At 43.7% G+C, this 115,343-nt stretch carries 87 protein-coding genes and 1 tRNA gene (2 of these 88 cut by a window edge); 32 read left to right on the top strand and 56 right to left on the bottom strand.

The window, feature by feature from the left end; translation table 11 throughout:
- From AC1DP6_RS14130 to AC1DP6_RS14110, 5 genes are all read right to left on the bottom strand, one after another.
- Positions 1-51, bottom strand: part of the annotated coding region (locus tag AC1DP6_RS14130; RefSeq protein ID WP_477055408.1) for a glycoside hydrolase family 2 protein (this coding region is incomplete at its 3' end). Its footprint begins 2,340 nt before the window's first position; 51 of its 2,391 annotated nt are in view.
- Between the two features lie 78 nt (positions 52-129).
- On the bottom strand, positions 130-1,938 hold the full coding sequence (locus AC1DP6_RS14125) for a RagB/SusD family nutrient uptake outer membrane protein (protein WP_477055407.1): 1,809 nt from the start codon (positions 1,936-1,938) through the stop codon (positions 130-132).
- A 27-nt stretch (positions 1,939-1,965) separates the two neighbouring features.
- Positions 1,966-5,517, bottom strand: coding sequence for a SusC/RagA family TonB-linked outer membrane protein (locus tag AC1DP6_RS14120; protein WP_477055406.1), 3,552 nt, complete (start codon positions 5,515-5,517; stop codon positions 1,966-1,968).
- A gap of 57 nt (positions 5,518-5,574) precedes the next feature.
- Positions 5,575-6,612 carry a FecR family protein gene (locus AC1DP6_RS14115; protein ID WP_477055405.1) on the bottom strand — a complete coding sequence of 346 codons (1,038 nt, stop codon included), beginning with the start codon at positions 6,610-6,612 and terminating at the stop codon, positions 5,575-5,577.
- A 67-nt stretch (positions 6,613-6,679) separates the two neighbouring features.
- Positions 6,680-7,291, bottom strand: a complete 612-nt coding sequence (locus AC1DP6_RS14110; RefSeq protein WP_477055404.1) for an RNA polymerase sigma factor — start codon at positions 7,289-7,291, stop codon at positions 6,680-6,682.
- Between the two features lie 105 nt (positions 7,292-7,396).
- Between AC1DP6_RS14110 and AC1DP6_RS14105 the strand changes: the two genes are divergently transcribed.
- Entirely contained in the window at positions 7,397-7,564 is a 168-nt protein-coding gene (locus tag AC1DP6_RS14105) for a phosphatidate cytidylyltransferase (RefSeq protein ID WP_477022204.1), read from the top strand.
- A 57-nt stretch (positions 7,565-7,621) separates the two neighbouring features.
- Here the strand turns inward: AC1DP6_RS14105 and AC1DP6_RS14100 are convergent, their stop codons facing one another.
- Positions 7,622-8,662 (bottom strand): hypothetical protein, encoded by a 1,041-nt coding sequence (locus AC1DP6_RS14100; RefSeq protein ID WP_477055403.1) that lies wholly within the window; start codon positions 8,660-8,662, stop codon positions 7,622-7,624.
- Between the two features lie 356 nt (positions 8,663-9,018).
- Between AC1DP6_RS14100 and AC1DP6_RS14095 the strand changes: the two genes are divergently transcribed.
- Positions 9,019-9,092 (top strand) — tRNA-Pro (locus tag AC1DP6_RS14095).
- Positions 9,093-9,155: 63 nt separating this feature from the next.
- A complete protein-coding gene (locus AC1DP6_RS14090; RefSeq protein WP_477055402.1) occupies positions 9,156-9,794 on the top strand; it encodes a DUF7151 family protein in 639 nt (212 codons plus the stop codon).
- A 47-nt stretch (positions 9,795-9,841) separates the two neighbouring features.
- Here the strand turns inward: AC1DP6_RS14090 and AC1DP6_RS14085 are convergent, their stop codons facing one another.
- The gene (locus tag AC1DP6_RS14085) at positions 9,842-10,285 is read right to left on the bottom strand and encodes a transposase (RefSeq protein WP_477055409.1); all 444 of its coding nucleotides are present in this window, start codon (positions 10,283-10,285) and stop codon (positions 9,842-9,844) included.
- 251 nt (positions 10,286-10,536) lie between these two features.
- The gene (locus AC1DP6_RS14080) at positions 10,537-10,884 is read right to left on the bottom strand and encodes a winged helix-turn-helix transcriptional regulator (RefSeq protein ID WP_477055401.1); all 348 of its coding nucleotides are present in this window, start codon (positions 10,882-10,884) and stop codon (positions 10,537-10,539) included.
- Between the two features lie 167 nt (positions 10,885-11,051).
- On the opposite strand from AC1DP6_RS14080, the gene AC1DP6_RS14075 reads away from it, so the two are divergent.
- From AC1DP6_RS14075 to AC1DP6_RS14050, 6 genes are all read left to right on the top strand, one after another.
- On the top strand, positions 11,052-11,822 hold the full coding sequence (locus tag AC1DP6_RS14075; RefSeq protein WP_477055400.1) for a type 1 glutamine amidotransferase domain-containing protein: 771 nt from the start codon (positions 11,052-11,054) through the stop codon (positions 11,820-11,822).
- A 32-nt stretch (positions 11,823-11,854) separates the two neighbouring features.
- Entirely contained in the window at positions 11,855-12,718 is an 864-nt protein-coding gene (locus AC1DP6_RS14070) for an SDR family oxidoreductase (protein WP_477055399.1), read from the top strand.
- On the top strand, positions 12,703-13,590 hold the full coding sequence (locus AC1DP6_RS14065) for a DUF481 domain-containing protein (RefSeq protein WP_477055398.1): 888 nt from the start codon (positions 12,703-12,705) through the stop codon (positions 13,588-13,590). Before AC1DP6_RS14070 ends, AC1DP6_RS14065 begins: the two co-directional genes overlap by 16 nt.
- A 60-nt stretch (positions 13,591-13,650) precedes the next feature.
- A complete protein-coding gene (locus AC1DP6_RS14060) occupies positions 13,651-14,100 on the top strand; it encodes a DMT family transporter (RefSeq protein WP_477055397.1) in 450 nt (149 codons plus the stop codon).
- A gap of 20 nt (positions 14,101-14,120) precedes the next feature.
- Complete coding sequence (locus tag AC1DP6_RS14055) at positions 14,121-14,495, top strand: hypothetical protein (protein ID WP_133806661.1); 375 nt, start codon at positions 14,121-14,123, stop codon at positions 14,493-14,495.
- Between the two features lie 67 nt (positions 14,496-14,562).
- On the top strand, positions 14,563-16,041 hold the full coding sequence (locus tag AC1DP6_RS14050; RefSeq protein WP_477055396.1) for an aldehyde dehydrogenase family protein: 1,479 nt from the start codon (positions 14,563-14,565) through the stop codon (positions 16,039-16,041).
- Positions 16,042-16,181: 140 nt separating this feature from the next.
- On the opposite strand, the gene AC1DP6_RS14045 is transcribed toward AC1DP6_RS14050, so the two are convergent.
- From AC1DP6_RS14045 to AC1DP6_RS14005, 9 genes are all read right to left on the bottom strand, one after another.
- Entirely contained in the window at positions 16,182-16,868 is a 687-nt protein-coding gene (locus AC1DP6_RS14045; protein ID WP_477055395.1) for a hypothetical protein, read from the bottom strand.
- A gap of 6 nt (positions 16,869-16,874) precedes the next feature.
- Entirely contained in the window at positions 16,875-22,772 is a 5,898-nt protein-coding gene (locus AC1DP6_RS14040) for a DUF6443 domain-containing protein (RefSeq protein ID WP_477055394.1), read from the bottom strand.
- 19 nt (positions 22,773-22,791) lie between these two features.
- Entirely contained in the window at positions 22,792-25,995 is a 3,204-nt protein-coding gene (locus AC1DP6_RS14035) for a hypothetical protein (protein ID WP_477055393.1), read from the bottom strand.
- Between the two features lie 19 nt (positions 25,996-26,014).
- Positions 26,015-27,424 carry a hypothetical protein gene (locus AC1DP6_RS14030; protein WP_477055392.1) on the bottom strand — a complete coding sequence of 470 codons (1,410 nt, stop codon included), beginning with the start codon at positions 27,422-27,424 and terminating at the stop codon, positions 26,015-26,017.
- 353 nt (positions 27,425-27,777) lie between these two features.
- Positions 27,778-29,355: a hypothetical protein gene (locus tag AC1DP6_RS14025; RefSeq protein WP_477055391.1), complete on the bottom strand. Its 1,578-nt coding sequence runs from the start codon at positions 29,353-29,355 to the stop codon at positions 27,778-27,780.
- A gap of 8 nt (positions 29,356-29,363) precedes the next feature.
- Positions 29,364-30,008: an RNA polymerase sigma factor gene (locus AC1DP6_RS14020; RefSeq protein ID WP_477055390.1), complete on the bottom strand. Its 645-nt coding sequence runs from the start codon at positions 30,006-30,008 to the stop codon at positions 29,364-29,366.
- Positions 30,009-30,040: 32 nt separating this feature from the next.
- On the bottom strand, positions 30,041-30,382 hold the full coding sequence (locus tag AC1DP6_RS14015; protein WP_441575834.1) for a hypothetical protein: 342 nt from the start codon (positions 30,380-30,382) through the stop codon (positions 30,041-30,043).
- A 575-nt stretch (positions 30,383-30,957) separates the two neighbouring features.
- Entirely contained in the window at positions 30,958-31,755 is a 798-nt protein-coding gene (locus AC1DP6_RS14010; RefSeq protein ID WP_477055389.1) for an endonuclease/exonuclease/phosphatase family protein, read from the bottom strand.
- Positions 31,756-31,841: 86 nt separating this feature from the next.
- On the bottom strand, positions 31,842-34,829 hold the full coding sequence (locus AC1DP6_RS14005) for a LamG-like jellyroll fold domain-containing protein (protein ID WP_477055388.1): 2,988 nt from the start codon (positions 34,827-34,829) through the stop codon (positions 31,842-31,844).
- A gap of 549 nt (positions 34,830-35,378) precedes the next feature.
- Here AC1DP6_RS14005 and AC1DP6_RS14000 point away from each other — a divergent pair.
- Positions 35,379-36,275, top strand: a complete 897-nt coding sequence (locus AC1DP6_RS14000) for an AraC family transcriptional regulator (RefSeq protein ID WP_477055387.1) — start codon at positions 35,379-35,381, stop codon at positions 36,273-36,275.
- Here the strand turns inward: AC1DP6_RS14000 and AC1DP6_RS13995 are convergent, their stop codons facing one another.
- From AC1DP6_RS13995 to AC1DP6_RS13975, 5 genes are all read right to left on the bottom strand, one after another.
- The gene (locus AC1DP6_RS13995; protein WP_477055386.1) at positions 36,276-36,728 is read right to left on the bottom strand and encodes an L-rhamnose mutarotase; all 453 of its coding nucleotides are present in this window, start codon (positions 36,726-36,728) and stop codon (positions 36,276-36,278) included.
- A 5-nt stretch (positions 36,729-36,733) separates the two neighbouring features.
- Positions 36,734-38,293, bottom strand: a complete 1,560-nt coding sequence (locus AC1DP6_RS13990; protein ID WP_477055385.1) for a sodium:solute symporter family transporter — start codon at positions 38,291-38,293, stop codon at positions 36,734-36,736.
- A gap of 16 nt (positions 38,294-38,309) precedes the next feature.
- A complete protein-coding gene (locus AC1DP6_RS13985) occupies positions 38,310-39,482 on the bottom strand; it encodes an enolase C-terminal domain-like protein (RefSeq protein WP_477055384.1) in 1,173 nt (390 codons plus the stop codon).
- A 448-nt stretch (positions 39,483-39,930) separates the two neighbouring features.
- Positions 39,931-41,748 (bottom strand): RagB/SusD family nutrient uptake outer membrane protein, encoded by a 1,818-nt coding sequence (locus AC1DP6_RS13980; RefSeq protein ID WP_477055383.1) that lies wholly within the window; start codon positions 41,746-41,748, stop codon positions 39,931-39,933.
- Between the two features lie 34 nt (positions 41,749-41,782).
- Entirely contained in the window at positions 41,783-44,875 is a 3,093-nt protein-coding gene (locus tag AC1DP6_RS13975; protein ID WP_477055382.1) for a SusC/RagA family TonB-linked outer membrane protein, read from the bottom strand.
- Positions 44,876-45,761: 886 nt separating this feature from the next.
- Here AC1DP6_RS13975 and AC1DP6_RS13970 point away from each other — a divergent pair.
- The 9 genes from AC1DP6_RS13970 (at position 45,762) to AC1DP6_RS13930 (ending at position 62,972) form a co-directional block, all read left to right on the top strand.
- Positions 45,762-47,297 carry a glycoside hydrolase family 43 protein gene (locus AC1DP6_RS13970; RefSeq protein WP_477055381.1) on the top strand — a complete coding sequence of 512 codons (1,536 nt, stop codon included), beginning with the start codon at positions 45,762-45,764 and terminating at the stop codon, positions 47,295-47,297.
- Between the two features lie 192 nt (positions 47,298-47,489).
- Positions 47,490-48,089 carry an RNA polymerase sigma factor gene (locus tag AC1DP6_RS13965; protein ID WP_477055380.1) on the top strand — a complete coding sequence of 200 codons (600 nt, stop codon included), beginning with the start codon at positions 47,490-47,492 and terminating at the stop codon, positions 48,087-48,089.
- Positions 48,090-48,211: 122 nt separating this feature from the next.
- Positions 48,212-49,408, top strand: coding sequence for a FecR family protein (locus AC1DP6_RS13960; protein ID WP_477055379.1), 1,197 nt, complete (start codon positions 48,212-48,214; stop codon positions 49,406-49,408).
- Positions 49,409-49,669: 261 nt separating this feature from the next.
- Positions 49,670-52,996, top strand: coding sequence for a TonB-dependent receptor (locus tag AC1DP6_RS13955; protein WP_477055378.1), 3,327 nt, complete (start codon positions 49,670-49,672; stop codon positions 52,994-52,996).
- Positions 52,997-53,014: 18 nt separating this feature from the next.
- Entirely contained in the window at positions 53,015-54,592 is a 1,578-nt protein-coding gene (locus tag AC1DP6_RS13950; RefSeq protein ID WP_477055377.1) for a RagB/SusD family nutrient uptake outer membrane protein, read from the top strand.
- 78 nt (positions 54,593-54,670) lie between these two features.
- The gene (locus AC1DP6_RS13945; RefSeq protein ID WP_477055376.1) at positions 54,671-57,598 is read left to right on the top strand and encodes a glycoside hydrolase family 2 TIM barrel-domain containing protein; all 2,928 of its coding nucleotides are present in this window, start codon (positions 54,671-54,673) and stop codon (positions 57,596-57,598) included.
- Positions 57,599-57,915: 317 nt separating this feature from the next.
- Positions 57,916-58,335 (top strand): c-type cytochrome, encoded by a 420-nt coding sequence (locus tag AC1DP6_RS13940; RefSeq protein ID WP_477055375.1) that lies wholly within the window; start codon positions 57,916-57,918, stop codon positions 58,333-58,335.
- A gap of 12 nt (positions 58,336-58,347) precedes the next feature.
- Complete coding sequence (locus AC1DP6_RS13935; RefSeq protein WP_477055374.1) at positions 58,348-60,606, top strand: DUF7133 domain-containing protein; 2,259 nt, start codon at positions 58,348-58,350, stop codon at positions 60,604-60,606.
- Positions 60,607-60,881: 275 nt separating this feature from the next.
- The gene (locus AC1DP6_RS13930; protein WP_477055373.1) at positions 60,882-62,972 is read left to right on the top strand and encodes a family 20 glycosylhydrolase; all 2,091 of its coding nucleotides are present in this window, start codon (positions 60,882-60,884) and stop codon (positions 62,970-62,972) included.
- Between the two features lie 89 nt (positions 62,973-63,061).
- On the opposite strand, the gene AC1DP6_RS13925 is transcribed toward AC1DP6_RS13930, so the two are convergent.
- From AC1DP6_RS13925 to AC1DP6_RS13905, 5 genes are all read right to left on the bottom strand, one after another.
- The gene (locus AC1DP6_RS13925; RefSeq protein WP_477055372.1) at positions 63,062-63,403 is read right to left on the bottom strand and encodes a hypothetical protein; all 342 of its coding nucleotides are present in this window, start codon (positions 63,401-63,403) and stop codon (positions 63,062-63,064) included.
- A 29-nt stretch (positions 63,404-63,432) separates the two neighbouring features.
- Positions 63,433-65,670 (bottom strand): glycoside hydrolase family 95 protein, encoded by a 2,238-nt coding sequence (locus AC1DP6_RS13920; RefSeq protein ID WP_477055371.1) that lies wholly within the window; start codon positions 65,668-65,670, stop codon positions 63,433-63,435.
- Positions 65,670-67,409, bottom strand: coding sequence for a glycoside hydrolase family 36 protein (locus tag AC1DP6_RS13915; protein WP_477055370.1), 1,740 nt, complete (start codon positions 67,407-67,409; stop codon positions 65,670-65,672). Before AC1DP6_RS13915 ends, AC1DP6_RS13920 begins: the two co-directional genes overlap by 1 nt.
- Positions 67,410-67,693: 284 nt before the next feature.
- A complete protein-coding gene (locus tag AC1DP6_RS13910; RefSeq protein WP_477055369.1) occupies positions 67,694-70,780 on the bottom strand; it encodes a glycoside hydrolase domain-containing protein in 3,087 nt (1,028 codons plus the stop codon).
- A 161-nt stretch (positions 70,781-70,941) separates the two neighbouring features.
- A complete protein-coding gene (locus tag AC1DP6_RS13905) occupies positions 70,942-71,775 on the bottom strand; it encodes a class I SAM-dependent methyltransferase (RefSeq protein ID WP_477055368.1) in 834 nt (277 codons plus the stop codon).
- A gap of 325 nt (positions 71,776-72,100) precedes the next feature.
- On the opposite strand from AC1DP6_RS13905, the gene AC1DP6_RS13900 reads away from it, so the two are divergent.
- Complete coding sequence (locus tag AC1DP6_RS13900) at positions 72,101-73,402, top strand: YncE family protein (RefSeq protein WP_477055367.1); 1,302 nt, start codon at positions 72,101-72,103, stop codon at positions 73,400-73,402.
- A 27-nt stretch (positions 73,403-73,429) separates the two neighbouring features.
- On the opposite strand, the gene AC1DP6_RS13895 is transcribed toward AC1DP6_RS13900, so the two are convergent.
- Positions 73,430-74,848 carry a S41 family peptidase gene (locus AC1DP6_RS13895; RefSeq protein ID WP_477055366.1) on the bottom strand — a complete coding sequence of 473 codons (1,419 nt, stop codon included), beginning with the start codon at positions 74,846-74,848 and terminating at the stop codon, positions 73,430-73,432.
- 483 nt (positions 74,849-75,331) lie between these two features.
- Here AC1DP6_RS13895 and AC1DP6_RS13890 point away from each other — a divergent pair, with 483 nt between their 5' ends.
- On the top strand, positions 75,332-76,996 hold the full coding sequence (locus tag AC1DP6_RS13890) for an ArnT family glycosyltransferase (RefSeq protein WP_477055365.1): 1,665 nt from the start codon (positions 75,332-75,334) through the stop codon (positions 76,994-76,996).
- 87 nt (positions 76,997-77,083) lie between these two features.
- Here the strand turns inward: AC1DP6_RS13890 and AC1DP6_RS13885 are convergent, their stop codons facing one another.
- Positions 77,084-77,944 carry a 2OG-Fe(II) oxygenase gene (locus tag AC1DP6_RS13885; RefSeq protein WP_477055364.1) on the bottom strand — a complete coding sequence of 287 codons (861 nt, stop codon included), beginning with the start codon at positions 77,942-77,944 and terminating at the stop codon, positions 77,084-77,086.
- Between the two features lie 184 nt (positions 77,945-78,128).
- Positions 78,129-78,932 carry an alpha/beta fold hydrolase gene (locus AC1DP6_RS13880; protein WP_477055363.1) on the bottom strand — a complete coding sequence of 268 codons (804 nt, stop codon included), beginning with the start codon at positions 78,930-78,932 and terminating at the stop codon, positions 78,129-78,131.
- Between the two features lie 89 nt (positions 78,933-79,021).
- Here AC1DP6_RS13880 and AC1DP6_RS13875 point away from each other — a divergent pair, with 89 nt between their 5' ends.
- On the top strand, positions 79,022-79,372 hold the full coding sequence (locus AC1DP6_RS13875) for a winged helix-turn-helix transcriptional regulator (RefSeq protein WP_477022245.1): 351 nt from the start codon (positions 79,022-79,024) through the stop codon (positions 79,370-79,372).
- 3 nt (positions 79,373-79,375) lie between these two features.
- On the opposite strand, the gene AC1DP6_RS13870 is transcribed toward AC1DP6_RS13875, so the two are convergent.
- The 10 genes from AC1DP6_RS13870 to AC1DP6_RS13825 all read right to left on the bottom strand — a co-directional run bounded on the left by AC1DP6_RS13870 (position 79,376) and on the right by AC1DP6_RS13825 (position 92,537).
- On the bottom strand, positions 79,376-79,582 hold the full coding sequence (locus tag AC1DP6_RS13870) for a hypothetical protein (RefSeq protein WP_477055362.1): 207 nt from the start codon (positions 79,580-79,582) through the stop codon (positions 79,376-79,378).
- 170 nt (positions 79,583-79,752) lie between these two features.
- Positions 79,753-80,556, bottom strand: coding sequence for a hypothetical protein (locus tag AC1DP6_RS13865; RefSeq protein ID WP_477055361.1), 804 nt, complete (start codon positions 80,554-80,556; stop codon positions 79,753-79,755).
- Positions 80,557-80,568: 12 nt separating this feature from the next.
- Positions 80,569-81,348, bottom strand: coding sequence for a hypothetical protein (locus AC1DP6_RS13860; RefSeq protein ID WP_477022248.1), 780 nt, complete (start codon positions 81,346-81,348; stop codon positions 80,569-80,571).
- 23 nt (positions 81,349-81,371) lie between these two features.
- Positions 81,372-84,779, bottom strand: coding sequence for a TonB-dependent receptor (locus tag AC1DP6_RS13855; protein ID WP_477055360.1), 3,408 nt, complete (start codon positions 84,777-84,779; stop codon positions 81,372-81,374).
- A 207-nt stretch (positions 84,780-84,986) separates the two neighbouring features.
- A complete protein-coding gene (locus AC1DP6_RS13850; protein WP_477022250.1) occupies positions 84,987-85,994 on the bottom strand; it encodes a FecR family protein in 1,008 nt (335 codons plus the stop codon).
- Positions 85,995-86,089: 95 nt separating this feature from the next.
- The gene (locus AC1DP6_RS13845; RefSeq protein WP_477022251.1) at positions 86,090-86,680 is read right to left on the bottom strand and encodes an RNA polymerase sigma-70 factor; all 591 of its coding nucleotides are present in this window, start codon (positions 86,678-86,680) and stop codon (positions 86,090-86,092) included.
- Between the two features lie 142 nt (positions 86,681-86,822).
- Positions 86,823-87,485, bottom strand: coding sequence for a hypothetical protein (locus AC1DP6_RS13840; protein WP_477022252.1), 663 nt, complete (start codon positions 87,483-87,485; stop codon positions 86,823-86,825).
- Positions 87,486-87,490: 5 nt separating this feature from the next.
- Entirely contained in the window at positions 87,491-90,268 is a 2,778-nt protein-coding gene (locus AC1DP6_RS13835; RefSeq protein ID WP_477055359.1) for an outer membrane beta-barrel protein, read from the bottom strand.
- Between the two features lie 98 nt (positions 90,269-90,366).
- Positions 90,367-91,059: a response regulator transcription factor gene (locus tag AC1DP6_RS13830; protein ID WP_477022254.1), complete on the bottom strand. Its 693-nt coding sequence runs from the start codon at positions 91,057-91,059 to the stop codon at positions 90,367-90,369.
- Positions 91,056-92,537, bottom strand: a complete 1,482-nt coding sequence (locus AC1DP6_RS13825) for a sensor histidine kinase (protein ID WP_477055358.1) — start codon at positions 92,535-92,537, stop codon at positions 91,056-91,058. The genes AC1DP6_RS13830 and AC1DP6_RS13825 overlap by 4 nt, the downstream gene beginning before the upstream one ends.
- 200 nt (positions 92,538-92,737) lie before the next feature.
- On the opposite strand from AC1DP6_RS13825, the gene AC1DP6_RS13820 reads away from it, so the two are divergent.
- The 3 genes from AC1DP6_RS13820 (at position 92,738) to AC1DP6_RS13810 (ending at position 97,079) form a co-directional block, all read left to right on the top strand.
- Positions 92,738-93,235, top strand: a complete 498-nt coding sequence (locus tag AC1DP6_RS13820) for a heme-binding domain-containing protein (RefSeq protein ID WP_477022256.1) — start codon at positions 92,738-92,740, stop codon at positions 93,233-93,235.
- 246 nt (positions 93,236-93,481) lie between these two features.
- Complete coding sequence (locus AC1DP6_RS13815) at positions 93,482-94,654, top strand: acetate/propionate family kinase (RefSeq protein WP_477055357.1); 1,173 nt, start codon at positions 93,482-93,484, stop codon at positions 94,652-94,654.
- Between the two features lie 31 nt (positions 94,655-94,685).
- Complete coding sequence (locus AC1DP6_RS13810) at positions 94,686-97,079, top strand: phosphoketolase family protein (protein ID WP_477055356.1); 2,394 nt, start codon at positions 94,686-94,688, stop codon at positions 97,077-97,079.
- A 256-nt stretch (positions 97,080-97,335) separates the two neighbouring features.
- On the opposite strand, the gene AC1DP6_RS13805 is transcribed toward AC1DP6_RS13810, so the two are convergent.
- Genes AC1DP6_RS13805 through AC1DP6_RS13785 form a run of 5 tightly spaced genes read right to left on the bottom strand, consistent with a single transcriptional unit; the run spans position 97,336 to position 99,891 of the window.
- Entirely contained in the window at positions 97,336-97,485 is a 150-nt protein-coding gene (locus AC1DP6_RS13805) for a hypothetical protein (RefSeq protein WP_477022259.1), read from the bottom strand.
- A 12-nt stretch (positions 97,486-97,497) separates the two neighbouring features.
- Positions 97,498-97,683, bottom strand: a complete 186-nt coding sequence (locus AC1DP6_RS13800) for a hypothetical protein (RefSeq protein WP_477022260.1) — start codon at positions 97,681-97,683, stop codon at positions 97,498-97,500.
- On the bottom strand, positions 97,680-98,198 hold the full coding sequence (locus tag AC1DP6_RS13795) for a flavodoxin domain-containing protein (RefSeq protein ID WP_477055355.1): 519 nt from the start codon (positions 98,196-98,198) through the stop codon (positions 97,680-97,682). Before AC1DP6_RS13795 ends, AC1DP6_RS13800 begins: the two co-directional genes overlap by 4 nt.
- Before the next feature lie 12 nt (positions 98,199-98,210).
- Complete coding sequence (locus tag AC1DP6_RS13790; RefSeq protein ID WP_477022262.1) at positions 98,211-99,047, bottom strand: hypothetical protein; 837 nt, start codon at positions 99,045-99,047, stop codon at positions 98,211-98,213.
- Positions 99,048-99,057: 10 nt separating this feature from the next.
- Entirely contained in the window at positions 99,058-99,891 is an 834-nt protein-coding gene (locus AC1DP6_RS13785; protein ID WP_477022263.1) for a hypothetical protein, read from the bottom strand.
- Between the two features lie 252 nt (positions 99,892-100,143).
- Here AC1DP6_RS13785 and AC1DP6_RS13780 point away from each other — a divergent pair, with 252 nt between their 5' ends.
- Both AC1DP6_RS13780 and AC1DP6_RS13775 read left to right on the top strand, forming a co-directional pair.
- On the top strand, positions 100,144-100,980 hold the full coding sequence (locus AC1DP6_RS13780) for a hypothetical protein (protein WP_477055354.1): 837 nt from the start codon (positions 100,144-100,146) through the stop codon (positions 100,978-100,980).
- Between the two features lie 241 nt (positions 100,981-101,221).
- Positions 101,222-101,680, top strand: coding sequence for a pyridoxamine 5'-phosphate oxidase family protein (locus tag AC1DP6_RS13775; RefSeq protein ID WP_477055353.1), 459 nt, complete (start codon positions 101,222-101,224; stop codon positions 101,678-101,680).
- 20 nt (positions 101,681-101,700) lie between these two features.
- On the opposite strand, the gene AC1DP6_RS13770 is transcribed toward AC1DP6_RS13775, so the two are convergent.
- Entirely contained in the window at positions 101,701-102,099 is a 399-nt protein-coding gene (locus AC1DP6_RS13770; protein ID WP_477055352.1) for a hypothetical protein, read from the bottom strand.
- A 134-nt stretch (positions 102,100-102,233) separates the two neighbouring features.
- On the opposite strand from AC1DP6_RS13770, the gene AC1DP6_RS13765 reads away from it, so the two are divergent.
- The 3 genes from AC1DP6_RS13765 to AC1DP6_RS13755 are packed head-to-tail and all read left to right on the top strand — an operon-like array spanning position 102,234 to position 105,688.
- Positions 102,234-102,998, top strand: a complete 765-nt coding sequence (locus tag AC1DP6_RS13765; protein WP_477055351.1) for an LOG family protein — start codon at positions 102,234-102,236, stop codon at positions 102,996-102,998.
- Between the two features lie 40 nt (positions 102,999-103,038).
- A complete protein-coding gene (locus AC1DP6_RS13760) occupies positions 103,039-104,625 on the top strand; it encodes a sensor histidine kinase (protein WP_477055350.1) in 1,587 nt (528 codons plus the stop codon).
- Positions 104,626-104,629: 4 nt separating this feature from the next.
- Entirely contained in the window at positions 104,630-105,688 is a 1,059-nt protein-coding gene (locus AC1DP6_RS13755) for a response regulator (protein ID WP_477055349.1), read from the top strand.
- Here the strand turns inward: AC1DP6_RS13755 and AC1DP6_RS13750 are convergent.
- Both AC1DP6_RS13750 and AC1DP6_RS13745 read right to left on the bottom strand, forming a co-directional pair.
- The gene (locus AC1DP6_RS13750; protein WP_477055348.1) at positions 105,685-106,068 is read right to left on the bottom strand and encodes a hypothetical protein; all 384 of its coding nucleotides are present in this window, start codon (positions 106,066-106,068) and stop codon (positions 105,685-105,687) included. The genes AC1DP6_RS13755 and AC1DP6_RS13750 overlap by 4 nt on opposite strands.
- A gap of 94 nt (positions 106,069-106,162) precedes the next feature.
- Positions 106,163-107,011: a universal stress protein gene (locus AC1DP6_RS13745; protein WP_477055347.1), complete on the bottom strand. Its 849-nt coding sequence runs from the start codon at positions 107,009-107,011 to the stop codon at positions 106,163-106,165.
- 210 nt (positions 107,012-107,221) lie between these two features.
- Between AC1DP6_RS13745 and AC1DP6_RS13740 the strand changes: the two genes are divergently transcribed.
- On the top strand, positions 107,222-107,725 hold the full coding sequence (locus AC1DP6_RS13740) for a hypothetical protein (RefSeq protein ID WP_477022272.1): 504 nt from the start codon (positions 107,222-107,224) through the stop codon (positions 107,723-107,725).
- A 214-nt stretch (positions 107,726-107,939) separates the two neighbouring features.
- Here AC1DP6_RS13740 and AC1DP6_RS13735 read toward each other — a convergent pair whose 3' ends face one another.
- The 4 genes from AC1DP6_RS13735 to AC1DP6_RS13720 are packed head-to-tail and all read right to left on the bottom strand — an operon-like array spanning position 107,940 to position 109,617.
- Entirely contained in the window at positions 107,940-108,353 is a 414-nt protein-coding gene (locus AC1DP6_RS13735; RefSeq protein WP_477022273.1) for an SRPBCC family protein, read from the bottom strand.
- 4 nt (positions 108,354-108,357) lie between these two features.
- Entirely contained in the window at positions 108,358-108,861 is a 504-nt protein-coding gene (locus AC1DP6_RS13730) for an SRPBCC family protein (RefSeq protein ID WP_477022274.1), read from the bottom strand.
- Positions 108,858-109,178 carry an ArsR/SmtB family transcription factor gene (locus tag AC1DP6_RS13725; protein ID WP_441575772.1) on the bottom strand — a complete coding sequence of 107 codons (321 nt, stop codon included), beginning with the start codon at positions 109,176-109,178 and terminating at the stop codon, positions 108,858-108,860. The genes AC1DP6_RS13730 and AC1DP6_RS13725 overlap by 4 nt, the downstream gene beginning before the upstream one ends.
- Positions 109,179-109,236: 58 nt before the next feature.
- Complete coding sequence (locus tag AC1DP6_RS13720) at positions 109,237-109,617, bottom strand: DoxX family membrane protein (protein WP_477022275.1); 381 nt, start codon at positions 109,615-109,617, stop codon at positions 109,237-109,239.
- Between the two features lie 302 nt (positions 109,618-109,919).
- On the opposite strand from AC1DP6_RS13720, the gene AC1DP6_RS13715 reads away from it, so the two are divergent.
- Positions 109,920-110,369 carry an SRPBCC family protein gene (locus tag AC1DP6_RS13715; protein ID WP_477055346.1) on the top strand — a complete coding sequence of 150 codons (450 nt, stop codon included), beginning with the start codon at positions 109,920-109,922 and terminating at the stop codon, positions 110,367-110,369.
- 110 nt (positions 110,370-110,479) lie between these two features.
- On the opposite strand, the gene AC1DP6_RS13710 is transcribed toward AC1DP6_RS13715, so the two are convergent.
- From AC1DP6_RS13710 to AC1DP6_RS13695, 4 genes are all read right to left on the bottom strand, one after another.
- The gene (locus tag AC1DP6_RS13710; protein WP_477022277.1) at positions 110,480-111,430 is read right to left on the bottom strand and encodes a hypothetical protein; all 951 of its coding nucleotides are present in this window, start codon (positions 111,428-111,430) and stop codon (positions 110,480-110,482) included.
- Positions 111,431-111,558: 128 nt separating this feature from the next.
- The gene (locus AC1DP6_RS13705) at positions 111,559-113,655 is read right to left on the bottom strand and encodes a TonB-dependent receptor (protein WP_477055345.1); all 2,097 of its coding nucleotides are present in this window, start codon (positions 113,653-113,655) and stop codon (positions 111,559-111,561) included.
- Between the two features lie 149 nt (positions 113,656-113,804).
- Entirely contained in the window at positions 113,805-114,128 is a 324-nt protein-coding gene (locus AC1DP6_RS13700; RefSeq protein WP_477055344.1) for a hypothetical protein, read from the bottom strand.
- Between the two features lie 211 nt (positions 114,129-114,339).
- Positions 114,340-115,343, bottom strand: the 3' portion of a protein-coding gene (locus tag AC1DP6_RS13695) for a Tc toxin subunit A-related protein (protein WP_477055343.1). Its footprint extends 8,362 nt past the window's final position; the window shows 1,004 of its 9,366 coding nt (coding positions 8,363-9,366); its start codon lies off the right edge, out of view; it ends in the stop codon at positions 114,340-114,342.

Below are 115,343 nucleotides of genomic sequence, written 5' to 3'. Positions count from 1 at the left end.
TACGGGCAAAGCAAGGCTCATTAACAGCGACAGGTAATAGCCGTGTTTCATGTAATTAATATTTTTGTAATGAGGATGGATAAAAGAGGGAAAGGCAACTGCCTTTCCCTCTTCATTAGATGTGTATGATTAGTAGCCCGTATTCTGGATAAGCACAGCGGCGCCGTTCTTCACGCTCAGATCTATCTGGCGTTGTGGAATCGGGTATCTGACATTTTTGGCGCCAAAGTTACCGGTGGCAATATCGGTAGTAATTGTTTTCTCGTAGCTGAAGTAGCGGTTCAGCTCTGTTTGGGCAATGCCCCAGCGTACCAGGTCAAAGTAACGATGTCCTTCCATTGCCAGTTCCAGCTTACGCTCAAACTGAATGGCTTTCGTAGCCCATGCTTTGCCTTTTGCGGTAAAGGTACCGGTTGTATACGTGCTGATTTTGTAATTAGCCGCAGGGGTATTGGTGTACCCAGCCAATGGATGTTCCGGATCGATGTAAGTTTTTACCCAGCTCACCGGATTGGCAGCGCGTGCACGCACTGTATTTACATGTTGCTGCGCAATATTCAGATCTCCTACCTGCGCCTGGCATTCAGCCGCCATCAGGAGTACATCAGAGAAACGGATCAGTACATAGTTGATAGCATTTCCGGGTGCCCAGCCATTACCATCATAAAATTTATCCTGTGTGGCCTGCATGTATACATTTTTCACAGCGGAATAAGGGCCGGCAGAGTGCTGGTCACGAATCCAGTTGTTGCCCGGGTGATTACCCCAGTCAAGGAAAGGAATACCACGACGGCCCACGGTCCAGTCGAGACGAGGATCCAGGTTGCCTGCATCCGGTGTAAAGGCGTCATCACTGGCAATGCCCATATCATTTTCAACAGGGTGGCTGTTGAAATCATCGATATATGGCAGCCCGTTGGCATCGGTACGGAAAGAATTCACCAGGTCCTGTGTAGGCTGATAGAAACCACAGCAGCTGAAGGGGCCATTATACGGGTAATTCAGCATCTCTCCCTGGTTAGCATTACCAGTACCACCGGAGCCATCATTTGCGCTGTATTGAATAGAAAAAACGGCTTCGCTGTTATTTTCTGTAAAAGCATCGAAGTTATCATGGAACTTCTGTACCAGTTCAAAATGAACACCTTTGGCTGTTTGTCCGTTGGCAATCACATCTTCAAAAATGGGCATCGCTTCCACATACTTCTTCTCATAGAGATATGTTTTGGCCAGGTAAGCTTTGGCTGCCCAGCTATTGGCGCGGCCTATCACATCCTGTATCTCATTCAGGTTATCGGCTGCGTATTTGAAGTCAGCTTCAATCATTGGCCAGATATCCTTATCATTGGGTACTTTATAATCATCTACATTCAGTTTGGAATAACTCTCCGAATTCTCGTCTACCCAGGATACATGATCAAACATCTTTTTCAGATCTGAATAGAAATGTCCGCGAAGAAAACGCGCTTCTCCTGCCGCTTCTTTCTTTTCAGCTTCTGTCATGTCAGTGACGTTCTTTAACAGGTGCAATACGAAATTACAACGGCGCACACCTTCATAATCTACCCTCCATTTCTCGTTGAAGAAACCGTTGGTAGCGTTACCAACAAAAGTAGCTATCTGCAGGATAGCGGATGCATCACCGGGATCGCTCCCTTTGTGGGCATCACCACCGCATACGCTGCCATAGATCCAGTTATCAGGAGATACCGCATAACCACTGCCTCCGGAGAGATTGGTCAGGTCACCGTCCTTGAAATCCTGTCCGTCCAATGCACCATAAGCGCCGATCAGCAGGGCATTGACACCTTTTTTATTGGTAAGGGATGATTCTTCCAGGGAAGACTGCGGGGTACGTTCGAGGAAACTCTTACTACAACCAGACATCAGGGGAGTTGCAAAAGCCACACTCAGTAGTATATGATAAAATGATTTCATGATCATACTTTTTTAAATGAGCAATTGTTAAAAACCCAGGTTAATACCAATCAGGAACTGGCGTTGATTAGGATAAGCGCCTTCATCTACGCCGAAATCGGTAATATCTGAACCCCCAATTTCGGGATCCAAACCGGAGTATTTAGTGATGGTAAACAAGTTGGCTGCCTGCACGTAAACACGCAATTTTTCTATGCGTAAACGGCTAAGTGAACCTGCCGGGAAAGTATATCCCAGCTGCAGATTCTTAGCACGGAGATAGGAACCATTTTCCACCATATAAGAGTTAGGTACTCCCTGTGTGCTGGTAGATCCGGCCACTTCCTGTATAGGCGCTTTAGCGTTTTTATGATCTGGTCTCCAGGAATCATACAGCGCGGTTTTGCTCTTGGCACTTTCAAAAGAAGGGTAGAAATCGCGCCACCAGCGTATGTTGTTCCAGATCTGATTACCATGGGTACCGAAGAGGAACAAACTGAAATCAAAACCTTTGTAACTCACACCGATATTCAATCCATAAGAGAAATCCGGGTTAGGATTGCCGAGGAAAGTACGGTCATCCGGTGTAATGATACCATCACCGTTTACATCCTGGTAGCGGAAACGTCCCAGTCCTTCGCCTTCCTGGTAAGTAGCATCCGGTGTGCTGGTAGCTTTCTGCGCCTGTTTATCTGCTTCTGCAATTTCGGCGGCGTCATTCCAGAAACCAATCACTTTATAACCGAAGAAAGAAGATACCGGTTGACCTACCGCATTGCGGATAATATTACTACCATCAAAACGACGGCCATCACTATCAAAATATTCTACTCCATCTGCAATTTTAACGATCTTGTTTTTGTAAGTAGTCAGTGTACCAGTCAGGTTTATTTGCAGTTCTTTAGTGATATTTTTATGCCAGCCAATAGAGAAGTCGAAACCCTCATTCTTCATTTGTGCAATATTCACGTAAGGCTGTGCCGATGTACCTGCAAGACCGGGTAGTTCCGGATTGTACAGGAGGTCCCTGATATCCTTACGGTAATAGTCGGCGGAAAAATCCAGTTCACCATTAAACAGGCTGGCATCAATACCGATGTTGGCATTAACATCACTTTCCCATTTTGCATCGGGGTTACCGATCTGGAAACTGGCAAAACCTGCGGTGAGACCATTATTCACACCGGCCAGGTCATAGTAGGTAGAACTGCGTTTACCACCATACAGGAAGTAACCGTTGTTGACACCGAGGTTTAGCTGGTTACCCATTATACCCCAGCCGCCACGGAGCTTCAGATCAGAGATCCAGCTCACCTTCTTCATAAATTCTTCCTGCGAAATGCGCCAGCCGGCAGTAATAGCAGGGAAGGTACCGAAACGGTTATTTATAAATTTAGACGAACCATCCCGACGGATAGTAGCACTCAGCAGGTATCTGTCTTTAAAAGAGTAATCAATGCGACCCAGTATAGAATACAGGCTTTCCGATTCGCGGGTGCTATAGTTGGTTTGTACGCCGGTACCAGTAGTCAGATCGGGGAAGTAGGCATCAAAAGTGAAATAATCTTTTGTAGTACCGCCCACGCTTCTGTTACGGCTGTCAAATGCTTCCGTGCCCGCAATTATTTTCAGGTCATGTACCTGGTTGAATGTCTGGTGATAGGTCAGGGTATTCGTCCATGTCCATGCATGAGCGTTAGTAGATCCTTCTGTATAGGAGTTGCTGGTGGAGTTCTCCTTATTTTCATACTGCGGGAAGGTAAAACTGTGCGACCATCCGGAAGATATTTCACCACCGAAGCTGGTACGGAAGGTCAGGTATTTCAGGAAGTCTACTTCTCCATACACATTACCAAACAAGCGGCTGTTAAAGGCTTTATTGTTACGGGTACGATACTGCATCGCCACCGGGTTAAAAGCATCGCCCAGCGCATCTCCGGCGGAACCGGCGAAGTTGCCTTTAATGTCGTACACCGGTATAATGCTTTGCTCCCGCATTGCATGACCAATAGCTGCATCAGAAGTATTGATTTCAACAGTAGGATTTTCAGACATGGAAAATGCGAGGTTCTCTCCTACCCTGATATGATCTGTGATATTGTATTGGGTATTGGAGCGGATAGTATACCTTCTCAGGTAGGTATTCATCAACGTTCCCTGCTGATTAAAATAATTCAGGGAGAAGAGATAATTACCTTTATCACCGCCACCGCTCACGGCCACATTGTGGCTGGTAATCGGGGCAGGACGGAATACTTCATGATACCAGTCGGTACCCGCTTTATTTGCCCTGGAGATCTGGTAGAAGTTACCATAATCTGTCAGGTCGGTATAATTCGGATTCAGATAATATTTGGAAGGATCTACCCGAGGATCACCTTCCATAGCACCTGAAGGCAGAATATAATCAGGAATGCGGGGCGTGGCGCCGTTACCGTATTGCTCTGTGCCGGGATCGATACCGGAGTTTTTGTATGCCAGCCATCTGAGGTCTGCCTGTTCCTGCGGATTGAGTGTATTCCATACATTACCTTTCTTCGGCTGCTGGCGGCCATAGTAGCCGTCGTAGCTTACTTTTACCTTACCGGAACCACGGCGGGTGGTAATGATAATTACACCATTGGAAGCACGGGCACCGTAAATAGAAGAAGCGCCGGCATCTTTCAATACCTGCAGGCTGGCCACATCATTTGGATTGAGGTCGGCGATATCGGTGGTAGGCACTCCATCCACTACATACAGCGGGGAGTTGGAACCAAAGGTATTTACCCCACGGATACGGATTTGTGGTGCTTGTCCCGGTTGACCGGAGCCTATCACGGTTACGCCGGAAGCCTGTCCCTGTAACTGTTCTGTTACCTGGGCAGAAGGTTGCTTAATTAAGTTATCGATGTTTACCACTGCTACGGAGCCGGTAAGATCTTTCTTTTTCTGGGTGGTATATCCTGTTACCACAATTTCGTTGAGGGCGCTGGCGCCTTCTTTTAAAGTGATATTGATGAGTTGTCTACCGCTAATGGCTACACGCTGTGTTTCGTAACCGATGTAACTGACTTCCAGTTCATCATTACTTTTGCCTGGAGCGGAGATGGAATAGGTACCTTCGGGGCTGGTCACCGTACCGATGTTTGTTCCGGTAATGCGAACTGTTACACCTGGGAACGGGTTACCTTTATCATCTTTCACCACCCCTTTCACGGGGTGTTGTTGCTGAAGAACACCTGATTCGACAGGCACCGGCGCCGGTGCTTTTTCGGTGACCATATAAAAGTGTTCTCTCACTTTTTCGTAGTGGAGGTTGAAGGGCAAGAGGGCTTTGCCCAATGCTTCTTCGGGTGACTGACAGGTAGCAACAGACAGTTGTACCTTTTTATTTTTCACCAGGTTGCTTTTGTAGGCAATAGAAACGCTGAAGCGGTCTTCGATGAGGTGCAGCACTGTTTTCAGTGAAGATTCATCGGGTTGCAGCTCCTCACTGTTACCGGTTTCAGGGGGAATCTGCGGATTATTGGTGGCAGCGAGGTTCTGTGCCGACACCGTTTGGGATAGGAAATACAGGGCTAATGTTTGCATTAGCAAAACACGTAAACCTTTTTTCATCTTGAACAGGTTTTAACGATTAAGGAATAGACTACTTATAATAATGAGCGGCGATCTTTATTGTTTATGGATCCAGACTTCATCGCCTCTTTGGTTGAATTGCATACGGAAAACCTTTCCCAGCTGAGTCATCATGGTATCGGGGTTGTAAATGATAGGCATTGACCCTGATACCTTATATCGTAATAATTGTGTGTCGCGAACAATCAGTGTTTTACCAAACACCTGTTGCATGAAGGCGGCAGCATCTGTCAGTGTAAAATCGTCCATTACCAGTCGTCCTGTGTGCCAGGAGGTATAATGGTCTGCATCTACACTTTTCTTTGTATAATCGCCGTCCTGTTTATTGTATCGAACCATTTCACCCGGATGCAGGTATAGTTCAGCGGTTTTTCCCTTAACGGGTTCGCCTATATTGAGCAGTATACTGCCCTGTTGCAGCACTACTATAATTTCTTTCCCGGAACTGTTCACATTAAACTGTGTGCCCAGTACTTCCACATTGAGATTATCGTAGGTATGAACGATAAATTTCTGATGGGAAGCGGTATGTTTTACATGAAAGAAGGCTTCTCCATCGAGCCATACTTCGCGTTTCCCGTCTCCGTTTACTGCATAAAGCAGTCGTGAGTCGGCGTTGAGCGTTACTTCTGAAGAGTCAGGCAGTAACAGATTTTTGGTTTCGCCCAGCCGGGTATGTATGCTGACGATAGCTGGTTGATGGCTGGTTGACTGCCATTTCCACCAGGCGCCTGTTAGCAGTATCCCCAGTAACACCGCCGCTGCATATTTCCAGGTGTTTTTCCACCAGGGTATGCGGGCTATATCGTTTGTTGTTTCTTCCTCTTCTGCGAGCCCATTCCATATCCCATCCCACAGCTGTTCCCTGTCCGTAGCGGAGAGGGTGTATGAGCGGAATCTGATACTATGCACCAATTGCCGGGCGTTGCTGATGATGGGCTCCTTGTCAGGGTTTTGCGTGAGCCACGTTTCCCAAAACACATTTCTTAGCTCCGGGTGCAATACCCATTCCTGGAAATCCTCATCCATTGCAAACTCCCTGGCCGTGTATGATAAATAGTTGCTGGCTGCCAAGAGAACATGCTTTTTCTTAAAGAGACCTCCATGAAAGAAATCTCATCACTTTTTTCAAACTATTTTTTTATTTGCTTAAAAGCAGCAACAGAAGCGGCAGAGAAATGTTTTTCTTGAGGATGCCGATTGCTTTGGAGATGGTATTATAGACAGAATCTACCTGCATAGACATAATATCTGCTACTTCCTCGTAGTTGAGGTTCTGGAAGAAGCGGAGATAGATGGCTTCCCGCTGGCGGCGGGTGAGCGTAGCCAGACCTTCCTGCAGGAGGCGTTTCTGGGCTTCGAGGGTTTCCTCCTGAATGAGTTGATTTTCGAGGGGGAGGGTATATTCAAATTCAAAGGCTTCCCAGGACTCGCGGTGCTGATAGCGGCGGTCTTTACGGAGTGCCCGGAGCAGACGCCTTCTCAGGCTGCTGATCAGGTAATAGCGTACATTCTGAATATCGGCAGACAGGTGCGCCCTGCTGATCCAGAGGTCCTGGAACAGGTCTTGCAAACAGTCCTTTACCCTTTCTTTTTCCTGGCAAAAGTGCATACCGTAGTGAAAGAGGTCATCGATGTGCGCATCATATATTTCGGCGAAAGCGTGGCGGTCACCTTGTAGAAAGAGTCCCCAAAGTGAGGAATGGGAAGCCACCACGCGCAGGCCTGATTTGTAGGCTTTCCCTGTATTCATACATGTCCTGGTTGATAATCTAAAGCTTGTGAATTATTTTGACACCTGCAAATATATTTTGGTACAGGATGTGTTTTGGTGTATATATCATTAAAACTGAACGATATGAAACACCTCACTTATTGGTTGCTGTCATGCCTGGTACTCTTCCTCAGCAGTTGCGAGGTGATAGGCGGAATATTCAAAGCTGGCGTATGGACGGGGATACTCGCCGTAGCAGTGGTAGTGGGCCTGATTATATTTTTGATAAGCCGCGGCGGGAAACGGGGATAATAAATTACCGTATAAAGCAGCCCTGAAACGGCTATGTTCAGGGCTGCTTACTTATATTTATCGTTTAGTCTCGAGGCTTTCGATGCGGCCTTTGAGGGCTGTATTTTCTTTCTTCAGCTCAATCATATAAAGGGTTAACTCCTCTACCTTGCGGAGTAGTATTTCATTCATGCTTCCCAGGTCTGCACTCCCCTCTTTCTTCACTTCTTCTGCAGAAGGCACACCAGGTAAATGCTGATGTTTCCGGATGTATTCTTCGAGTTGCAACAGTCCAGGCAATTGATAAGATGTGCTGAATACGTAGTCCGGCCAATCGGCTGCATTAGTGGTCACTTTTACGCGTGTGGCTTTAATATCACCATTTACTGCCAGTTTAGCGGTGGGATTACTGGTGCCGATACCAATGTTTCCATTATAGGCAATCTTCATTCTTTCCAATCCTGCTGTGCCTAGTATAATGTTCTCATAACGTTCCAGTTGGTTGGAGGTATATCCAGACAAATCAATAAAGGATTTAGTATTAGAATTTGAACCACCTCCGGCGCTTATCCTCAAAAATCCGTCATCGGCTCCATACCAATCCTTATTAGTACCCCTTATTTCTCCCGTAATAGTACCATTGGACACTGGTGGCCTTGGAGCCGTAGAGGCCACGGCTGAATATATGCTTACTGCTCCGTTCACCGAAAAAGTGGTAAAAGGATCAACCGTGCCGATACCAATATAGCCATTAGGTTTGAAAACCATCCAGGGTGTGAGGTGAGCAGTAGTAGCAGCGCTACCTCCGATATAGGCGTAATTCATTGTTCCGCTATTTGCGTATACACCAAATGCTGCCAGCTTTCCGGTGCTGCCATAAGCAAAACCAAATTCTCTTGCCCAGGTGGCGGAGGTATAATTAACATCGACTGCGACACCAAACGGATAGCCGGCAGGATTTGACACTCTTATATTACCACCATTCACCTGCAGTAAATCTGTTGGCGTGGTGGTACCAATACCAACATTTCCTGTGTTACCGACAGCGTTTGTATTCTGAGCCTGTACTTGGAAGATCGCTGCTGACAACAGCAGCATAAGGGATAAATAATACTTCATGTAATTACGTTATTATGGCTTTGGTTAACTAAATTAATAGCACAGATATTATGGCTGCAAATATAGGCGTTGATAAAATACTGATGGTGATCAAGTTATCGCCAGGTACATCAACTACCACAAAATGAAAACATTATTTTTATTAAATTTATTCCCAAAATTGCCAAGTGTCTAAATCAAGCATCGAGGCTAATACTTCATCACCTTCTTAATGTCCTTTGAAGTACCCTGGGGTCGATAGATAAGGCCAACAGTTTATATTTGAAATATTTTATAAAAAAGTATACTTAATATTTTGAAAAATAAAATAATTGGCTACTTTTGCATCCCCGTCCAACGGGGGAATACCGGTAAAACGGGACGTAGCGCAGCCCGGTAGCGCGCTTGCATGGGGTGCAAGAGGTCGCTAGTTCGAATCTAGTCGTCCCGACAAAGAAGCCTGAGAATCTCAGGCTTTTTTATTATATTATTTTATCCTTAATCCACAGTAGCTATGAACCTTTCCAACTCCACTTATCGGTATGCAATAATTGCTGTCTGTGCTCTATTAACTTTTTCCTGTAAAAAAGATGATGGTCCAGCAGGCCCGGCAGGCAGTAAAAGTCTGATAAATCTCAAACAGCTTGAACCTGGTGTGCAATGTTCTGCTGGGGGGCTACTGATTCAAAGCGGAATCGATAAAAACAACAATAATATATTAGATTCCATTGAAGTTGATAACTCGCAATACACTTGTAATGGTAGTAATGCCTTATCTGATAAGCAAATCCTTTTTAAACTGGGTGGAGTCGGAACATATGATGTAAATTCCAATACATGGATAAATCTGGCTCTTCCTCGCTTTAATATTAACAATTATCCTGGTGTGGATTCCATCGTTCTGATGGCTGCCCCTTATGGTGGACAGAAAACCACTATAGAATTATATAATATTACTGATAGCACTATCATCGCCAACAGTGCAGTAACTGGAAGTTTCGGTAATAATATAACTGCGCAGTATAAATTTTCCAACAACTGTTATTCAGCGTTTCCCAAAAAGGAATTCGATTTGGGCTTGAAAGCAACTGCGGAGATCCCAGGAGAGCAAGGCTATGCAATAGAAGTAATTATGGTTTTACATAGGAAATAAGGACAGGAGATAGTCCATTGCAATTCAGTTTGCAGACTTTAATCTAGTCATCCCGATAGAAAAGAGCAAGCCTTACAGTTAAGACTGTAAGGCTTGCTCTTTTCTACTCCATACAGCTCCCGAACGTGACTTTCGATATCACGAACAGTCATGCCGTGAGTATATAAACTCAAGACGTTGTCTTCTATTTCAGCCATTACCCGACTTCGCTTGGGTACCAACTGAGGCTCAAAGCTACCATCTCTGTCTCTTGGAACTTCTAATGGGGTTTCACCCAGATTGGACTTGACTTTTTTCTTGCCGTAACCATTGCGGCTATTGGTGTGTTCTACACCCTCCGGAGCATGTTTTTCATAACCCAGGTGTTCGTCCATCTCTGCTTTGAGCATCTCCTGGATACCCATGCGGTACATTTCATGGAAAAGATCGGAGAGATATTTACTGGATTTGATTTTACCGCTTTTTAAACGGTGGGCGAGTTCTTCTTGAATGGCCTGCTGTAGCTTGTCTATAAGATAACTGATTAGTTTAAAGGTAAGATTTTAATTAGAGACTGCTATGAACTACCTCAGCAGCCTCTACATATTATCTTTGGCCTTTACACAGTTATTTTAACACTCCCGAATGACAAAATAATATACCCGCTTTCATTGACCCATGGAACAGCTAAAATATCCTATCAAGATCGAGATCCTAATTGGGTTGCTACAATTACAGACACGCCTTTCCTGCTTTGTTCCCTTTAGTGCACTGCAATTCCTTTCTCTTTCATCATGGCATGACCATATTCACTAATCGCCTGTATTACCGGAATAGTTTGTTTCCCCTTTTCTGAGATACTGTATTCAACCTTTGGAGGCGCCGCCGCATAAACATTCCGAATAATTAATTCATTACTTTCCAACTCACGTAGTTGAGACGACAACATTTTGTGGCTGATATGGGGCAGTGTTTTCTTAAGCTCACCATATCGCATAGTGGCTTGATTAAGTCGCCAAAGAATCGGCATTTTCCATGTTCCTCCAATAAAATGCAGGGCAAATTCCAATGGATTGTAATACACTTTTTGCTCAAAAGTAAAGTCAGGCATTGTTAAATGGATTGTGAGTCGCAATATAACACTTAATATTATGCTCCAACACCTAATACTTCCCTTAAAGTTAGTATCACACTAAAAAGTACTACGGCCTTTCAATAGTATATACTCCACACCTTTGCGTATCATTCAAATAACTTATCAAACAAAAAATAAAAAAGATGTCGATCAAAAATCTCAATTCCGTTAATTCACAAAAGTTAAAAAAAGTGGCCATTGTTATAGCCAATCCAACAATTTCTACTACTACCCAATGGCCAGTTGGTTTTTGGTGGTCAGAACTTTCTCATCCATTTTACGAGTTTACAGAAAAGGGTTACCAGGTAGAAATCTTTAGCCCAAATGGAGGTAGTTGCATAGCCGATTCGCTGAGCGATCCTAATGATGCGAGTGGATATTCCTCCACCGATTTAATCAGTCAGGGATTTATCAATACTTCTTCTTTAAAATCATTGATTGACAATACTAAAAAAGTATCCGAAATCAGGGTAAGCGATTATGATGCAATTATAATAACAGGAGGGCAATCTCCTATGTTCAGTTTTGAAAAAGAAACAGATTTGCACAAAAAATTCGTTGAGTTTTACGAGGCAGGAAAAATTGCAGCAGCACTCTGTCATGGTGTAGCTATTTTAAAATATGCCAGGCTCACCGGCGGCGATTATTTAGCAAAAGGAAAAACTGTGACAGGATTTGCCAATATAGAAGAAGATTTTGCGGATGAGGCAGTGTGGAACATGAATATATTGTCAAGAGACAAACATGTTATGCCCTGGCGCATTGAAGACGAGATGAAAGCGCTGGGTGCCAACTACATCCAGGCTGGATTGTGGAAAAGCTTTGCCATTCGCGATGGTAATCTAATTACAGGACAACAAAATTTTAGTGGTGCCGAAACTGCTAAACTGGTAATTGCTGCATTGGGTGAATAATAAAGTTTTTAAAATACAAAATTAACAGCATCATGGCAAATAAAATACTAGTAACCGGAGCTACCGGAAATATCGGCAGCGAAATTATAAAAAGTCTGACATCTAAAAATGCTGATTTTGTAGCAGGAGTGACCGCTCAAAACAAAACAATCGAAAATGTAAATAGTGTTTTAATAGATTTTAACAATGCAGATGTGTTGGTAAATGCCTTTAGAGGTATTGACACCTTGTTTTTACTGTATCCGATGCATGAAAAAATGGTAGTTTGGAATAAAACGGCTGTTGATTCCGCCAAAATAGCGGGGGTAAAACATATTGTACGAAGCAGTGGTGCAGGTGCTAACGAAAACGCGACATCTATGGTACCTAAAATTCAAGGTACAATTGATAAATACATAAAAGATAGTGGCATAGATTATACCATGACGCAGCCAACTTTCTTTATGCAAAATTTCTTAAACTTCTTAATGAGTGATATTAAGAACGGTACTGTTTATCAACCTTTAAAAAGAGATGCCCTGTTTAACATGGTAGATGTAAGAGATATTGCGGCAGTAAATGCCGCGATTCTGCAATCCCCAAAGAAATACAGCAGCCAATCTGTAGTTGTTGCGGGTAGCGAAAATTTAACCTACCCTCAGGCTTTAGATATCATTGGTACAACTATTGGCAAGGCTATAAACTATGTAAATGTGACAGATGAAGCTGCGATTGAAGCTATGAAAGCTGCTGGTTTTCCTCAGTTTATTATTGATATGACAATGAGCCTGAACCATATTACCAATAGTGGAGATGTAATATTCAGCGCATCAAATATAAAAGATATTACGGGTCAGGAACCAATTAGTTTCAACAGTTTCGCCGCTCATCATAAACAAGCATGGTTATCAGCATAGATGATATATTGACCTACAAAAATTATCCCCTCAGTTCTATCCAGGATAAACCTGTAATAGAAATTAAAAATAAAGTGATAAAGGTTAGTTTAATAATGTCAATGCTTCTTCAGGCATTTATCACCAAAGCCCAGGTCAATGAAAGTGATACCTCCAAATTTCAATTACGGGCAAGTCTCGCTGGCAATTACCAGAGTGGAAATGTGGAAGTGTTGAACATTAAGGGTAAGATAGATCTTAGTTTTTCACTGGCGAAAAATTGGGTATTCAAATCGCAGAATAGCAGTTTATATCAAGTCTATAATTCAGTAGCTGTAGACAAGGATATTTTCAGCAGAAACTATTTGTATTACAAACCCAATAACAAGATCTATCCCTTTGCAATTGCATACATTTCTACTAATTACAGGAGAAAAATTGATACGAGGTATTTTGTAGGTTCAGGTGCCACATGGCAAGCTATTAATGGCATTAATGCTGTTTTAAAAATGTCGGTATCCATAGTGTATGAATCAACAAAATTCAATGCTGATAACTATAATTATTCAGCATACGATGGTGCCAATAAAATAAATATTTGGCGAGGAACTTTATATGCAGGTGGTTGGAAGTATTTATTGGATAAGCATATCCGTTTTTATTATGATGCTTTTTGGCAACCTGCTTTTAATGATGATAGCAATTTTCGGACACAAATAGATATTGGTGCTGACTTTCCGGTTTGGAAAAGTTTATTATTCAACTCTTCATTTACTTATACACACGAAAATGTAGTGGTTAAGAGAATAAAGCAGGATGATAATATCATAACATTTGGGTTGGCTTATAATTTTAGAATAGTCAAAAATAGAAATGCATATATCAGGATGTAATTTCCATTAATAGAGCCGGATTTAGTTTATTTTTCTTCAGGAACCAATACGTAAATGAAAATGAATAGTTCTAATTTATATATCCTTCTTGCCATATCAGCAGGAATAATGATACCCTTTCAAAGTGCCACGAATACACAGTTAGGCAAAACTTTGCAAAGCCCTTATTTTGCCGCACTTACTGTGTTTATAGTAGCCGTTATTGGCTTACTGATTTATATTGGTACATCCCGTTTTTCTCTTCCTTCGTCGAAGCAATTTTTGGATACACCATGGTGGAGTTATGCAGGTGGAATTTTGGGCGGCACTTACGTTTTACTTATTGTTATTTGCGCACCCAAACTAGGTATTGGCAACTTGACCATATTAGTGCTACTGGGGCAGATAATTGCAGCTATCATGATAGATCATTTCGGTTTACTCAATACTACACCGCACACATTAAACTGGCAAAGAACAATTGGTTTAACACTAATGATAATAGGTGTTTATCTCGTTAAAAAATTCTAATACGTTTTAAAAACAAAAAAATGGCACAAGAAGTATTTGATCCGTTAAGTCCTGCAAAACCACAAAATGCAGGGTATGTCGCTGTTCTGGAAATCCAGGGGCTCGTTGCTGAAGAATACAACTCAATCGTTGCACGCATGGATGTTGAACGAAATCCTGCAGCTGGCATTTACCTTCACATTGCAGCTCCTATGGAAAATGGAATTCGTGTAGTGGAACTATGGGATACGAAGGAAGGGTTCGAGCAATACATCCAGGAACAATTGATCCCTGCTTGTACAGCGTTGGGAATTCAAAAGGAAACAACTGTCAGTATAACACCATTATACAACCTTTTTGCACCCAGACTTCAGGAAATCCCCCAAATCAGGAAAACGAAAACCCAGCAGCGGTGAAAATGATAATGGGTATTAATCTCACGAAAAATGAAATTAAGCGTCAAAAAAATTAAAGCGTAATATAATGAGTAGTTTAAAAAATTCAATTAAACCAGGCAAGCTTTTCATTAATGGCATTTGGCGGAATGCAACTGGTGGTGAAACTTATATCACCTATAATCCAGCCACAGAAGTAGCCATTACTGAAATTGCAAAAGGAACCGTAGAAGATGTCGATGAAGCAGCAAAGGCAGCTAAATATGCTTTTAAAAATACCTGGAAAAACTTTAAAGGAAGTGACAGGGCAAAACTCTTAAACAAAATTGCCGATCTGATAGAAGAACATGCAGAAGATCTTGCATACAGAGAAGCAATAGATATGGGTAAGCTTTATACTGATGCATTAAACATTGATGTGCCACATATTGCGAATATGTTTCGGTATTATGCTGGCTGGAGCACAAAGATTGAAGGACATGTAAGACAGGTTGAAGGATGGACCCATCAGGAAAAAATTATGGCTTATACCATTCGGGAACCATTGGGTGTAGTTGCGGCCATCACGCCTTTCAATTTCCCCATGATACTTTCTGTGAGTAAATTTGCACCTGCTCTGGCAGCAGGAAACTGTATCATTCACAAACCCGCTTCATCTTCTCCGCTTTCCGCAATAAAATTGGCGGAAATAATGGAAGAAGCTGGCGTACCTAAAGGTGTATTTAATTTAGTTACTGGTCCGGGAGGAGTAATTGGAAACGCCATTACTTCACATCCTGATATTGATAAAGTTGCTATAACAGGTTCTACTGAAACTGGTAAAAAGATTATAAAAGACGGTGCTGATACATTAAAGCATATTACTGTGGAGCTTGGCGGTAAGTCGCCCAACATCATTTTTGCGGATGCAGATTTGGATAAAGCAGTTCAAACTGCAGTGATGGGAATTTTCTGGAACAAAGGTGAAGTATGTGTAGCGGGGTCAAGAATTTTAGTGGAGCAAAAAATTTATGACGCCTTTGTGAAAAAATTCGTTTCCGCTGCCGGGCGCATAATAGTAGGTGACCCTTTTGATGCTGCAACACAGATGGGCCCAATGTCAAGCAAAGAAGCTTTAGATAAATCAATCGAATATATTGAGATTGGGAAAAAAGAAGGAGCAACACTTGCCAGCGGAGGTAATGCTTTTAAAATAAATGGCAAAGGATATTATATGCAGCCAACCATTTTTATCAATGCAAGTAATAACATGCGTATTGCAAAAGAAGAAATATTTGGCCCTGTTGTTCCTGTAATTCCTTTCAAAGATTTTGATGAAGCCATTTATTTGGCCAATGATACCCCTTACGGTTTGGCCTCTGGTGTACAAACGTCAGATGTTGCAAAAGCAATGAGAGCAGCCGAATTAATTGAGGCGGGTACAGTATGGTTAAACACATGGCACTATTACAGTCCTAATGCACCCTTCGGTGGCTATAAGCAATCAGGATACGGGCGGGAACAAGGCATTGAAGCATTCGAAAGCTATATGCAGCACAAAACCGTATGGCTTAATATTAGTGAATAATCAAAAAAATTTAAATGTAATAGCCACTACTTGATCTGACAGTGCAGGGACTTTTGTAAGATTAAGTAGTGGCTATTACAAATAAAAGAAGAGCGCTGCATCCCTGCAGCGCTCTTCTTTTATTACACCAGTCTGGATCATCAACGATAAATATCATTCCTCGGAAGCTTCGACAACTTTTTATCCTTTTTTATCTTTTCCGTTATCTGCTCCAGGTAGGCCGCGCGGTTTGTTACCATTGTATTCAACCGTTGCTCCCAGGCAGCGAAGTCACCAAACCAGGCAGCCAGCGTATTGGCAGGAACAACTGCAGTTACTTCCCGRATGCTTCTCAGGCTTTCCTGTATCTGTACTTCGTCATCGAGATAAAGTGCAACATGTAATTTTATCAGGTGGAAATCCATTATATATCTGATTCGCGCTTTCACTTCGATCCATCCCGTAAAATTATCAACCATCCTGTAAAGCGCCTGCTGTGTTATATCCTGATCCAAAGCAATGCTGAATTGCGTAAGTACACAATCAATTGCTGCCGGCGGTATAACATCATACTGTTCTTCAGATATAAATAACTGCATGTTATCCGTATCTCTTGCCTGTATGACTATTTGTGTACTCCCTGCTTTTCCATCCTCCTTTAAATCGACCAGCGGAATAAAAACAAAATAGGGTGCATAACGTCCCCTGGCGGGGATCTTAATTATTTCTACCCCTATAACCAGTGGTCCCAGTATCTTAAATAGTTGTGTACCTGAATACATCGACAGACCCGGCAAGGATTTCAGCCATTCCTGTGTAATCGTTTTACTTGATACCTTCTCCGTCATTCTTACTTAGTTAGTTGGTTTGATAATTGTTGATGATGAACCTGTAAACTCATTACGATACCTGACCATTTGGGGAGAATTGTTCAACATAGCAGGTGTTTTGTCCGGATACCCAAATTTAAAATCATATATCATATTATTCTGCGGATCCCATAAATCCAGGAACCCGCGCCCGTTACCGTTTTCAGGTCCAAAATACACATCGTACTGGAAACCCCTCGTTCCGTCAATACGCTCAAACCGATCCAGTAGTGCATTGACATAAGTGTGTTTCTGCGTCCCCGCATATCTCCCCGTACCACCTACTATCCTTTCTGCCTCATTGGCGCCAAACTGTATCAGTTCTGTATTGGTCAGTCCCTTCGGAATTAAATGTTCATTACCGTTTACCACCACCCTCACTGTGGCTCTTTCGGCCATCTTCACCGCCTGCTCCGATATTTCCTTTACCAGGACTTTCTCGGCGACCTTCATCGTCACCTTGGCGAGACCCTTTGCGGCCCCTTTTAGTAACGACTCTCCCGCCACGTCAACGGCAGCGTATAATACGCCGGTAATGTAATTCCCTTTTTTAAACTCTTTAGCAGCGTCTACGAAAGGTACAAATCCTTCTACAACTTCCTGCGCAAAATCCATTGCTTTTACAAAAGGCTTACTTGCAGGGATGGCTTTATCCATCATGAAGTTAAAGTAAGCCTGCAGTTTTGGATCCACGCCATGATCACCATTTGACCGCCCCGGAACCCTCAATCCTCTCGCTATATAATTGGCCATCATTTGGTCCATCCTGTTACGGGGACCCGGACCATCAACAGGCGACATTCCATCCGGATCAACGAACCTGATAGGATTATCAAAAGCATAATTATAAGGCGACCACCTCCTCATTTCATCTGCCCGCGGATCCGGGGTAAACCATCTGCCAATCTGCGGATCATACATGCGTGCCTCAAAATCCAGCCATTGCAGCCCTTCCCCGTCACTGAATTCACGGCTTTGCAACTCCTTACCACCAAACTGAAAATCGTTGGCCTGCTTGCCGAATGCCTTACTGCAAATACCTTCGAGTCTTCCTCCAAAAGGATAATAATGCGTTTCCTCAAGAATCGCACTACGTTGCTGCGTTACCTGGAAATTGTCGAAGTATACCGCTTCCTCTGTTTCATTACTGTAATAGATATAGGCATATCCGTTCTTATTGACATTAATGGCATTAGACAACGATTTATCAATCGTCTGTTTTACCTTATTACTGATATAACCTATAGGGAAAACTTTACTGTTTACTTTGTCAAACTGCAGTTGTTCATTAAAGAATATAATGTTCAGATATGCCTTGGGGGCCTGGTTAGTACCGCTGGTGGCGGGGCTGGTATTCAGCAGATTTGCCAGGTCAGCATTGCCGGAGAGCCCACTTGTAATGGCTGATACATTACCCTTGATGAGTTCAGAAGGCACTGCACTTGCGGTAAGTACATTCAACAGGCTGGCGACAATGCTTTGCGCTCCATTAGCCCCGGTATTATTTGCATTGGGTACATCATACCAGTAGTCTACCTTTACATGCAACCTGTCGCCACTCATGACTTTCAGCAGCTTAGCTCCACCAATGGCGCCAGCGCTCTTTTTCACAAGCATACCGTAATCATTCACCGTACCGGGTGCTACCGGGTTATTGGCTTTATAAGCAGAAGGCCAGGCGGTCCGGCTGCTGGCAACAGCAATGCTGTTACCAGCACGATTCTCATAATTATTATCCTGTGTTACCACCTCGGGACTACCGGATGCACCTTCAAAGGATAATGCAGGATAAGCGTCTGTCTGTACTTCCTCCGTCAATACCATCCGGACATTGCCCAGGTAGTCTTTTAACAGGTAGTCAAAATCATATCTGCCCAGGCTGCCACCTATGCCTTTCGTAAAGCGGATGCGGCCTTCTTCATGCTGGAAATATTTCAGATTGTCATCTTCATATACGGCATTGTCGAGATACTGGAAAATTTTTACCGGCTTGCCCGTTTCATTTATCTTTTTTGTCAGCTTGTTTCCTGAGGCATCATAGATATACTCTATGGTACCCTTGGATGTTCCATCACTCTTCAGCAGCGTGATGGTCCGGGGAAGGTTCAGGTGATTATAAACAATATTGCTGATTCGTTTATTCTTATCCGTTAGCATGTTGCCATTGGCGTCATAAGAATAATCATCGTTACTCCGGTTGATATCCGTAAAATCACCCAGCTTATTATTGGTAAGCCCGATGGATGCATCTTCTGTTACGGCCAGTAGCTGGTTACTGCTTCCGCCGGCAGCATAGGTATAGCGCATCTTATCCAGCGGTGCGGAAGCCCCTATTTTCAGGCCGTTCTGGAAAAGACTCAGCAGGTTACCGTTTGCATCGTACCCGATCTTATTGCCATGTTCAGGAGCCCCGTATACACTAAAATCAACACTGGTGGCAGACCAACCATTGTTGTCCTGGTTTTGGGTAAAATCAGCCTTATTCAGCCGGTCCAGGTTATCATAGCTGTAGTCATACTTGCGGAGTATCCCGTCTCCCTTGCTTTTCCATACTACTCCACCGATGCTGCCATTGAACCTGGCGGCCTGGTAAGCCGTTCCCGGGATACCGGCATCGGTTTTATCGTATCCGATCACCATCCCGAAATAGTGGGTGCCATTACCTTTTACGTAATCGCTGTTGATGCCGTTCACCCATCCTCTTACGTTGTAGCTATAATCAACTGATTCCAGGCCGCCGTCGTTAGCGCCCAGCTTCTTGCGCAGCGGTTCACCCAGTTTATTGTATTCGTAGGTAACGATGGACTGTTCCGGTTTGTCGGCAGCCAGTGAGGAAGATATTTTCTTACGCACGCTCAGCAGTCCCACGTGATTGTAGGTATTGCGGGTGAGTACTTCATGTACCTGTGCATTAGCGCCCGCTTTCTCCTGCTTGAGATAACTTGCATTTATCCTTCCTGCAAAGTCATATTGGGTAGTGATAATGTCTATCCCTCCCGTTTGCTGTTTGGTCTGCGACTGCACCAGTTGCTGCCTGACATTATAGAAATTCACGCTCACCGTAGCGGTATTCCCATCGTCCAGTATCAGGTTCTTCACACCAGTAGTCAAACCCCTTATTTGTGTACCCTGTGCAACGGACTGCGGGTAGGGATAAACCGTATTGGAAGCAGCCGGCAGCTTGCTGTCGTAGCTGTTATTTTTGACCGCACTGATACCCTGTGTGCTGCACCAGTCGTAATCATCATAATAACTCACTGTAAGAAAAGGCGGATTCAACACCGACGGAAAACTGAGACTGGTGGTATAACCATGGGCAGTGCCAATATCTCTTTTTTCTGCACGGGCAAGTGTAGCGGTGCTGGCGTCCACATAGCTTTTCATCTGCGCCAAACCAATATGACTACCATCTGAATAAAAGCCTGTCATCACCACCCTGTCCAGACCATCGTACTTGGTAAAGATCCATTTGTTGGTCTTCCGTAATTCTCCGCTCTGCGTTAATACTACCCGCCCCCACTGGTCATACACGGTGTATATTGGAGTGGCTCCGGGTATTCTTTTGGATATCGTTCTTCCCTGTACATCGTAAGCATACTCAAAACAATACTGTGTAATCAGATTTGCTACGGCGGCCGGATTCCAGGTGGCATTCTTAATCAGTAATTCTACCCCGGCAGGCTGTATCACCATCACCAGGTTTTTGTAATCATCATAAACATAATAAGTACATAACCATCCTGTGTGATTAACACCGGGAGCATCCGCCAGCTGGACTTTTTTCAGTACCAGGTTATTGTTTTTATCAATATATTCCACCACCTGCTTGCCGTTCTCATTGGTGGTAATGGATTTGAAAAGTGTACCGGCGAGATAGGCAGAAGGAGAAGTATAAGTACCATCTGTATTTATATTCCAGATCCTTACCTCATCTGCGGTAGTATTGGTGAGGAATTGTACACCTACCCCCCTGTTACTGCCGGACCAACTGGCGCCCGGAGCATTGGTTTTAATAACCCTGTTAAGTGGAGATGCTTCATAACTCACTTTCTCCACAAAAGAGGATTCACCGGGAAACTGGGCCGCATTAAAACTCTGTTGTTCCGTCAGTGGGTTGATCTTGTAATTGCCATCAGCACCGGCCGATACATACGGCATATACTTATTGCTCTCCCTTCCGTATACATCGTATTCCAGCGGTTGCACCAGGTCAGCAGGAGTTCCGCTTCCGCTTTGCTGTTTAGACACTTTCTGGATCAATCTGCCAAGGCCATCGAAGTATTCCGTTACCTGCCGTACCTCGTCTGGATTGGCCTGGGCATCTGCCACCGCCTTATCCACGATAAGGGGTTTGAGGAAGCTACGGGTACGGATATAGTTCATATTAAGCGCATCGGCGGGAGCCTGCTGCACTACAACAGTGACTATGTTGCTGAAAGATGTTTCTGTTGCACAACTTACCACGCGCCTGTAAGAAATAGTGGCAGTGAGTACTCCGGGATCAAAATTTATAGTAGTAGCTCCCGGAATATCGGTAAACGTGACCGCGTTGGGAGAAGACTGCCACTGGTAACTATAAGCACCATTACAATTTCCACCGGCAGCAGCAGTGCCGGAAATATTACCGGATGGTGTACCGCTGGGTATATTTAATACCGGTGCAGAAATGCTGCCACCCTGCAATGCAGGCGCCACGGTTATCTGCACTGTATTCGCACTCACTACATCCGTACCACAGATAGTTTGGCGATAAAAAAAGGTGGTGGCCGTCAGGGGGCCAGGTGTGTAGCTTACGCCGGTGGCGCCATTGATCACTTCAAATTGGTTACCGTCCGGACTTCTGATCCACTTATAAACATACGCGCCATCACAGCTTCCTCCGGTGGAAGGTGTTCCCTGTATGATACCGGGACTGGTATTGTAGATGACCTGTGTATTTGTTGCCTGGAGAGAACCGGCAGATAAATACGGAAATACTTTTACCAAAGCATTATTGGTATACCCTACCGCGTTACCACAGATCACCCTTCTTCTGAAATAGGTATTGACAGTAAGATCCGTGGTCCGCTGAAATATTAAGGATACGCCATTGGCGCCGCTGATATCAGTGAAATTAGTTCCGTCTGTACCGGACTGCCACTGGTAAATATAGTTGCCGCTGCAGTCTCCTCCTGATGCCGCAGGTCCCGTAATGTTGGCGGGGGCCTGGTAGTACACAATATTTTGTGAAACCGGTCCGATACTACCAACTACCAATGGCGCCGTTACATAAACAGTRGCCACATTAGAGTATCCTTCCGTACTTCCGGAAACGGTTCTTCTTCTGTAAGAAGTAGTATTGGTAAGCCCGGTGGAGAATGACAAATTAACCCCGGTAGCACCGCCAATGTCCGTCCAGTTAGTATTATCTGTGGAGGATTGCCATTGATAAACAAACGAGGGATTACAGGTGCCCCCTGTTCCCGGTGCGCAACTGATAGTAGCCGGCACGTTATTATAAGCAATCTGCTGAGTGGTAGATGAGGTGATATTGCCAGGCGTAAATGGGGCTACAACAGTTACTGTAAGACTGGCATTTCTGCCGCTTAACTGGCAAGTCACCGTGGCTGTTCCCGGATTGCCCCAGGTAATCTGAATGGAAGGCAATGGTGTGCCGGACCTGCAGGTACCAGTACTATTTGTAATGATCCCGTTATCTGTACACCACATCATCTGTGTATTAATCGACCAGTCACCCCCAATAGCATAATAGTTGGAGGTACCAGATACTACACAGGTGGCACCGGATATAGTAAATTGGGAAAAGCCTTTTAAAGAAAAAAGGGAGCAACAGATTATTAGCAGCAACCTGACTACGAACCTGTGATGGAAAAATCGTTTCATACGGGTGTCGTTAAATGGGTTAATAGTTTTTATAGTTGTAGTCGACTGTCTTCTGGATATTCCGGTCTTCGTCCCTGATTATTTTCAATCTCAGCAGATCATCATACTCATAATAGGTAACAACATTTCTTTCATCACACTTGGTCAACATACCAATGCCCGGCTTATAAGTGTAAGTGCGCATCAATGCATCAGCGGGATACAGACGTACCTCATCAAGTAAAACCGTACTACTCCCGATCGTATAGTCGGCAGCATTGGTGGTAGTGATCGTAACAGGTTGTTCCTTGTATACCCATGCACCGCTACTGCCGGCCGTTTTTTCCCACCACGACAATATATATTTTCCTACCGTCCAGGGCATCGGCACATTAAAGGGGCCGGTAATGCTTTTGCTACCTGTTTTACTTTCGTTCTGAAAACCAGTGGTCAGGTCTTCAAAGCTGGTGTGGAAGATGCTTTTATGTACACGGGCTTCGTTATAATTAATTTTGATGTCTACCCTGGCCAAAGTCGCCTGCACCCCGGTCCAGTTCACCGAAAAATAATAGGAATCAGTTCCATCTGGCAACTGTGCAGTTTCGGTATAAGTATTGGCGCTATAATGAGTGGAGCTATGTATAATTCCGTTGCTGCTTCGCAGGTTTACCGTAATCATCCCGCTCGGATTGGTACCTTCCATGATCACTTTGATGGTATAAGTGACGGATTGACCAAGATTGGTTCTAAAGGGCGCAGAGTTAAACGATGGTGGGGATGCACTCAAATCCAGAAACTGACCTGCCACGTGGCTTCTGGGTATAATTTCATTGACAGGCTGCAATGACGCATTATTAACTTCTGCAATGGGGTAAGTATCGTCATATCCCCAGATGTAGGAAACAGGCTTACCCCCACTCTTGGAGAAGGATGCTACTTTCCCATTCTCCAGGTAATCATTATACTTCATTTCGAGTTGCTGACTTCCGGTAGGTCCCTTCTGAATATATTCTTCATTTAGCCTGATTACTTTTCCATTATTGAACCAGTCTTTATAGGTCCTGCTTTTCTTTGTCAGCAAAACATTTTCCCTGAGATAATCTTCATCTATCACTGCCCCTATCATGTTCTTACTCAGCATAGTTGCATAAACACCACCCAGCAGGGACGCTTTTTCCTGCACATAGTGATTTGTTGTTTGAATCGTATTGTTCTTGCTATCGGTACTCACGATCCGTGTAGGGTGACTGTTGCCGGTTTGATCATAATAATACTGGGTGGTATTGATCACCGGATTGGCACCATTCTGATCATAATTGTATACTGTTTGAAGACTTGGCCGGATCCATTCGGTGGTAATATTATAAGGAAAATCCTCACACTTGTCATAAGCAAAGCGCCTTACATGCATCACAGTGGCGTTAGCGGAGGAATATTCATTATGGACCCGGTTTACCAGCACATAAGCACCATTTACTTTACTATAAGTATATTCCTCATTCAGATTTCCATTTCTGGCAGATATGTCCAATGGCACCGGAACAGGAAAAACACCTGAATGATAATTGGTGGCCGGAGGCACAACGTTTTCAAAGTAAGCCTCTCTTTTGCCATTCTCCCCATTATCACCAAAATAAGTAACCACCTTATCATATCCGAGCGTGGTACCGTTTACCGTTTCGCTCATGGTGGAATAGTTAGCCGAAGCAACGATTTTGCGGCGCATTGATCCATAGATAGTAGTCTGGTAGGAACAACAGGAGCCGGGCTGTAATGTAATAGGGGTATTCACGTCTGCGGAGAAAAATTCGTATTCGTCTCCCATGAGCTTTCCACCGGTATATTCAAAATTGCGGACATCGAGTTTATTGGCCGGATCCAGGGCATAGATTTGCCTGATGCGTAATCCTTTCGGACCTGGGATGAGACTAGCGGCTTCATTAGGTTCGAACTGGAAACGGGTACTACCACCGGTAGGATAAACGATAGATTGTATAATACCGTTGCTTCCCATAAATCCTCCATAGGAAGATTTATCGTACACATAGTCACTGATATAATAAAACGAGTACGGTTTAAAAGCAGCTGTCTGGGTTTTTTCATTAATACTCCGTAGCCGCAAACGGGTAGAAATAGCGGGAGGAGCAGTACTGCCGGAGCTGAAGTAATCATAGCCCATCTGAAAGGACTTCAGATAAACGTCTGCCCCTGAAACCTTCATGTAAATATCGATTTTGTCCAGCTTTTTACTGGGAGGCAACCCGGGTCCTACCTGCAGATCCGTTCTGTTACTGGTGTTCAGCACTATCTTTCCTGTCGGATAATCCACCTGGGTCAATACCACATCATCAGACAAAATAGTGGTGTTGGAATAGCTGTAGAACGTTCCCGGCTCAACGGATCCAGCTGCGCAGCATCCGCTGCCCAGCTCGGGGGGATATATAGATACCAGCGAAGAGGTAACCGATGAAGAAGTAGATCTGGATATTTTAGTATTCAGCGGTGTCTGATAAGTGTAGGTGATCCGGGAATTATCCGGTAAAATAACAGCAGAAATAAACCAACTGGAAATGTATGTTTCTGATTTATCCTTATTGGGGCCTTCTGCTGCCGGGCTAATCGTGCGTTCCGTAGTCATTTCAGTTTTAGCAAATACATATTTTACACCGTCATCGGTAGTAAGCATCCAGGCAGAATTGATCATGTCATATTCAAAACGTATATTCTCCTGGGTAAAGGAACGGAGCGTAAATGGTTGTCCGCCTGTTCCTACGTCCAATACAAACTTCCCCGTATATCCATTGAAGTTATAATAGAACATATCCGGCTCCTGATCTATATCCTCGTGACATAAATTAGGAAATCCCGGAGGAAAAGTATTCTTTCTGAAATACCCCCATTGGGCAAAATCATCGAGCTGACGTTTGGACCGGGTGATCACCCCACCTATATTCAATGCCCATCCCAGGCCTACCCAGGAAGCCTCATCAGAAGTCCTGAATCCCCTCCCGTGGTAAGATATAGATACCGGCATGTTAAAGTCCCCGGTACTGATGGTGTGAAGCGGAATACTGATTTCCGGTACACCGCTATACTCGCTCACAGGTACTTGTCCATAAACCCCAAGGCTGGCAGCATTGGGGCCCGGAGGAACATAAGATTTTAATGATTGGGCTATCAGCGTCGTATGAAAAAAGGCGCAAAGGAAAAGGGCCTGGCAAAGGCTTCTTAATAGTAATTTCATAGCATAAGAATAATGGGTTTTATAAACTGTAACCTATTCTGAATTTAAATGGCGTGGTGACAGGAATCTGGTATCTGTATAGAAAATCGTAAAGGAGCTTTATTTCATAGCTCTTAAATAATCCCGATCCAATATTTAGTTTTTTTGTTACTCCAAGCAGGGCGCTCTGTTTCCAGTCAGATACCTGTTGCAATGTTCGCAGTGTATGAAATGGTTGTTGGTAATTAAATTCCCAACCTCCGGAGATCCAGATGCTTCCTTTAAGTTTTATGTCTACGAATGAACGCAGGGATAAGCCCTGCCCTGTGATATTAATATCCTGAAATCCCTTCCCCCAGCCTATCTTTCCGCTCGATCCCAAACCGGCCGTGCTACGTTCATTAAACCGGTAGCCTACAGCAAGGCCAAGGTCTGTTGTTGCCGGAAAGAAGTTATCAGCACGCACCGTTTGTATATTGGTGGAGTATTCCAATCTTTCACGAAAAGATTTCCTGCGCTTAAAGCCAGGATGGGCACCTGTTAGACCAAGATTCTCTTTTTTCAGATCTGTCAGTCCCTGCAGATCTGACAACATACCGTCCACCTGGCCGGCGCCGGATGGAAGGCTTTCCTGTATCCTTGATTGTATATTGCCGGCCAAACCGGTACTTTGCGTTATCACCTGGTTGACGGCCTCCCTGGTCTGCAGATTGGCAGCATTTGCAGCACTACCCTGGCTGCTGCCCAGTTGAAAGATGCTGCCCAGGTCAGAATTATTTTTAAAGAAATTACGGAAATCGGGATTACCTGCTAACAGGCCGGTGAGCTTACTTTCCAGCTTGGAAGGATTCTCCCATATCTCTTTGCACGCATCTATTTTTGAACGGTAACCAGCCACCTGTTCCTGCATTTTCCGGAATCCCTTATAGCGTCCCAACTGTGGTATCTTATCCAATAACTGTTGTTGCCGTTCCATCAATAACTGGCTGATATTACCTGTTTCATTAAATTTTTGCTGCAGGTTACTATATTGGGAAAGCAACTGCTGGTACTGTTTCTGCGCCTGAACAGATTGCATCAGGTTGCGTTGGGAAAGAAATTTCATGGCTGTTTTCAGGGAATCCAGTTTGCTGCTGTATACATCAGAGAAAGCCTGTGCAGGTAATTGTTTCGCGGAATTTATCCTTTTCTGTAATCCTTCATAAAAGGCGGCTGTTGATAGAAGTGATCCATTATTTAATAAAGTATCCTTCTTCTTTACTTTACTCAATAATTTATCCTCCCGCATCCGGAGCTTTTGCAGACTCCTTTTCGTGGCCATCAGTAATTTCTCCTGCGTTTGCGCGGTGGTACCGTCTAATTTCACCAGCCATTCATCGGCAGACAAGGGCTTTTTCTCTTTATAGGCTAAACTGTCAGATTGAGCGAATGCCTGGACACATATAAACATGCAGCATCCAATCATGAAAAATGAAGATTTCACGGGAACGGGTTATAGTTGTGACATAAACTAAATACGATAAAGGGCTCTGCTCTATTGATTAATATGCTACTCTGGAAAACTGATTAGATTTGGTTTGTTTGTTGGGTCGGATAACTAACTGAAATAATTCTCATAACAATTCTCAGTACACACTCAAATATAAATATTATATTTTTTAAAAATCAAATTATTTTTTGATACAATTAAAAAAAGGTAGTCCTTTCCCTGTCGTACTGTGATAGGGCTATTGCCAGGTTCCCGAATTGCGGCCTTACGTTGCCATCCTTTATATGGATAGAGGGCTTATCAACATTTCCTGATTATTTACGCCGCGTCAGCAGTTTGTATCGGAGCATCAGCTGTAACTGAACAGGTGCTTTTATGCTGGCGATGATACTGTCGCTACGGTTGATATTAAGTGGTATCTCCACCCGTACGCCTGCCTGCCAGCGCGGGGCATTGTAATACACCTCCAGCGGTATCTTCCACTGTTGCCATTGAATACTTTCTTTTACCAACCTGTTGCTTGAATCTGTACCATTGCTGCTCCAGAGTGGATAGCGAGTAGTTTGCACATCAGTTGACCGGTTCATCCAGTAATTAAATTGAATGCCTGTGGCCACCTGCCACTGTTCAAAAATACGGCGGTGGTAAAGTAGTGCAATGCTGGCTCCGAATTCTTTGCGCAGCGTTGTTTTGATTTTGTTGATAGAGCTGTCGGCGTTCGTGCTTTTATTTTCCCGGATCAGCGGATCATTATACATCTGTGCCGTAAAAGGTGTCAGATCCAGTGAAATGGAGTTAGCATTCCATTTTCTGACAGCGCGGATACCCGGTATCAGCAGACGATACACCTGGTTGTTTCCATTGGGACCGCTTAAATAATGAGTGCTGCCGGAAAGCGGAATAGGCGGCTGCCATTGTAGAAACAGTTGCCATTCCGGTAATTCATGTTTCCTGATTATATTAAGATGTGAGGCAATGTTGTTGGGTAGCTGATGGTGCAATGCGCTCCCGTTTCCAGCATATAGAGGCAGCGATTGCAGTAACAGCCGGGAAGTTTCCGATGCTCTGGAGGAAGTATTGATATTAACTTCAGGAAATAGAATGGCGGAAGCACCGGAAATGTTAAGATCCCCGGAAGTATTGTTAGCGGATGGTTTCGGGCTGGCGTTGTTGGTATCCAGCTTAGTAGCAACGTTCTTTTTCTTATTGATACTGATATCTCTTCCTGTACCTGCATGATGAGTAGCAGCACTCCCCCCTGCCTGGCTACCGGGACCAGGTGTCACTGGATGAACGGTAGTACCTTTTGTTTCTCTGCGTGCAACAGTTCTAGCGTTAACACCAGTATTACGAATGTCCGTGTTAAGATTATTTCCTGTGGCCGTTTGACGTTCAGCACGGGTAGCATTCATCTCAATGCCGGCACTGGCCTCGTCTGCAGGAGGTTTAGTATTCACTCCCGTACTGTTGATGTCTGATATGAGAATAACGGGAGGTATGCCGTGTAGTCCTTCTGCACCAACTATGTCCGATGTTGACGGTAAATATTTTTCCAGAGAGAAATAGTTGTGTGGTAAGGTATCCCTATTTTCATCAGCAGGCATTCTTGCTGATGAGGTATCTGTTAAGGTAGGATGCAGTTGGAGTGAATGGTTGGTGTTTGGTCGGATAATGGCATGGTAAGCGATGGCAAATGCAATACCGGAAACGACCACAATTCCGGCCATCAGAGCTGCTTTGTGTAAAAATGGTAGTCTTTTATTCAGGTGCACCTCCGGTGGAGTGGCATTTAGCCTGCGCTCCATATCTGCCCATCCGTCCTTTGCAGAAGGAATAGGAATAGGTGAATTTTCCTCGTTTATATAATCGTTGCCTAAGTTAGATGCGCTCACAGATGTAATTATTTATTCAGATAGTATGCTGTAAATACGGGCTTTAACCGGGTTCTTGTTTCGCTCAGATGCCATTTTATAGTACCTGCACTAAGTTTCAGCCGTTCACTGATTTCCTTTATGGATAAATCTTCCAGATAATATAAAGAACAAATGGTCCTGGTAGCAGGAGGAAGGTAATCCAGTAGTTTATAAATATCCCTCCATTCCAGCTTGCCCAACAGGTTCTCTTTTTTCTCCGGCAAAAAAATATCCAGTTCCTGGTGTTCCGGCCATTTATGCTGTTTTAGCTTATCTAGTGCCGCATTTCTGACAACCGTATAAGCCCAATTAAAGAACGCTCCTTTGGTAGCATCGTATTTTTTTATGTGCCGGAAAACTAAAATCATTCCATCATTCAATGCTTCCAACGCGTCATTGTTGTCACTGAAAAATTTACGACATAGTAAAAAAAATGCCGGATAAAGCTTGTAGTAAAGCTTTTCCTGGCTTAGACGGTTATTGTCAGCACATTCCGTTATCAGTTGTAAAATATCTTCCAATGGGTGTTTTCCTAGACAGTAAGAAATAGGAACGTTGCCATCACACTTAGGTGAAGGCAACGTTTGTTTGAATAAATATTGTGAGTATAATAATTTTATGGCATGCGCCATGATCCGGCGCTTTGAACAACAATCACGGACAGTTACCGCCGATGCCGGGTGGAATCAGGATGATGCGGAATAGTATCGCCGGGATAATGTGGGATTGTGTCGCCGGGGTGATGTGGAATGGTATCGCCAGGATAATGTGGAATGGTATCGCCGGGGTGATGTGGAATGGTATCGCCGGGGTGATGAGGAATGGTGTCGCCGGGATGATGTATGGTATCGTGTGGGATCGTATCGCCCGGATGGCTGGAATCCTTTTTGGCAAAACTGGATGACAGCGGATCATCGGTAGGATTTACCTGCATCTGTTTGCGGCAGCCAAAAACAACAAAAGCCAACAGGACGAGGCCCATTAAATAGAGTGGCATATTTTTCATACTATTCAGTTTATTTAATAAAGTAAACGGGGGCTCAACAGCAAAAGGTTGGGTGAATGGAAAAAAATTTCTGCCGCTTGATTAAATAAGCAATTATTTCTGGCTTTACAAACAATAAACCTTGCGCCTGGAAAAGCGCCGGGTTATCTTCTAGATTACTGTGTGTTCATTTCAATCAAAACACCCGGCTGTTCATAAATACCAGGCTGTGGATGCAAACCGGCGAAACAAATGGTGGAAAATGAAAGAAATAGTCAGGTGATGACCGTTACTTTACAAGGGGCTGCGGACTGAAGTAGAATACATAAACCTGAAAAGGTCATTGTGATGCCAGGGGAACAAAATGATCGGAATGCCCGGATTCTGATACATCCCCGCAGGGTTCAGGTATAGTTTCACTATAAGGTATGGGGAAAGAACAAATAAAACTTAAATGAAGAAAATAGCCGGAGCTAAAATTAGCTCCGGCTATTCGTGAAATTTTGCAATAAAGGTTGTTGTTTAGATAGACATACCACCAAAGCGTGATAAGACGAAATAAAAAACACCAGCTCCATCATCTTTTCTTCAGCACATTATTTTTTCCATTGCACACTGGCAGCTACCGGCAAATGATCTGAAGGATAAACGTCAGACAATACACGATGAGTTAAAATTGAAAACGGATCACCTTTTCTCACTGCGATGTAATCAATTATTTTCGTGGGTGCATCTGAAGGAATAGTATTCGCACAACCGTTATTACAGGAACGAATAAAACCGGCATCTAATTTCTCCACCACTTTGCTGTCAGGTTCTGCATTGAAATCACCGGCAATAATCACCGGATACTTCCAGGAATGCAAGGAGCTGGTAATCTCTTCTATCTGAAGCAAGCGGCTGGCTTCCGACTGGGAGGCATCCATATGTGTACAGGCAAATATCAGATGTCCCCTGGCCCCCATATTAATAAATGCCAGTAACAATACCCTGTCTTCACTTCCACTGATGGCAGTTGGCAACTTAATAGTATGAGTAGAGTCAATTTTATATTTTGACAGTATAGCGATGCCATACCCGCCTCCATCATAGTCAATTGCTTTTGCGAAACAGCTATTCATACCAGCATCACTGGCAATATCTTTGGCTTCATCAACCGTTTTACCTGATCTGCCTGTATGAACGTCTACTTCCTGCAAAGCAACAAAATCGGGTGCTTCTCTCTTAACCACCGCTGCTATAGCTTTCACATCTATTACACCTGGTTTGGAAGGAGGATTGGCATGATGTATATTATAAGTGAGCACTGTCAGTGCATTCTTTTTCTGTGCGGATATATCCTGGCAGATGGTCAGTAAGAAAATGAAACTCAGTATCCTGGAAAATGTTGTCATAACTATTTGTCGCATTAAAGTCTATAAGGTTATTCCTATTATTTTATCGTCGTTTATTTATAACCGAGATTAAAACTCAATGCGACTTATTCCTTTACTACATACCAGGCATAACCTCCTGATGGAATAGATACCGGCAGCGATATTTCATGATGGGCATCAACTGCATAGCTGGTAATATTGCCATCCTTGTCGGTTACTTTTGCATTACCGGTAATCCCGGTATAGTATACAGGCACCTTCATTTGCCTGGTGATCGTCTTATCGGTCGGATTAAATATGACCAGCATCCCTTTTTCCTCGATACCGGAATTCACATGAAACATGGCATCCAGGTCCCGCCCCGTAGGGCGGGCAATATGGATGATATCAGATGTTAGAATAGCCCTGTGTTGTTTAAACCAATTTGTCCATTTGGCTACCATTGCTTTTGTTTCCGGGGTATCGTATAAGCGTTTACCCCGCACTGTAAACTGACAGCCGCTGGCGAGATGCTGAAATAATCCGACCTCATACCGGTCGAGGTGTTGCGACAATGGTTCCAGGCCAACACGCGGATCATCTGTGTAAAAGCCTACCAGTTGCAGCGTCATCCAGCCCATGGTTGGCGCTTTATGCCAGGTGCCGTCATAAATATATTGCCGCCCCAGTAATAATTGTTGCTGGGGAGTAAGGTTGGCACTTGCCTCCCTGTATCCCATGCCGGTGGCACTCTGTCCATTCAGGAAATACCAATCCGGTATGGCGGCGTACATATTGCGTCGCTGGGTTTCGTGTAAAACCCGTACCTGTTGTTTCCATTGTTCCCATTGGGAGTCAAATAAATTATGATGATGCGGATGCTCCAGAGAGGCACATACATCCCCATGATATGGACCATCCACGGTGTAAGACATTAACCCTGTTTTATCGAAAAATTTCCACATTTTAGGATAATAGGTATCCTGCCACTCACTGGCCACACAAACGCTCTGTCCGAATAAGCTACCTGGTTTTCCTGTTTGCGGATCAATACAGTCCACCGCAGCTCCACGTCCTCTGGATGCCACCTGCAATTCATAGCCGCCCGTAATAATACCTTTAGCTGCTGCATAATCTGCTATCTCTTTCCAAAGACCCACATAAGCCGAATCCAGGTTATCATGCGATATGCCTGGCCATGCCATAATATCCAGATGTTCAAATCCAAGCTCGCCCATCTGATCAATAAACTTTTTCAACTCCACCCTGTCATGAGAGGTAATACCTCCGGTGAGGAGTRACTCCGTTACCTGAGGCGCAAGCGTCCTGTAAAAACGCCTGTGCGCAAGACTCTGACGTTCCCGGTCATCGCTGTCATGTAATAGTTCGAATGTTACAAACGACGTAAATTGTTGTTTGGGAAGCACGGTCTCATTGGGTCCCATAGGTGGCCGGCTCACCATCAGGTTATGATGAGGGAAACCCAGAAACCTATCCTCTGCCTGATTATGTGAGGCCCACGTATTATACTCTTTGTCTACCCGCCAATCTGTGGTAGATCTTCCTACCTGGTAGGCCGGTGGCGTCCCTTTATAATGCATCAATGCACTTCCTTCCGTATCTGCATTCACCAGTGCAAAAGAATAATCGCTTTCTACGTGTAGTCGTTTAATCTGGTCCTGGTTAACCGCCAATACTTCTGACTCAGATTCCTGCACTGTGAAAGCAGCACCACCCTTATTTTCAACAGTAATCCATTTGGCTATCACCGGAATTCCTTCATACAATTCATAATGTACCAATACCTCTACCTCTTTCTTAAAATTCTCCTTGTAGAGCGGCGCCTTATAATGCATGATTACATGCACCCCTTTCGGAGGCCACTCTGCGTGTACTGCATTATACTTTTGCTGCCAGGGATAGCGCACTTCAGGTTGCTTTAACTCGATACCATCGAACCTGAAAGCGGATGGTTCAGCTACCAGGTCCTTCAACCAACTGTCCATCAGATAAGATTTTTCCGGCTGGCCACTTAGTCCTCCGATATTAAACCAGGTGCTATCAATCATTACACGCGCCTCTGGCTTTACCGCTCTTATATACTCTGCATTATCAGACAAATTGCTGAAAGCTGTACAGGCAATATTTTCACTGATATAAAACTCGCGGGAAAGCAATCCGTTAGTAAGCAACAATTTCGCGGAAAGCCCGTCAGTGCCGGATTGCACCAACACCTGCGCCGGCACATGTATACGTTCTACCAACCAGTCCGGGTTACCTGATAGTGGCCATTCCGTTACACGCTTTACACCGGGTGTATTTAAAACACCGGAAATCATTGCCCGTTGCTGAGTTACCGATAACTGCCGCTGCTGCACTATTTGTGCGCCATTATAGAGCAAGTGGCGGTGTGGATCAAACTTACCTTCCGTTAATTTACTCAGGCGCATTTCATATATTAAGCCATCGAATGAACTTTTCCGGCCCACAGCACCTGCATTAAAAAAAGCGGGAGCACGCGATACGCTGCCATCAGCTTCCAATGTCTTCACGCCATTGATATAACCAGTCGCCTTCCGCCCTTTTACGACCAACGCCATGTGTACCCACTCACCCGGGACTACTGTCCCCATATTCTTTCCTGCATTACGCCCATCTATTAAAACAGACCAACTATTACCCGTCTGTCCGATCAGGTATCCCAATGAATCATTTCCATAACCTGCGAGCACCTTAAAATCTTTTCCGCCCTGCTGCGCATCCTGCCTGGAATTTGCCTGGGCCCAGACTTCCATCACAAACCCCACTCCTCCATCGTCTATCGTCTGCAGACTGTGATAGCCCGCGTTATTCTTAAATAACAGCGCACCTTCTCCCATCAGCTTTCTGTCTGCAGGCGCATCTGCAAAAAACACCGGTTGACCTGTCTTCTTCAGATCAAAATGATGAGCCAGATCTTTAATCGTATCTGGTCCATTGGCATAGGTAACTTCACCGGAATGTCCGAAATTATAATGCGCTACAACAGCATTTTGCCCGCACAAATCATTTGCAAAAAAGCTAATAATAAAAAAGTAAAACAGGACCCGATAGGTGCTCCGGAGAATAAACATGAACCTGAAATATTAAAGTAAATAAAGTAGCTGCCTTTTATGAAATTACTGATATTATCCATTGCTTTAAAGATCAGCTAACAACGAGACATCTTATCTCTATGCGAAATTATCACAATAGATAGCTTTAAACCTATTAGTTTATTGATTACTATCAATGTTTTTTTGATGTGAGATGATTTAATCCGCAGAGGGATGCCGGGGTGTAGGGGAATTATAAAAAAGAGGCTGAAAAACCCCCTCTGTTAGATCTTTGCTTATGAGACACTATTATACGGACGTTAAATGACAGGAGAAGTTGCTACAACGGCCATTCCCCGATATGGGTGGCATTTGTATAAAAAACAATTTATTCCTACCGAAAACAAATCCAATAGTAGGTGCAAAGATGCCCTTCTTCGACGCAGCATACAACGCTTAATTTAACCATTACAAATACTATTTTTGCACCTCATAAAATCAATCATTCATGCATGGAGGATTAGCAATATTCTCCCCTGTTTTCCCTATATTTGAATAGCCAGCACCATCTAACGAGGCCTACATTCTATGCAATATATATACGAGAATTTTACTTTTCCACCCGACCAATCGTTTACTGTCAGATCTGAAATTCTGGAGATAAAAAAATATGCTGCATTAAAGTCACATGTTAATTTTGAAATAGCATTGCTGGAAAATTGCAGTGGTAAAAGATTTATCGGTGACCATATCGAAGATTTCAATGGCCCGGAACTGGTGCTGCTGGGCAGTTATGTTCCTCACTGCTGGCAGTATTACCAGTTAATCGATCCATTGATTTCTCCGCAGGCAGTAGTCATCCATTTCTTTCCCAATTTCCTTGGAAAGGATCTGTTGGAAAAACCAGAAGCCAAACAGTTAAATATACTTTTTGAGAAAGCAGCCAAAGGAGTTTCATTTACCGGCAGCACCTTGCACACTGCGAAGATGATCATGCATCAAATGGTCTTTGTGTCCGGCCTTACCCGGATTGCGTTGATGATACGCCTGCTCGATATCCTGTCGCAATCTGAAACGTCAAGGGTATTGTCTTCTCCCTTCTACAACACTGTTGAAAACCCCGGTGAAGCCAAAAAAATAAATAAGGTATTCGACCATATCTTTCAGAATTTCAGGAATGATATCACGCTGCAGGAAGTGGCAGATCTCATCCCCATGTCATCAGCTGCATTCTGCCGTTTCTTTAAACGTAACACCAACCGAACCTTAATAGATTTTGTAAAAGAAGTACGCATAGGACACGCTGCGAAATTATTACTGGAAGGACACTACAACGTAGCTGAGGCCAGCTTCAACAGCGGGTATAACAACATTTCAAATTTCAATAAACATTTCAAGGAAATCAAGGGCCTTTCACCACGGGACTTCATGAAACAATACGAGGATAAAGAAAACCTCTTAAAACCGAATACTAACAAAGTATAGTTAATCTTTAACAAAGCGATAGAAAGGCGCTGCCTCCACCCACTTTTCGTTCTTTCCCGCCCCTGCTACACCGGTTTGATAACCATCCATCAATCTGTTCCATTCTGCACAACGTTTATCATATGACTCGGCCGTTTTTCCCATCTGATCCAGGTTAGCATCTGCAGGTACTGAAAGTGTCATTACAAGAAGATATCCATGCCGGTAAAGTGTTATTTTCCTGTATCCTGCTTTTCTAAAACCAGACTCTACTTCGGGCCATATATGCGCATGATAATCCAGGTACTCTTTCAGTTTTACTGAATCGGGCACAATATTCACCACAAAGACATATTCTTTCAACTCAGGCTTACTGTCTCTTTCCGGGCTACCACTACTACATGCATGCAGCACCAGCAAAAGACCAACAGACAACAAAAGCAGTGAAAAAAAARAAGAACGGATTTTGTACATAGTGACTAATTTAATACGATATAAATAATTGTCATGATCAAAGCCAGCAAACCCCATCCGAGCCATAGCCACCTGCCCATCACCAACATTCCGCTGCCGGGAAAATTAAATACCGGCTGATTCTTTTCCGGCGCTTTGAGAATGAGGTTTGTCAGCACTAAAAGTGCCACCAACCCAATAAAAATATAAACAGAAAGTAACAAAAAATGCGGCCAGAAACCTTTGTACGGATAATTTAACACATAGCAGATCCCAATCAACACGCAGATAAATCCACCTCCAAATAAAACGGCTTCTGCACCTATCCGGTGTGTACGCTTCCAAAATATACCACCCAAAAAAACAACTGATAAAGGCGGTGCCAGAATAGACACCAGCCCCTGACTTAACTCAAACAGGCTTTTACCGGAATAAGAAAACAATATAGCAATGGCTACGCCCAAAACTGCTGCCAAGGCTGTCATCCACCTACCAACCGTAAGTTTGGCGCTGTTACCCAAAAGCATAAACTGGCTGACCACGTCCAGCGTAAAAACAGTACTGAATGAGTTAAGACCGGAAGAAACAGTATCAATCAGCGATGCAATCAATGCTGCAATACAAAGTCCACGTAATCCCTGCGGCATCAATTGTTTTACCATCATGATATAAGAGTTATCCGGCTGCGTGATATTTCCATACAGTAAAAAACATAAAATACCAGGTAATACAAAAATAAATGGTGTAATTATCTTCAAGGCTGCAAGGAAAAGAATGCCATACTGCCCTTCTTTTATACTTCTTGCAGCAAGTACTTTCTGAACAATCGTCTGATCCGCACACCAGTAATAAACAGCTACAACGGGATAACCAGCCACTATCGCTATCCATGAATATTCCGGATCCGCTGTTGAATGAAACAACTTCCAGTAATCCGGCGACACGGCTTTAACCACTCCTTCTGCATGCCCCAATTTCCATATAGCCAACAACGTTAGCAACAAAGAGGAGGTAATGATAATTAATGATTGAAACACGCCGGTACGAACAACCGCCCTTAGTCCACCAATAGCAGTATAACTCGTAGATATAATCGCCACCAACACAACAGCCTCCCACAATGAACAATTAAAAACGGTGGATATTACAAGCCCTCCCGCATACAACGCACTACCTAACCACACAAATAAAATGGATACCAGACTGTATACCACCAGGAAATTATATGACCTCCTGCCGTAACGCAACAATAGAAACTGCGGAATAGTGCTGATACCAGCCGAGATATAACGTGGAATAAAAAATGCAGCCAATAATATAAGAAAGATCCAGGCAAGCCACTCGAAGTTACTTCCAACCACTCCTCTTGAAAAACCAAGGCTGGATAACCCTATCAGCATCATTGGTCCGGCATTCGCACTAAACATGGAAAACCCTATCTGCCACCATTTCAGAGATCTCCCACCCAAAAACATGTCAGCTCCTGGTGATRCACGACGGGATTTAAGATAAAATCCCAGAATAAATAGTGTAACTACATATGCAAAAAGTACCAGATAGTCTATACCTGTCAAAGTTATCTTCACAAAATTGGCTTAAGCATCACAAAGATACAACAGGTCGGTAACCCCTGACATTCTTTTTATTCCAAACCTGCTTGGTTGCCAGTTTACCAGTATACTCACAATTACTCCAGTTTACTCTTACCGGTAGCCCCGAAATCTCCGGTAGATAAAATCGTCCGTTGCTCCATCCCGGCTTCACATCAAAATATCTTTCCAGTCCGGACATAATTGAATACATATATTCCACCTGACTGGATCCCGAAGCGGTAGCCATCAGCGAAGAAGTAAACAAAGAGTATCCTCCGGAAGAAAAATCTACCTGGTGCCTGTTGGCCAACTCCTTCACCGCCATCCATTCTTTCACACCGGCCAGGTGTCCTGGAACCGGTTGCAAATGCGAAACTCCAATATCCACAAGGGTTGGAAAAACCCGGGATGTTCTTTCCGACTCTCCAAAAGCAATTTTCATAGGCGTCTGTTTACATAACAATTCAATCTGATCAAAAGAAGCAGAATGAGTAGGCTCTTCAAACCAGGCCAGATCTTCCCCTCCGGTAAGATCTATAAACCTTAATGCCTGCTCACATGTCCAAATCTGGTTGGCGTCCACTGCCAACCTGGTTTGTTTGCCTAAAAGACTACGAACGAATTTCACCCGCTTTACATCTTCTGCCATATTAAGACCAAAATCCTTTCCTACTTTCATCTTGTAGCAATCCACTCCAGCCTTTACGAAAAAACTGACCTCCTGTTCCAATTCAGGGTAAGTGTAGTTAGTCCCTCCTCCACTACCATATACCCCCACATCATTGCTGGTAGCACCCATATAAGTATGTAACGGAACCCCCGCCCGCCTTGCGGCAAGATCATGCAGGGCCATATCGATCTGCCCCAGCAAACCAGCAGCAGGACCACGGAAACCTTCATTCCGGATCGACCAATACAACCGCGCATATAACTGCTCGTAAATAATATCTGTGGAATATAATAACAGCGGTACCAGGCAAGCTTCCAAAATATTGGTATAGCTGCTGTAAACAGGCGATTCCCCGACATTCCCATATTCATCTTCAATCACAATCAGCGACATACCAAACTCGGGGAAAGGTCCCATAGTGGCATCCTGAAATGGTGTAACTGCCTTTACAGGGGCCAACGCCCTGATTTGTATACTTTGGATATTAAATATCTCCTGATCAATACTGTACATTTTACACCTGTTTACCACTATTACAATTCGGGATTCTATATTTCATGAAGTTATGCAACAGCCAGCACCCGTAGTACAACAATATTGACCAGCATCAATGCTATATTTACATCGATTGTATAACAAATTAAAACCAGGGGTAGGAATACCCCCGGCATTTCGTGGAACTTTAAAATGATCAGTTCAATTCAAGATGTACTCTGACAGTTGCTAATTATGTGAAAAATTGAAACGCTTTAGTATAAGATATCTTCCATCTGTGATAAATAAAAGTGAAGATACCTGTTTGAGTTATCCTTCATTTCCCTTTAACTTAAAAGACAAAGATCCTCTTGTGATCTCAAAAAATCAACATCAATATTTGCCGGCTTACATGTTATTTTATCCCTATAAAAAATAGGCCGGTAAACACAACCGGCCTATTTCAACATGATTTATTTTTAACTATTTATTGCAGCGGATCAAAGCCTCCACCCCATTCCATATTCTGTTGCAATACGTTTTTCGATTGTGAAATCTGGGCCGGGTTTAATGCCGAGAACCAATGCGTTAAGTTGTAATTGAATTTATGATTAACGTCTCCATCCACGCTGGCAATATATGCGGCATAAAACTTCGCTCTGGTGGTATCGTTGAGAATAAGTTCATTGCCGGCTACTTTTTTATCGGGTTGCAACACYACGTAAATGGATGGACGCGCGCCCATCGTATTCAGGAGATCATATCTTTTCCAACGTCTTAAATCGCCGGAACGTTTTCCTTCAAATGCAAACTCAACAAATCGCTCCGCCATAAAAGCACGCTGTATTTCTGCTTTCGTTGCAGCGGTGATGCCATAGGTACCAGCGTTACCAGGCATAATACCTGCCCGCTGACGAATCTGATGCAATACATCCAATGCTTCCGAAGTCAGACCTAATTCATTGGCACATTCACCATAGTTCATCAATACTTCAGCAAACCGTATTTCGGGCCAATCGGTTTGTCCTTTCCAACTATTTTCATCTGCTACCGTTGTATCCAATCCTTTTCTGTCGTAAAAGCCTACAAAGCCGGGTATACCTGACCTGCTAAAATCGGTTACCAATACACTTCTGTAGCTGGCCCTTTCGGTTGAATTGCCGGAAATATAACGATATACACACCAATAAGTTTCTCCTTTCCGATAGGTATCAGCGTTTTGGTCAGGGCATACGTAGGGTACTCCTCCAAAAAATACGGTCGCGTAAAAACGGGGGTCACGATTTAAATAGAAATCTTTTAAAAACTGGCTGTTGTAAACCGGATCAGACAACCTGCTAACATCCAGGTCCATAGGCGACCCGTCACGTTTTGGGAAACCGAGCAGCATAGGAAGATAAGGCTGGTTTTCGTTATAGCCACCCGCTTTTAGCTCAGTCAAATCTACAGAATGCCCGGGATAGAAGAATTGGTTCACCATAATCACCTCTTTGTTCCGCTCCTGGTACCAGATGTTCTTGTAATTCTCAAACAATCCATAACCGGCAGCGATGCCAGCATCTTTTGCGGCTTTATTGGCATCGTATGCTGCCTGCCAGCGGGTCTTATCGTTAGAGGGATTAAACAAGGGACTGGCATACCATAACAGCACCTGGCCTTTGAAAGCCATAGCTGCAATTTTGGTTATTCTTCCGTAATCTTTTCCTGCATCGGTGTATACTGCGGGCAAGACTGCAATGGCCTCATCCAGGTCTTTCAGTATCTGCGCCACGCATTCGGAGGTTTTATTGCGGGGAACAAATAATTTCGAAAGATCAGACGGGTCCTGCACATTCAATATCAGCGGTACGCCACCTACCTGCTTCACCATACCCCAATATGTCCATGCCCGCCAGAATTTGGCTTCTGCTACATAACGCTTGTTCAATGATTCGTTGACTACCGTATTAGATACGGTGCCCATTTTATCCAGGAAGTAATTAATTCTGTCAACATACTCATAGTTTAAATCCATATGGGTATTCTCAACCGTAGTAATTCCCCGTTGGTTTTCGCCAAGATTATGCCCATCGGCGTTCATCCCCTCATCACTATCAGCTCCATTGATCGGCCATCCGGGCATTAATTTTCCATAAATATCGTTGAGGTAAGAACTTATCATATTGGCATCGGTCCAGACTTTATCCGGAACAATGGCATCCTTATTTTCATAATCCAATCCCTTTTTACAAGCCTGACCAAACAAGATCAGTATGACCGACAACAATCCTGCGCCGTATGTGGAGAAACGAACTTTACTATTCATAACAATGTAGTTTTTAGTTTTAAAACAAGTTGAATTAATAGGTCACACTTACCCCGAAATTGAATGTGCGCATAATGGGGAAGCTATTGGGTCCACCAATTTCAGGATCGTAATACAACTTGTTAAACTTGCTGATAATAAATGGATTGGAAGCATTGAAAAAAGTGCGTGCACCGGCGAGACCTGCTTTATTTACCCAATTTTGAGGAAGTGAATAGCCAAGTGATATATACTTACACCTCACCCAACTACTTTTTCTCCACCAGAATGTACTTGCATCCGCGGTAACCCGGTTAGTGCCATCGTTAGAGGAGTAACGTAGCGGCATAGAGGCATTCGTATTCTGAGGCGTCCAGCTATCGTTATACCATTTCACCCAGTTCCGGTTCCATTCCACATTTTGTGTCATGGATCTCATAGACTGGTAATAATTTAAATTACCATTAAAGCTGATATCAAGACTCAATCCTTTCCAGGATGCGCCAAAATTTAATCCCACACCAATAGGGTTGTTACTCTTCTTCCATTCAATCGCATCCCAATCGTCTATAATACCATCCTGTTTGCCATTAGGGCCGTTAATATCTTTATATACCAATTGGCCCAGTGCTGCTTTGTAGCCATAATAGGTATAATTGGGATTTGCTGTATTCCAGGCATCCAGGTCAGCCTGCGTTCTGATGATCTTCTCAGCGATGCGGGTTACGATATTATTAGTGCTTTTATTGAGCACATCCTCATACGGATGAGTAATATTCTGATCCTTGATTTTAGTTATTGCATTGCTGTAAGAAGCTATTGCATTGATATGGTAGCTGACATTTCCCGTTTGTCCTTTATACCCTATGCTTAACTCTGCTCCTTTTGCTTGTATTTCTCCGTAATTGGAAGAAGGAAGTGGTCTRCTAAATGTAGGAGGTACTGTCTGAATACGGGCTCCCAGGATGTCATAGGTTTTTGTAAAGAAATATTCCAGTGAGGCATTGAAATGTTTTAAAAAATTAACATCAATTCCTGCATTATAATTCAAGGTTTTCTCCCAGGTTAAATCAGGATTTACCAGTGAGCCGTACTTGATGCCTACGCCTGTTGCTCCTCCTGTGCCCAGAAATGCGCTGTTGCCCTGCTGATAGGCTTCCTGCCATTGCCATCCTCCTACTCCATCATTACCCACTAATCCGGCAGATAACCTGAGCTTGAGCATGTCAATTTTGTTTGACCTGAAAAAATTCTCTTTTGAAATAATCCAGCCCAATGAGCCGGATGGGAAGAGGCCCCAACGTCTATCTGGAGCAAACTGCATAGAACCATCATAACGAAAAGCAAAGGAAGCCAGGTATTTGCTGTTATAATCGTAAAAAAACTGCCCGATATAGGATTTTCTTCCGGAGGGTTGTTCAGTGTTGCCTTCCACATAAGAATCCACTCTGTCGCCACTTGTAAAGCCCCATTGATCACTGATATATACAGGAAACCGCTCCCTGGTACCCTTCATCCAGGAACCATCGTTGCCAGTGCGTTCATAGATCAGCCATGCCTTTACATGGTGCACGTCCTTAAAAGTATTTTCATAATTCACCTGTAGGTTCAACTGATAATCGGTACTCCAGTCATATCGTTCAGATAACCTGTTGGTATGAAAGGATTTTTTGAACGCCACAAAATCTTTAGGGTCTGTACTGATGATATATTGGTCAGTTGTTTTCATCATCCACATATCATATTGCTTAACAAATGCTTTCTCCCGTTGATTGGAAAACGATTTACTAAACTGTCCTCCTACGCTAAGCCCTTTAATGCCCGGAATCTGGTAAGTAAGCTTTAAGTTGGCCACCGGCTTAACGGAAGACGAAGTCTTATACCCGTTATCCCCCCTTGCCTGTGCACCCATATTCTGAATCCATCCATAGTCAATCGGATGACCGTCAGTTGTCCAAACAGGTTGATATGGCTGCCATATCCTTAGTTTAGTATACACATCACCATCGTAATCATTATCAGAAGGGAATTTTTTAATATTATTATTGAGTGATAAGAGCGCTTCTGCCGTCAGCCCCTGTGCAATCTGGGCCTTAATATTGGCTCTTACATTATAATTTTCCCAATTCAGATTTTTTATGAACAGGTGCTGATTACTCATTGAACCGCCAATGAAGTATTGTATTTTATCTGTTCCTCCGGTGATGCTTAAATTATGCGTGGTAGTAGATGGATCCTGCCATACAGCTCCCAACTGATCGTATCCCCAACCATTGTTAATTGTTTTAAACTTATCTATCACTGTTTGGCTATAGCTATTGGGCGTTATCCGGTTCTGAAATTCAAAATACTGCACGGCACTCATCAAATCACTATTCCTGGTTCTTTTGTCAACACCCGTCTGAAAAGAATATTCAATGGTTGCCTTACCGGGTTTCCCTCTGCGTGTTGTCACCACAATAACCCCTGCAGCAGCTCTTGAGCCATATACAGCAGTAGAAGCCGCATCCTTCAGTACCGTGATGTTATCTACCTCATTTGGCGATAAACGGTTAAAATCATCACTACCTGCAATTCTTCCATCAATTACATACAGAATATCCTGCTTATTCTTATCCCAGGTGGTCCTTTGACGGATAGAGATGTTTGGATCGGTGCCAGGTATCCCCTTGGGGCTGGCAACGCTCACGCCAGCTATCTGACCTGCTAAAAGGGTACCCAGTTGTTGAGTAGGTATGCTACGTTTTATCTCATCAAATTTTACGGTACCTATCGAAGCGGTTAACAATTCTTTTTTCTGTGTACCATATCCCACCACCACTACGTCATTGAGTGTTTCGGATGATGCGTTCATCGGAACAATGAGGTTGTTCTGGGCTCTTACAGTAACCGTTTCATAGCCTACTATTGTAACCCGCAAGCGGCTACCTTCAGGCACTGTTATTTCAAACAGCCCCTCCTTGTCCGCTATTGCATTTTTCTTACTGTCAACAAGGGTAATAGTGGCTCCTCCCAACGCCGCCCTGTCTTTTGAATCAATAACTTTTCCTGTAATCCTGATCTGGTTTTGTGCAAATGAAACCTGCGTAGTTAGCAGTAGGCATAAGATACCTAAGAGCCACCGAAGTGGTTCTACTTTTCTTTTCATAACTGAATCGGTTGATAAATCGTGATAATAATATCCTCGACAATGTGAGGCAAATCTCGTTAACGAAGATCACGCGATATATTTTTTTAAACAACAACTGGTTTGATTTTTAGTAATGTTATTTTGCTCGAATATTTTTTATGCAACCGTAATGTTTGAAATAAAATCTAATCATCAGATTGTATTTATATTATCCGGCATTACCAAATTGATACAATAACCATCATCTTCCATTCTTTATCTCCTTACTGAGTTAATGGAAAGCAATCGATTTACAACAGGAGAATTTTTATAGAAACCGTAAAATCGGGCGCACTAAATAACAAACAATGTGATCGATAAAATACGGATGATGTCTACCGCTTCATTAATACTGTCAGTTTGAACTAACATCCGTCAAAATTCATTTTTTGGAATATACGGGACTGATTACTTCTCTGCTTCTCTTGATATCCGGGTTTCATACAAGTGATCATTAAGCGTCCTATTCTATACAGATGAAAGAATGGCTATTGTCAAAATAACATCTGAATAAGTCAAATTAACTGTAGTCTGGAAAATATTATCTATTGACCTTCGTATGCTTTTGAAGCACATAAATAATTCAAGTGCCACGCTATCACCAAAAACATGCTTACTGTTGCGTTGAATATGATCGATGTTATCTTTATTTTTCAGCTTACTGCTAACGCGCTTCCTGTCATATATTTCATGCATGCTGTATAGTATTTCTTATACCAGGTAAAACTGTCTTATTAAAAATATTTGTAGCTTCGCTACCTTCCAGCATGATTGCAACCCCAAATAGATGTAAAATCGCACTGCTTATGAAAGGCAGCGCCACACTCAGAAAATAACGTTACACGAAAAACAAATACAGTGATCGATGAAAGGAACTTTATTATTATCTACACTTCTATTGTGGTTCACCACCGCTTTCTCACAAACCAATAAAAGCTGGACGCCGGATTTGGGTAACGGGCATTTTAAGAATCCGCTCATGTGGGGCGACTGGCCGGATCCGGACATTATCCGGGTAGACGATAAATTCTATTTTATTTCCACCAGCATGCATTATGTACCAGGTTGCCCCATTGCTGTTTCCCTGGATCTGGTAAACTGGGAAATGGCCGGATATGCCGTTTCCAGGTATGATGAAGATGCCCGTTATGATATGAAAGGCGGAGATATGTACCTCAGCGGTTCCTGGGCAGCCACCATCCGCCATCACGACAGCACCTTCTATGTAGGCTTCTGCACCCCTAAGATGGAAGGAAAAGAAGGACATTTCTCTATTTGTACGGCTAAAAGTATCAGCGGACCATGGACAAGAACCATCTTCCCTGAATACCTGTATGATCCGGGACTCTTTTTTGATGATAATGGCAAAGTGTATGTGGCACATGGGCAACAAACGCTTTATATCACTGAATTAAATAGCGATGCGAAGTCCGTAAAAGTTCCACAGCGAAAAATTTACGACAATCGCGGTTTCCCTTATCTCGAAGGATCACATCTTTATAAGATCAATAATAAATATTATATACTTGGCTCTACCGGCGGCACAAGGGGTCGCGAAGTTTGTTTGCGCTCAGATAGTATCTACGGTCCCTATGAGTCGAAAGTAGTGATACATGACGATCATACCTATCCTGGCAATGGATTGCATCAGGGTGGTATGGTACAATTAAAAGATGGCTCCTGGTGGTTTATTATTATGCAGGATCGCGGACCAATAGGTCGGGTGCCTAATCTTGAACCGGTTACCTGGGAAGATGGCTGGCCCATGCTGGGTAAAAACGGGAAGGGAGTAGATACTTTCCCGAAACCTGTCATTGGTGTAACCAGTCCGATTACCGTGCCTGCCAGTTCCGATGAGTTCAATTCTCCCGGATTGGCCCTGCAATGGCAATGGAATCATAACCCGGATAACAGCAAATGGTCGCTGACAGAACGCCCCGGCTATCTTCGTTTAAAAGCCGGCAAAGCATCCACATGGCAGCAGGCTATCAATACCTTAACGCAACGCGTAGAAGGCCCATATTCGGAAGGAACGGCGGAAATGGATGTACAGGAAATGAAAGATGGAGATATCGCCGGTTTGGGCATATTCCAGCTCCCCTATGCCTATGTGGCCGTTCAGCAAACCAACGGCAGGAAAAGAATCATCATGGCAAACAATGACAGCATTATAGCAGTAGTTCCTTTAAAAAGCAACAAGGTCTGGTTTAAGTCTTATGTCAGGGAGAAGGGATTTGTGGCCACTTTTGCCTATAGTACCAATGGTAAAGACTTTATTCCGATTGGAAACGAATTAAAAATGGGATTGGGGCTGGACTGGACAGCCAACAGGTTTGCATTGTTTAATTTCAATACCCGTACAGCCGGCGGCCACGCAGATTTCAACTGGTTCAGGCGATAAATAACGGATCTGCCTCCATTAAAACGCCTTCGCTGGTCGCAGGCGTTGGAACTTTATTCAGCGCTCCATGAGGCAATTTGTTTTTTTGTACCTTGCAACTGCATCTTTACCAATAACAACAGGTCATTCAAGCATTTTATTTTTAGATTTGCCGGATTGGATGATCTTAAAAAGAGAGCAGGATTTAACCGAATGAATAATGATTCAATGGATGAAATTGCACTTTTCCACCAAATAGCTCAGGGGGACGAAACTGCATTTGAAATATTGTTTCATTTGTATGTACCAAAGATTACACCCGTGATTGCACGTGTAATACAGGTAGAGGGACCAGAGAAAGATATTATACAGGAAATATTCCTGGGCATATGGCTTGGCCGGGAAAAGCTGACAGACGTGCTGATTCCACATAGCTGGATTTTCAAGATGGTATACCACCGCTGTTATAGCTGGCTACAGAAACAGGAAGTCCGGAATAAGGCCAGCCAGATCATTATAAGAGAAAGCAGCGACCAATCCAACCTGACAGAAGAAAATATTGCTTTTTCCGAAACATCCCAACTGGTAAAGCAAGCCATTCGCCAGTTACCACCACAGGCACAAAAGATCTACCTGCTCAGCAGGGAGAAGGGACTGAAAATTGCCACCATTGCGGATCAGTTGCAGCTGTCACCCCAAACCGTTAAAAACTCACTGGTCCGTTCCCTGAAATCCATCCGGGAATACCTCATCAGTAAAGGTGTTATGCTTCCGCTTATCCTGCTGGGATGGGATATTTTATTTTTTTCTTAATTTTTTTTTAATCGGATAGGTACTATTTGTTTAGTTGCCGTACGTATATAGCAGGGGGATCTTCTCAATAAGGAGATTTTCCATGATATCAACTAAATTCGAAAGACTTTAAATTTCACTTGTTGTCCACGCCAGAAAGACTTAAATATCTATTAGAACAGGTACAGCAGCAGCGAGCCACGCAGGCAGAGTACAAAGAACTGTTACAGTTCATCAATGATGATGAGGCTGGCGAAGTGCTGCGGCAACTCGACGCATTTCATACCACCGGGCCATCAGCGGCCGCCACGGATGCGGAATATGACCGTCCCTACTGGCAATCAATCGTAAAAGAAATACTGGATTCCGATAAATTCGTGCTGCAGGAACCGGCTAAAAAGCGGGTGCATTTCCTGCAACGTTACTGGTGGGCTGCCGCCTGTGGCCTGTTTATCATATCCGGTGCTTATTATTATCGTTTATCAACGTCCACACATCCGACAGCAATAGTAGCTGCCCCACCTGTAAAGGATGTTGCTCCAGGCGGCAACCGGGCTATGCTCACCCTCTCTGACGGTTCCCAGATACCGCTCGACAGCGCAGGCAACGGCGTGTTGGCACAACAGGGGAATACCCGTATCACCAAACTAAGTAACGGTCAACTGGCTTATAATGAGTCAGGAGCGGCGGCGGATAAAGTATTATATAATACCATGAGTACCCCGCTGGGCGGGCAATACAAACTTATTTTACCGGATGGTACGGCCGTATGGCTGAATGCCGCTTCTTCCATCTACTACCCTACTGCGTTTACCGGACACGAAAGAAGGGTAACCATTACCGGGGAAGCCTACTTTGAAGTAGCCAAAAATGAATCAATGCCCTTCGTAGTGAAGGCTAACAATACAACAATAGAAGTGTTGGGCACACATTTTAATATCAACGCGTATAAAGACGAAGCCAGTACCAATACCACCTTACAGGAAGGGGCTGTAAAGATCACCGCGCAGCAGCAACAACAAACGCTTAAACCAGGGCAGCAGGCAAGGGTAAACGCTAATGGCCAGGCCATACAGGTAGTGGATCATGTGGATCTGTCGCAGGTGCTGGCATGGAAAGAAGGCTTCTTCAATTTCAATGATGCAGATCTTCCTACCGTTATGCGCCAGCTTTCGCGCTGGTACAATGTGGAAGTAAAATATGAAGGAGATATCCCTCAACGGGTATTCAGCGGAGAAATAGGCAGGAACCTCACCCTGTCGCAGGTATTAAAAGGATTATCCAAAACAAGGATCAGATATAGAATTGAAAATGGCAACCGGATTGTTATCCAGCCATAGTTATGAACAATGAAACATTTAGAACAATGAACCACCTGAAACTGTCAGTAGTGGTTTTCCACGCATATTGAATAAAAAACCGGGGATTAAGATTGGCGTCCTACCCCGGTTATAGTTCAATTTCATCAACAAACAAGTCGGTAAACTTTATTTATTAATTCAACCAAACATTGCAAAAGTATGCAACTTAAGGCTATTTGTAATTCCGGTACCCGCAAATATTGGAAGTTTGCGGAGCTCTCAACCAAAATTTTGTTAGTGATGAGACTAACTTCAATCATGCTACTCGTGGCCACCTTACAGGTAAGTGCCAGCAGCAGCGCACAAACGGTCACCTACTCCGCCAAAGCGGTGAGTCTTCAGAAAGTACTCAATGCTATAAAAGAGCAAACAGGGTATGTTTTCTTCTATGATAAAGAGGACCTGAAAAACAGCAAGCCTGTTTCGGTTGACCTTAAAAATGCGTCGCCGCAGGCGGCCATGGAAATGGTGCTGATACAGCAACCCCTGAGTTTTGAAATCCAGGGCAACACCATCTTCATTACCAAAAACGAAAAACCGGCAGCTACCCCGCCAGTGGCACCGCCACCTGCCATCATCACCGGGAAAATTACGGACGATACCGGAGCACCCATTCCCGGCGCATCGGTGGTGGTGAAAGGCACCCAGAAAGGAGCCATTTCAAGCCCGGATGGTACTTTCCAGCTGAAAGACGTACCAGAAAATGCCGTATTGGTGATCAGCAGCCTGGGATATATTACCCAGGAACTTCCTATCGCCAGCAAAAGACAATTCAATATTTCGCTTGTTCCGGATGTAAGCGCATTAAAACAATTTGTAGTAGTAGGCTACGGCATCCAGAAGAAAGCCAATCTCACTGGTGCTGTTACCTCTATCACCTCCGAGCAACTCACCAACAGGCCGGTAACCAACCTGAGTAATGCCCTGCAGGGTACCATGCCAGGTGTAACCGTTACGGCCGCCAACAGCGGACAACCAGGCAGTGATGCCGCAAGGATCCGCATCAGGGGTATCGGTACCATGAATAACTCCGATCCGATTATTGTAATTGATGGAGTCATCACCAACCTGAACAACCTGAATAATATCAATCCTGATGATATTGCTACGATGTCAGTGCTGAAAGATGCGGCTTCCTCTTCTATCTACGGCTCCCGCGCTGCCAATGGTGTGGTGCTCATTACTACCAAACAAGGGACAAAAGGAAAACCGCAGGTGAGTTATAACGCATATGTAGGTAAACAAAATGCTACCGGCTTACCAGATTTCTTACCTTCCTGGCAGGCAGCTACCTTGTATAACAAGGCCCTTGTGAATGAAGGAAAACCAGTACGCTGGACAGATCCCGAAATTCAGAAATTCAAAGATGGTTCTGATCCGTACAAATATCCGAATACCGACTGGCTCGGCCTGTTCTATAAAGGCAGTGGCTTGCAGCAAAACCACTACCTGGGCGTATCCGGCGGCAGCGAGAAAACACAGTACGCTTTCTCCCTCGGTTTGTTTGATGAAAATGGTATCGTGAAAGAAACAAATGCCAAACGTTATACCAGCAGACTGAATATCACCTCTGAAGTTACTGAYAGGGTAAAGGTAAATGCCAATGTTGCTTTTACTAACAGCAACCAAGTAGAACCGAGTAATCCTTATACCGGTGATTTTACGCAGATTGTAAGACAGATCAACCGCATTTCTCCCACCATCCCATACAAATACGCCAACGGCTATTTTGGATACATTGCAGATGGTAGTCCTATGGCATGGCTGGAAGGAAACAGTCAAAACAAATACAATAACTACGACCTGATTGGGAATGTAGGCGCAGATTGGGAAATCATCAACGGTCTTCATTTCAAGCCATCACTTTCCTACGTGATGAAAATAAAACACAATAAGAAATTTATTGCCGACCAACAGTACTACGATGCTAACGGGAAACCTACCTTTTACCAGGGTCCCAACTCTGTAACAGATGAAAACTCCTTTGGTAACACTGTTACTCAGCAGGCATTACTTGATTATACCAAATCCATTCAGAAACACAATTTCAAGATATTGGGTGGCTTCTCACAGGAACTGACCAAATATACTTTTGATGATGGTTATCGTAAAGGCTTCCTGAACAACCTGCTAACCGATGTAAACCTGGCCTCTACGGATGGACAGAAGACCAGCGGATATTCTTATGAATTAGCACTTCGGTCTTATTTCGGCAGGTTAAATTATGATTACGACGGTAAATATTTATTTGAAGCCAATCTCCGTTACGATGGTTCCTCCCGCTTCGCTGCTAACCACAGATGGGGAGCATATCCTTCCTTCTCCGCCGGTTGGAATATAGACCGGGAAAACTTTTTCGAATCTTTAAAGAAGTATGTTTCTTACCTCAAACTAAGAGGTTCCTGGGGTCAACTGGGTAACCAGATCGTGGTGGGTCCGGATGATGCCAATAACCCCGGCTTTCCCTATTATCCTTATGTGTTGCAGGTGAATGGTGGCCAGAACTATACATTTGGCGGTACCGGTGCTACTATCGCCCCCGGTATAGCGCCTATTAATGGTGCTAACGCGGATCTCTTATGGGAATCCACCACTGAAACCAGTGTGGGTCTTGACGCGGGTTTCTTAGACGGAAAATTAAATTTTACAGCCGATTATTTCCGTAAGGTTACCAATGCTATCCTTCTGCCGGTAGAGGTGGGCGCACCATATGGACTGAAGCCTTCTGTGCAGAATGCAGGCGCTATGCTGAACAAGGGTTGGGAATTCTCCCTCAGCTATAATGATACTAAAGGGGACTTTAAATACAACGCAGCTATTAACGCTGCTTTCATCAACAATGAAATAACTGACCGCCATGGAGCCGGCGCCAAAATTGATGGCTATACGTACCAACAGGTAGGCCATCCTCTGTATTCGTTGTATGGATATGAAGCGGATGGTATTTTCCAATCAGCAGATGAGGTGAAAAAATCTCCTTTCCAGACCAACAAAACATCCGCGGGTGATATCCGGTACAAGGATAAGGATGGTAATGATACCATTAACACGGCCGATAAAGTATATCTCGGTAATTATTTCCCAAAAGTAACTTTTGGTATTAACCTGGGCGGCACCTGGAAAAATTTTGACGTCGCCATTTTCCTGCAGGGAGCTACCGGCGTAAAAAACTATATCGATGGAGGTAAACTTGGCAGTGTAAGTTCTTCTGCGGGTAAACCTACGTCTGCATTGCTGGATACCTGGGCACCAGATAATACCGGTGCATCCCTTCCACGCATCTGGTATAACAATAAAGAAAATGACCCCAGTGGTACGCCTTCCTCTTTTTGGGTAAAAGACGGCTCTTATCTGCGCCTCAAAAATCTGCAGATAGGATATACCTTGCCGGGTAGCCTTGTGAAGAAAGCCGGACTTAGCAAAGTACGTTTTTACTACAGCGGACAAAATATCCTCACGTTTGATCACCTGTACAAATGGGTAGATCCGGAAGCGTCCATTTCAAGCAGTATTTATTACTACCCACAGGTAAAAGTGCACACGTTTGGTGTAAATGTTAGTTTTTAACGAAAAGTACTTAACATCATGAAAAGAAACATTCTATATATAATACTCGCTACAGGCTTACTGCAGTCCGCCTGTCAAAAAGATTTTCTGGATAGAAAACCACCGTTTGCTTACGGCAACTCCTCTTTATGGACCTCCCAGTCAGATGCACTGGCTGCCCTGAATGGTTGCTATAAAGATTGGGAAGGCGACTATGCCTTACTCTATATGGATGCAGCAAGTGATAATATGTACAGCCAATATCCCTGGGAAGGCTATACGGATTATGGTAGCGGCGCCATTACACCCGCCAATACCAATGCTTCCAGCCGCTGGAGTTATACTACCATTCAGAAATGCAACTGGTTCCTGGAAAATATAGATAACACACCCATGGACGCTGCCTTAAAGGAAAAGTATAAAAGTGAAGCCCGTTTCCTGAGAGCTTACCAGTATTTTACCATGACCCAACTTTATGGGGACATACCTTTCGTTAAAAATACCGTTACTGCAGACGTAGCCAATACCCTTTCGAGAACTCCCGCTACCGAGATACGCAAGTTTGTGAAAGACGAACTGGCTGCCATCGCTGCCGTATTACCAGTAAGCTACACTGGCAGCGAAGTAGGCCGTATTACACAAGGCGCCGCCCTCTCCCTGAAAGCCAGGATAGAATTATACGATAAGAATTATGCTGACTGTATTGCAGATTGTAAAAAAGTAATGGGCTTAGGTTACGAACTGTTTGGCAACTACCAGGATCTTTTCCGTATTCAAAATGAAAATAACAAAGAAGTTATCCTGGATGTGCAATACAAGGAAAATGATTACGCCAATTCAGACATCGGCATCATGCCGTCGTCTTCCTTTGGTGGCTGGGGCTCACTCGATCCTACCCAGGCTCTGGTAGATGCCTACGAAACTAAAACCGGTAAGACCATCGATGACCCGACATCCGGCTACAATGAAAATGATCCGTACAACAACAGGGACCCGCGCTTAACGGCCACCATCGTTTGTCCCGGTCAATTGTATGAAGGTGCTTACTATAACTCAATAGAAAGCAGCTCAGGCGATTACTACAACGGCGATAACAATTCCAAAACAGGTTACATTCCCAAAAAATTCACCTCTCACCTGTCCGACTTCACCGATATGTGGAATACCGGGCTGAATATGATTGTGATACGTTATGCGGAAGTACTGCTCACCTATGCGGAAGCACAAATCGAGTCTGGTGTGATCGACAATTCCGTATATGATGCACTGGATGCCATCAGAACCCGCGCGGGTATGCCGGTGGTAAACAGAACCCTGTACAATACCCAGGACAAAATGCGTACGCTGGTAAGACGTGAACGCAGAGTAGAACTGGCATTGGAAGGACTGCGCTGGTACGATGTACAGCGCTGGAAAATTGGCAGCACCGTTAGATCAGGCACCGTATATGGTACAAAATTAGGTACCGTAGATCCCGCCAATGGTAAACTTACACTTAGCGGAGAACACGTTAAAGTAGAGCAACGCTCCTTCCAGGATAAGCGGGATTATCTGTGGCCTGTACCACAAAAGGAAAGAGATATCAACAAGAACCTGACACAAAATGCCGGTTACTAATTAATACAACTATAACTGTCGAAAAAATCCCGCGAGTTGAAAAATGAGCGGGATTTTTTTATCTTAAAAAGCGCCCACATGCCGTTATTAAAATGCCGCTCCTATCTTTTCGTCCAGCTGATATATTGGATACTCCCTTTCAGTTTATATGCCCAACAAACAAGAACCGTTTTAAACTTCAATACCAACTGGGCCTTCCAGAGAGGCGATGTAAACGGTGGAGAAAAAATCATATTTAATGATAAGAGCTGGGCCGGCATCAGTATTCCGCATGTAATGCGCATCGAAAAAAAACATAACGGTGGTAATACCGTTTACCAGGGTGTTGGGTGGTACAGAAGATATTTCAGGCTTCCTTCCTCCTACCGTAACAAGAAAATCACTATTTGTTTTGATGGTGTGCAAACCACAGCAGCAATATATCTCAACGGTAAAAAAATAGCCACGCATACCGGCGGGTACATGGGCTTTGTCGTTGACATCAGCGGGCAGGTATCTTTTGAGAAAGACAATGTGCTGGCGGTAAGGGTAACTAATACCGACAACCCGCAGATACCGCCGGGAAAACCACAGTCGAAATTAGACTTCAATTATTTTGGTGGCATCTATAGAAATGTTTCCCTGACCGTTACTGAAAAAATATTTATCTCTCATCCGCTGGAAGCCAATAAAATAGCCGGTGGTGGTGTATTTATCACCTATCCCGCAGCTAACAAAAACACTGCTTCCGTTAATATTAAAACCAATATTGTTAATGCTACCCCCAACCCGGTAAATGCAATGCTGAGCACCACCCTGGTGGACAGTAATGGAATGGCCGTAGCCACCGCCCGCAGCAGTCAGCATATTTCCGGGCAGACGGATACGGATATCCAACAATCCCTGACGGTAAATCATCCTCAACTATGGCATCCGGATCATCCTTATTTGTATCACCTGGTATCTGTTGTTTATAAAGACAATGCACCTGTTGACAGCCTGATCACCTATACGGGTATACGAAACATCGCTTTTGGTACTGACGGATGCTATATCAATGGGGAAAAATTATATCTGCGTGGTGCCAACAGGCATCAGGCTTATGAATACATAGGTGATGCAGCGGCAGATAACATGCAGTATCTTGATGCCCTCCAGCTGAAAAAAGGAGGATTCAATGCGGTGCGTGCCGCCCACTATCCGCAGTCACCTGCCTTCCTGGATGCATGCGACAAAACAGGTTTGCTGGTCATTGAATGCCAACCCGGTTGGCAATTCTTCTCTAAAGATTCCTTGTTTACAGCCAACACCTTCCGGGATATCAGGGAAATGATCCGCCGTGATCGCAACCATCCTTCCGTTTTTCTCTGGGAAACGTCCCTCAACGAATCACCTACTCCTGAAACATGGATGCAACAAGCGGTAAAGACGGCACAGGAAGAAATGCCCGGCAACCAGCTTTTTGTAGCAGATGATTATAATTCGCGGAGCAAAAGTCATTACAATGTTTCCTATAAAGTGGTAAATGAAGATGGTATCGATCCTATGCCCTCCCGCCCGTTCCTTACCCGTGAATGGGGTGATAGCTGGATGGCAGATGCCGAAAAAGAAAACAGCCTGCGCGCCAGCAGGATGTACACGGAGAAAGGATTGATCAATCAGTGTATATTAAGACAAAACGCATTGAATGGAGAAACATCAGAAGCACTCGGCGGCTATTGGGACCATGGCGGGCTGGATGCCAATCCGAGAATAGGCGGATACTTTGTATGGAGTTATAACGACTACACCCGTGGGGCTGATCCGGTTACTGCGTTTAGCGGCGTAACGGATCTTGACCGTTATGAAAAGTTCAGTTACTACCAGCTCAAAGCTATGCAGGATGCCCGCAATCCCACTTACGGACCTATGGTATACATTGGCAGCTATAATAACCAACCTGCCTTAGATAGCACCATTATGGTGTTCTCCAATTGCGATGCCGTACAACTTTATAGAAATAACCAGCTATGCGGTGAAATAACAAGGGCCCAAAACGCTGCCACCGCTCCTTTTGTAGCCGCGAAAGGTGGCAGCCCGTACTTTGTTTTCCATACAGGCAGGTATGAAGCAGGAACGTTAAAAGCCGTGGGCATCATCAACGGAAAAGCTGTTTGCACACATATAGTAAAAACGCCCGGTGCTCCTCACCACCTGGAAATTGAGATCCCCGAGAACCATACTTCCTTCCTTGCTGATGGCTCCTCCATGACGCCTTTTTACGTGAAAGTATGCGACCGGAACGGCACACTCATTTCCAACAAAACACCCGGGCAATCTTTTCTCATCCGGATGAATGTATCGGGCGAAGCCACACTGACAGGCGACAACATCCCTTCAGCAGGTATTGCGCTGCAACAAACAGAGGGAGGCATTGCCTACGGCATTATCCGCCATTCAACAACGCCAGGCAACATCAGGATCAGTGTAAACAGCCCGGGATTAGCCCCGGCTAACCGGCTCATTAAAACAATAGCTTCTTCCGGTAAATACGTAAATGACGGCGCCCATCCCCAATGGATAAACGAAAACAAAACAACCCCTGTAGCCTACTATACGGATACCACCACATCCGGCCAAAAACTGCCGGAAATTAAACTGGCGGATAAATCCATTGCTGTTCAACCCGGCCACAACCAGGAAAACATCCAAACCATGATAGATGGCAATACCGCCACAGGATGGGCTGCCAGCGCAGGAAGCCTCCCCGTCAACATTACCATCGATCTCAAAAAAACAGCTACCCTCAGCGGTAGCCGTATTGTATGGGGAAAAGATAGTGACTGGTATACCTATAGTATCGCGGTATCTGTTAATGGCAACGACTGGGTGGAGGTGAAAAAACCGGAGCGGGTATCCGGACAGGAGTACAAGATGGCATTGTTTCAGGCGCCGGCTGCAAGATATGTACGCTATCTGATTACCGGTATCCAACCGGAAACCAGTAAAGTAGCCGTGAAGGAAATACAGTTATACGGCGGAATGTAAAGGCAGCACTACTACCTACGGGCTGATGCTCCCCAAAATAAGAAGCTGGACATACCTATTAATCAAAGAAGGCCACGACCATCCCGTGGCCTTCTTTGATGATTGACGGTACGATGACGCGCTGAAAAATAAATCCTCTTAACATTAGCAAATAAAGCATCAGCTAAAGTCAGTTTTCTGGTTGAATACTATTCACACGTAGAAGATATTTACATCCAGATAAATATACATGAAGAAATGCCCGGTCATACTGTAATAGATGCCAGGAATTTTACTTCTCCATCACGGGAACGCACCTTAAAATTACTTATTAGAATATGAAACAATTAGTTCTTCCTGTTTTACTGATCTCCATCATCGGTAATCTACATGTAAATGCGCAAACTAAATCATCCGGTGCAAAAACGCCGCCTGTAAAGAAAGCGCCCATCACAAAACCAAAGCAGCAGACAGCTCCGGTTATCAGGCAACAGGATATTGACGAGGGCAAACAGTTGCTGAGCAAATCTGATTGTCTTGCCTGTCACAAAACAGATACAAAAATTGTGGGTCCTGCCTATTCAGATGTAGCGAAAAAATATCCATATACAGCTGCCAACCTCGAACTGTTATCTTTTAAAATTATCAAGGGTGGCGCAGGTAACTGGGGAGGTGTCCCAATGAGTCCCCATCCGGCTCTCCAGCAGGAAGATGTAAAAAAAATGGTGACCTACATACTCTCTTTAAAAGCCAAATAAAGTTCAGCTACCATGAAAAAGAAAATATGGGTGATAGCTGCGCTATCTGGTTTCAGTCTTTTTATTTATCAATGTAAGGTGGCTGAAAAAAGCACCCGTATTAAGCGGGATGCGGCCGGCAACATCCTGGTGAATCCATCTCCATCTCCCGCTTATAAATCACCTAAAGAAAGCCTGCAATCTATACAGGTTCCTGCCGGTTATCACTTACAATTGGTAGCCAGTGAGCCTATGACCAAGGAGCCGGTAGCTATTGTATGGGACGGTAACGGACGTATGTATGTAGCGGAAATGCGGACCTACATGCAGGACATCAATGGTACCGGCCAACAACAGCCTATCTGTCGTATTTCCATGCTGGAAGATACCAACGGAGACGGCACGATGGATAAAAGCAGTATTTTCATCGACAGTCTTGTGTTACCCCGTATGATGCTTTGCATTGGTCACAAGCTGTTGGTAAATGAAACTTTTACTTACAACATCTGGAGTTATACGGATACAAACGGAGATGGTATAGCAGACAGCAAAGAACTGGTTTACAAAAATAACAGACCGGATACCCGTAACCTGGAACACCAGAAAAGCGGATTGGTATGGAACCTGGATAACTGGATATATGTGAGCTGTGACCCGGTAAGATACCGCTATTCCAAAGGTAAGCTGGTTCCGGACACCCTGACAAATTCACCGGGCGGACAATGGGGACTTGGTAACGACGACTATGGACGTCTGTTCTTTTCAGCTGCAGGAGCGGAGATCCCGGCCCTGGGATTTCAGATTAATCCGGCATATGGCTCCCTGAATTTCCAGGATCAATACAACGAAGACTTTCTCGCAGTATGGCCTATCATTGCCACCCCGGATGTGCAGGGCGGATTAAAACGTTTGCGTGCAGATACTACCCTTAATCACTTCACCGCTGCCTGTGGGCAATCCGTTTACAGAGGAGATGCATTACCGGCAGACCTGAAGGGAGATCTTTTGATATGCGAACCAGTTGGCCGCTTAATCAGGCGTGCAAAAATAACAGATGAAGGTGGTAAAACGATCCTGAAAAATGCCTATGAAGGTCACCAGGAATTTATCACTTCCTATGACATGAACTTCCGGCCGGTAAACACAGCTACCGGTCCTGATGGTTGCCTCTATATCGTAGACATGTACCATGGAATTATCCAGGAAGCTACCTGGACAGCGGAAGGTAGTTTTCTACGCCCACGCATTCTGCAAAAAGGACTGGAGAAAAATATCGGACGCGGTCGCATCTACCGGCTGATACATGATAATTACAAAGCCGATGAAAAACCACAATTACTCGATGCGCTGGCTAATAAACTGATGGCCTGTCTCGACCATCCCAACGGCTGGTGGCGGGAAAATGCACAAAAAGAAATCATCGCCAATGGTGATCTCTCCGTTGTCCCTGAACTTAAAACCATTGCCATTGGAAAGCACGCTACCATCGGAAAAAACACCGGTGCCCTGGCGCGTATTCATGCACTGTGGACCCTTGAAGGGCTAAACGCTATAGATAAACAAACTTTGTTCACGGCGATGAAAGATAGCGCCGCGGAGGTAAGAAAAGCTGCTGTATGGATCAGCGAATCTTTTTTAAAGAAAGATGATGAAGAAGTACGCAATCATATAGCAGCCATGCAAAATGATCCTTCCGCCGCCGTACAGGTGCAGCTGGTACTTTCACTGGCCAGCACTAAATCTCCCGGAGCCATGACCATACAAAAGGCCATGATAAATGCCTCCGCTTATCCGAACATGCTCATCAGTGCGGCCCACAGCGCAGAAGTAAATGCCAATACCAAACTATTTGGTAGTCGTCTTGCAAATATGCCGGCAGCACATCGTAACCTGATCCTCAATGGTGCCAATATCTATAAACAACTCTGCTCTACCTGCCACGGGCCTGATGGTAAAGGCATCATCGTTGGTGGCGGCAGCGCAGCAGCACCACCATTTGTAGGTTCCAATCGTGTAAGCGGCGACAAAGCGCTGATGACTAAAATATTGCTCAATGGCTTATCAGGGCCTATTGATGGCAAATCATTCACTGATGTAATGGCTCCATTCGGCGCTTCCAATACCGATGAATGGGTAGCTTCCATTTTAAGCTATGTACGCTACAACTTCGGAAAATACGATAAAGGTAAATCGCCGATAGTGGAAGTAGATGATGTCCGGAAGATCCGATCAGAAGTAACCGGCAGGGATAAGCTCTGGACGCTTGATGAACTGGAAAAGATAACGAAGTAGTCATCTCTGATCAATCTTTTTTTCATTATCCATACCTGCAATAACAATAATTTGCAGTCGGGTTATTCAAACAAGGCCCGCCAGGCCGCACCGGTATCATTTCCCCGGCAGGCCATGGCGGGCCTTTTCTTTGTCAGGCACAGATACCTGTGTTTTTTTTGAGTAGAGGCTAATTTCTCGCTGACTTTTATGTTCTTTGTATATTTAAGTGAACAGGAATTTAGCACCACTCAACAAAAATTCCCAACGAAGCATCATCAGTATCAAAAGAACATATGAAAAAAATCTTCCTCATTGCCACCTGTATTTGCAGGACGTTTATACTCAGTGCCCAGTCAGGAGCAGCCAACCCGGTCCCCTTTGTGATTCCCAACCTGCAGGAATGGAAAGGCGGTTACGGACAGTTCACGCTTCAACCATCAACAGCTATTGTAATTGAAGAAACTTCCGCCAGTCAACTGCTTGCTACTGCAAAAATTCTTCAAAAAGATCTGCAACTGCTCACCAACAATGCTCCATACCCGATAAGGACAGGTGCTCCTGCCACAGGCGATATCTTCCTCAGTCTGCATGCTACCGATACAACATTGGGCCAGGAAGGGTATTTGCTGACAGCAAACCCTGCGTCCCTCCATATTTCGGCCCTGCATACGCGCGGTTTGTTTTGGGGTACCCGCACGCTTTTACAGGTATTGGAACAGGATAAACAGCACCTTCATTTCCCTTCCGGCACCACCAAAGATTATCCCCGCTATGCAATCCGTGGGTTTGTGCTGGATGACGGCCGGAAATTTTTCAGTCTTGATTTCCTGCGTCAGTATGTGAAGCTGATGGCTTACTATAAAATGAATGATTTTCATATACACCTTAATGACAACGGCTTTTATAAACACTTCGGCAAGAACTGGGATAGCACCTATGCAGCCTTCCGTCTGCAAAGTGATACTTATCCAAACCTGACCGCAAAAGACGGATCCTATACTAAACAGGAGTTCAGAGAGCTGCAGTCATTGGCTACGTCCTATGGCGTGAATATAGTGCCCGAAATTGATGTGCCGGCACATTCGCTCGCGTTCACTCATATGCGACCGGAAATAGGCAGCAAAAAGTTTGGTATGGACCATCTGGACCTCGATAACCCGGTTACCTACCAGGTCATTGACAGTGTTTTCATGGAATACCTGGAAGGACCGGATCCCGTGTTCTCTGGTCCGGAAGTCCACATAGGCACCGACGAATATGATAAATCTTCCGCAGAGCAGTTTCGTGCTTTTACGGATCACTACATACGACTGGTAGAACGCTACGGCAAAAAAGCAAGACTATGGGGCGCACTTACTCATGCCAAAGGCAACACTCCCGTAAAAGTGAAAGGTGTTACCATGAACGTTTGGTACAATGGCTATGCTGATCCCGTGGAAATGAAAAAAGCAGGATATGATATCATCTCTACTCCGGATGGATGGCTCTATATTGTTCCTGCTGCCGGCTATTATTATGACTATCTCAACCTGCCCATGCTTTACAAGAAATGGGAACCTGTTCAGGTGGGAGATGTGCGCTTCAAAGATCAGGACCCACAGATCAAAGGAGGCTCCTTTGCTGTTTGGAATGATGTGGTAGGTAATGGCATCACGCAAAAAGATGTGCATGACAGGGTATTCCCCGCGATGCAGGTGTTATCTCAGAAAATGTGGCGTGGCACGGATACCACACAACAGTACGATGTTTTTGCCCAAAAGGCTTCCGCTATCGGAGAAGGTCCGGGCGCTAATATGCGCGGAAAAGTAGCCGGCGAAACAGACCTTGTATTAGACTACGACCTACGCCAGGGCAACAGCAAAGACCGTTCAGGCAATAAAAGGCATATCGTTAAAACCGTCCATTCGGGTAACAGAAAAGATGGCCTGCAGCTGAATGGCGGCAGTAGCTTCGCTCAAACACCTGTGCAGGAAATTGGATATAATTATACGGTTGCATTTACCATTAAACCAGATATCAATAATGGTCCGAACGCCACCTTGTTTAGTTCCCCGGGATCCACTGTTAAACTGAAGCAGCAGCAAACCGGAAAACTGGGCTTTTCCCGTGAAGGATATGACTATGTATTTGATTATGTAGTGCCTGCAGGTAAATGGACAACATTAGCCATCAGTGGCGACCATAAAGGTACACGCCTATATGTGGATGGTAAATTGCTGCAAAGTCTGAATGCACAGCGGATCAGTTTTGCCGGTACCAAAGATTCCATGACAAAGGTACAGACCCTGTTTTTTCCCTTACAAAATATAGGAGATACCGTTCATGCTTTTAAAGGAAGCATCCGGGATCTGAAAGTGTGGAATGTTGCTGACAAGTTAAAATAAGCCTGGTATTTATTTCAAACGATAGATCTCTTATAATAAAGGTGCCGGCAATAGTTTGCCAGCACCTTATTATTTTCCCCATCTTTATGCTATCCAAATATAGGATGGCCTTCCAGAAATATTCTGTGTAAAACAGCAGAAAAAACGATCGATGAAAATAATATCGTTCCTGCTGTCAATATTAAATCGCTCATCAGATATTTTGAAAAAGATGTCTTCCCTTTACTACTTATTTCTCCATTTCTTACACCTTTTACGAGAAAAAAAGCCTTAAAAAAAAACAATGCCGCTATTAATAAAAATACGGTTCCAATGGTAAGGTTAATCATCAGCACATTGCTGCTTAAAACAATACTCCCAATAGTAAACAAGCCTATCAAAGACCATAGGAGTACATTCAACCAGGATGCTATTATGTATATTCTTATCATACTTAAAATTTTACCGGCAATTCATGGCTTTATCCTCTTTCGCTTACTATCAGTTTCCGCTCTCCATTTACACGAATCCATACTTTTTTTCTTTCTGTTGAGCTGATCTTATACTTCGTAACTTTTCCGTTTTCCCAGGTGCAATCTACCGTATATCCCCCACGTGCTTTCAGGCCTTTAAAAGATCCATTAGCAGCCCAGCTGGAAGGTATCCCCGGGAGCAAATGAATTTCACCGGCATGGCTTTGTATTAACATTTCTGCTACGGCGCCGCTGATGCCAAAGTTACCATCCAGCTGAAAAGGCGGATGATTCGCAAAGAGATTAGGTAAGGTGTTATAAGTAAGTAACCCACGCAGCATGATACCCGCCTTTTCGCCTTCACCCAGTCGTGCCCATAGAGCACAGCGCCAGGGCCAGGTCCAGGAGCGGCGACTGTCTCCAACGGTTGATTCCACCGTAAAAGTTGTGTTTACATTTTTCCCGTAGTTCCCACTACGGCTGCGTAAAGAAATAATGGCGGCTTTTGCCAGATCGGGGTTAAGGGTCATACTGATCTGACGACCGGGATATACTGCAAACAGGTGTGAAGTATGCCGGTGCTGATCATCCGGGTCGTCCCTGTCTTCCTGCCATTCCTGTAGCTGCCCCCATTTCCCGATTTTATTGGGTGCAAGATGTGCCTGCATATCTGCCACCTTCGCCTGATATGACGAATCGATACCCAGTGCTTTTGCAGCTTCCAGGTAATTTTGGAAAAGATCCCATACCAGCTGCTGATCATGCATTACCCCATCTTCCCTGGGGCCATGCTCCGGCGACCAACCATTAGGCACCATCAGCATACCATCGGGCATTTTCTTAAGCTGATCTTCCCAAAACCCGCAAATCTCTTTTAAAACAGGATACGCCGTAGTACGTAAATATTCCTTGTCCATTGTAAAAGCCCAATGCTCAAACACATGCTGACCATACCAGGCACTGGCCGGAATATTCCATTCCCAGCCATTACCACCAAAAATACTTTGGCTGGTGCGGGCGGTCCAGCCACGTACATCCTTCCCGAAAGCTTTTTGAGTAGCGATACGGCACGGCTCCCGGAAAGCTTTAATGAAGTCTATCAAAGGCAATTGACAATCAGATAAATTGGTGGATTCAGCTCCCCAGTAATTCATCTGAATATTGATGTTGTTATGATAATCACTAGCCCAGGCTGGTGTATTACTGTTGTTCCACAAGCCCTGCAAATTGGCTGGCAATCCACCTGCGCGGGAACAACTGGCCAACAGATAACGACCATACTGGAACATGGTTTCTTCCAGGTCGGGATCGGCACCACCAGCTGCATATTTTCCCAACCGGATATCTGTGGGCAATACAAGCAAATCATTGGTTGTTTTCCCTATATCAATAACTGCGGCAGCTGTAAGATGGGTGAGATCTTTCGTATGGCGGCTGATTAATTTTTGATACCCGGATTTTTGAGCAGCCGCTATTTCCTGCTCAACCAAGGGCATCGGATCTGCACCACGCCACCCGGAATTGTAGTCAGGCTTATAATTGGTGCGTGCATCCAGGTAAACAATAATCGTATTGCAATTTTGAAACACCCATGTATTGCCTTCCAGTGAAACACTACCACCTTCATTAGCGATATGAAGCCTGGCTCCATATTTCAGGTGGTTAGGCATTTCGCCCAGAAAACTCAATCCATTTGCATCCGCAGTACTCACGGCCCCCTGTGCTGATTGCAGGGAAATTTTACCAGACAAAGCCCCCATTTTACTGGCTGTATATCTGAAAACAATTACCTGGTCAGGATGACTGGCAAAAGCTTCGCGCCGAAAACGGGTGCCATCTATTTCAAAAAATGTGGTGTGAACGCCGGTTTGAATATTCAAGGAACGTTGATATGTGGTGGCAATATCCCCATGATTAAAATCTATTACGAACTCCCCAAAATTGCGATACGAACCAAAACCGTGATCCCCTGTCTGATAATCTCCGTCCCAATTGTTATCTCCACTCCAAAGACTCTGTTCATTAAACTGTATCCTGTCGGTTTTAACGCCGCCATAAAGCATGGCGCCCATTCTCCCGTTACCAATGGGTAAGGCTTCGGCTTCCCATTTTCCGGCAGGCTTGACATACCATAATTCATCATTATGTACACCTTCTGCCCTGGCACTCACTACAACAATCATCAATAACAGCCCTGCTAAATACTTACAAACACGCACCTCCATACTATCAAATTGAGAATTCATTAATTTATGGTTTTTGCTTTTATTAACAACGCTGAATGTGGGGGTAAGTCTTTAACCTGGTATGTTCCATCATGAACACCCAGGTCGGTACCCAACCAATAATTCTCCAATGACGATTTAGATTTTAATTTTATCTTCAGCGAAACCGGCTTACTGTCATCCCAGTTCAGAAAATAATAATATTGTTCCGCACCCATATCCATACATCCTGTTTCAAATTTGTCATTTGTAAAACGTGCACTTTTACCTGCGGGAGGTAACTGTTTCCGGATAATATCAAATTGTTTTTCCGAGAGGCTGGCGTATTTATCACCCAACAGCATCAAACCACCAACAGCATGAACCACCGTTGCATGAAACAAGAATTCATTTGGTGTAAGTTCCGTCCCGGAATTATCATTTGGCCCCAATACTAAACAATCCGGATCGTTATACCATAATTTCCCGTTTTGCCAGGAACGCATCAGGTTTTCCCTGGCGGTTGATTGAAAAGAATTCCAGTCTCTTGATACATCATTACTCGTACGACAGGCGGTTATTAAACCCAATGAAGGCCATATGGGGTTATTACATCCCAGGATAACGGTATTGCTATCACAGGCTTCCAGGATGGCTTTCATACCGGCGCGATAAGCTTCGATCCGGGTTGCGTTGGCATCATAATGAACCCCTTTGTGGATAGCACCCCAATAGTTGGCATCCAGCTTAAAATATTGTACGCCCCATTTTTCACGCATCGTTCTAACCACATACTTTAAATATTCCTGCGCATGTGGATTGGTCCCGTCCAACACATACCAGGGGCCATTACGCCAACCGCCAAATCCGACGGTAGCCGAATTAAGCGGCTGCCCTGTGCTGTCTTTTACAAACCAGTCAGGATGTTCGGTGAATAACTTCGATTTTTTTTCCGCAATAAAAGGAGCCAGCCATATAGCGGGCGTAAAACCAGCATTTCTAATTTCCGCCAGCGTACTTTCCAGTGAACCGTACCTCGGATTTTCATCCAGCCAGTCCCCCATATATGGCTGAAAGCCATCATCAATCTGAATATATTTCACTGCCGGCAACTTAGCGGCAAAACCCAGCATGTTTTCACGAATATCTTTTTGAGAGACAGAAGGGCCATAACAATACCAGGAACACCAGCCCGTAGGCACTTGCTTTCCAAAAATTGGCGGATGTTTTAAAGCAATCTGTTTGGTTAATTCGTCATACAGCAAATTCTTATCGGTTCCGGCCAGTGCCATAAAATCTTCCAGTTCTACCCGCTGTCCGGGTGCTAATTTTAAATGCTCTACATCTACGGAAACGATGATCTTATTTGCTGAAAAACTGATACGCCCCATGAAGCGCTGGCAGGAGGAAAAAGCCAACATTAAACATTCACCACCAGGTAAGGTTAAATTAAACATGCCATATGCAGTGGGCATATGATGGGGTCCTACTACTTTATAGTGTCCTTCATCCGTATAACCGCCAATGTTTTGAGGATGCCCTAAGCTCCCCCCGGTTTGTGACAACATCTGGAATCCTTCACCATAAATCTGACTACTGCTGTCCAGTACAGCCCCCTCTATTTCAAATAACACGATATTATTGACATAGATGGCTTGTGTGCCATTGTTAACTACCGCCGAACGAACCATTTGGTGGTCCCAGCTCCTGGTTATCACTAAAGAGCTGTTATCAATACGGTTTTCAGCCGCATCCTCGCAATATGCCCGCGACTTTCTCAAAAGAGCAACTATCTTTTTTGCGTCTCTGATTTTTTCAGCAGAAACAGATAAGGAAAGGGACATTATGACACAGCAAAGAATAAGAACTAATCGTTTTTTCATTTTACATTTTTAGCAGTTGTCTGAAACATTGACAGACGGCTAAATTTACTACATTGGCTTCCTTTGTATGTGTACAATCTTATCCAAGATCAATGCTTTATTTGCGTAAGATAAGCCTGCTATCTTATGCAGCATGCTCTATTGTCACCCGGTGTTAGCCTGAATTCGATGTTTGAATAGCGTTACTGTTTTTTCTCAATGATGATAAAACCTCCTTTGCCGGCAGGAACATGGAGGTCATTGAGATGGGTATACACTTGTTTTTCCTGAAGACGGTTTACTGCCGGTGCATAAATAGAAACCGCTGCGGGTGTCATCTTCAGGGCATTCCAATCCAGTGATAATTGGATATGGCGATCTTCCTTAGCCCAGCTGGCGTAAACGATTAATATTTTATCTTCTTTTTGGTAGATAGTAAGTTTAACATCATCCTGGTTGCATTTGACAGGAATACCGGGGTCCCAGTATCCGATCATACTGGATTGCCGGATGCCAAATTCATCCCAGAGTTTCCATATTGCAGAAGGGTCGCAACCAACCCAGCCAAGACGGGAAGTCATCCCATAAAGCATGCCCCTGTAGGCGTTTCCGCAACCATTCAGCATTTCTCCATACAGCCCAAAGGGCAGACCCGCCATTTCTGTTAACCAATAATCCGGGCCCTCATCATAATTATATCCTTCGCCCAGCCAAAGACTGTTGATGCAGGGAAAAAGCTCCATGTATTGATTGGCAGGACTATTCATCCCATAGGAAGCACTGAAATTGTTACCAGAGTGAAAGTCGATCAAACAGCTATCGGCAGACCTGTCAAGTACTTTCCGAACCCGCTTCATGATTTCCCGGTCGTAGCCCACGCCATCCAGGTAGATCCCCCTCATCCCTGTATTTTGGGCCAGCCAGCCCAGGCCTTCCAGGTAATAGTTATGAAGACGCGAGAGACCTTGTGTGCGGATAGACATGTCATATTCGCCTCCCTCCAGAGGTGTATGCCAGGCAGCATCGTACCTGGTCCGGAGATGTTCGACCAGCCATGGACCTCCTTTTGCATATAAATTTCCACCAAGGCCATCATCGGCGAATTGGTCGGCCAGCTGAGCGCCAAGACCGGGAGTAAAAATTTCATCACCAAGACTCCGGAACGCCCAGAGTTCTGCAGCGTAATTACTCAGTTCTCTGACTGTATAATATATCTTGGTCCTTATTCCGAACTTCCTGTTTGCATTGATATACCTCTTTAATGTATCCGTAGCGATGAATGGATAATTGATGTAGGGGTTCAGCAGGTTTCCCTGGTGAACGTTCATTACTGTTGCACCTTTATTCATCGCCTCTTTTCTCCAGTTATCTATCGGAGGGTCAGCCTGAAAATACCGTTCATCCCAATGATTGTTGTCCAGCGGCTTAACGGGCGTAATGAGTAATCCGAAATTGAGATGTATTGTCTGGCCTTTCCGAAGCATTTTCTTTCCTGTGAAAGCTTTAAATAATACCCTGCCTTTGTCCTGCACTTCATCATTTAAGGTACATCCACCAAGTCCCTCATTACTCCAATCTTTATAGGTCCCTGTCTTACTAAAATTGTATAAGGACCAGTCCGGGCTTTCATGCTTTAGCTTACATTGAAGTCCGGCGTTCACATCGCCGAGCCAAAGCTGATTGTTGGCCAGTTGCTTATCCCATTTCCAATCCCAATGTTCAGGGCGTTTTCCGCCCTTACGGCCCAGCCCCATCATATAAGTGGCTGCCTGATATGCATAGGGAATTTGTAATTGAATATCATCAAGTGCCAGGTCCTCTCCTGCTGTTAGCGTTACCTGGTAGTCGATATGCCCATCGCATTCCATTTTTGCAGCGATTTCAAGAAGGGTTTGTCCATTATGCAAGTTGGTCTTCCAACTCACAGCCCCTTCCGTTTTCAACGTGATAACAGGTTTTCCGCCCTTCCAGATCAGCTCTTTGTTATTATGCGAAGCCACTAACCGCATTGGGCCGCTGAGAATATCCCTGGCTGGTCCTCCTGTTCTGTCATTAGCGCCGGAGAAATTGCTGGTGATTTTGTCTGGTAAACCATAGCGGTCAAATCGAAGCTCCCGCCCCAAAACCCGAATGATATTGCCCTGTAGCTGAACGGGTGTATACGGTTTATATAAACTGTCGTCCAGCCCGATCTTCGAATCCAGCCAATTTAATCTCGCCATCCTGAACAATTCATTGTAGCCCCGGTCCACAAGCAGGGAATCCTGTACATCGAACCTGATCTTCAGCGTTCTCTTGTCAACGCCTTCTGCCAGCACTTCTATCTCTCCTTCATAAACTCCCGGCCTGGTAGCTGATGAAACATCTACGCCGATCCACATTGGTTGAATCTTACCCTTTTGTATACTTATCTCCTTGGTAAATGGCTTACCCAGCCAGTCTACCCCGGCCAGGTTGAAACAACGGATGGCCGATCCGGGAATCTTTTCTCCTCCTCTACTCCGCAGATCCGTAAATACCAGGTGCACATTTCGCAGATCCCTGAATGGCGTATATATCCCCAACTGAAAGGCAAAGAATTCGTTTCGCAGTATGGTAGCGTTAAAGGGTTCGCCCTCTTTTCGCTGTACCCAACGCAATGGGATATCAGCATCCATCCGGATAGGATGTTTCCTGTCTTCCGGGAAAAGCAGATAATCATTCTTCCTGTTAATGAGCAGCAATTCTTCTACTTCTCTCGCAGTGGCGACGGTTTCCATAGGATCGAAACTATCGAACTCAGTTACAGACTCAAAACGAAGTACCTGCGCCTGAGACAATGCTTTGCCTTTAAACTTTGCGATCCATTGGGAATCTGCCGTTTCCTTTGCAGTTGGATAGACCGTATTTGGGAAGTACCAGCTGCCTGTATTCCTGTAGGGTAAATAGTACAGATAATATTTCCCCTTTCCTGTGGATGGCTCGAAAATGAAGTCGGAAAATTCTTTATTGATAGCCAGGAAACTAAAATTATGTATCAATTTCCCGCTGGAAGCATCTACCAGGATAACAGACTTATGCCTGGGATCATCCAACCGTCGCCAGGGTATATGCACCTGTACAGCTGGAGCATTATCATTCACTGCTATGACAACCCGGTGATTACCAAATTCACGGCGATCCCATTGGCCGGTAGTATACGCAATTGTTTGAGCCGCGATTTTTTCAATGCTTAACCCCAAAAGCATCCACGCACCCAATATCACCGAAAATATCTGACTGTTAAGCTTCCATTTTATTAAACCTTTCATATAGCTATTTACTAAAATTGAAAATTATCAAATCAATTCTGTAATCCGGTTAAAGGGTCAAAATTATAGCTACATTCATCAAAATAGTGGAGCTTTCCAGGTTGCTGTAAAAATGAAAGATGGTCTCAGTTTTTTTCAAACTTAAATTGGGGTCTTTAACTTCAATGTTTTGTTGCGGTTGTAACCCGCATACTCCACTGAAAATATATCTTCTCACTAATAGCGTGATTACGAATCTTATCAAGTACATTTCCCCTGATCATATCCACCATATTGTCGGGAATACCTTTTAGTGCGTTCATTACATCAGCACTTACAGTAGTTACATATAGCCAGTAGTCGTTCATGGAACTGAATTCCACGACTCCTGTTATCTCTTCCTCTGTGATGTCTTCAAAGTTCGCCGTTTCAAACCAATCGGTCATCGTTCCTGGTTGCATGCAATAAAACATACCCGGTTTGTGCCTGTTGTAAGACTTATGATGTGTTAATTCTGTGATCGCGTCCAGCACATTGCTGATCCAGAGATTTTTTTCCAAAACACCCCAGGTAGATACCGACACCCAACCGTTTACTTTCAACACACGATGCATTTCTTTCAGGCCAGCAGATACATGGGGGAAAAACATGACCCCGTTGCGGCAGACAATCGCATCAAAAAGATTATCAGGGAATGGCATAAATGATGCATCAAACCTGATTGCCCTATAATTATACAACCCCTTCTCCTTTGCGTTTTCATTGGCAATCGCTATCATCTTTTCAGAAATATCAGTGCCTGTTACCAGCAAATCCGGCTGCATTGCTGCAATAGTCAGTCCTGGCTCACCAGTTCCTGTTGCAACATCCAACACGTTCATAGAAGAAGCTAAATGAAGATTTTCAATTAATTTTTTACTCACAGGATTAAGGAAGAAATTAATGACTGACTCCCATTTCTTTCTGCCATGTGAGTTTTTATCCCAGTATTCCTGGGCAGACAATCCGGTACTCATGGTGGGTTAATTTTAGTTTTAAATAATGCAAATTGAATTACAGGAATATTACATACGCTGGCTACAATGAATACAAGCTCATTTCATAGTTTCCGATAAACATTTTTTAAACGTAATAGTTAAATAATAAACGATCGTGGAATTACTGTTTCATGGCTCACTCTTTGTAAGAATAAATAAGACTAAAAATATTACTTAGCAGTACTAACTATGATAAAATTAATACTCAATAGTGAATAATGGCATCAGTATATCAGTAAAATAAACAGACTGCAATGATCGTTCGTGGTGGAAATAATACATTTGCTCCATAAGCCACCAACATATGAAAACTCCCACACGTATTACTACCATTATACTCCTGGGCATTATAACCATATGCCCCTCCTGCAAAAAAGCAGTGGATCCATCCTTAAAACAAAAAACACTTTTCTTTATTGACTATCGACATCTTAGAGCTGGAAAAGATGGTGTCCTGACAATGGAACTGGACCCTGACTCTCCGTATTTTGGAAATATACTTTCTAAAACAGAAATCGGCGTAAGCGTACTCCCCCACCATCTCTACTTTAACAGAGATGAAAAACGCCTCTTCACCACCGCTTTAGGAGGAGATTATCTCTACGAATTAAAAATGGATTGGGACAAGGATGGTTATCCTATCATTCATACCGTAACACCAGTCAATACACATGGAAATAGGGTGGGTGAAGATATCTTCTTCACAAAAAGCGGCGAATACTGGGTTACCTTCATGGGAGGGCACGGAGGTTTACACGATGGAAGCGTAGGTGTATTTAACGCCCAAACAAATGAATTGGTAAAAACAATCAGTAGGTCTATCGATGCACATCCCGATAAATTTATTATGTATCCTCATGGCATTTCTATTTATGAAGATAAGAAACTCGCCATGGTGACCAGCACTATTCACCCTGATCTCACTTCCGGTGTTGGCAATACCTGTACCCTGATAGACATGAACACTTATCAGATCATTAAAACATATCAGGTTGCTGATAGCGCCAAAGACCTTTCCAGCCCCGTGGAAGTGCTACTATTGAGGAATGGGTTTCCTCCCTATGCACTGGCTAATACCATGCTTGGAGGAGACATCTGGATATCATCCTACGATGCCAGCCGCAATACCTATCATGATTTTAACCGGGTATTGAAAGGGTCTACTATGGGCCTCGGCTGGGCACTGGAATTTTACATAGCAGATGATAAACGTTTATACGTATCATTTGCTCAACCAGGCAAAGTACTTGTATTCGATATCAGTCAACTACCGCAAATGAAACTCCTGAAAACTTTACCCGCCAATAGAGGTGCCCACCACATGGCCTTCTTTAAAACGAAATCAGGAAAGTCGGTTGTTGCCATTCAGAACAACCTGCTAAACCTTCCGGACTTAAACTCTGGAACAATCGATGTGGTAGATGTAGATACCGGTGAAATGCTGGGCCGGGTGGATATGCGTAATAAATATGGGTTGTTACCCGAGTCTATTGAAGGTACCTTTGGTAGCGCTAATTATATGCATCACTRGTCATTCATGCTGTATGGCCTCTACGAGGCATTCATGCACAATTTTTATAAAAAGTATGCAAAGCATTCGTATTAAATACCATATCTTAATCCCGGCATTACATTAACGGATATTCTTTAGGTAATTGTAGACTGTTTCAATCCAATCAGATGATTCATAATCCAACTCGACATCTGGCTTAATACCAATATTATCAATGTAGGGCGAGCTGGAATGATCGCCTGCACCCATTGGGCATATAAATGAAAATACAGAACAAGGCAATTGCCTGGTGCGTCCTATTTCAGTATTATCAAGGGCGCCACCAGTGCTCCTTCCAAATAAAATAACTTTATCACTTTGCTTCGCCCATAAGATAAATAATTCAGCAGCACTGAATGTTGTTTCGTTAGCCAAAATCCCAACGATTAAGGGATTAGATTTAGTACTGTCAAGAACAAATGTACCTGCTCCGGATGTCGTGACGATTTCATTTGGATGATTCTCCAGTTTATATATAATTGAGTCGAAAGCTTGTTTATCTTCATCCGAAAACCCCGCTGCATTTCTTAGTTCCTTGTAAATTTGTATGTTTTCCGGAGATGATTTCACTTGCAAACCATCCATTTTTACCGGTTTGGTATACAAATATGGTAATATTGAAAATGTCGACATGATGTGGCCTCCACCATTATTTCGAAGGTCTATAATCAGATATTTTCTATTGGAGATTAGACTATCGTTAGATTTAATCACACTATCAATTAATGATTTTTTGTCAATCAAAAAATCATTAATTGCAATCACGCCTGCATCCTTTCCTATCGTTTCAAACCTAATTCCCTCGGCAGGTTCTGAATATGCGACATTTGGGTAAATTTTGCGCCAGCTGTTAATCCCCTGGATAATTAACGTATTTCTTTGCAGGTAAGCAGTTGTATGTATCGGTGTATGATCTTTACTATAATATTTGATATCGAAAGCATCGCCATTTTTCATCAACTCCATTCTTACCTGGCCAACGTTCCATAGGATGCTATCAGCCTGCAAAATTACTCCAACATATTTATTATAATCATTTCGAAATATTGCAATATCTGTTTTAAGTGATTTTAATTGCCAAATACCTTCAATAGGATTTGGTTTATTAAGATTAAAATACCGGATTATACTATCTCTTGTGATAGAGATAACTGGCCAGTCTTTGAAGTATGATTTAATTACCTCGATGTTCTTACCCTTTGCTACCAAATTTAACTTTAAGTGCGGGTCGTTAAAATATGTCAAATACGCTTTCAGAACATTTTCATAACACTTAAAATCTGTAGCTACCTTTGCCTGCTCCCTTAAACTATCGAGGAAAAGAGTATATCCTCCTTTAGCCTCAATCTTCTTTTGAAAAGCAATATAGTTTACTTCAACGCTATTGGATAAGCTGTCCAGGTTTTCGAGACATGAGCATTGCGCACTTGCAAGGAGCGGATTAAGCATTAAGAATATTGAATAGAAAACTCGCATAGGGTTAGCAGCTGAGGGTTTCATATTTGATAAGTAAATGGGTTACAAAATGGTTATTTCTTTCCTAAACAAATTAAAGATGATATATACCCGCAGTATATAGATCATATAAAGCAACACTTGCCAAATACACAAAGGTGTTTTATAGATATGAAGGGCTAAAATAGAAATTATTCTGATAAAATATCTCACTTGCATAGCTTTTTCTCCAGATACTTTCACCATTTTATCAAATGACCTAAAATATAATTAAATACAAGACCTACTCTACTTTGTCAATGTCATCTTTCTTAACTATGGATATTGCAATTTAGGATCTTAACTATATAACTTAACCGGATAAATTAAATTGCGATGCTACTCCCTAAAATCTGGCCAAATCATATAGATTGTTCTGTCTTCCTGAAGAAATGTACTTCACCAGTGTGCCYAAAAAGAATTCATAATTTGTAAATGATAGTATATGAACATATATTTGTTCAATACAACCATTTACATACGGTGCATATGCGTACAACTAAACTATCAAGTATCCTATTATTGGCAGTGATTGCAGCGCTTTTTTTCATTCCTTTCCTTGGTCGGGTGCATTTATTTGATTGGGATGAAATAAATTTTGCGGAGTGTTCCAGGGAAATGCTGAAGCTGGACGATTATACCAGGATCTATGTCAATTTCAAGCCCTTCTGGGAAAAACCACCGATGTTCTTCTGGATGCAAAGTCTGTCCATGAAAATATTTGGGATCAATGAATTTGCAGCACGTTTCCCCAATGCGCTCTGCGGGATCGTTACCCTTATTGTTCTTTTTCTTTGTGGTACAAGATTATATGATAAAAAGTTTGGAGTCCTCTGGGCGCTTGCTTTCGGAGGATCGCTTTTCCCTAATATGTACTTCAAATCCGGTATTATTGATCCATGGTTTAACCTGTTTACCTTCCTCTCACTGTACTATTTTATTTTGTATAACTGGAAGCAGAATGGATTTGATAAGGAGGGTATAGACAAAAAACCGGTATACTATGCTGTTTGGGCAGGCATTTATATGGGACTTGCCATTCTGACCAAAGGACAGGTGGCATTGATGGTTTTCCTGATGGTGTTAGGGTGTTATTTTATTTATAACCGGTTCAGGTTCTTTTTTAACTGGTGGCATGCCCTTTTGTTTTTGGTGGTCGCTTCTTTGGTTACCTCATCCTGGTACGGATATGAAACGGCCAAGAACGGGCCCTGGTTCATTACAGAGTTTTTAAAGTACCAGTATCGTCTCTTTACCACCCACGATGCGGGGCAGGCGGGCTTTTTCGGGTATCACTATGTAGTGCTGCTCGTCGGATGTTTCCCGGCTTCTCTTTTTGCCATCCCAGCTTTCTTTAAAGCGCGCTACAGCAGCAGGTTTGATAAAGATTTTAAGATTTGGATGTTGCTGTTGTTCTGGGTAGTAACGCTTTTATTCACGATTGTACAATCGCGCATTATTCACTATTCCTCTTTGGCCTGGTTCCCTATTACTTTCCTGGCAGCCTATTCCTTTTATAAATGGGACAGAAAGGAAATGGATTATAAAAAATATGTGGGTGTATTAACAACGATACTGGGCGGAATCATCGCATTGGTATTGCTGGCTGTTGCGCTGATCGCATTAAATATCAAGCAACTGATCCCTTATGTTCACGATACATTTGCCCAGGCAAATATGGCGGCTGATGTAACCTGGAGTGGTTGGGAAGGTATAGTGGGGATCCTGATGGTAGTAACTATTATAGTGGGAATAAGGCAGTTGAAAAAGCATGCATTCACCAATGCGGCCACCACTTATTTTGTTGGAACGGGCCTTGTTATTTTCCTGGCGGCAGCGATCATTGTTCCCAAAGTAGAAAAGTATTCGCAGGCTGCTGCTATTGAGTTTTTCGAGCAAAGGCAAGGGGAAGATTGCTATGTAACCACATTAGGTTATTGGAGCTATGCACCTTTCTTTTATACTCATAAAGAGAAACCGGTGAATCAGAATTCTTATGATGAAGCCTGGTTGTTGACGGGAGATATTGATAAACCTGCTTATTTTGTAACAAAAATTGATAGGGTAGATCAATATAAAGTGCATACTTCATTGAAAGAGCTATATCGTAAAAATGGATTTGTGTTTTTGAAGAGGGAGGTGCCGTCTAAGTAACCGAACTATTCGAAAGTAAATAATAATAGTAAAGGCGTTGGAATGTATCCAACGCCTTTACTATTATTATTTTCAGCCGGTATTCTTTTACTTTTTACGGGAAAAGAACCGCAGCACTTTACTTATAATTTTATCGTTTGATCCCAGCATGCCTTTGATCTCTGTATAAACAGCCACCATTGCATTATCCAGTTTCACCATAAATTTTTTCTTCTCTTCTCCGGGACGTACCATGTAATGAGTCGCTCTGCGAAAAGGTTGGGCTTCCTCCGTATAATAATACAAAGCAATAGATCTTCTGTACCGGTCCTCAGGGCACGTGGTTGGTTCCGGGTGTCCATGGAAGGAATCAGCATCTGTATTAAAAATAACACAGCGATTAAAAACAGGCAGCACTTTCTTTTCGCAAGCTTCCATTTTTGTGTCCCAAAGTTCCAGTTTGCCTCCCCATTCTTCTTCCCAGTCTTTGTTCAGGTATACGAGCACATTTACCCGCCGCTGCCAGCGACGATGATGCGGGTGCACCGTGAAATCGGCATGGATATTAAGATAGCCGCCCCTTTTTGACTGATGTATGCCGCCCCCTTCGAGGAGGTCATCTTTCATAAGGCCTTTTATTCCGGTCAGGGTGCTGAGGAATTCAAGGAATTCAGGAGAATTCAGTTCATTAATGGTCCGTTTAATAGACGCCGGCAGGAGATCGAGCTTATTCAGCCCTGCCTTGTTTTCATTATAATGAACATAATTGATCCAGCCATCCGCCTCATTCAATTTATCAAACTCCTGGACACACTTGTCCAATACATCGGGGTTCAGGAAGTTTTCTAATACAATATGCGGATAAGGGTTGGCTCCCTGGTATTCGCTGCTGAGCACTGGGAGCTGACTATTCCAATAGTCACGATCAAATAACAGTGTGTTGTGGGTTGTTTCCTTGATGGTTTGCACTTCTAGAGTTTTTATGCATGACTTTCAAAAGAGGTATAAATATAATGCAAATACTAATTGCTTTCGCATACCTGTAAATTGCATGCATATTATTACCTAATTGTTACATTTTGGAATTATCCGGTGCAAATCGGRTCTTACCGTAACCACCCCAGCTTTGGTACCGCTGAGGTCCTGATATGGCTCATTTTAACGACTCCAGCATTTGGGCAAGTTCAACCGGCATGGTCATCATGGCATCGTGCCCTGTTTTCAGCTCGAGGTACTTCCAGCCCTTGCTGGTCTTTGTTTCGTCTGCAAATGGCCGGATGGCACGGAGTTCCGGATTTGTACAGGCAATGTAAGTAAGAGGCAGGTGATTACCGTACGGATGTTTTAGTACCAGCGGCTGCATAAAAGTTCTAAAAGGCTGATTTGTTAAACGTTCATTCACCCATTTAACATCATGAGCATTGGTGATGCCAAAGAACTCAGCTGATAAAAACGGAAGACTTAACCCTTTGTCAAATTGGTTAGCGGATTTAATAAAGCGCTCGCGGATATCCTCCGGGCTCACGTCGAGTGCGCTTTGCCCATTTTTCATCAGCATGGCATCAAGAAACACCAGTTTTGACAATCTTTCCGGAATACGGTCTGCAACACCTGCAATAACGCCACCCGCGTAACTATGACCCACCAGGACGACATTGTGCAGGTCTTCCGATACAATCAAATTAACAATATCAGCAATATGAGTATTCAGATCAACATGGCTATTCAACGTGTTTTTATGTTCTCCCAGACCGCTCAACGTTGGTGTATAAACGATATCCCCTTTTGCGCGCAGTTGCGTACTCACTTTTTGCCAGCACCAGCCTCCGTGAAATGCACCGTGTACCAACACAAAAACCGGCGGCTTTATCACCGGCTGGGCATTTGCCTGGAAAACAAAAAGTGATAAAATTAGCAGGAAGTAAAATGACAATGCGTTACTTAATTTTAGTTTCATAATGTTTTATTTTTGTGAATGCAAATGTCGCCTTGCACATTTGGTCATTCAATAACTCACCCTAAAGTGAGTATCAATTCTTATTCATTATGTCGAGTAAACTAAAAGCGGGAACATCCAATGCCAACAACCTGGTGGTACTAAGCTGTAAATGTGAAGTGAATGAGGTGCTGCGAAACATCAGTACAAGATGGAAAATGCCGATCTTGCATAGCATCGCCAGAGGCACACGTCAGTTTAGTCTTCTCAAAAATGCTTTTCCTTCCCTATCAGATCAAATATTAGGTAAGCGCCTTTCAGAGCTGGTCACAGACCAGTTGATACACAAAACCATATTAGAAGAAAAAGCACCCATGAAGATTGTATATACCCCAACCATAAAGGGTATGGAGTTATTGCAGATAATTGATGATTTGCATAAGTGGGGGCTAAAGTGGTAACGGCTATCTCTGTCTGTTTAACTTCTTCTTCAGCAAATGTCTCTTCCACATCCAAAGACCACTTAATACCACCACCGGCAAAAACACCCAACGTACTGCATTGGCAGCAGGCGGATTGTCTGCTACCGGCCCATAGATATATCCCAGGATGGGAATGCTGAGTATAATGTGTAACCAGCGGATCGTCTTACGTTCTGTAGCTGCTTTCATAAAAAACGTTTGTTGCACAAAACTAGCCCCCTACCGGATAGCGAATTATGAAAAGTAGACATGCTGGAAAGATGTGCCGATAACACGGGAATCTATCTGGATATTGAGCTATTCACCCACTCATTACCCTACCTTTTGGGGCAGGGTAATGAGTGGGTGAAATTTTATGCTCACTGGACTCTGTCCGGGTAAAAAAACAACCTTGAATATCCCAGTCTCCAGCCACCGGGGACGATAAAATAGGGCTGTACTATGCCTTTTTCACCAGACACGGGGAAAAACAAGCCTTGTGCATCTATTTTGCTCTGCGCTTCGTCATCCAGGAAAGCCCATTGATCGATGGTACCTGCTTTGGTAAAATAAAGGCTCGATTTACTCAGATCATTCTTATTGTCAAAGTCCTTCGCTGGCAAATAATCAATGTAGGTCCAGGCTCCCGGGTGTACATTCTTTGCCAGATAGTAGCGGTATTCCATACCGGTGTTGGCATCCAGCCTGTACAAAAAAATATCAAAAGGCGCTTCACTTTCTGTGTGCTGTACGTAAAATCCCAGCTTGTTGGTGGTCTCATTTGCTTCGGGTGGATGCAGCGCTTGTATCTTTCCATCCACGTAAATGAAATTAAAAAAGGCTTTCGTACCTGAAACAGGTAAGGGATCGCTATACCAAACGCTGTCATTCACCGGATTTTTAATGCGCAATACGGGCGGAACAGCTCCCGGCCTGTATGTATACACCGCCCTAAATTCGAATAATGACACGGGCTTCAGGATATAATTTCCATTGAATCTGGTGGCATCATATCTGGTGGTATCTATACTAATCTCCAGTTGCTCACTACTTCCATTGTATCCGGCAATGATGATATGTGTGGCTTTTTCAGCGACCAGCGCCTCTTTATTACATGCGGTAAATGCTAACAACACGCCTATCAGCAGGACTGGTAATTTTCGATAATTTATTATTGACATCATGATCTGTTGCTTTTACAATTCCAGGTTTTTAGTGAATCCCATAATATTATCTGAAGCTTCCTCACTAAAGATATACACCCTGGCAGATGTGGTCGATGGCGATGGCAGCGGAACAGCTGACGAGATGGTATTCCAGCTATAATCTGTTCCATCTGTATAAAACTCATTAGTACCGGCTTTGTAGATATAAGCTCTGAAAAGCACCGGTGTTTTCTGCCCGTTATATAGCTGTCCGGAAGTGGAAAAAGTGGAAATAGATATAGGCTCACTGAGCTCATTAGGCTTTACATTTTTAATTCTCCCTATTTCCTCAGACACTTTTGGCGTGAAATAATACTTCACCAATGCAATGTCCACCGGCTCACTGTAGTTGGTCTGGATTGGGCGGAAAATATACCTTATCTTAATCTTTCCTTCTTCTATAGCAGGTACCTGTGGCAGATCCGCTGTTTTTTCGTCCAGGTATAAAAAGCCTATTTTGACAAGGCCATCATTTCTTTTCAATATTTTTTCCAACACCAGTTTTCCTGTACCCTGTTCAGTGATACGCAGCTTCACACTTTCCTGGTTGCCCATAAATGAATAGGGCAAGGTTTCATTGACGGATGAATTTGGATAATACACAAACTTGAATGTATCCAGTTTTACATCCAGGTATTCATCGCTGCCATTATAGCCCTTTAGTTTAACAGTGACCACATTTTCTTTATAATAGAAATCATCATTTTTACTACAGGAAGACAGTACCAGCATGCCTGCCACCAGGGCGTAGATTGTATATAAAATCTTCATTTGTATCATTTTTTTTGTAAGATTTAGAAAGAATAGGATGCTGACAGGCTGAAAGAAGTACCTGTTTTACGGATAAAAGTGTCTTTATCCCCTACCCTTCTTTTCGTCTTTCCGTCTTCCGATGTTTCATAATACCCGTTTTCATACTTCTGGGAAAAACCATATTTCCATTCGTAGATTTCACTCCATTCGGTTGCCGGGATCGCTGAAATATCCATCCCTTTCCATTTATCCAATAGTTTATATGTATCGCTGCTATTGATATAAAACCTGTAAGGATTATTGAGCAGGTTGGAAATATTCATTTTCACCGCTAAATTTTTCTTCTTTAAAAATTGGTAGCTCAGTTGAGCATCCATTTGGCTGCGCGGACGTTCGTACTCTACGATATCCGGCGCCATACCGGTGGAGAAGGTTTTGTACCCCATATGGTTGAACGCAATATTCACCCCTAAACGATTGCCGCTATATTGCAGCCCCGCATTATAGAGTACTGGCACCTGACCGTATAATGGTCTTTTTTCTTTCTGCAATGTCTTCGTGCGATATTCATAGGTATTGCCGTATTTATCTTCACTCATACCCTTTCCAACGAACGAACTGGCCTGTACCTCCGAACGCTGTAGGGTCAGGTTGCTACTCACGAATATATTGTTCAGCAATTTCCAGTCGGGTTTTATAAATCCGAGGCTTTTGCGCATATCAAATTCCAATCCGCTCACCTTCGCCCATTCAGAATTCTGGGTGGTCACGTATATGCGCTGGCTGGCATCTATTTGAGAACGATACAATTCCACCGGTTTATCGAAATATTTGTGGAAAGCACTAACGGAAATCACTTCACCCGGTTTGGGATACCACTCTACCCTCAAATCATAGTGATCAATGGTGGTGGATAATACGCCCTCATTACGGCGGTAAGCGCCGATGGCAGGATCATAACGGATCATACGCGAGTTTTCAATTAATGCAGGTCTTACTACCGATTGGGAATAAGCCGCCCGGATATTAAAATCACTGAAGGGTGTTACCGTTAAGTTGGCGGAGGGGAGATAACGCCAGGTTTTTTCTTCTGTTGCCGGATCTGCAAAAGGCGTTACTATTTTTCCTGTTGCCGGATCTACAAACTTCTTCTTCTCTTCCTGCTCTATCAGTTTACTGATCAGATAGTCGTTTGCCGAGTTTTCCAATCTTTCATATTTATAATATTCCGCGCGTATTCCCCATACTAAACGCAGCCAGCTGTTGAAGCGATTATCCATCATAACATAGGTTCCCTGGTTGATATTTCTTCCCTCATATGAATTTTGAGAGAAGGCGGCGGGAAAGTATAACAGATCTTTCAAAGGGTCATTGAACGCCATAAATTGCTGCCATTCCTGCACCGGCACATAACCGTATATATTGCCGGCGGTCTGTACGGTACCAATTGGCAATATCGTCCAGTCGTAAATGCCATGGCGCTCCATGTATTGATAACCGGCTTTTATCGTCTGCTTTTGTCCCAACGCTTTGAAGTGATAACTTAATGCCCCTTCTGCTATGCTGTTTGTTTCTTCATACTTGTATTGTCCCCGGTTGAAAGTGCCGCTTCCCGGGTTCGTAATCGCGTTGGGCATTACATTGTAAACCTTGCCATTAAGGGTATTTACGGGAGCCAGCCATGCCTCAATGGCATCTTTCTCCAGGTTAGTCAGCTTATTGCGGGATACGTTCCAGTCTAAACGAAAAGCACCAAAAGTATGCTCGCCATTGATGCGATTTTGCAGCAAGTCAATAAATTTAGGGCGATCGTATTCCCGGATACCTGGCAAACCTTCGTAACCGATGTCATTAGCAAAACCTACTATGCGCGAAAATTGGTTATTGAACATCCGGGAATAAAAATTCCTTACTGTAATTTTATGATTTTTCCTGGTCCATCCTAAGTTGAACAAGGCCCCCCAGCTTGTATTAAAATTGTACTGGTTAGCGAAAGTCGGCTCCACTGGTTGTCCGGTGGCTACATCGTAACCAGGCCTTCCTGGCTTCTCCCAGTTACCACGCCCGAAGAAGGGGATATCATCAATGGATTGTTCATTACGGTAGCTCAATGAACCTACAAAACCGATACGACTATTTTTCAGGTCATAACTCCGGCCAAGGCTGAACTGGTAGTTTTGGCCGGGCATCGTTTTGTAAGTCCGCGTCCCCATGCGCTCCAGTCCCCCTATTTTTTTATTTTGTTCGGCGATCATGGCCGGTGTGATGGGCTTTATACCTGCCGCAGGTGTAGCATAGGGATCTGTGGGTTGGTAGTTGTCATTCGTAAAAATCATCAGTTTTTTGGGGAAATGCTCCCTGCTGCCATCATCAAAACCCAAATAGTCGTTCTTACCGCGGCCATATCCGAGGAAATCCCTGCCGGTGCTGCCTTCGATATATTTGCTACCGAAACTTAACGTAGTGAAATTGTTATCCGGAATAGCGAGGGTGTTGATCTGTACCAATCCTCCACCGAAACCAAAGCTCATATCAGGAGTGGCGGTTTTGGAAACAACTACGTTGTCGATCAGGTTACTGGGTACAATATCAAATTCAAAGTCACGTACCTGTACATCTGTACTGGGGAGTATGGCGCCATCCATCATGGCCAGGTTATAACGTTCAGCAATTCCCCGCACTACCACTGTTTTGTTGTCATTTGTAGAGATCCCTGAAATTCTCTTCAGTGTTTCCCCGATGTTTTTATCCGGGAGAGCATCAATTTGTTCGCGGCTCATACCGTTGGTGATACCTGCTTCATTCTTCTGGCGAACATATAACGCTGCGGTACTTTCCGTTTTGTATTTTGAGGTAATCACCACCTGGCTCAGGGTGCTGGTAGATGGAGTCAATACCACATCGAGCCTGGTAGCACGATCTCCGGTAACAACGATCTCTGTAATACGCTTTGTCCGGAAGGAAATATAACTTACTTCAACCGTGTAAGTACCTGGCGGCAGGGTAAACTGGTAAGCGCCATCCGCACCACCCGGCATTACCTGGCCTGTTTGTAATACCCTGATAGTGGCTCCTGGCAGCGGTTCATTCTTTTCATCAACTATTCTTCCCTGTAGCCGGCCAGGCTTGGGCTGCTGACTAACCGATACCAGGTTACCCACTGGTTTAAAAACCAGGCGATGATGGGATGCCAGCGTTTGAAGTGTAGCTGCAAGCGTTTCATTATTTACGCTGATGCTGACCGGGCCTAATTTTCCGATCTCCCTTGGATAGGCGAAAGTAAAGCCGGACTGCTGTTCCAGGGCATCCAGGATCTGATCCAGGGCCGCACCTTTAAAAGTGACGGACACCCTGACATCATTTATGTCCTGAGATTTTACCACTTCAGCGAAACCTGTACCTGCCATCGTTAAAATAATAACGAGTACATTAAAGGCAAACCTGGTCATTGCACATAGGTGTTTAATTACATTCTTTTTTTTCGTAGAATTGTACATGCTTTTAGGTATTTGTTACACGAATTGACAATAGATCTGAAAAGCTACATGGAAGTGGAGGCCTCGAACCCTCCGCTTCTTTTTCTTTTCGATCTTCTCTTCCTTTGTTGATGGCAATTACTTACCTGGTCATCATACTGGTTGTTTTAGGTTTCGGACTTATTTAATTATGACTTGTTTTTCTTTGAACTGATATTCAAATCCATCGCCGGCTGTGCTGAGGGCGTCCATTACATTTTTGAGATTTTCGTTCTTCAACTTCAGCTTAAAACGCTTTTGCAGCAATGTGTGGTTGGTACATACAAACTTTACATCGTACCACCTGGAAAGGCGTTTGGTAATATTTGCCAGGGTTTCGTAGTTGAATATAAAGGTGCCTCTTTCCCAGGCCTTACTATCAGCGGCATTTACGGTGGCTATTTTCAGGGCCGATGAATGCCGGGTATAGGTTAACTCATTGCCTGGCAATAAAATGCTGGCAGGGGCATTGGGGAGATCAGGAAGAGTCACTCCTACTTTTCCCGTAGCAACGGTTACGGCAATATCCTCATCATCGTGGTATGACCTGATGTTAAAAGAGGTACCCAGTACCTGTACCCGAAGCTTATCTGTGTTAACAAAAAAGGGATGCCGGCCGTCACGTTTTACTTCAAAAAAAGCCTCCCCCCGGAGAATCACTGTTCTATCATCTCCTGTAAATGTTTCAGGGTATTGCAGACTACTTGATGCATTTAAGTATACGATGGTGCTATCAGATAACTGGATCTTCAGCAATTTCCCTGCAGCAGTGCTGCTATTAAGCATCGCCATAACTGCAGGATGGTCACCTTTACCTTTGCGCATAAGATGCCTGCCCAGACCAGCCACCATGATAAGAATAGCTAACATGGCAGCATACTTCAGATATGTAGAAAGTTTAAATCTTTTTTGAGACGGCGGATTGATTTGTGCCACCTTCCGGCGAAACTTATCTTCCCAATCCTTCATCTGCGTTTCATCCACCGGTACATCGCTGCTACCGTCCTCCCATTGCTCGTTCAGGATCTCCTCAAAGATCCGGTCAGCCCCTGGCTGCTCCAGGAATTTGCTGATACGGGCTATCTCTTCCGGCGTACAGTTATTAAGAATGAATTTTTTGATCAGTATTTTATCTACCGGCTTTTCCATTTTTGTGCTTATACTCTATAAAACACAAAAAAGTAGCGGTACCCCTAATGCATCTTAAAAAAAATTTGTGAGCCTGACGGCATTGCTTACAGACATTAATAGAGCAGGATAATAATAATGATCGCCGAATCTGAAAGAGGTTTCAGCTTTTTCCGTAGGAAAACCAGCGAGGCACTCATGTGGTGTTCAACCGTTCTGACAGAGAGATTCAACCGGCTGGCAATTTCCGGATAAGTAAGGTTTTCATGACGACTCAACTCGAATACTTTTTTACGCTGGGGGCTGAGCGCCTCCAGATGCTGGCTATACAAGTTATCAAGTTCACTGGTTAAGATAGTATGATCCGCCGATCGGGAGTCGGCAACATCCACCTCTTCGGAGATATTCAGTGAGGTAGTCTGAATGATCTTTTTCCGCCAGTAGTTGATGAGCGTATTTTTCATCGCACGGAAAAGATAAGGGTTCAGGCTGTCCTCTACCGTAATATTCCCTTTTTTAAGCCATAGGTTAAGCATCACATCCATCACCAGTTCCTCTGCCACCAGGCTATCCTTTGTAAAGGGGAGTGTATATTGATACAGTTTATTAAAATAGCGGCGAAACAACTCGTTAAAGGCAATATCATCGCCTTTCTCACATTGTTTTAGCAGGTGTTTATCTGATAATTCTTTTATTCCTGGGAGCATTACTGTACCGAATTCGACAGCAACAAAATTAAATGATCAAAATTATGCGCATATTAAATAATCATTAATAACAGAGAAGGATTAATAGCTGCCAAAAAAGCCTGCACGAAGCAGGCTCCCTTTTTTATGGAAATAGCTTGGGCTATTTTCCTTCATTCTTTACCGAAACATCAGCTGGTATGCTTACGTCACTTATGCTAACCGGGGAATAGTTAATAGCAGTGGCAATGATACTGACCTTTTTACTGTCTACGCCCAGCACAAGCCCCTTGTCTGCTGAAATCCCCATCGGACCTGCGCTGACGGGGAGTGAATCTGTTATCCACAATGTCATCGGCTCATCATCCTTACTTTTTATCATCAGTTCCCTGCAAGTAAACCCGAGTATTTCTTTTGTCCTTGTACCCGGTTTATTTCCCTTCTTCTCTCCTTTTCCTTTGTCAGATAATACCAGTGTCTTCTTGCCGTCTTCTTCCATCAGCGACCAGGACTGACCCGTAGTTCCATCAGTGTAAACAGCTACCTGTCCTTCATTAGTCACGATCTTTACTTTTGCGCCCTCATCAGAGGTTATGTCATCGGGATCTTTACGGGATAAACGTGTTTTGCTGCCGTTAAAATACAGGACTTCTTTATTCACTACCTTCTCCGGCACCATGTCCTTATACTGTAGCTGATCGGGTTTCATTGCTGCGTGAAGGTTCAGCGTTACTTCATAGTCAATTTTACCCTGACTTTTATCCTGCGCCATGCAGGTAGCACTGGTGATGCCGGCAACAGCCAGCAGTAACATCATCTTTTTCATATACTTTATTTATGTTGTGATTTTGGAAAATGTCTGAATTTGTATACCGCACTGAACAGAAAATATCTTCCCAATGCATTATTCTTCCGGTCTTCTATATATCCGTTACCGTTAATGCGGTTGATGCTGGTATTACGGTTGAGCAAATCGCGGGCTTCTGCACGCAGGGAGAATGCTTTACCGATTCCTTTAACTACAGCCGCATTCAGCAATAGAATGGTATTGTTGTACCCGGAGGCCATCCCCAATGAACTGAAACCGTCTGTTCCGGCTTCCAGTGAAGTATTCCACGGCAGCGTTACGATGGACTCCACACCATACATCAGCAGCCAGTTTTTTTCCGGCAACAGCGGTGTACCCGAGAACCGGCGCATATTCCAGGCAGCACTGCCGCGCGCTGATATGTTGATATGATCCCCCAGGTAATAGTTAAAGTTCATATCCGGCGTAATAGATAATGTCCGGTTAATGTTGGGCAGATCATTTGTAAACGTAATGCGGCGGGCATACCCGGTAGTGATGCCTGCGGTAAAGGAAGAGCCATTGTGGCCAATACCGATGCTTTTACCCACGGAGAGCGATCCGTTAAAATTACCAGCAACATTCACTGGTATGATCCGCTGTCTGCCGCTGCCTGTTTCAATACTGCTGCTATCTGTTATGTCCCTGTTGTAGTAGGTGAAATCAGCGTTGGCGTAAAAGCTATGATCCCCTTTCAGTTTAAAAGAGTTATAGGAAAGACGCAGATGCTGGGTCTTTTTCTGTTGCAGCAATGGATTTCCCTGCCGTATATAGAGTGGATCGCTGTTGTCTTCCAATGGCTGAAGATCCCCCACTGACGGGGCGATTGCTTCCATATTGTACCGGAGGATGAACTTCGATGTTTTACTACGCTTCCATTCTGCATAAGCCTCCGGCAACAGTGCCCGGTAGTTGCCATTTACCTGGTAGCCTTTCATATCGGAGCTTCCGCGGATGTTATACTGCTGCCATCCTCCCCCAACAGTATATAACAGGCGTTTATGATTTCCTGCCAGCGATAGTTTACCCGTATACTGCCAGGTATGGGCATCATAAACATCACTGAGCAGCGCATCAGGTCCGGTATAGTGGCCTATTGTATCACGGTTGCGCACCAGCCTGTTATAATTCCCCTGGCTGTAATAGAGCATTTGTCCGGCCTGTAAGCTAAGGGTACGCGATAACGGTTCCGTATATACGATGTTGCTGTTCACACTGTATACATCTGCTTTATCTGTTCGTTGCTGATCTGTGACATCTTGTTTTTGCCCTCCGGGCAGATTATAAAAACTGCCGGTAGCCTTGTTGTATGTTTCACCATTATTATGATAATACTCCGGCTTTATATTCAGCACTAGTGTACGACCCGGCTTATTCAGGCGATGACGCAGGAATATATCGGTGGTGGCCAATTGTTGCTTATTATTACTGTTGGTTTGCTGCGTGCCTTCATTCAGCAGCTTTACACCATCAGCGGTGAAAGAGTGGTAATTACGGTCTTCCCGGTTACTGCTGCTGTTGAGGCTTATATGAGGAGATATTTTCAGCGAGGTGCGTGCATTGAATTTAATATCCCCGCTCATATCTATACGCTGATTGGTATTATCACCGGCAGTATTACCTGCCTGGAGATAATTGTAGGAAGTATCCTGCAAACGATACTGCCTCGCGTAGTCATAGTTATTGTGGGTATTATTGTTATTGAAGAAATAGCTGCTGCGTAACTTGAAATTATCCCAATCGTTATTGAAGTTGAGGCCGCCGAACTTAGTGTCTGTAAGTCCGACCGGGCGCGCTATTTCAGCGATAGCGCCTTCATTGCCCTCAATCTTTACTCCTTTCATACGCGCCAGTTCTGATAAGGCGGCTGGTGGAAGATTCTTCAGCATGTCATTATCTTTCATCACCAGTTTCAGCAGCTCTGATGCGCTAAAGCCCGACTTATTGACGTTATTGCCTTTGAGCAATCCGGAGAACTGCATATCGCCTGCAAAGCTGTTGGCATTGATACCTCCTTCATATCGACCATCGGTGCCAGCGCCGGCGCTGGCATTGCCGAAGAAGCCACGCTTCCTGTTCTTTTTGGTCACCAGGTTGATTGTTTTCGTCTGCTGTCCGTCTGCCACGCCGGTGAATTCGGCCATATCACTCTGTTTGTCCAGCACCTGTACCTTATCGATCATATCTGCAGGAAGATTGCGCGTAGCAATGGTGGGATCGCTTCCAAAAAACTCTTTACCATCAACGAGGATACGCTGTACTTCCTCTCCCTGTGCTTTGATGGAGCCATCACGCTCCACTTTCACACCGGGTAACTTACGCAGCAGGTCTTCTACCACCGCATTCTCTTTGGTTTTGAATTTCGCCGCATTATATTCTACCGTATCACCTTTCATACGCACCGGTGGGATATCTTCTGTAATCGTTACTTCTTTAAGTGTCAACCCCGGTGTGAGCGAAATACTATCGGGCCATATACCGGGTACGCTTATACGGCGTTTCTGATCCTGGTAACCTAAACTGTGTATGAGCAGATCATATTTACCTGGCCGGATATGGACGAAAGAAACTTTGCCATGCTGATCAGTGGTGCCGGAACGGATCACGGTGGTATCTCCCGCAGTACGGAGAGTCAGGATTGCTCCCGGCAGCGGCTTCCCATTGACAGCATCATGAACGGATGTTTGAAATGATTCCTGTGCCGCGACAACGCCCGGTAGCAGGAAACATAAAAATAAAATGATGGGTAGCATCCTTATCATAGTCATTTGCATTAATCTGTTGCAAAGCTATAGTGATGCTTTTTCTGAATGGGTTAACGGGTATGTATATAGTCTTAATGAGTGTTAAAACTTTTCGCTTATGTGATGAGCTTAAATCCACGCGCACGCACATTGATGATCTGGATATTATTATCCAGGCGCAGGTACTTCCGTAGCCGGGTAATATATACGTCCATGTTGCGGGCATTAAAGAAACTGTCATCTCCCCATAACTCCAGCAGTATATCTTTCCGGGAGGTGATGTTACCGAGATTATCAGCCAGCATTTTCAACATATCGGCCTCCCGCTGAGATAAGCGCTGAACATCGCTTCCATGGTGAAGCTCCTGCCGGTTATAATCAAACACATATTCACCGAGGCGGAGCTGACCAGTGGCGGGTGCTTGTTCCGGCATCGTCATCGTTCTTTTCAGCAGGGCATGTATGCGGAGTATCAGCTCCTCCATGCTGAATGGTTTTTTGATGTAGTCATCAGCCCCTGCACGGAAGCCTTTCAGCACGTCCTGTATTTCTCCTTTGGCAGTAAGGAATACAAGTGGCGTTTTATTGTCTGTTGTCCTGATTTCCTGTACCAGTGTAATCCCATCTTTCTTCGGCATCATTACATCTATTACGCATACATCCGGTCTGAAGCTACGATATAGCTCCAGCCCCTGTACGCCGTTAAAGGCTTTGACTACTTCAAATCCTTTCATTTCCAGCGTTTCTGCCAACACACCGGCCAGTACTTCTTCATCTTCTACCAATAACAAACGTATCGGCTGGCTCATAATTTTTTCATTTGTATGGTAAATACAGTTCCTTTTCCCGGCGTGCTCTCTGCGCTGATCGCGCCATTCAGACGTTCTATCAGGCGTTTCGCATGACTGAGCCCCAGCCCGTGTCCTTTTACCTCATGAATATCTCCGTGAGATACACGATAGAATTTATCGAAGATATAAGGCAGGTGTTGTTTTTCAATTCCTACTCCTTCATCTGCTATAAAGAAGAGATAATATTGTTCGTTCTCTCTCACCTGTATGGATATACGTTTTTCTGGTGTGACAGTATACTTGATAGCATTGTCGATCAGGTTGGAAAAAATTGTTTTCAGTGCGACCGGATAGGTGTGCAACAGGTCATTCCCGGTTTGAATATCCAGCTCAATATCCACGCCCGGTAAACCTAAAAACCGTGATACAACTGCTTTCAGCAGCGCTGTGAGGGATACCGTTTCCCCGGCGCCGGCCATATCGTCATCGTCATGTTCAAGTCTTGTCAATGCCATAATATTGTCGACAAGCCCCTGCAATTTGCGGATTTCATCTTGTCCGAGGCGGAGATAGCGTTCGGTTTTTTCCGGATCATTCATGCCACCGAAAGCAAGTAAGGCCTCGTTGGTGGCGCTCAAAATGGCAACCGGTGTTTTCAGCTCGTGGGTAATATTGCTGATAAAATCATTTTTCATCACCTCCAGCTTCTTCTGCCTGACAATAATGCGCCACAATAACCAGATACAGCCAATGATCAGCAATACCAGGAAAAAAGAAAGTATAATTGGCCAGAGAATTTTAAACAGTAACAGGCTGTTGATACCTTCAAATCGCACCAGGAGCATCTCCGACTTATTCTGCCTGACAACAGGTAATGTTACAATACCGGGAGTGTTCTCCCATTGGCTATTGGGTGGTGACAGGGAGATCCTGAATGGCAGCGTAATCTGTCTCTTCTTCAGTTCCTTTTTATAATTAACGGCCAGCAGTACTGTATCTATTTCCACCAGGTTAGACAATGAAAATACATTGGCAATCAGTTTCGTCACATCCAGGCCACTTCCTTCCGCCCTTATTTCTCTTTCAATAATGGTATCGCTGCTGTTATATTTACTCTCATTGGGAAGCTTCGAGACGATCTTAATACCTGGCTGGTTTTTGCTTCTATGCAACAGTGAATCAAAAAAGTTTCTATCTCCATCGCTGATCTTTACACTGCTCCTCACCTCAAATTTCCCGGTGCTGTCACTTTTACTTCCCGGGTCAAACCGTTTCACGGATTCCACCATTGTCACATCATGGGCTTTCTGCAGGGCATCTGTTGCTACCTGCCGAAAACTCTTATCCTGACTGAAATAGGAAGTTCGCAACCAGTATAGCTGAAATGCCAGTACTGCCAGAGCAGTGGGTATTACAATCCACCAGATTCGCCTGATAATAGTGTCCATACCGCAAATGTAAGTGATGCCCGACACCAGCCAAAAGATTATTAACACTCATTAACAGTTTTGCAGGATACGTTAACAGTTGGAATAAGGGATTCTATCCTGCAAAATTGTGCTATCATTGTTTAATGCAAGACAGGTTTTTTGAGGTTAGAGCTGAGATATGGACACTATATGCGTTCCACAGGCTTAAACAGTAACATCGTAACCCTGGCATTAAAATTTAAGTAGTTATTCAAGACTGAATTCATATGAAAAAAAAGAAGATCCTCCTATGGATACTATTACTGATAGCTGTGTTGATACAGTTTTATCGCCCTGCAAGAAATATATCTGCTTCAGCACAGCCTTATGACATCACCACTGCTTACAACACTCCCGCTGAAGTAAAGGATATTTTAAAAAGAGCCTGTAATGACTGTCATAGCAATAACACCGTCTATCCCTGGTATGCAGAAATTCAGCCGGTAGCCTGGTGGATGAACAAACATGTGGCAGATGGAAAACGTCATCTTAATTTCGATGAATTTACGAACAACCGGATTTCCCGGCAGTATAAAAAACTGGGCGAAAGTACCGAGATGGTAAATGAGGGAGAAATGCCATTATCATCTTATACCATTATTCACTCCAATGCCAGGTTAACGGCGTCTGAAAAGAAACTTTTCAGCGACTGGTGCGAAGGAATACGCAGCATGATGAAGGAAAAGTATCCTGCTGATAGCTTTGTTATTAAAAAAAGAGTATAAGCGCAACAGCGCTATGTGCTTATTAATAAAGCATTTAGCACTATTGCCATTTGCATGAATTTTTGTTGCCCCAAACAACCATATACAAGTACCTTGCTCGCTTGTTTCAACAGGCAAAGCGCCCATCCCTCCTGCTATAAAGTGGCAATAATGACTACTATCAAAGATTTACATGACGGCTGTCATAGTAATACGACAACTAAAGCAAGAACTTTGGAACTGCTTACTACACTTTAATACCTTGTTATGCTGTTAATCATTAATGGTGGTTCGTCCAGCATCAAATTTGCCATTTTTAAACAAACTGATCAGCCGGAAAAAGTTCTTTCCGGGCAGATTGATAATATTGGCAAAACTGGCACCAGCCTTAAAACGCTGGAAGCGAACAATAAGGTAGCAGCGGCCATTCCGCTGGATGCTGTCACTAACTATTCTTCTTCCATTCATTACCTGGTAAAATGGCTGGAAAATCATATAGATTTTAATGAGATAACCGCCATTGCTCACAGAGTTGTTCATGGTATGCAACATACTGCACCTGCTGTTATCACGGAAGCTTTGCTCGCATCCTTAAAACAGATCATTCCTTACGACCCCGATCATCTTCCCAGTGAAATCAATCTGATGGAAGTTTTCCGGCAACATTACCCGAATAAAATTCACATTGCCTGTTTCGATACTGCCTTTCACCAGACAATGCCTCGTGTAGCCAGATTGCTACCGATACCCAGAAGATTTGAAAACCAGGGAATCGTCAGGTATGGCTTCCATGGCTTATCCTATCAGTATCTTATGCTGGCATTGGAAAAAATAGCCGGAAAAGAGAGTGCCAATGGCCGCGTGGTACTGGCTCATCTCGGAAATGGCGCCAGTCTGGCTGCTGTGCACCAGGGACAAAGTATGGATACCAGTATGTCCTTTACACCGGCAGCCGGTATTCCCATGAGCAGCAGAAGTGGCGATATTGATCCCGGCGTGGCATGGTATATTATGAAATCTGAGCATCTCTCTGCCGACCAGTTTAATCATCTYATTAATCATGAATCCGGACTACTGGGAATGTCAGAAACGAGTGGTGATATGACAGACTTACTTATACAGGAAAGCTCCGATTTCAGGGCCTGTGAGGCCATCAGCGTATTCTGTTATGAAGTCAGGAAAAAGATTGGTGCTTATTCTGCTGCGCTGGGAGGAATTGATACACTGGTATTCTCCGGCGGTATCGGAGAGAACGCGCCAATTATCAGACAACGTGTATGTGAGCATTTAAAGTTCCTGGGCATCGAACTGGACAATGAGCATAATCAGATGAATAGCAGTCTTATTTCTGCTGATAACGGGAAAGTGGCTGTAAGAGTAATACCGACTGACGAAGAATGGATGTTGGCACAAATAGTGAATGGCATGATCAGCCTTTGAATAATATCATTATCAGAAAAAATTTATCATAATGAATAACCTAACAGAAACAGTCATCAGTAAAGAAGCGCCTTTATCCCCGGCTTTGCTGGATAAGATAGACGCCTATTGGCGTGCCGCTAATTATATATCAGTTGGTCAACTCTACCTCCGGGATAATCCACTGCTGCGCGAACCATTACAGCTGGCGCACATAAAAAAAATGCAATTAGGTCACTGGGGAACCACCCCGGGTCAAAATTTCATTTATACGCATCTCAACAGGGTCATCAGCAAATATGACCTTAATATGCTCTATGTATCCGGCCCCGGGCATGGAGGACCCGCTGTAGTAGCCGGGACTTACCTGGAAGGCACTTACAGCGAAGTATATCCGGCTGTTACACAGGACGAAGACGGACTAAGAAAACTATTTACACAGTTTTCCTATCCCGATGGTATTTCCAGCCATGCTTCCCCGCAAACACCCGGCTCCATTCATGAAGGAGGTGAATTGGGTTACTCTCTCAGTCATTCATTTGGCGCTGTTTTAGATAACCCATCTCTTATTGTAGCCTGTGTTGTGGGAGATGGAGAAGCCGAAACAGGTCCGTTGGCTACTGCCTGGCATTCCAATAAATTCCTGCATCCTGTTACAGACGGAGTTGTATTGCCGATTCTGCATCTGAACGGATATAAGATTTCCAACCCAACGGTATTAGCCAGAATTTCGCATGCCGAATTAGAACAGCTGTTTTCAGGTTATGGCTGGACACCTATTTTTGTAGAAGGTTCAGATCCTGCAGACATGCATCAGGCCATGGCGGCGGCATTGGATAGGGCCATCACCCAGATCAGCCATATAAAACAGGATGCAGCAGATCATATAAAAACAGATCGTCCGCGATGGCCTATGATCATCCTGAGATCTCCCAAAGGCTGGACCGGACCTAAAATAGTAGATGGATATAAGATAGAAGGTAATTTCCGTTCTCATCAGATACCGCTGGCTGTTTCTGCCAATAGCCCAGCAGATCATCTTCCCATGCTGGAAGCCTGGATGAAAAGCTATAAACCCGAAGAACTCTTTGACGAAAAAGGACAGCTGAAAAAAGAGATAGCAGCATTGGCTCCTAAAGGAGAAAAACGGATGGGAGCTAACCTTCATGCTAATGGTGGCTTGCTCACAAAAACACTCAGAATGCCTGATTTTTGTAATTATGCAGTTAACCCCACTGAACGGGGAAAATTAGGCGAAGGAGATGTTCATGTTAGCGGGCGCTTCTTACGGGATATCATTCATCTGAATAAAGACAACAACAACTTCAGGATCTTTGGTCCCGATGAAACGGTATCCAATCGCCTGGAGGCAGTGTTTGAAACCACCAGCCGGCAATGGAATGCCGACACTGAAAAAAATGATGAGTTCCTGGCTCCCACCGGAAAAGTGATGGAGATGCTGAGTGAACACCAATGTGAAGGCTGGCTGGAAGGCTATCTGCTGACAGGCAGACATGGAATATTCAACTGCTATGAAGCCTTTATTCATATCGTTGATTCCATGTTTAACCAACACGCGAAATGGTTAAAAATGACCCGCGAAATTCCGTGGCGCAGAAAAATCCCATCATTAAACATACTGCTTACTTCCACCGTTTGGCGACAGGATCACAATGGATTCACACATCAGGATCCTGGCTTTATTGATCATGTTATTAACAAGAAAGCTGAGATTGTAAGGGTATACCTTCCGCCCGATTCAAACTGCCTGTTATCTGTAATGGATCATTGCCTCCGCAGTATGCATTACGTGAATGTAATCATTGCAGGAAAACACCCCTCCCCTCAATGGCTCAATATGGAAGAGGCTATTCAGCACTGCAGCCGGGGATTAAGTATATGGGGCTGGGCGAGCAACGACCAGGAATGCGAACCGGATGTAGTGATGGCCTGTAGTGGCGATGTGCCAACATTGGAAACCCTTGCTGCCGTATCTCTCCTGAGGAAACATCTGCCGGAAGTTAAGATCAGGGTGATCAATGTAGTGGATCTCCTGAAGCTGGAAAGACAAACAGAACACCCACACGGATTAAGCGACAAGGATTTTAATGCGCTTTTTACTACTTCCAGCCCTGTCATCTTTGCCTTTCATGGTTATCCCTGGCTCATTCACCGGTTAACCTACAGCAGAATCAATAATAGTAATATCCATGTAAGAGGATACAAAGAAGAAGGCACTGTTACTACTGCCTTTGACATGACTGTACTGAATGAAATGGACCGCTTCCACCTGGTAATGGATGTGATAGATCGCTTACCTCAAACCGGTAGCAGAGGTGTTTATCTGAAGCAGTTGTTGCAGGACAAACTGGTGGAACATAAACAATATATAAAAGCGAATGGGGAAGATATGCCTGAAATAAGCAACTGGCAATGGGAATATTAACGTATAGAAAAGCGGATGTTTTACATCCGCTTTTTTCATCATTTTTTCGCCTCTTCCATTTTGGACCTGGGTATAATTGTGGATGATCTCCTCCCTTTATTATGCCTGGTCGTATCTGTAACGTCAACATTATCGCGTTCAACACTGACAGGTGTTCCGACCGGTGATATAATCGCTTTATGCGGATGCCCCACCAACTTCACATCTTCCCATTGCTGAAAAAACAGCAGGTCTACAGGGGCAAAAATATATAGTGCTAAGGCTCCTGTCCATACAAAAACTGTATTGCGGCTCTGGTTATTCGCATATCTGTCGTTAACGTATCTGCGGTAGCCGGCATCTTCCAGCTATTATCTATCACTGCCTGTACCAGCGCAGGCTCATAATCTTTTGCATCCAGCCCCATACAGATAGCTTGCTAAAAATAGCGGGCCAGCAAATCCAGCTGATGTCGGCCTGCTGCAGTAAGCCAGACAGGTTGCCCGTCCATTTTCTGATAAAAAATATCTGTAGCGGAATCTGTTACCGGCCAGCTATGTGGGTTGTGCGGTAAGGCAGCACAAAATCCCGGCAATGATAGTAATATAAAAATGAAACTTTTCATTTAACAGATACCTCATTTAGTTTACCCAGCATATCAACGATTCCGAAAAGCAATTCTCTTTTCACATCATTATAATCTGTAGTTACAATACTTTCACCACGGCCTTTCGCCAGACTGGAGCCTATCCTCAGCAAAATCTTATCCGAAAGGGAAAGCTTATTGAACTCCAGCTTGCCTGGAAGGAAAAAGCAATTACACCTGGTTCTGATTTCAGCCGCAATATTAGCGGTAATGTATTCCTGTAACTTCTCCTTTTCTGAAACAGGTGTGCCTGCTACCAGGAAAAGAAACAGCTCCTTACTTACCAGCAACTTACGGTGCTTCTCTATCCATTTGCGTAACTGCAATTTCCCTATATAAACACTGGTTCCCATAATTATATAATCAGCTGCTTTCAATTGTTCCTCCATCTCGCTCCCAGCCAATATTGCCGGTATATTGAGGATATTGCCTAACCAAATGGCATACTGACGGGTAGCCCCATATTTTCCTTTATAAATGATGATGCCTTTCATAAAAAAAATGCTTTAAGGGTGCGTGATAAAAACAGGAATATTAGTAGTACGCAATATATTTTCGGCATCACTATGATGGAAAAACCGGGATATATCACTCCGTCCAAAAGCACCATAGGTGATTATGCAATCGTTTCGTCTTATTAATAACGCAAGGAAGGCCGTTGCAGGCTCTCCATTCATAATAACAAATTCTACCCTGTCATAATGCGTTTTCAGATAGCTGCGCAGATGATATTCAAACGGCATCACCTTCTCGTTGTCTTCTGCTACATAGACTACTTTTACCGGCATATCTTTAAAACCCGGGAAAAGCAGTGTAAACTGCCGGATCGCATAAATGGAGGAATAGGTACCGTTATAAGAAAATATTATTTCTTTAATCGGCGAAAGTACATCCGGCAATACCATCACGGGGGATTCTGCCTCCACCAGGACGTCCTTTACAAACCGTGGCGACTGACTGTCTGAGAGGGCGGCAAAAGACGTGCTGTTACTGATCATTAACAGATCTGCAAAACGGCTGGCCGCCACCACTTCTTCCACGGGATAATTAACTGATTCTTTGATTTCAATACCAATATGATCGTTATCGCAGATCTGATGCAGCTGCCTGATATTTTTATTTCGCTGCCATTGAAGCGCAGCCCTGCCTTCGGCACTGATCTGATCATAGGTGACCGCATAGGATTCCGGCAACATACTGGCCACGGGAATAGTACCGGTGGTCAGATTATCCATACAAACAACTGTTAATGCACTGTCAGCCTCGCGTGCAAAATATTTAAAGCCCTCCATCTGATTATCAGAAAAATGTAAGGCATCAATGGCTGCTATAATCTTTTTCATAAAACATTGGTTAGTGATGTGAAATAAATATTGGTTGAGTAACTAATTTTACTACTGGATCTGCCGGATTTTGAAATACAACTTTTGATAACAAACTTCGTCCATAAGCCCCCATCACAATAAATACGTTCTCTTTAACAAGCAGGTATTCCATCAGTCGTCCGCTTATATTGGTATCTTCCAGCACAATCAGCTTTGCATCTTCATAGTGTACGCTTAACCACTCTTCCAGCCTTGCCCTATCCCCCTTCATCTGGCTGGCCGTTTCTGTAACACTCAATACGGTCACCTTACTATGCCTCAATGCAGGAAATAAATGGGTAAACTGCTTAATAGCAAACATAGACGAACTGCTGCCATTAAAGGTGAAGATTACTTCATCAATTCCATCGAAGTTTGATGGCGCGATAATAACCGGGCACTCCGACTTTTCTAATATTTCTTTTACAAAAGCAGTAGGGCTGCTTTCCGGTCGCCACGAAAAGCTGGTAGCGGCATCAACTACCAGCAGGTCTGCATACCTGCTTTCCTTCAGTACTTCTGCCACTGGCATTCCCAAATTCTTATGTATGTCACAGTTAACACCATTTGCTTCACAGATATTTTTAAACAAAGAGATATTCTCATCCCTGTAAAGCTGTTTCTGTACATCAAGTGACACACCTGGAACCGGCGCACAAACAGCTATCTCCTGGATAGCTTCACTGGACCTGAGTTCCAACTCCTGGTTTTCAAGAAATATACCTGTCACTTTTGAATGCGTCAGGTTACCCAGGTAACAGGAAAAATCAAGACACTCCCTGCTCATGGTAACTGCATCTGATATAAATAATACCTTTTCCATAAATAATATTTTTGAATTTATAAACGCCTTTCAACACTGCTGACCGGGCTTGATAAAACTGTCTGTCGGTCTTTTTGCTTAGTGAATAACTTTGATGCTAAGCTACCTTCTCTGGTATCTGAAAAAAATGATGGTTCTCACCCCACTTGCTGATTGAAATCATAAAACCCGTAATGTATCCAAAATCATATCCAGCTATGACTATGGTCATATTTAAACGATTTCAGCCTGGCTATCTTTAAACAAAAAAAGATGGAAAAGATATTACTGGTAGTGTGTGGTGCAGCACCCACGCAAACCACCCTCAATTTCGCCTGCTATCTGGCCAATATGACCCGCTCACGACTGACAGGCTTCTTCTTTGAGAAGGAACACTATACTTCTGAACCCGCATTAAAACAGGTATATGGCATGCCCTATGTAGAAAGTGTTACCGCCGGCGGCCTTCCAGAACACTACCTGAAGGCAGAAAGAATAGAAGACTATATGCGGTTATTTGAATATACTTGTGAAAGCAAAGGAGTACGAGCCTCTATAAGATACCTGGAGGATAATATCGTTGAAAGCCTCATCAATGAAAGCAGATTTTCGGACCTGATTATAGCAGATGCAGCGGTTTCCTATATTTCAAAAACACAGGAGGCGCCCTCAGCGCTACTACAACATCTTCTGGCCGCCGCACAATGCCCTGTAATAATAGCACCTTCTTCTTTTACGCCTGTTAACGAAGTGGTTTTCTGTTACGATGGCAGCCCATCTTCTATTTTTGCGATGAAGCAACTGACTTACCTCCTGCCTGAACTGGGAGAATCCAAAGCCACGGCAGTTCAGATCAGCGAAGAAGATATTCCGGCCAGCGAAAAAAAATGTATTACAACATGGATGAGCAGGCATTTTGAAAGTTCAGATTTTGTTACACTGAAAGGAAATACAGAACAGGCATTATTTGATTATCTATTCAAAAAACAACAAACGCTGGTGGTAATGGGAGCATACGGCAGAAGTATAGTGTCCCGGCTGTTCAAACATAGCCACGCTGATTTGTTGATTAAAACACTGGCTTGTCCGCTTTTCATAACACATTATTGATTGTTGGTTTCATTTACATCAACTTACTGTTATGTTACACACGTTATCTCATACACCCGGAAGATATGCTATCAGGGAATACGGCACTACCATAATTTCCTGGGGGATCAGCATAATACTGCTGATTATTGGATTTCCTATCTCAATACTACTTATAAAACAACTACTCCTGGTGTTCTATGAAATACTTATCCAGTACCGATATTGATACTTATTTTTTTGATCTTCTTAATATACGCTAATGTTAGGTAAACTTAATAATGACGAAATTGACCAGGTTCTGGCAAACAATATTATGGGTCGTATCGGATGTACGGATAAAGAAAAAGTATACATTGTACCTGTTAACTATGCGTTCAACGATACTTACATTACCGCACACTCCCAGGAAGGGATGAAGATAGAAATGATGAGAAAACACCCACACATCTGTTTCCAGGTAGATGAAATTATCAGCCCTACCAATTGGCGCAGTGTTATCGTTTGGGGAGATTATGAAGAAGTGATGGATCCCAGGGAAAAATACTATGCGATGAAATTCCTTGTGGGCCGCCTGTCCCGGCAGCAGGTAAGTGAAACGGCCGGTGTATCACAGATGACACAGGAAATGGGCATACAACAAACTTCTATTAATATTATCCGGCCTGTACTTTACAGAATTCGTATCCATGAAAAATCCGGCAGATTTGAAAAAGGGTAATCCATCTGCCGGTAACTACTTCAATCATCATTCGAATTTTGCGGAAACTGCAACCTGGAGCGTTTTACTGGTCTTCCTGCATTATTCAGCTCTTCCAATGTCCAATTATCTGTTATGGTAGTTTCCAGCCACAAATTTCCTGCTTTGCGGAGTATCTGTACGCTCAATCCGAAAAGGTAGCTAAAATCATGCTCCACCGCAGCAGCTGTCCGGTAATAACTGATATCCAGCCATCCGAAGCTATGTATCATTCTTATTTTTTCAATTGGCGTATCAGATGATATTTTCTCGGCTTCGGGAGAACAGGTTCCTTTTGTATGTGGTTTCCTGAAAAACTCCAGTCTCAGGTAGGGGTACATGGTTTGGAACTTCTCCTGTATATCCCTTACCACTGCTTCTTCGCTAATATATATCTGCATAAAAAAGTGTTTTAGTTAATACAAGTTTAGCATAGTTCACTTGATAAGAAAATGAGCATAATCAGCCTGTCATATGACAGCGGTCATGCGTGCTGAGTCAGGATAATTGGATATTGAGTACTCAATACTTCACTATGTCAGTAGTAAATATAAACCGACAGAAGTCCAATACAGTAAAGGAACTGCCGGGTCATGAAGAAAAATATTTTCTGGAAGGTCCCCGCTCCAGGGCAAAGGAGTTTCTCTTTTCGCTAAAAGTACTGGTTGAATTTATCCGGGGATTCAGGATCTTACATTTTGCAGGGCCGTGCATAGCCGTATTTGGCTCAGCAAGGGTACAACCAGGATCAGACTATTATGAGTTGGGACGAAAAACAGGAGCGGGTATTGCCAGACTTGGTTTTGCTGTCATGACAGGGGGCGGCCCGGGTATTATGGAAGCAGCTAACCGGGGCGCAAAAGAGGCCGGTGGTAAATCTGTTGGATGTAACATCAGCTTACCAAGAGAACAAATCGCAAATAAGTACCTTGACCTGCAATTCAACTGCAAGTATTTCTTCGTGCGTAAAGTACTGATGTTCAAATACTCATATGGATTCGTGATCCTACCAGGTGGTATTGGTACCCTCGATGAATTCTCGGAGGCACTTACTTTGATACAGACCCATAAAATCCTTAACTTTCCATTGGTCCTGATGAACCGCGGTTATTGGGAACCACTGATGCCCATGTTTCACAAAATGATTCAAAGTTATATGATAGCCCCTACTGATCTGCAATACATACTACTAACGGATTCCATTGAAGAGGCCATGGAACATCTGCAAAAATATGCCGTGGCCCAATACCATGTAAAACGCAAAAAGGAATTTCGCCGCTTTGCACTTTTAGGAGAATAAAAAAATTTATTACTATTATATAATATTACTGACTGACATTATGAGCTTATCTATTGGCGATCTGGATATAAACTTTCAATTGAGCATTTTTGCGGCTATCCTGGAACGCATTCCGGGTCTGGTAGCTGTAAGAGAACTGGAAAATGGTAAGTTGATTTATATTAATGATACTGGCATTAAAATGTTGGGAACAGCCGATTATCCATCGCTGGAGCTCATCATGGAGCAAAATAAAATAGGCGTCATTAATACAACAGGAGATAACACCCCGGGGGATTTGACGGTGAAGGAACGGGCGTACAAAAACGTAAAAGGAGAAACCTTTACGGGGATATATGAAGAACTTTTCCTTAAGCATAATGACAAAGATTATTGCTTTTGCAGGATCACAGATATCTTATCTGACCGGCGTCATAAACAGCAGCTCAATAAAGAATTGGAGCGTTTTGGGGCATTATTCGATTATGCAAGTATTGGAATTCTTGTTGCGAACAAACAGGGAGAGATTGTTCTTATCAATGATTTTGCCCTGCAGCAGTTTGGTTATAAGCGGGAAATGCTATTGGGAAAGAAAGTCGAAATTTTAATTCCTCAGCGTGTCCACCAGCGCCACATTGGACACAGGGAAAGATATAATGYGGATCCACAGAGCAGGCCAATGGGCATCGGCCTTGATCTTTATGCTGTTCGCAAAGATGGAACGGAATTTCCGGTAGAAATCAGTCTTAGTCATTACTCCAATGAAGAAGGTAATTTTGTCATTGCCTATATCAGCAATATTACAGAAAGAAAAAAAGCAGAAGAACGGGTAGAAAAGCTTTACAATGAACTGGAAGAAATGGTGGAAGACCGCACCATGCAGTTGCGCAAGGCATTAGAAGAACTGGAAGCGTCTAAAGAAGAACTTACCATCGCACTAGGTAAAGAAAAAGAACTGGGGGATCTGAAATCCCGCTTTGTTTCCATGGCTTCCCATGAATTCCGTACACCGCTGAGCACTATTCTTTCCTCTGCATTTCTTGTAAAACACTACGATACCGATCAGGATCAGCCCATCCGTAATAAACACTTACAACGAATTGTCAATAATGTCAGCCTGTTAACGGATACCTTAAATGACTTCCTTTCAGTTGGAAAAATTGAAGAAGGAAAGATACAGGTACGAAGCGCTGAATTTGAAATTGAAGAACATTTCAATACGATTATCCAGGAAATGCAGGGTATTGTAAAAGACAATCAGATCATTAAATACAAACATACTGGTGGGAAAAACCTGGTATTGGATCCTTCGCTGATAAAGCATATCGTCATGAATTTGCTGGGTAATGCCATCAAATTTTCAAAATCCGGCAGCCTTATAGAAATTGAAACCCAAAAAAAAGAAGATGAATTCACACTACTGGTGAAAGATAACGGTATTGGCATGTCGGAGGAAGATCAGGAACACCTGTTTGAACGATTCTACCGGGGCGGYAATGTCAGTAACATTCAGGGGACGGGCCTGGGCCTTCATATTGTTCACAGATATAGTGAGATGATGAATGGCAATATTTTATGCACCAGTGAATTAAACAAAGGCACTACCTTTACTATTGTTTTCCCTATTGACAAAGAAAACGTCCTATAGCAATATGAAAAGAATACTGTTGATTGAAGACAATGAACAACTGCGCGAAAACACAGTGGATATTTTATCCATTGCCGGCTACAACGTACTTACTGCTGATAATGGGAAAACGGGTGTGGAAATGATATTACAGCATCAGCCCGACCTGGTGATCTGCGATATTATGATGCCGGTACTGGACGGCTTCGGCGTTTTACAGCTCATGCAACAGCATGAAGCCGTAAAAGACACACCATTCATTTTTCTGACAGCAAAAACAGAAAGGGCGGATTTCAGAAAAGGAATGGGCATGGGAGCAGATGATTACATAACAAAGCCCTTCACCGGAACCGAACTATGGGACGCCATAGCCAGCAGGCTAAGAAAAGCAGCCATTAAAAACCAGCAGTTCCCACCCAACCTGCAAGGCTTAAATAAACTCATGTATGAAGCCACCGGGAAAGATTCTCTTAAGGCACTGGCGGAAGGAAGGAATATTGATAAATACAAAAAAAAGCAAGCCATTTATACAGAGGGCAATCATCCTTCCAGGTTATTTTTTGTTCAGAAAGGAAAAGTAAAAACCTGTAAAAGCAATGACCTGGGAAAAGAACTGGTAACAGAGCTTTATAGCGATGGGGACTTTTTAGGATATACAGCCTTACTGGAAGGATCTGTTTATAAAGACTCCGCCGTTGCAATGGAAGATACTGAAATTGCAGTGATCCCATTAAAAGACTTTGAGGAATTGCTTCATAACAATTATGAAGTTGCGCTCCAGTTTATCCGGATGCTGGCTAAAAATGTGGCTTCCAGAGAACAACAGTTGCTGGGGCTTGCGTACAATTCCCTCAGGAAAAAAGTAGCGGAAGCATTATTAAATCTCCATAAAAAATACAACCCTAAGAACGAACCACCATTCATCGTAAAAATCAGCAGGGAAAACCTCGCCAATATTGCCGGAACCGCCACAGAATCCCTTATTCGTACCTTAAGTGACTTTCGTGATGAGAAACTCATAGATATAAAAGAAGGTGTAGTAGTTATTCTTGATGAAAAGAAACTGGCTAATATGATATACTAGACGGCGGGAAAATATGTATGCAGATATCTTTTAAAGTCCATCGCCAGGGTCTCAAAACTATCCTGTAAAGTATCAATTTTGGCTGCCAGCATCTCCTGCAGTGCCGTAACACGCGCCGGATAGATCGCCGTCCTGCTATCATRTTGCATTGCCTCCAGCAGCTCTCTTACTTCATGCCTCAACAATCCTATCTGTTCATCTATCTTCAGAAATCTGTGCTGAAAAACTTCCAGGTGCCCCAGATGTCTTCTATCAAAATCATTAGACAGAATATCGGCCAATTGCGTCTTAAAAATAATGGTTTCATCCTCCATCACCCTTAGTATATACTTCCAGGATTCGTGTGGTAGTAAACGCCCATCTAAATTATCTTGCATCATCTTATTGTTTAATATTAAATTGTCTAAGTTATTGTCAAACGAATCGGCAGAACATGACCACGATCAGTATTTTGACTATTTATGATCATAGTTATTATTTATTATGAGCAATAAACAGGGGAAATGGTAATGTTTGCATCAGTACGTCTGCCATACTTTCCTGGAACCAGCGGGAAACAGTACTGCGCCTGTAAGCCCCCAGCACTGCGATGGTTCCTTCCACCTCCCCTAGCATATAGCTTACAATTTCCTCTTCCGGAACGCCTTCCATTACCTTATACCCGGCATCCGGGAAATGTCTTTTAATAAATTCTTTTATAAGATGTTTATTCTCCAGATGATTTCCCTCGGGATTGACGGATAACACAGTGGTTGGTAATGTTTGCAAAGAAGTCAGCAGGTAGTTATACATTTTTATAGCATATACGGAAGATGGCTCCCCGTCATACAACAACACTACATTATTGATATCACTGAAAACAGGAGGCACCATCACCTGGGTAGGCACAACTAGTACGGGGCATTGCACATCTGCCAGGAGATCTCTTATAAAACGGGTAGGCGGCTTCGTATCATCGTGCACAAATGTTTCACGGGCATCCACAATGAGCAAATCTGCATAAATGCTCTCTTCCAGCGCAGCCAGGAGCGAAATATTTCTATTGCGGTGAACACTGTAGGCTATCCCTGCTTTCTGGCAGGCGGCCTCAAATATACCAGCAGCCGCTTCGCGCTTCTCCTTATCCGCAGCTTCAAGTTGTCTGATGGTTACCTCGGCTGTTCCTGCTTTCAACAATTGGTGCAAACTGAAACTATTGTAGGTAAAATCCTGGCAGAAAACACCGGTCAGGTGTGCTTTCTGTTGCTTCGCAATCAATATGGAATAATGGAGGGTACTCTCAGAAAATCTGAGTCCATCAAATATGGCGGCTATCTTTTGCATCGTGTTTTTAATTTTATTCAAATCTACCACCGGAAAGAAAAATGAATTATGACCCTTATTAGGGCAAACTATGATTCTCGTCATCCCCGGAATGATGATGTGAATCAAGAATATATATGACCGGCATCATTTATCCAGGGCTGCTTTTCCTTTAATTTTATTATCAACAAGAGAATTGATTTCCATTGATCATATTTTAAAATTGATATCATGCATGCAAATATTTTCTCCCTCACCTACCTGATAGCCAATGCAGTCAGTCTGGCAATACTGATAACTGCTATTTTCTGGCCTCTTATCGCCCGGCTCCTGCTGGCACTGCTCTTTATTGGCGCCGCGCTCTTCAATGCCTTCATGGCTATCCGGTCACCGGAACTGTTTATGGCATATGGAGCAATGACTGTTTCAGCCGTTTACGAACAGTTCATTTATGGTGCATTTCGTGATAATACCACTGCTATTGTCGTGTCTATTTCTATATGTCAGCTGGCAACAGGCATTTTCATTGCTGCCAGGGATGCACTGCTGAAGCTGGGGTTAATTGCAGCTACAGTTTTTCTGGTAGCAATAACGCCACTTGGAGCAGGCGCCGCTTTTCCATCCACGCTTCTGCTGGCAGTTGCTGCCATCATATTACTCTTTAAGGAAAGGTATCTATCCGCACACCTGGTACATTTCCCTTTGCGTCATCGTTTTTTAAATCAAAAAATATGAAAAAAGAGTAGCGAAAAAATATACGGTCTCGTGGTTATAATGTCACCGTCTGTCACTTTTTTAATCGTAAATTCGAGGGCATGTATGCGGAATACAACGCTTTATTACAGCATAAGCTGAAAAGCCGGCAGATATTGTATCTGCCGGCTTTTCAGCTTATGCTGTATATCAGGTTACATTATCGAACTTCAATGGATATACTAAATATCCCGCTTTAGTTTGATTCCGTATATTTTTTGAAATTGTCGAGAATTGCCTGCCAACCACTCTTTTGCATTTCTATTGGATTTTCCTGTTCCGCGTCAAATGTTACAACAATTTCGGTTTTATCTCCTTCCTTATTAAAGTTAACGGTTACCTGTCTGCCATCCGGCATGGTATAGGTAAATTTTTCACCATCAACAATTTCATTATAAGTAGCCTCAAAGTCAAAGCCAAAACTTCCGTCTTTCGCTTCCATTCTTGCTGAATATTTACCACCTACGCGCATATCATTTGCAGCAGCAGGGCATTGCCAGGAAGGGTCTGCAAAATTCCATTTTGTAATGTGTCCGGGTTGGGTATAATAGTCCCAAACTTTATGAGTATCTGCATTTATGCTGGCGGTAACCGTAACCTTGTTGCTCATATTTTTACTTATTTATGGTTAATAATAATTGGTCTAATTTTTCCAGGGTTGCCAGCATCCCTTGTTCCATGCCCATCTGCACCACCTGTTCCAGATCTGACAAAGATTTATAGGTGACGATCGTTTCTACTAAAGCGTTTTCACCCTTGTCTATAAAAGTCACCAGCCACTCGGCGCTGGGCAGGTCTTTATTTATTTCACCTTCGGCATTAGAGAAAGCGTCTAAGGAAGTGTAGTAGTCAATTGGTTTTATTTTCAGATACGTTGTATATCCCCAATATTCTGTACCGTTGGGTTCTACCATGGCGTAATGCCAGTGACCTCCTTCACGGAAGTCCATTGATTTTGTTTTTGTGGTAAGTGGAGCGGGCGCAAACCACCTGTCAAGTAATTCACTTTTGGTATAACAATCCCAAATCAATTGCCGGTCGGCTAAAAACTCACGTCTGATGGTCAGCGTATTTTCTTTCTTATCTACGAGGAAGTCGAATTGCAAATTGTTTTTCATTTCTTTTGTTTTTTAATCGTTGCCAATAGTTGATCGAGTTGATCGAAACGGCTCTCCCAAATCTTTCTGAATTGTTCCAGCCATTTGTCGATCTCTTTCATTTTATCAATTTCAAGCTGATAAAAAATTTCCCTTCCCTGGTATGCCTGTTTTACCAGTTCGCATTCCGTCAATATTTTCAAATGTTTGGAAATTGCCTGTCTCGTCGTGTCAAAATGCTCGGCGATAGCATTAGGTGTCATTGCATGTACTGCAATTAAAGCGATGATGGCCCTCCGTGTGGGGTCGGCGATGGCCTGGAAAATATCTCTTCTCATTAAAGTATCGTTTATGTATGGGGCCCGATTGATGGCAATCAGGCCCCATACCACTAAATTACTTTTCTATCATGGGAAGGTACTTTCCCCTGTTATCAATTATTACCCAAAGAATGACTGCAATCAACACAAATGCAATAGGCAGAGCGGATGGAGCCATGCTGATGCAGGCAAGCAGAATGCCCGTTAAAACAGGTAAGATCACAATTGCGCCAAGCGCCCTCGTCCTCCCTGGGATCAATAACAAGCCGCCGAGCACTTCTATGGCGCCCACCAATGGCATGAGCCAACCTATTTCCATAAAGGCCATCCCTGCTTTCACCATTTTATCAGGCATGTCTTTAGGAACCGGCATATAGTGAAAGAATTTATCCAGGCCTGCATTAATAAACAGGAGGCCGGTCAATAGACATAAAATAAAGAGGATTTTACTTTTCATAGTTATTATTTTAATTACGCAACTAATCGGTTGCAAATATATGTGCAACTGATTGGTTTCTCAAATTTTTCTTTAATTTTCAGGAGATAAAAATTTGGGGGGCTGTATCGGTTATGAGAAATGCTTTTGCAAATATGGTCGCAAATAACCCGTAGACTGTCGTATTTAGCCTCTGTCAAAACCAAATTTTCCTTCCATCTTTACAATACTGAAATGAACAAATAAACTAAGTGGAGCAGCGACCACTAAAAAAACGGGCGGAACCGAAAAGCCAGAAGAGTAGGAAATGAAAATAAGATGTTATGTCAGACAATAATGTTTCGTTGCACCGGGTTCTCAAAGCGTCTCCGGAAAAGGTATACCGCGCATTCACTGAAGCGCTGGCCATTGCTTCCTGGCTGCCTCCATATGGCTTTCTTTGTACTGTTCACGAAATGAACGTAAAACAGGGAGGCACCTTTAAGATGTCATTTCAAAATTTCACCACCGGCAACGGTCATTCATTTGGTGGAGAATACCTGGAGCTCAAACCCAACGAGTTGCTGAAGTACACCGATAAATTTGATGACCCGAACCTGCCTGGTGAGATGGTCACTACTGTTTTGCTTCGGAAAACGTTGGTAGGTACAGAAATAAAAATCACACAAACAGGTATTCCTGTTGTCATACCTGCAGAAATGTGCTACCTGGGATGGCAGGAGTCGCTGGAGAAATTAGCGAAGCTGGTTGAGCCTGAAATACCAGATGCCTGATCCGGCTGAAAGCTCCGCCGGTCCTGTAATCATGAGGTGTTATGATAGAAATGAAACCTTGCTGGCTAAGCCAGCAAGGTTTCATGGCCCGGAACCGTTTTAAGTCATTATCAATAATAAATATCCACGATACCGTTAGGAGTACCTGGCGTAACAACAGTAGCATGTTGTCCACAGTCGGTGACCGCATTGGCCACGCTCCATGACAACGGCGCCTGTGCACTGCCTACCTTCAGCTCAATTGCACTAAGCCTTGTTTTAGCCGTATTTGGGTAGTTGGAGCAACTTGCAACGCCATATGCTTCCAATGATTCAGCAGCCCAGTAAAGCTTGGGAATGTTGTTAACGGTAAGCGTAATGGAGGGATAGCCTGCAAAAGCAGAAGTGTAGCTATAAGTACTTCCACTTCCTCCAATAAGACTCATGATACCCTGCAGGTTAGTACCAGGAGCTACCCGTATCAGGTTGCTGAATACGGAATTATTACCTACATACCAGTTGGCAATAGCCCAATAGTTACCACCACCGGCGGCAGACGGTCCCCACTGCAATACAGGTTGCAGGATGTTGTTGGCATTCTGTAAACCATTAAAGAGGAAGATCGTTTGACCGGAATTTACCGCCGGCGCAGGCGGAACTGTCCAGTTAGTATTAAAATAAGAAATAGGCGTAGCCGAACTGTTCGTCCAGTAAGTGTAGGTGATCCAGCCGGAACCGAGTGGGAATATATCCTTTCCGGATTTCTTTGTATTACCCGGATAAAAAGGCGTGTTCCCGCTTGTTTGTTCAATAGCGCCGTAATCGGCTACCACTTTACCCTGGCGGTCATACTTACGAAGCCTGCTGCCTTCTCCACTCAGGTATTCGCCGGTTTCAACATGATGCACCAGTGACTTATTCACCCAGCCTGCGGGTGTAAGTACCTCGTCCTGGTGATTGGTTGTTTGCACTTTATCAGCAGGTGCGACTGCGTTATCGGCTGAGGAGCCGGACTGCTCTTTCTTACATGCAGTGAATATGGTAGTACTCAACAATAGAAAGGAGAGAATGTATTTGCTCATAAAACAGGGTTGGGTTAAAAAAAATGATTAAGAGAGAAACGGTTGATTGGGTTATTACTAAAGTAAAATAACTCACTGCAAATATGCCGCAGTTATCATTTAAAAGCAGGGGCGTTATGCCCCATACTCTATAGTTTTAATTTCAATCCGCCATTCACTACAAATCCATCCAGCGGGGCGTAAATGTCTCTGAATACGGGATGTGTTACCGTACCCATATAAATGCTATCAAAGCGCGTTTGCCGGGTATCCAGCATATTTTCAAAATTCACGAATATTGAAAACCGCTCCCATAATTTTTCAGCCATAAATCCACATAACCAGTATTGTTTCCCCATGGTGCCATCACTCAGCGGCTGCTTGCTATAATAGTATGCCTCCAGCCCAACTTTCCATTTATCTTCTATTTCATACATCAGCACATTGTTCAGCCGGTGACGCGCCGTTAAAGGATTGTCACGTTTTACTCCCTGCTCCGTTATCCGTGCATCTGTAAAAGTATATCCGATAAATAGTTTGAAATCCCCGTATCCCAGCTTTACATTGGTTTCCCAGCCTTTGGTATCCATGTAGCCATTCACATTCACCAGGTGATATGTGTTAGCCGCTGCGGCTTCCATTAATAACGGATTATTTATCCGCGTATAAAAAAACAGCTGATTAATACTTAAGCTTAATTTATCAGCAAAGAACGCTGTACGATAATTGATGTCGAAGTTTCCACCGTATGATTTTTCAAGGGTATTGTCGTCCGCATTGACCGGAAATACATTCCTGAACTGAATTCGCTCCGTTTCTTCCGTGAAAATAGTGGGCGTTTTATACCCCAAGCCGCCGCCAATACGGGAAGTAACTTTCGGTGAAATTTTGAAGAGCGCAGAGAGCCGCGGGAGCAATACAAAACCATAGTCTATTACGTAATCACCCCGGATACCTGTTTCCAGTTGCAGCCACTGGTTAGCCTTCCAGGTGTTTTGTATAAATGCTCCTACTGTTTGCTGATCATAATTCCTTTTGGGAAATGAATCTGCAGGATGCTCTTTAAAATTATCTGTATAATAATTTAGTCCTCCGATCCACTCCACGTTTTCATGCCGATTACTATAGGTTGCTTCTGAGTAGGACGAAAGTTGTTTACCATCAAAGATGTAGTCCGGAATGGTGATAGTGCGCTGGAAATTATTGAATGAATTTTTTACCGTCAGCGTACTATGCTCATTCAACTGGTGTTCAAATGCAAGTTGAGTAGAAAGTCTCGTACTTTTATTTCTTTCAAAATAACTATGTGTACTGTCGCCATGCCCTTTGATATATTTGATATCTCCGCCGGTCCTGTCTTCAAACACCCCATTTACACCTATATTCAATTTCGTTATAGGACTGAAATAAATAAATAGCTTTGGATTAATAACGTATCTGTCGAATTTCGGGATAGCGGTGAATGGCGTGTTCCCCGGGGCATATGGCTGATTGCTGTTGCGGGACGCAAAGACTGTTACGCCTACCTTCTCAAATTTCTGCCCGTAGTAACCACTCAAATCTAGTCCGCCGGCAGAAGTACCATTTAGAAAGAAACGTAGCTCCTTTTCTGCTGCCGGTACCTTTGATACCAGGTTTACAAGCCCGGCTATAGCACCGCCGCCATACAAAGTGGAGGCAGCGCCCTTTATTACTTCTACCTGTTTTAAATCCAGTGGCGGTGTTTGCAACAGTCCCAGTCCTCCGGAAAAACCTGCATACAAAGGAAATCCGTCTTTCAATATCTGTGTATATCGCCCATCCAATCCCTGAATACGTATGCTCGCGTTGGCAGAGGTGGCGGATACCTGTTGCGTTTGAATGCCGGTACTCTCATTCAGCATCATTCTGATGTCACCGGGTTTCATATTTCCTTTTTCTTCCAGCTCCTCCCCTCCTATAAACTCTACTCTTGTAGGAATATTCTGAATGGTTCTTGTACTGCGGGTGGAAGAAATTACTACTTCTTCTATGTCTTCTCCTGCATGCTCCAGTAATACCGTGAGCGTATCTGTTGAAAGTGGGAAATGAAGCGGCTGATCATATTCCCTGTAGCCTACAAAACGCACTATTAACTGATGCTGTTCACCTTTGATATCTGTGAATACTGCTATTCCTTTTGTATCCGTTTGTGTTCCGTTGCTGCCATTTATAAGTACCGTAGCACCAGCCAATGGCGCGCTGGAATTTGCATCTCTAACAGACACAATTATTTTATGTTGTGCCAGGCTCACGACAAATGAGCATAGCAAAACTGCTAAGAAAGATATATGTTTCATTCTTTGTTTGATAGTAAATAAAATGTACTTCACCATGCACTGGTGATCCCTTATAGTTATTGCGTCGTTCGCTGAAACTATGACAACCGGGGCGGCTGAAAGATGGGCAAGCGGGATTGAGAGATGGCCTTTTCTTTAAATGGGCGAAAGACGGATTGTTTCGTGGTGTATACCGGTTTTGTAATCCAGATGGTGGCCTCTGGCAATACTACCCCATGGCAGGTACTACAGGCGAAGAATGGAGAGCATGGGCAATCCTGCTTCTGGTGGTCCGTCTCATGTTGATGATGACCGCTCATCGCCTCTCTTGTTGTACACATGAAGTTATCTTCCTGGCAATCACAGGGGATGCCGGAAAGTATCACTACATACAATGAAAACAACAGGAGCAGCCATTTCATGGAGCGAAAATATAAAAAAACGAGGATTTTCTGTTCCCTATCCTGTAAACCCGTATAATTGATTGTCCTGATATACTAAAAAAGACCAGGTAGTATTGCTACCTCCTGGCCTTGTCCTATTATCCGTCCAGGTCTTCGTTCTGTCTGGAACAAATGCTCTGGTTCCGCTACACTGTATCAAATAAAAAATTCTCTGGCAGCGACTTCATGACTATTCCATCGTATAATTCACTACCAGCCATGCACCGGCAATAGTACCTTTTACCATAGCAAAATTCTGTACCGCAAAACTATAGTCGATGTGATCACTGGCCAGTTTTATATTACCTGTAATCGCACTAATCGGATCTATCAACTGAATCTGAGTACCAAATTTACCGGCATTCTTCGTCATGGCCTGGGCAGGGGCGCCGTTAACAGACACCATCAGGTTGCCGCTGTTACTGGTGAGTACAAACAATGCTACGCTCTGTACCGTTACTTTAATGGCACTGTTTTGTGTGAAGTAAGGTAAGACTGCTTTTGTTAAGCTGCCACTGAAAGTGCCGCTGCCATTCATAAAGGCATACCAGTTATCCGACATTTCATGCCGCAGATCAAACATGCGGAAGAGACCAGCTGCCGGCACGCTATCTACGATTTTCTTAAAGAGTATCTTGAGGTAGTCGGTTGTTTCCTTTTTGAACAATCCTCCCCCCTGCCGGGATGTATAACTTATCTGTATAATCACATCCGTGATACTCTGGTAATCGAATTGTGCCAGCGAGGAAGGATCATTCATTTCCAGGTGCCAGGAGCTGATGGCACCGGTACCTTCAAAAGGCAGGTACCGGTCGTCATGGAAACTTAGTTCAAACAACCCGGTATCATTTTGCGCATGGCTGGTGCCAATAGATTGAATAGCGCCAAGGTTATAAGTAAACCGGTCGTCGCCTCCTGCTTTTTCCACGTATTTATCATACGCATCTGCTCCTGCAGGGTTTAGCTGCGTATTCCTGCGGTATTTGTTGCTGACCTGCGACAATGTACAGGATATTGATACCAGTGGTCCACTGATACAAGGTATACTCACAGAAATGGCTTTAATACGGCGCAGATAATGACCCGGATAATCCATATCGAATAACATTTCCGGGATATTGATATCGCACTGACCTGTATTACGCAGCTGCAGCAGGGCTTCTGGTGACAATGCTGCTACTGAAATATTTTTGG

Source organism: Chitinophaga sp. 01L420, assembly GCF_056399985.1.
The sequence above is the reverse complement of the archived record's forward strand: the minus strand, read 5'-3'. Positions and strand labels throughout refer to the sequence as shown.

What these genes read in the sequence shown, in the direction of transcription:
- AC1DP6_RS14125 (WP_477055407.1), bottom strand. Translation starts at nt 1,938, where the DNA reads ATGAAATCATTTTATCATATACTACTGAGTGTGGCTTTTGCAACTCCC.
- AC1DP6_RS14120 (WP_477055406.1), bottom strand. Translation starts at nt 5,517, where the DNA reads ATGAAAAAAGGTTTACGTGTTTTGCTAATGCAAACATTAGCCCTGTAT.
- AC1DP6_RS14110 (WP_477055404.1), bottom strand. Translation starts at nt 7,291, where the DNA reads ATGAATACAGGGAAAGCCTACAAATCAGGCCTGCGCGTGGTGGCTTCC.
- AC1DP6_RS14105 (WP_477022204.1), top strand. Translation starts at nt 7,397, where the DNA reads ATGAAACACCTCACTTATTGGTTGCTGTCATGCCTGGTACTCTTCCTC.
- AC1DP6_RS14100 (WP_477055403.1), bottom strand. Translation starts at nt 8,662, where the DNA reads ATGAAGTATTATTTATCCCTTATGCTGCTGTTGTCAGCAGCGATCTTC.
- AC1DP6_RS14090 (WP_477055402.1), top strand. Translation starts at nt 9,156, where the DNA reads ATGAACCTTTCCAACTCCACTTATCGGTATGCAATAATTGCTGTCTGT.
- AC1DP6_RS14080 (WP_477055401.1), bottom strand. Translation starts at nt 10,884, where the DNA reads ATGCCTGACTTTACTTTTGAGCAAAAAGTGTATTACAATCCATTGGAA.
- AC1DP6_RS14075 (WP_477055400.1), top strand. Translation starts at nt 11,052, where the DNA reads ATGTCGATCAAAAATCTCAATTCCGTTAATTCACAAAAGTTAAAAAAA.
- AC1DP6_RS14070 (WP_477055399.1), top strand. Translation starts at nt 11,855, where the DNA reads ATGGCAAATAAAATACTAGTAACCGGAGCTACCGGAAATATCGGCAGC.
- AC1DP6_RS14065 (WP_477055398.1), top strand. Translation starts at nt 12,703, where the DNA reads ATGGTTATCAGCATAGATGATATATTGACCTACAAAAATTATCCCCTC.
- AC1DP6_RS14060 (WP_477055397.1), top strand. Translation starts at nt 13,651, where the DNA reads ATGAATAGTTCTAATTTATATATCCTTCTTGCCATATCAGCAGGAATA.
- AC1DP6_RS14055 (WP_133806661.1), top strand. Translation starts at nt 14,121, where the DNA reads ATGGCACAAGAAGTATTTGATCCGTTAAGTCCTGCAAAACCACAAAAT.
- AC1DP6_RS14050 (WP_477055396.1), top strand. Translation starts at nt 14,563, where the DNA reads ATGAGTAGTTTAAAAAATTCAATTAAACCAGGCAAGCTTTTCATTAAT.
- AC1DP6_RS14035 (WP_477055393.1), bottom strand. Translation starts at nt 25,995, where the DNA reads ATGAAATTACTATTAAGAAGCCTTTGCCAGGCCCTTTTCCTTTGCGCC.
- AC1DP6_RS14030 (WP_477055392.1), bottom strand. Translation starts at nt 27,424, where the DNA reads ATGTTTATATGTGTCCAGGCATTCGCTCAATCTGACAGTTTAGCCTAT.
- AC1DP6_RS14020 (WP_477055390.1), bottom strand. Translation starts at nt 30,008, where the DNA reads ATGGCGCATGCCATAAAATTATTATACTCACAATATTTATTCAAACAA.
- AC1DP6_RS14015 (WP_441575834.1), bottom strand. Translation starts at nt 30,382, where the DNA reads ATGAAAAATATGCCACTCTATTTAATGGGCCTCGTCCTGTTGGCTTTT.
- AC1DP6_RS14010 (WP_477055389.1), bottom strand. Translation starts at nt 31,755, where the DNA reads ATGACAACATTTTCCAGGATACTGAGTTTCATTTTCTTACTGACCATC.
- AC1DP6_RS14000 (WP_477055387.1), top strand. Translation starts at nt 35,379, where the DNA reads ATGCAATATATATACGAGAATTTTACTTTTCCACCCGACCAATCGTTT.
- AC1DP6_RS13985 (WP_477055384.1), bottom strand. Translation starts at nt 39,482, where the DNA reads ATGTACAGTATTGATCAGGAGATATTTAATATCCAAAGTATACAAATC.
- AC1DP6_RS13970 (WP_477055381.1), top strand. Translation starts at nt 45,762, where the DNA reads ATGAAAGGAACTTTATTATTATCTACACTTCTATTGTGGTTCACCACC.
- AC1DP6_RS13965 (WP_477055380.1), top strand. Translation starts at nt 47,490, where the DNA reads ATGAATAATGATTCAATGGATGAAATTGCACTTTTCCACCAAATAGCT.
- AC1DP6_RS13950 (WP_477055377.1), top strand. Translation starts at nt 53,015, where the DNA reads ATGAAAAGAAACATTCTATATATAATACTCGCTACAGGCTTACTGCAG.
- AC1DP6_RS13945 (WP_477055376.1), top strand. Translation starts at nt 54,671, where the DNA reads ATGCCGTTATTAAAATGCCGCTCCTATCTTTTCGTCCAGCTGATATAT.
- AC1DP6_RS13940 (WP_477055375.1), top strand. Translation starts at nt 57,916, where the DNA reads ATGAAACAATTAGTTCTTCCTGTTTTACTGATCTCCATCATCGGTAAT.
- AC1DP6_RS13935 (WP_477055374.1), top strand. Translation starts at nt 58,348, where the DNA reads ATGAAAAAGAAAATATGGGTGATAGCTGCGCTATCTGGTTTCAGTCTT.
- AC1DP6_RS13930 (WP_477055373.1), top strand. Translation starts at nt 60,882, where the DNA reads ATGAAAAAAATCTTCCTCATTGCCACCTGTATTTGCAGGACGTTTATA.
- AC1DP6_RS13925 (WP_477055372.1), bottom strand. Translation starts at nt 63,403, where the DNA reads ATGATAAGAATATACATAATAGCATCCTGGTTGAATGTACTCCTATGG.
- AC1DP6_RS13920 (WP_477055371.1), bottom strand. Translation starts at nt 65,670, where the DNA reads ATGAATTCTCAATTTGATAGTATGGAGGTGCGTGTTTGTAAGTATTTA.
- AC1DP6_RS13910 (WP_477055369.1), bottom strand. Translation starts at nt 70,780, where the DNA reads ATGAAAGGTTTAATAAAATGGAAGCTTAACAGTCAGATATTTTCGGTG.
- AC1DP6_RS13905 (WP_477055368.1), bottom strand. Translation starts at nt 71,775, where the DNA reads ATGAGTACCGGATTGTCTGCCCAGGAATACTGGGATAAAAACTCACAT.
- AC1DP6_RS13895 (WP_477055366.1), bottom strand. Translation starts at nt 74,848, where the DNA reads ATGAAACCCTCAGCTGCTAACCCTATGCGAGTTTTCTATTCAATATTC.
- AC1DP6_RS13890 (WP_477055365.1), top strand. Translation starts at nt 75,332, where the DNA reads ATGCGTACAACTAAACTATCAAGTATCCTATTATTGGCAGTGATTGCA.
- AC1DP6_RS13880 (WP_477055363.1), bottom strand. Translation starts at nt 78,932, where the DNA reads ATGAAACTAAAATTAAGTAACGCATTGTCATTTTACTTCCTGCTAATT.
- AC1DP6_RS13875 (WP_477022245.1), top strand. Translation starts at nt 79,022, where the DNA reads ATGTCGAGTAAACTAAAAGCGGGAACATCCAATGCCAACAACCTGGTG.
- AC1DP6_RS13870 (WP_477055362.1), bottom strand. Translation starts at nt 79,582, where the DNA reads ATGAAAGCAGCTACAGAACGTAAGACGATCCGCTGGTTACACATTATA.
- AC1DP6_RS13865 (WP_477055361.1), bottom strand. Translation starts at nt 80,556, where the DNA reads ATGATGTCAATAATAAATTATCGAAAATTACCAGTCCTGCTGATAGGC.
- AC1DP6_RS13860 (WP_477022248.1), bottom strand. Translation starts at nt 81,348, where the DNA reads ATGAAGATTTTATATACAATCTACGCCCTGGTGGCAGGCATGCTGGTA.
- AC1DP6_RS13855 (WP_477055360.1), bottom strand. Translation starts at nt 84,779, where the DNA reads ATGACCAGGTTTGCCTTTAATGTACTCGTTATTATTTTAACGATGGCA.
- AC1DP6_RS13850 (WP_477022250.1), bottom strand. Translation starts at nt 85,994, where the DNA reads ATGGAAAAGCCGGTAGATAAAATACTGATCAAAAAATTCATTCTTAAT.
- AC1DP6_RS13845 (WP_477022251.1), bottom strand. Translation starts at nt 86,680, where the DNA reads ATGCTCCCAGGAATAAAAGAATTATCAGATAAACACCTGCTAAAACAA.
- AC1DP6_RS13840 (WP_477022252.1), bottom strand. Translation starts at nt 87,485, where the DNA reads ATGAAAAAGATGATGTTACTGCTGGCTGTTGCCGGCATCACCAGTGCT.
- AC1DP6_RS13835 (WP_477055359.1), bottom strand. Translation starts at nt 90,268, where the DNA reads ATGATAAGGATGCTACCCATCATTTTATTTTTATGTTTCCTGCTACCG.
- AC1DP6_RS13830 (WP_477022254.1), bottom strand. Translation starts at nt 91,059, where the DNA reads ATGAGCCAGCCGATACGTTTGTTATTGGTAGAAGATGAAGAAGTACTG.
- AC1DP6_RS13820 (WP_477022256.1), top strand. Translation starts at nt 92,738, where the DNA reads ATGAAAAAAAAGAAGATCCTCCTATGGATACTATTACTGATAGCTGTG.
- AC1DP6_RS13810 (WP_477055356.1), top strand. Translation starts at nt 94,686, where the DNA reads ATGAATAACCTAACAGAAACAGTCATCAGTAAAGAAGCGCCTTTATCC.
- AC1DP6_RS13805 (WP_477022259.1), bottom strand. Translation starts at nt 97,485, where the DNA reads ATGGGGCTGGATGCAAAAGATTATGAGCCTGCGCTGGTACAGGCAGTG.
- AC1DP6_RS13800 (WP_477022260.1), bottom strand. Translation starts at nt 97,683, where the DNA reads ATGAAAAGTTTCATTTTTATATTACTATCATTGCCGGGATTTTGTGCT.
- AC1DP6_RS13795 (WP_477055355.1), bottom strand. Translation starts at nt 98,198, where the DNA reads ATGAAAGGCATCATCATTTATAAAGGAAAATATGGGGCTACCCGTCAG.
- AC1DP6_RS13790 (WP_477022262.1), bottom strand. Translation starts at nt 99,047, where the DNA reads ATGAAAAAGATTATAGCAGCCATTGATGCCTTACATTTTTCTGATAAT.
- AC1DP6_RS13785 (WP_477022263.1), bottom strand. Translation starts at nt 99,891, where the DNA reads ATGGAAAAGGTATTATTTATATCAGATGCAGTTACCATGAGCAGGGAG.
- AC1DP6_RS13780 (WP_477055354.1), top strand. Translation starts at nt 100,144, where the DNA reads ATGGAAAAGATATTACTGGTAGTGTGTGGTGCAGCACCCACGCAAACC.
- AC1DP6_RS13775 (WP_477055353.1), top strand. Translation starts at nt 101,222, where the DNA reads ATGTTAGGTAAACTTAATAATGACGAAATTGACCAGGTTCTGGCAAAC.
- AC1DP6_RS13770 (WP_477055352.1), bottom strand. Translation starts at nt 102,099, where the DNA reads ATGCAGATATATATTAGCGAAGAAGCAGTGGTAAGGGATATACAGGAG.
- AC1DP6_RS13765 (WP_477055351.1), top strand. Translation starts at nt 102,234, where the DNA reads ATGTCAGTAGTAAATATAAACCGACAGAAGTCCAATACAGTAAAGGAA.
- AC1DP6_RS13755 (WP_477055349.1), top strand. Translation starts at nt 104,630, where the DNA reads ATGAAAAGAATACTGTTGATTGAAGACAATGAACAACTGCGCGAAAAC.
- AC1DP6_RS13745 (WP_477055347.1), bottom strand. Translation starts at nt 107,011, where the DNA reads ATGCAAAAGATAGCCGCCATATTTGATGGACTCAGATTTTCTGAGAGT.
- AC1DP6_RS13740 (WP_477022272.1), top strand. Translation starts at nt 107,222, where the DNA reads ATGCATGCAAATATTTTCTCCCTCACCTACCTGATAGCCAATGCAGTC.
- AC1DP6_RS13735 (WP_477022273.1), bottom strand. Translation starts at nt 108,353, where the DNA reads ATGAGCAACAAGGTTACGGTTACCGCCAGCATAAATGCAGATACTCAT.
- AC1DP6_RS13730 (WP_477022274.1), bottom strand. Translation starts at nt 108,861, where the DNA reads ATGAAAAACAATTTGCAATTCGACTTCCTCGTAGATAAGAAAGAAAAT.
- AC1DP6_RS13725 (WP_441575772.1), bottom strand. Translation starts at nt 109,178, where the DNA reads ATGAGAAGAGATATTTTCCAGGCCATCGCCGACCCCACACGGAGGGCC.
- AC1DP6_RS13720 (WP_477022275.1), bottom strand. Translation starts at nt 109,617, where the DNA reads ATGAAAAGTAAAATCCTCTTTATTTTATGTCTATTGACCGGCCTCCTG.
- AC1DP6_RS13715 (WP_477055346.1), top strand. Translation starts at nt 109,920, where the DNA reads ATGTCAGACAATAATGTTTCGTTGCACCGGGTTCTCAAAGCGTCTCCG.
- AC1DP6_RS13710 (WP_477022277.1), bottom strand. Translation starts at nt 111,430, where the DNA reads ATGAGCAAATACATTCTCTCCTTTCTATTGTTGAGTACTACCATATTC.
- AC1DP6_RS13700 (WP_477055344.1), bottom strand. Translation starts at nt 114,128, where the DNA reads ATGAAATGGCTGCTCCTGTTGTTTTCATTGTATGTAGTGATACTTTCC.